Consider the following 96,418-nt stretch of genomic DNA (forward strand, 5'->3'; position numbering starts at 1 on the left):
AAATTTCAGTTTGGGGTAAGGGGGAAGTCTATACTTTTTGCCTCAAAATAGAAAAATACACTAAATTACACTGTTGTTTAAGATTATTTAGGTATACATTTTGAGTAGTTCATAATTGGTAATTCCTATTATTGTAAACTGACTTATTTATTTTTTTAATGTGCCTTAAACTAATTAGTTCTGTTAAAAATAGAGAAACTGGAATTCCAATAAACAAAGCTACTAAACCATTCCACAATGTTTCTCCCATAATCATTGCAAACAACTTACTTGGTTTCATACCCATCATTAAATATATTCCAAATTCATGACTACGATATTGTAATTGGTATCTATTAGCAAAATAAACTAAGAAAAATACAAAGAAAAGCGACACAGCATAAAGCACCGGAATCATTAACAAAAGTTTTGCTACAGCATCACTCTCAATAGTCTTTAAATATATCATAACATCCTGCTCACCAAGAGAAAGTATAACATAAAAAGCAATAATAGAGATAATTAGCGAAGCAAAATAAACTCCATTTTCTTTTCGAACCTTACGACTATTTCGTTTGATGAATTCAAAGAACATTGGTACTGCCTCCTCCCAACTGTGCCATAACAGTTAAGATGCGTTCATAAAAGGAATTGCGAGTTCCTCCAGGCACTTTTTTTCGAAGCTCATGAAAAATTACACCATCTTGGATAAATAAGATTCTTGAGCAAAAGCTTGCTGCATTGGCATCGTGAGTAACCATCAAAATTGTAGTCCCCTCTGTTTCATTGATAGAAGATAGTTTTTCCATCAAAATTTTTGCATTTTTTGTATCCAAAGCACCAGTTGGTTCATCTGCTAATACAATGCTTGGATTGGAAATTAAAGCTCTTGCTGCTGCAACTCTCTGTTTCTGCCCTCCTGACATTTGGTAAGGAAATTTATTTAACACTTTTTCAATATCAAATTGCTTAGCTAATTTTTGAAGTCGTTTCTCTTTATTTTTGGGATTTTCGCCATGTATAAACAATGGTAAAAGGATATTTTCTCTAGCAGTTAAATTATCTAATAACTCAAACTCTTGAAACAAATATCCAATTTTACTTCCCCGGTATTTTGCTAACTGTGTTCCTCTAAATGAAGAAATATTCTGTCCTTCCAACAGGACTTGTCCGGATGTTGGCTTAAGCATGGTTGCAATACAATTAAGCAATGTGGTTTTGCCTGATCCGCTTGCACCCATAATTCCAAGGAACTCTCCTGGAACAACATCAAAAGTGATTCCATTTAATGCAGCGGTTTCACTTTGCTCCCCACCATATATCTTATGTACTTCTTGAACTTCAAGCAGTTTATCTGAAATTTTCATCTCGTATCCTCCCTTACTTTTTTCTTTTAATATCATATAATAAAAACTTGCTAATTAACACTTACAGTTGTTGTAAGGTTTGTAATAAGAGCTATAAATGTGCATTTTAAGTTGACAAATTTTCTATAGTTGGGAAAACTTGAACCAAGTCCAGGAGTGATTAAACATTATCTGATTACTTTACAAAAACTTTCTTTTTCTAAAGTTTTTCGCAATACAATACAAATTTGATGAATATGTTATCATTTTAGTTATTTTATGGTATAATATCACCGTGTATTGAACAAAGTGAAAGGAATGGATATATATGAAAAAAATTTTATCGCCGATATGTATTGGGATTTTATTAATGAGTCTATTGGGTGTATGCACAAAAACGAACGCTATTTCTGAAACTCAGTATAATATTAAAAACTCAAAATGTGAGATTGCAGAAGGTTCTAATCAAGATTTAGAAAATCAAATTTCTAGGAATGAATTTGGAGAAAAGGAAATAAAGGAATTTTTATTAAAAGCCGATAGTTGGATAGATGATTGGAATAATTATTCTTTTAAAATTACAAATAAACCTATTGGATTGATTTACAAAACTTATTTTATTAATGAAATAGACATTTCTCAGATTAAAAAAAGAAAAGAATTCAAAAAGTTAAATGAGAAATTAAAAAAATATTATTCAGATAATGTAATTAAAGGAGAGCTAAGAAGATTAGGAATTATTTGTATTGATGGAGAACCGGGAAAAATAATGGGATTACCTACTGGTGAAATAAATCGTGTGATCCCAAATTCAAAAATCAAATTATTAATAAATGAAAAAAATAGAAAAGTTGTTAGTGTTCAAAAAATGGATGTAGACTTAAATATTTTTGAAACTAAATATGAATTATGTAAAAATGAAGAAGGAAATTGGATTATTACAAATGAAGAGGATATAATTAATGATGATGTTGTAGAAAAATGTATTTCTCCAAAATGGAGCAATATAACAGCTTCTTCAAGTTTAGAAGGATATTCTCCTGAATTAATTGTAGACAATAATATAAAAACAGCTTGGGTTGAAGGAAAAGAGAAAGATGGTGTGGGAGAATGGATTCAATTAACTTCAAATAATGAATTTGAAATTTCAAGTATAAGTATCGAAAATGGCTATAAAAAATCGAGTGATTTATATTTAAAGAATAACAGAGTAAAAAAGGCAAGACTTGAGTTTTCTAACGGGGAAACTAAAATTGTGACATTTGAAGATACTAATGGATTTATTCCTCCAATTAGATTTGATAAAATTGTAAAGACAAAGTATATTAAATTAACTATCCTAGAAGTATATAAAGGCACTAAATATTCAGATACATGTATTTCTGAAATGCTTTTTTTTAACCAACCAAAAAAAGAAACTATAAAAGAGCAAGAGTCACCTTTAAAGTTGGAAATGGAAGTATATAAATTAAATATGCAAAAAACTTTATCTGATAATGAAATAAAATTGATGATTAACTATTTGGGAAAAATAAACTGGGAAAAATATAATAAAATAGAAAAAGAATATGGAGTCGCAGGATTCGATACAGCTCCCCTCTTATTAAGATATAATAACTATACCTCAAAAGAGCTATTGTATATATACAAAGCATTTAAACACTCTGATGGAGCTTCAGCAGAAGACTTTGGTGTATTGCTTTATAAATTGCATAAAAAATATCCTAAAGAGTCAATGAGCTTATATACAACAAATTCTCAATATAAAGAAACTATAGATATGTTAGTCAAATACTACTCTGATATGAATTCTTCTAATTTAAGCCAAGTTCACAATGCTAATAGTAATAAAATCATTGATAATTCTAGCAATAATAACATATCAGAAGATAATGATACGAATAATAAAAATAATACTGCATCAAATTCATCAGAAATGTACAAAATGTTGCTTTATACAGAAGCAGCTAATGAAAATAGTTCAATAAAAATTGAATATCCAAGGTTCTCTGGTAATGGTTTTGATGCGTTAAATAAACTGATCTATGACAAAGTGAAGAGCTTTGCAAAAATTGATACATCTCTATTTCCAAGTGATACTGGTTTGACCATTAATTATCAGTCTGCAGTTACATTACAAAACAGTAAAATAATAAGCATTGTTTTTTGGGGATCAATTGATATCAAAGGTAGTGCACATCCGTTTAATAAGCTTATTCCACTTAATATAGACTTACAATCTATGAAAGAAATTACTCTAAAAGACCTATATACAACCAATGCTGATTTTAAAAAGACGTTTTTTGATAAAGCTTTTTTCCCCACGAATCCAATGACTTCATATGATAAAGCAAATTTTGCAAAAATGCTCAAGCTTCAATCATCGAAATATCAAACAATAGACCCTTTTAGCATGCCAGATAACGTTTCTTTTTTTCTTAAGCCTGACGGTATTGTACTAAGTATGCCCGCTATCCATGCAACCGGTTCTGATCACTTTGAAGCTGAACTTAAATACAATGATATACAGCAGTTTTATATGCTTAAGCAAAATTATTGGGAAAATTAGTAATGACCATAAGATACTGAAAGGAATATATTAGAATTCAAAAAAACAGTGCATCAAATTATAGTATAACATAACATCAAATATGGTATAATTAAACTAAGAAAGTGAGTTGCAAGTTAATTAACTTATTTTAGTAATAATTCTAAAAAGATAATCTAGATTGATTATGATATAAAAGAAATGGGAGAGTATTAATGTTAGATAGTAAATTGAAAAATGAATTAGAAGAGATATTTATGAAGTATAAAGAAGTGGATAAAGTATTATTATTTGGTTCAAGAGCTAGAGGGGATCATAAAATTAATTCAGATGTTGATTTATGCATATTTGGTGATGATGTTACTCATTTAATTTTAGCAAAAATATATATGGATTTATATGAAATAGATACCCCCTTAAGTTTTGATATAGTACAATTTACTGAATTGAGTAAAAAAGAATTAATAAAAAACATACTAAGTGAAGGAGTGGTCATATATAATGGGGAAAAAGCTTGATGAAAGAAAAAAAGATTTTTTTAAAGCTTTATTTAGACTAGAGGAGGCTTTAAGAAAAGATATTAAAGATGATATAATAGTTGATGGAATAATACAGAGATTTGAGTTTACATTTGAACAAAGTTGGAAGGCTATGAAGCTTTATTTAGAAGACCAAGGAGTATTGGATGAAGCTTTGGCACCAAGAGGTACTATAAGGACAGCATTTAAGCACAAAATAATATCTAATGGTGATATTTGGATAGAAATGATGTTAGATAGAAATAGGACATCTCATATGTATGATGAATCAACAGCTTATGAAATAGTAAATAGAATTAAAGAAATTTATATATTTGAGTTTAATAAATTAAAAATATTTTTGGAAAGTTAGAATTGAATGATATAATGAGGGCGATAGCATGGAACTCTTCTTTTGATTTCGTTGCGATAAAATATATAGTTATCTAAAATATAGAAATATAAAAAGGCAGTTATTTTATGGTGTATTATTTATGCGAATATTAAATAAACAAAATTTGAAAGGATGTGAAAGTTTAGCATGTTTAAAGAAGTAATAATAAAACCTACATATTCAGGATTTGTTGCAGATGTTAAACTAGTAGATTTAATTATATACTGCGGTTATTCAAAGATATTAGATGAAACATATGATGATGAGATAAGTATCAATTGGGATAGTGACCCAAATTCAAGGATAGATATGAGAATAATTGAATTTATAAAACAAAGAAATTTATTTAATTCAGATAACGAAAATATATACCCTAGTTGTTCAGAAAATCCATTTTTCAATGGGCAGTTATGCATAAAACAAGTTGATACATCTAGGCCATGGGTAATTACTGAATATGATAGTGCAGAGTCTATTTCGTATCTAACCATTGTCAATAAAGACATAAATTATTTTAGTATGTAGCGACAAGAATTGCTCATTTAAATTTTCAAAAAATAAAAAACATATTGACAATGATAAATATTGAGAATATAATAGTAAAAAATAGGTTAAATGCTTTGAAGGGAAGAGTAGACGTTAGAATGTTCTTAAAGCGAATCAGGGATGGTGAGAGCCTGAAGAAATACTAAAGTTGAAAGACATCCTGGAGCAGATTATCTGAAAGCGTTACAGTTATTAGGATAATTCGGTTGGTCACCGTTAAAGATATGAGGGAACTATTTATGAATGATAATTGGTTAATAAGAATGGTACCGTGGGTAATATAGCTCACTTCTTAATTGAAGTGAGATTTTTTTATTTATATTTTACCAAAGAGTGTATTTATCGATTTTACAAGATTCCTATTTCTATAAGTGGGAGATTGAAGATTTTGCTTCAGCAAAACGAGTTTACTTTAGTTTTTATGACGTCAGCTAATTTAAGTATTTGGTATCATTTATGAGTTATCATTTATATAGTTAATAAGAGTGGTACCGCGATTTTTAGTCGTCTCTTTAATAGAGATGGCTTTTTTATTTGAAAAATAAAAAAATAATAGTTATGCATAACAGATAATCAAAGTTTTGGTATTAAACTAAGGCATCAAAATAGATATTAAAAAAATATATAATAATCGAAAGGGGCGTAAATAAATGAATAGAGTTTTAGTGAGTCAACTAATGAAGCATATAAATGAAGAAGTAAAAATAAGTGGATGGGTGCATAGGATTAGGAAGCTTGGGAAAATTGCATTTTTATTATTAAGAGATAGAAGTGGCATTGTACAGTGTATAGTTAATACTAAGGAAGTTGACATTAAAGGAATAAAGCTTGAAAGTGTTGTTAATATATTTGGCAATGTTGTTGAAAACTCAAAATGTAAGCTTGGAGTTGAAATTCAGCTTTCTTCATTAGAGATTATTTCAGAGGTGAAAGAAGACCTACCTATAGAAGTGAATAAAGAAGAAATGGAAGCAAGTTTAGATGCAGTATTGAATAATAGGGTTTTAAGCTTAAGAAATATTAAGATAAATTCAACTTTTAGAATTCAAGCAGTAATAGCACAAGCTTTTGGAGAATTTTTAAAGAATGAGGGGTTCACACAAATATTTTCGTCAAAAATAGTATCAGAGGGAACAGAAGGTGGAACTGAATTATTCAAGATAAAATACTTTGACAGAGAGGCTTATTTAGCTCAAAGTCCACAGTTTTATAAGCAAATGATGGTTAGTGCAGGATATGAAAGGGTTTTTGAAATAGGGCATGTATACAGAGCTGAAAAGCATGACACTAAGAGGCATATTAATGAATATGTAAGTTTAGACTTAGAAATGGGCTTTATTGAAGATGAAAGAGAAATCATGGAGCTTGAAACAAGCCTATTAAAGTATATTTTTGAGAGTGTTAAAAGAAATTGTAGTAAGGAGCTTGAAAGTTTGAATGTAAAAATGCCTGAAATTAAAGATGGTATACCAACAATGAAACTTTCAGAGGCAATTGATATTCTAAAGAAGAAATACAACAAGATTGGACTTGAAAAAGATTTAGATCCAGAAGGTGAAGCTTTGATTTGTGAATATGTAAAGGAAAAGTACAATAGTGAATTTGTATTTTTAACGCATTATCCACAAGAAAAGCGACCTATGTATACTATGCCAGCGGAAAATGGGGAAACTCACAGCTTTGATTTATTATTTAGGGGTCTAGAGATTACTACTGGTGGACAGAGAATTCATAATTATGATATGTTAAAGGAAAGTATGATTAAACATGGAGTTAATCCCAAAAGCTTTGAAGGGTATTTAATTGCATTTAAGTATGGAATGCCACCTCATGGAGGATTAGCTATAGGACTTGAGAGAATCACAGCTATGTTGCTTGGACTTGAAAATATAAGAGAAGCAACATTAACGCCAAGAGATAAGAATAGGTTAGCACCATAGAGGAATAATTTCATATAATATCATGATTATATTGTTAACTTCAATTCGTAATATGCAATATCATATATTTTTTATCGATTCTACAAGACTCCCACTTCTATAAGTGGGAGATTGAAGCTTTTGCTTCAGGTGGAGTAGAGTCTCCACCTGAAGTCTCGATGTTTTGCTTTAGCAAAACGAGTTCACTAATATTAACTATAAAAATCTCTGCATACTGCATTTTTTCGTTGTAATATATATGATAAAAATCTAAATTACGAATTGAAGATTGTTAATTTACCATTGTTTAGAAAGGTATATATGATTTATAATAGAATAAAGATGCATTTTTTCACTAGTTATGTAATGAATTGATGTTTTTAGTCGATAATATATTGGAGCATATTGGGGCAAAATAATGTATAAGGAATTGATATATCTGTGTGTAATTAGAACATTGAATATGCTTTTTGCATATTTATGGTATATGAATTAAAAAATGATATTTAGGAGGAATAACAATGAAAAGGAAAAACAAGGGTATTTTAATTGCTGCTGCAATTACTACGACTGTTGCTGCTGTTGGCATTAATTTTTTAGTAAGAAAGATAATAGACAAAAAGCTTAAAGAGATTAATCTTGGCATAATAGAAGATGAAGATATTATAAATGAAGAATATAATCAAGAAGAGAATTCAAAAAAAGAAATAAAGGAAGAAGACAACAAAAAAATTAAAGTAGATTTAGAAGAAGAAACTAAGGAAGAAGTAAAGGAAGATAATGAGTATATTAGTGAAAATGATGAATATGCCATAGAGGATGAACATATCTCTGTAGATGAAGATATAATGGACAGTGAAGACATTATGGAAGACAACGATGCGGAATATGACAGTAATGAAGATATTAAAAAATAATATGTTGAATAAAAAAATAATATGTTGAATAAAAAAATAATATGTTGAATAAAAAAATAATATATTGAATAAAAAAACTATAGAATTGACTTCTATAGTTTGAATTTTTTGTATGTTTGCCATCTGTAATTTGTCCATTTCATTATTGTTATATTGTCAATATAAGAATCAAATGAAAAATTATAGTTGTTAACATAATTCCATATGTCATCAAATTTTTTCTGAATCCTTCGTGAAACTATTGTGCTGTGAAAGGTTCTGTTTTTGCTTTCATTTGGTTTCCATTCAAGGAAGTCAATTTTTTTAAGTTCTGTATATAGATTTTCATGTAATTTGATTGCTTCTCTTGATGGGTGTATATCCATATATATGACATTATTTCTAAAGTGATTTATACCCTCAATTTTTATAGGAGCTTTTGAGTTTTGATTGCAAAATGCTTTAATAACTTCCTCAATTCTGTCAATATTATTGGTTTCGAAGGGAGCTTTTAAAGTAATATGGCCAGGGAGTTTTTGTCTTTGAACATTAAATTTAAAACATACATCTTCAACTATTTTTTCATGAAGTTTTAGAGCTTCGCCACTTAAAATATTAACGATTACATATCTATCCATAGTATCACCTCTATTTGTTAAATTTGTAGATTTATCATTTTATGTATCAATGGAAAATGAATAATAATACATAAATGATACATAGCATATTTGTAAGTTTAGCATTTATGTACGAGTGGAATGGTGAAGATTTTGATTAATGCTTAATATATTATATCATATGTGTCCTAAATGCGTATAAAAAGAAAGGATGTGATGAGAATATGAAAACACTCACAATAAACGTTCCTCAAAAAAGTTATACAATCTACATAGAAAAGGGAATCATAAATAGTATAGGCAGTAAAATAAAGAAAATACATAATGGAAAGAAAATTGTAATTATAACTGACAAAAATGTTGATAGATACTATGGAAAAAAAATAGAGTATAATCTTTACAAAAATGATTATGAAGTCAATAAAATTGTTTTAAAGCCTGGAGAAAGTAGCAAGTCAATGGAAACACTTTTAAGCGTTTATGAACAATTATTGAGTTTGGGAATTACGAGAAAGGATTTAATAATTACGTTTGGTGGGGGAGTAGTTGGGGACTTAGGAGGTTTTGCTGCTGCTACATTTTTAAGAGGAGTACCATATTTGCAAATTCCAACATCTCTTTTGGCTCAAATAGATAGCAGTATAGGAGGAAAAGTTGCGATTAATTTGAAAAGTGGTAAAAATATTATTGGAAATTTTTATCATCCTGAAGCTGTATTTATTGATCCGGAGCTATTGAGTACATTAAATAGACGATTTTTGCATGATGGTTTAGGTGAAGTGATAAAATATGGTTGCATAAAGGATAGACAATTGTTTGATAAATTACTGAGGTATGGAACAGATGAGGAACTTCTTAATGATATTGACGAAATAATTTATTCATGTTGCAGAATAAAAAAATCTATAGTTGAAAAAGATGAAAAGGATATAGGCGAAAGAATGATATTAAATTTTGGGCATACTATAGGTCATGCTGTTGAAAAATATTTTGATTATAAAAAATTTACTCATGGTGAGGCTGTTGCAATTGGAATGTATAATATAACAAAAAAGAGTGAATTGATGGGAATAACTGAAGAAGGTTCTTCTGAATTAATAAAAGAAATATTAAAAAAGTATAGTCTTCCATATGAGATGCCTATAATAAATAAAGAGGATATTATAAATATTATTGGAATTGATAAGAAAAACCAAGGAGATTGTATAAATATTGCTTTAATAAGGAGCATAGGAGATGTATTTATAAAAAAAATAAACAGGACAGAAATAATTAAGTATATATGATGTAGCAAAATATACATTGAAAATCTGTTTGCTATTTATCGATTTTACAAGACTCCCACTTCTATAAGTGGGAGATTGAAGATTTTGCTTCAGGTGGAGTAGAGTCTCCACTTGAAGTCTCGATGTTTTGCTTTAGGTATTCTGGTTTTCAGTTTGGTGAAGCTTTTGCTTTAGCAAAACGATTTTACTGATTAGATTGGAGATGAAATTGATTGGAAAAATTATATGGGCTTTTAGGTGAAAAATTAGGACATAGCTTATCACCACAGATTCATTCAATGTTATTTGATGCATTAAATATTGATGCATATTATCATTTATTTGAGATTAAAAAAGAAAATTTGAGAGATGCTTTATATGGATTAAAAGCATTGAATGTAAGAGGAGTTAATGTTACTATTCCATATAAAGTTGATGTTATAGAATATTTAGATGATATTTCAGAAGAAGCAAAAAAGATAGGTGCAGTAAATACAATACATTTTATTAATGATAAATCAATTGGATACAATACAGATTATTATGGTTTTGGTATTTTGCTAGAGAAATATGGTGTGAATATTAAAAATAGTAAAGCTGTTGTATTGGGTACAGGAGGGGCTTCAAAGGCAATAGTTCAATATTTGAGCGATAATGGTGCAAAAGAGATTACATTAGTAAGCAGGAATATTTATAATAATAAGGAATGGCTCAAAAATTTTAGAGTTATATCGTATGATAGACTTCACGCATTAGGATATAATGATATAGTCATAAACTGTACTCCATGTGGTATGTATCCTTATATTAGTGATTGTCCAATTAGAATGCATGATATTTATAAATTTAGAGTTGCCATAGATTTGGTATATAATCCTAGTGAAACTGTATTTTTAAGTTATGCAAAACATCTAGGTTTAAAAGCGATAAGTGGTAGTTACATGCTTGTTGGTCAGGCTGCCAAGGCTCAGGAGATTTGGAATTCTGTAAAAATAAAGCCTGAAATCATAGAATACATTGATAGACAATTTAATATTTAATATTTAAGTAAGTATTTTGAATGAAAATATTGTATTGAATAATATAGCGGTATTTACTGAATACTAAAGGTGAAATAAATATTTATTTTTGGTAGGAGGTGAAGCTAGTTTCATTAATGCTAGCATTGAAACTAGGATAAAATGGCGCAAACCACAATAAAAGCATATGTTGATAAAAAGAATGAAAAGTATTATTTAACAGGTACCTGTAGAGGATTCAAAGTTGAAATGGATATGACAGAAGAATCGGGTGGCACGAATAAAGGTATGAATCCTATGGAAATGGTTTTATGTGGATTGGGTGGATGCGAGATAATGTCGCTTATATCTAATTCAAAAGAGCATAAGATAAACATAGGTGATGTTTGGATTGAACTTGAGGGTGACTATGATACGGATGGGGCAACAAGAAAGAAAGACATAAGACCTGGATTTTTAGAGATAAGATGCATTGTTCATGTAAAATCTGATGCACCAGAAGAAAAAGTGAGAGAATTAGTTGAAAAGATGCAGAAGAGTTCACCAGTATATGACACTATTTCTAATGCTGTAAGATTGCAAGTGAAAGGTGTTGTTGTTGAAAAATGATTAGAGGTGGAGACACCTCTTTTTTTTGTACTTGAAGGAAAATTATGATAATTTACAGAATATATATATGATTGATTATAAATATAATAAGCAAGTATACTAGTATATTTGCTTTGTTGTTTATCGATTTTACAAGACTCCCACTTCTATAAGTGGGAGATTGAAGATTTTGCTTCAGGTGGAGTAGAATCTCCACCTGAAGTCCCGAGGTTTTGCTTTAGCAAAACGAGTTCACTTTAAATATGCCTAATGGGGAGATATATATGAAATCAAAAAGAGGTTTTTGCTTTATTCATGCAGCAGATATTCATTTAGGTAGCTTTTTAAGCTACAAAGGAAATATGCCAAAAGAAATTCAAAGCATTTGCAAGAATGCAGTATATAAAGCATTTGAAAAGATATGCACAACTGCAATTAATAGCAAAGTTGACTTTATGCTTATAAGTGGAGATATTTATGATGTTGAATTTCCTTCGGTTAAGGCAAATAAATTTTTTATTGAGCAATGCAATAGATTAAATGAAAATAATATTAATGTATATATGATTTATGGAAATCATGATGTAGGACAAGATAAGAAGGAACTATTTGATTTACCATGCAATGTTTATATTTTTGGAAGTGAAAGAGTAGAAAGAATAGAAATATTAAAAGAAAATGATATTATAGCTAAAATTATTGGACAATCTTATAAATACAAGAGAATGGGAAGTAATGTATTAAAAAATTATTTTGAAGATGATGATAATACATTTAATATTGCATTACTTCATACGTCATTGCAACCTTCAAATAATAACTATATTCCATGCACGGTAACGGAATTAATGAGCAAGAAGAATATTGATTATTGGGCATTAGGACACGTTCACAAATATAGTATCATTAATAAAGAAAGACCTTTCATAGCTTTTCCTGGTATTCCACAGGGGAGAGATATGGGAGAGGAAGGAATTGGAGGATGCCTGCTTGTTGGAGTAAATAATAATAAAATAGAAGAAATTAAATTTGTACCAACTTCATCTGTTGTATACAAGAAAGTTGAAATAACTATTGATGACAAATTAAACGCTTTAGAGAATATTAGTGATTTAGAAGAAATTTTACTTAATAAGGCAGAAGAAATTATTGATATTAAGTTACCTGAAAAAGATTATATAAAAGGATATATTATTCAATGGATTGTTACAGGTAGAACTAAATTATATAAACAAATTAATAATCTATCAGAAGAGGATATTGAAGTATTAATTGATAAAATAAATGCTAATTTTAATAATAGTATTCCGTTTTTATGGACAAACTCTATCTTATTCAGAGTTATGGACGATATTCCTGAATTGGATGATTTAGTTGACAAAAATAGAACCTTTAAAGAAATAAGAAATGTAGTGAATGAATTATATGAGGATAGAGATTCTAGGAAAGAGGTTATTAAGAATATGGGGAGTATTTGGAGCGAAAAATTTCAATGTGATGAAAAGAAATATGAAAGGTTTATCATGAATGATGAAATATATGAGAGTATATTGAAACAAGCTGAAAATTTAATAATACAAAACATACTTGGAAACGATGAATAATGGAATTGATGAGGTGAAATAATTGAAAATACATTCATTGGATATTAGGGATATGGGTATTTTCCAAGGGGAGAAACTGGAAGGATTATCTAATAGAATTATAGTAATTGGTGGATTGAATAGAGCAGGTAAAACCACTTTTATGCAAATACTTAGGCATTTAGGTTATGGATTTAACAGTAAGGACATACTACCGCCTCCAAGGTTTGAGTATGATGTTAGAAGTACTGTTGTTTTAGAAGATGGAAAAAAGTATAATATGTTGCTTAAAAAAAATAATTCTCCTGTTATAAGTAGTGAAAATGGATATGGTGATATTACATGTAATGAAATATATGGTAATATTGACAGTTATACTTATAAGGAGTTATTTACTATAAGTTTAGACGAAATAAGTAGGATAGATGATAAAAATAATAGCAAATTAAATACAGTTCTTCTTGGAGCAGGTTTAAAAGATATTGTTAAAGTGCCAGGGTTAATAAAGAATTTTAACAAAGAAGCTGAAAAGATAGGTGGTAAAAGAGGAAATCCTTCAACAAAGCAATTTAAACCTTATTATGAGGTTATTAAGAAAGGTAGCGAAACATATAGTAAGGCAAAATTAGAGCTTTATGAGTATAAAAATAAATGTGAACAGATTTGTGAAGTAGAAAAATTATTATATGAAAAACAACTTGATATTATAAAAATCGAAAACGAAATCATTGTATTAGACGTTCTTAAAAATAACTATGAAGTGTATAATAAATGGAAAAATATCAAAGTTGAATGTGAAAAATATAAAACCACTAACTGTATTGAGGAAAGTGACTTGGTAAGAGGAAAGGAATTATATAAACAGTATAAAGAAATAAATGAAGAGTATGAAGAAGTTAAATATGAATATGTAAAAGAAGTTTCTTCGGATTTAAATTCAAAAGACTTGTATATAAAGCATAAACAAGATATATTAATGTATAGTTCGGAATTATCAGGTACTAAGGAAAAACTCAAAAATTTATTTGATTCAAAGAAAAAGATTAATAATAAAGTATCAAGTGTAATGTATAGAATGAAGACAATAAATAACAATTGGGATAGCTTTGATGTTATTCAGAATATTAATTGCGATAAAATCAAATTGAATATGATAAATGATAATATTCAAAAGTATGATGCCTTTGTAAATCAAAGTAATAGTTTAAATAATGAAATAGAAACATTAAAAGTTAGTAAAAATACTATTGAAAAACAAATAAAAGATTTGAATATAAAAAAGAATTCTTTTTATTTAAAATGGTATTTTATTATAAATTTGATTACTGTTATAATAGGAGGAGCATTATTAAATTATGATAAAAGCTTAGCTACTGCAGTTATAATTATAGGTGCTATTGGTGCAGGACTTTGTATGTTCATAGTTTTTAATTCTAGTAAGGAGAATAAGAAAATCTATAATACACTTATTAGAAATATTGAAGAAATAGGAGTACAATTAGATATTAAAGAAAAAAGGTATTGTGAAATATGTAATGAAGTTAAAAAATTAGAAAGTATTTTTAATAAATATAGGAATGAAATTCATATAAATAAAGATTGCAGTGTTTTTGATATGAGAGAATATTATAAAAGTGCATTAGATTTAAGCAGAGAAATCAATGAAATCATAAATGAAAAAAGAAAGTTGTCTGGATTAGAAAATAAACTTAATTTTGAAATAAATGATTACAAACAGCTTGTAAAAAAATTTATTGACAATATAGATGGACAAGAATTATTTATTTATATGGAAAAGCTATATAAAAATTTAGCTATTGCAGAAAAATTTAACGATATTAATCATAAAAAAACTGAAGTAGACAATAAAATAAGGGAACTACTAAATAAGTATGAAAATGTAATTGAAGTAAAAAATACTAATGATTGCTTTAATGTTCTAAATGAGTTTATAATAAAAGGAGAAAAATATAAAAAATTTGTTGAAATTAAAGTGCAATGTAATTTACTTGAGGAAAGACTTAATCAAGCACTAAAGACAGATAGAATAAGCAATGCTTTTAGTGAAATGTTGAGTTTAGTGTTTTCTGAAAGAGAATATTTGGTTATTTTAGAGAAGGGTTATGAAAAGTATACTTCGTTAGCTGGAATTGAAGAAGAATATATTAAACTTAAAGAAAATAGAAAAATTCTTTTAGATGAAAAAGAACAATTGAGAAACCAGCTTCAAAGACTTAAATTTGAAAAGGAAAAATTGTTATCAGATGAAACAATTGAGAGAGCACGAGAGCTTATTAATGAAGGTAGAGGAGGACTTTATACACTTGCTGAAAAATATGCAGTATACAAAACAGCTTCACTAATATTAAGTAAAGTACAAAAGAGATTTTTGGATGAAACCAAGAATACACTTTTGAAATATTCAGGAGATATGATGAAGTTAATAACGTCAGGAGAAATAGAACATATACAACCTGTTGATGATTTAAATGTATGTGATTTTAAAACGATCCATAAAGATGGACATGTATATGATAGCTCTGATATGTTGAGTAGAGGAACGTGCGAACAGCTTTTTTTATCAGTTAGATTGAGCAGAATAAAAGAAATAACTCCACCATTACCAGTAATATTCGATGATTCATTTGTTAATTTTGATGAGATTCACATGAAAAATGTGCTAATATTGCTAGCTGAATTGTCCAAAACTCATCAAATATTTGTTTTGACTTGTCACTCAAAGTTAATTGAGTTAATTTCTAATATAAGCAACGATATACAATATTGGAAGCTTGAAAAGGGCAGATTTAGCTTAAGCAGTAGTAAAAAACTAATAGAATATCTAAGTACCCCTGGGGTATAAGTTCAACCCCAGGGGTAAAACAGAACAAAAGCGGTATAAGCTCAACTAAGGGGTATAAGATAACAAAAAGAGTATAAAATTACCCCAGGGGTAGAAGGGAGAATTTTTTATGAATAATATAGGTTTAGTTTTAGAAGGCGGGGGTATGAGAGGAGTGTATACTTCCGGAGTATTAGATTACTTTATGGATGAGAATTTATATTTTCCTTATGTTATTGGTGTTTCAATGGGAGCCTGCAATGCAGCATCATATATTTCAAAGCAGAGGGGAAGAAATAAAATAGTTAATATTGAATATGTAAATGATAAAAGGTATTTGAGTTATAGAGGACTTTTAAGAGATAAAAGTTTGTTTGGAATGGATTTTATTTTTGATTATATTCCAAATAATTTAACTCCATTTGATTTTGATACTTACATTAATTCAGAGCAAAAATTTATTATAGTAACAACTGATTGTGAAACTGGAAAACCTGTATACTTTAATAAAGATGATGATGTGGATACATTAAAAATAATTAGAGCATCTAGTAGTTTACCTTTTATTTCACAGATAGTTGAAATTAAGGGTAAAAAGTTGTTGGATGGTGGAATTACTGATTCTATTCCTGTTAAAAAGGCAATTGAGGATGGTAATGAAAAATTGGTTGTGGTATTAACTCGAGATTCAGAATACATAAAAAAGCCTTTTAAGATGAAAAGATTAGCTAAAAGAGTTTATTCGAAATATCCTAATTTGGTCAATGCCATGCTTGAGAGGCATATTATGTATAACAATACACTTGAATATATTAGAGAATTAGAATCGCAAGGTAAGGCTTTTGTAATAAGGCCAAGTCATCCATTGAATGTTGGAAGAGTTGAAAGAAATCAAGATAAGCTTAGAAAACTTTACGAAATGGGATATGAGGAAGCAAAAGCATGTGGTTCAAAGTTAAAGGAATTTTTGTAGTTCCTCAGAGGTAGAACCAAATTTTGGTTCTACCTCTGAGGAATGGAGATGTTAGCTATAACAATTTGACCGATGGATACACCACCATCATTGGTAGGTATATTTTCATGTGAATAAACAGTAAAATCTTTTTCTTTTAAAACTTCAATAAGATTTGATAATATGTATGCATTTTGAAAAACGCCACCACTTAATACAACTTCATTGATATTGATTCTATTCCTAATTAGTACACACATATCAACAGTAAAGTTAACAATTGTATTGTGAAACTTAGATGAAATAACATCTATTGAAACGTTATTTTTAATATCTTTGAATATTGAATATATAATATTCTGGGGGTTAATTAAATATGATTCTTGTTCTTTTATAATTTCATAATTGTAGTACATGTTGCAAGTGTTATTAATCAATGCTTCCAATTCAATTGATGCTTGACCTTCATATGAAATTTTTTCTCTAACCCCTATAATAGAAGATATTGCGTCAAATAATCTCCCCATGCTTGAAGTTTCAATGCAGTTGAAACTTTTTTCAACCATTTTTATTATAGGTCTGCATTTTTCACCGAAAATACTAATTGTTTCTGACAGAGCAGTATCTTTAGAATATATATTTTTTAATGTACTGTATAAGTAAGAAGCTCCAATTCTCCAAGGCTCTTTTATTGCATTGTCTCCTCCAGGTAAGGGCATATATGCTAAATGGCCGATTCTTTTAAATTCATTAAAATTGCATATGAGAAATTCTCCTCCCCATATTTTACCGTCAGTTCCGTATCCGGTTCCATCAAAAGATATTCCAATGACATTTCTGTTATCCAAGTTGTTATCAACCATGCAGCTAACTATGTGTGCATGATGATGTTGTACTGATATTTTAGGTAAATTAAAGCTTTCAGCATAGTTAGTTGACATATAACTTGGGTGCATATCATGTGCTATGTATTGTGGATTAAAAGAGAAAATATCTTTAAAATGTTCTATATTTCTTTTGTAATGGTTAAATGTCTCAATGTTCTCTAAATCTCCATTATATTGGCTAACAAATATGAAGTTATCTTTTCCTATTGAAAAAGTGTTCTTCATGTTTGGACCACAAGCTAAAATTGGTTTAATTCCTTTAAAATTAAAGGGATATGGAACGTAACCTCTTGCACGCCTTATTAATCGTACTTTGTTGTTAACTACTCTTGCAATAGAATCATCTACTGGTATGTATATATCCCTATTATGCAGTAGAAAATAATCAACAATATTTCCTATATTAGTTATTGCAGTATCATTATCATATTCTAAAGGAAACCCGCTTATATTTGCGCTAGTCATTATTAATACTTCAATATTTTCATTCCAAAATAAGATTTCATGAAGTGGAGTGTATGGAAGCATAACTCCTAAAGTTTTTTGTCTAGGTGCAGTAGCTGCAGAAATATTCTTATGTGGTGAAATATTATTTTTCTTTTCAAGCAGAACAATGGGCTTTCTTATGCCTGTTAGAAGTTTTTCTTCAATTTTATTTACATGACAGTATTTTTTTACTGTTTTTAAATCCTTCATCATTACAGCAAATGGTTTATCAGGCCTAACTTTTCTTTGGCGAAGCAATTTAACTGCATAATCATTTTTAGCATCACAAACAATATGAAATCCACATAAGCCTTTTATTGCAAATATTTTGCCTTCAATAAGCTTTTTTTGTGACCATTCTATTGCATCATCAGTATCAATTTTTTTACCTTTATTATTGGTTATCCAGACGTGAGGACCACAATTATTACAAGCATTAGGTTGAGCATGAAATCTTCTATTAGTTGGACTAAAATATTCTTTTTCGCATTTATCGCACATTTTAAACTTAGCCATTGTGGTTTTATCTCTGTCATAAGGAATTGATTTTATTATAGAGAATCTTGGACCACAATTAGTACAATTAGTAAAAGGATATTTAAAGCGTCTATTCTTAGAATTACGTATATCGTTTAAACAATCTTCACATGTTGCAATATCTGGAGATATAAGTGTTATTTTATCTTTTTTTTCTTCGCTTTTTTTAATAATAAATTCATTGAAATTAGAAATATTCAATTCTTTTATTGTAATATTTTCAATTTTAGATAGAGGTGGTGGAGTATTTTTGAGTTTGTTGATGAATAAATTAATATTTTCAGGTAAACCTTCTATGTCAATAAAAACACCTTCAGAGCTATTATTTACCCAACCTTTTAAATTATATTTTTTAGCTAGATTGTATACAAAGGGTCGAAAACCAACTCCTTGAACAATTCCTTCTACTTTTATAAAAAATCTTTTTATATCCATATATAATTCTCCTAAATTTTTGCATGATTTTATCAATTTTAGGTTTTATCAACGGGTTCCGACGATGAAGTAGTTCGCAAAATAGACTAGCATACTGACTAGTTATTTTTTGAAAATGCCTAAAGCTCTTTTTTATAGTATAGCATTATTTTCGAGAGTATACCTAAAAAAATGCTATATATAAAATTAAAATAATTCCTATAATGCAGAATAAAATCGCCAATTTGTTAGAAAATTTAGTATTTTTGATGCATAAACGTTTTTGAAATATAATAATTATTTTTTCTATTATGATAATGAAAAAAATGAAAAATATGAATTTGCCTACTGGTATACCTTCTATAGTTATTTGTAAGAATACATATAACTGGTCAATTAATTTATGAATCATTGTAATCCTTTCCTTTCTTATTTCAATAATATTTATATTTGTGAATTTATATTTGAGAACTTTGTAGTTTACTTTTTTACGTAATAATTTGTAAATTAATATATTTAAAATATTTTGCAATACTATATTTGAGCAATGCTTCAAATTATTCATTGACAATTCATTTATAATTGAATATAATAACATATGAACAAATGTTCATATGTTATTAACGAGACGATGATAGTGTAAATACTTTGCATTATCAAACAATAATGGGAGGAATAATATGATAGATAATAAACTGGAAATTGAAACATGTAGTTGTAAGATAATCCATGAAGATATAGTAAGTGAAGTTAAGGTTAATATGCCGCAGGAAGAGAATTTATATGATTTAGCAGAGCTTTTTAAAGTTTTTGGTGATTCAACTAGAATTAAAATATTATATGCTTTATTTTCAGCAGAAATGTGTGTTTGTGATATAGCGGCGTTACTCGATATGACTCAATCTGCTATTTCACATCAACTTAGAATTTTGAAACAAGCTAGGCTTGTAAAATTCCGTAGAGAAGGTAAGGTAGTGTATTATTCCTTAGATGATGATCATATAAAACAAATATTTGATCAAGGGTTAAGACATCTTCAAGAAAATAATTAGCAAGTATGCTGGTATATTTGATTTTTGTTATTTTTCAAATGTCTAAATGTTTAAATAATGTATATGAAAATAAATGAGAAGAAGGGATTAATATATGATAAGGCTTATTATAGGAGCTATATTGTTTGGTATAGCACTAGTTTTCAAATTTTCACCTAGTATAGAATTTGTCATGTTTTTTACTAGTTATTTATTAGTAGGTGGGGAAGTTCTACTAAAGGCTGTAAAAAATATTTTTAGAGGTCAATTGTTCGATGAAAATTTTCTTATGAGTATTGCAACAATTGGTGCATTTGCAATTAAAGAGTTTCCTGAAGGTGTGGCTGTAATGCTATTTTATCAGATAGGTGAGCTTTTTGAGGATATTGCAGTGAATCGTTCAAGACGTTCCATTAAATCTCTTATTGATATTCGTCCAGATTATGCAAACCTCAAAGTTGGTGATGATATTAAGAGAGTTTCTCCATATGAAGTAAAAATTGACGATTATATAATCGTAAAACCCGGCGAGAAAATTCCACTTGACGGAAAAATTATAGATGGTAAATCAATGGTTGACACGTCTGCCTTAACTGGTGAATCAGTACCAAGGGAAGTAAAATCAGGAAGTGATATTTTATCAGGATTTATTAATAAAAGTGGAGTGCTGACTATTAGAGTAACAAAAGAATTTGGTGAATCTACTGTGTCTAAAATATTAGATCTAGTACAGAATGCAAGTACCAAAAAAGCACCTACTGAAAATTTCATCACTAAATTTGCAAGATATTACACTCCTATAATTGTATTTTCAGCACTTGCTTTAGCTATATTACCTACACTATTTATCAATGGAGCTACTTTTTCGGATTGGGCTTATAGAGCATTAATTTTTTTAGTTGTATCTTGTCCGTGTGCATTGGTTATTTCTATTCCACTTGGATTTTTTGCTGGAATAGGTGGTGCGTCTAGAAATGGTATATTAATCAAAGGTAGTAACTATTTAGAAATATTAAACTATGTAGATACTGTTGTTTTCGACAAAACTGGTACACTTACAAAAGGAGTATTTAAAGTTACTGAAGTAAATACTTATGGTGATATGAATGAAGATGAGTTATTAAAATATGTTGCATTTGCAGAAAGTTATTCTAATCATCCTATTGCTACTTCAATTCTAAAGGCTTATGGTGAAGAAATAAATCAAAAAGAAGTAGAAAATTATGAAGAGATATCAGGTCATGGTGTTAAGGCAGTTATACAGGGAAAAGAAGTACTTGTTGGAAATGCAAAACTGATGCAAAAAGAAAATGTTAAATTTGAAAAAGTAGAAAAGATAGGAACTGTTATATATTTAGCCATAGATAAAAAATATTCAGGATTTATTGTAATATCAGATGAGATGAAAAAAGATTCTGAAAGTGCTATAAAGGAATTAAGAAATATAGGCGTTAAAAAAATTATTATGCTCACGGGGGATAGGAGTTCAGTAGGAGTAAAAATAGCAGAAAAACTAGGATTGGACGATGTGTATTCTGAACTTTTACCACACCAGAAAGTTGAAAAATTAGAAGAATTATATAAACAGAAATCTTTAAAAGGTAAACTTGTTTTTGTAGGTGATGGAATTAATGATGCTCCTGTATTAGCGAGAGCAGATATTGGCATAGCAATGGGAGGAGTAGGTTCTGATGCTGCAATTGAGGCTGCTGATATAGTATTAATGACCGATGAACCTTCTAAATTACCAATTGCAATTAAAATTGCAAAAAGAACTAGAAGAATTATATGGCAAAATATTATATTTGCGCTTGGTGTAAAAGGTGTTGTTTTATTGCTTGGTGCATGTGGAATTGCGACTATGTGGGAAGCAGTTTTTGCTGATGTTGGAGTTGCTCTGATTGCTGTATTAAATTCTATTAGAGCAATGAAAGTAAATAATTTGTAGTGAACTCGTTTTGCTAAAGCAAAACATCGGGACTTCAGGTGGAGACTCTACTCCACCTGAAGCAAAATCTTCAATCTCCCACTTATAGAAGTGGGAGTCTTGTAAAAATTTGACCGCATATTTTTAAAATGTTATTTTACAATGCCAATAATTATAGTATAATCTAATAAAATATTATATTAATTGGATAGGAGATAACAATATGGAAAATAAAAGAACAGCACACTTAGCGGCAATATTTTTAATGATTGTATGGAGTCTTTCATATTTAAGTATAAAAGTTATTGTTGTTGAAGTTGAACCTACATTGGCAGCGTTTTATAGATTTTTAATTGCTTCGTTGATTTTATTTTTTATACATAAGCACAAATATCCCAATGAAAAGATATTGAAAGAGGACAAGCTTAAAATGATGTTAAGTGGATTATTTGGGGTATCATTGTATTTCTTTTTTGAAAACTATTCAGTAAAATTTACATCAGCAGCTAATGTTGCAATTTTGATTGCTACAATACCGATATTCACATTACCAGTTCAAAAAATTATTTTTAATGAAAAGATAGGTTTATTTAAAATAATAGGTGCAACTTTCAGTGTAGTAGGTATAATAATTATTATTATCTCAAAAGAGAGAGTTAGTTTATTTTCGAAGGGAAGTATTGGTGACTTCATGGCGTTTGCTTGTGTAATTTCGTGGATTGTCTATAATGTAATAACAAGCAAATTCAAAGGCAATTATAAAAGTATTACAGTTACTACTTATCAGGTTATATGGGGAACAATTTTTTTGAGTCCTGCATTCTTGGTTGGAATTATAAAGAAGACGGTGAATATACCATCATCAAAGGTTATTTTAAATATATTATTTTTAGCAATATTATGTTCATTTCTAGGGTATTTGATTTATATATATTGTTTAAAGAAATTAGGTGCTACCACAATTACAACTTATATAAATTTACAACCTATAATTAGCATAGTTGCGGCTAAAATAATTCTCAATGAAAGCATTACTATTTGGCAGGTTATGGGTTGTATAATTATTATTTTAGGAGTAAGCTTAGTTAGTTTGTCTGACGGGTTCACTGGTATTATGTTTAAAAAGTGAATAATAATATATTGCAAAGAAATATTTATATTAGGCATTTGAAAGAAAATAACAAGTCAAAGATGCGACGTATATTTTGTGAAATACAAAGAGTTGGGTTCCGCTGATAGTAGGTTCTATCAACGGGTTCCAACGATGAAGTAGTTCGCAAAATAGACTAGCATACTGACTAGTTATTTTTTTGAAAATGCCTTAAGCCAAGGAAATTTCCTTGGCTTAAACATTACTAAATAAATAGATTTACATTAGAATATTCAGTTCCTATAAGGTAGTTTACAGGGGCTTAAATAATTTTTTTAAAAAAATATAGAATTTATAATTTTAATTGCTGTCTCATTAACAACTGTATAATTTATTTCAAGTCCGTTTCTTTCACCTTTAATAATTCCAGCAGCCTTCAGCTTTTGGAGATGTTGAGAAACTGTAGATTGAGGTAGAGATAGACAATCTTTTATGTGAGAAACATTACATTTCCCATTTTGTTGTAATAAACCTTTAACTATACATAATCTTACTGGATGAGATAAAGCTTTTAGTATATCTACTATTTCATTATAATCATTGTAATTTGAATCCATATTCATACTTCCTTTAATAATATCTTCTGCGTCTTCTTCTATTTTTTCTTTTTTTGATTGAAATAATTAATGCAAACAATAATATTAATATTACTACAATACCTACTCCAGCAGCTATATAAATCAACATATTATCATGTAATATGTCTTTTGTTGTAATCGTTGAGTACAAATCATATGTCTTACTATAGTCTCTTTGAGTTATAGTCATCGTACCGAGTGAAGTTTTTTTATCTAACTTCCAAGGATCAATATTGCCTATATCAAATGTTTTTTTAGGAACTATGTCATTGTTATAATAGTCAATATTTGTTCTGACTTCAAGGGGGATTTCAATACTTTTTTCTGGACCTATAAATGGAATAACCTTATAAGATGCTTTAACAGTATAAACTTTTGTATTCTTGTCTATTAAAGTATCTTTTGTTGCATTATAACTCCAGTCAATAAGTTTTTGCATATCTTCAAATACTTTTGTATCTTTAGTATCGTATTCAGAGTTCATAACAACCCCTATTATATGTCTATCATTTCTATTGTAAATTGCTACAAGACATCTACCTGCTTTATCAGTAAAACCTGTTTTACCACCTATACATCCATCTATGCCAAGAAGTTTATTTCTATTAGTAACTTTGGCTTTAGGTCCATTTGCAAAACCAATAATGCTAGTTTTTTTACCCATAGATTCTCTTACCCAATCATTTTCATATGCCGCTTTTGCTAGTTTTGTCAAATCGTATGCTGTTGTATAGTGGTCATCTGTATTGCTATCAAGTCCGTTAGGAGTAACAAAATTGGAATGTAACATTCCTAATTGCTTTGCTTTTTTATTCATCAATTTTGCAAAATTTTCTACATTACCAGCTACATTGTCGGCTACCATATAGGCAAAATCATTTCCAGAATACAAAAGAAGACCATCCATAACATTATCAGCGCTCATTGGATCACCAATGTTTACTTTGTAAATATTAACACCATATGAATAAGCCGGTTGCAAAGAAGCACTCTTTGTATATTTTAGCATATCTGTTTTGCTTTTATTTTCAGCTAATAAAATAGAAGTTAATAGCTTTGTTATTGATGCTGGATAAACTTTTGCATCAATGTTTTTTGTGTAAATTATTTCATTGGTATCCATATCGACTGATATTGCAGATGTACCTATTAATTCGGGTACGGGTTGTGCAGCAAATGCACTAAACGAAAGTAACATAGTAAAAATTAGTGTAAATAGAATTGTTTTTTTTACATTTTTCAATTTTCATCTCTCCAATTTCTAGTTCATATTGTCATGTTGTTTGTGTATAACAAAAGTATAACATTATATTATATTAAGGACAAGTTAAATAATTTTCAAAATTTATTCATAATTTTGAAAATATGTTTATTTTAGTGTATAATAAGTGGGAAACAATAATTTATTTGCATTAAAGGGGTGGGGGAGTATGGATAGATGTCCTTTTTTATCTACGCAAAACGAAGAAGTATGTTGTTTTAAAGAGTGTGTTTTTTATAATTGCACGGAGTTTGATGGCGTATGTCCATTTAAAGAAATTAATGTTACAAAGGAGTGTATATACAATAAAGAATATGATTGTGAAATGTTATTACAAGATAGTGATTCACTATTAAGTTTGCTATACAAATAGAATTAATATCTTCAATTCGTAATTTAGATTTTTATCATATATATTACAACGAAAAATGTAGTATGCAGAGATTTTTATAGTCAATATTAATAAAAAATATATTATATTAAATATTTATATTGCATATTATGAATTGAAGGATTAATATATTTAAACTTGATAAGATACTTTATGTTTGACAGGATACTTATAAAAAAGATAGATGTTTTTAAGTTCATCTATCTTTTGTTATGCGAGCTAGTTGCAGTGAATTATTTTTCAAAGTGTGTTGTATATTTGAGGAGCATATCTTGTTTTAATTTCCATAAATCATATGATAAATCAACATAATATGTGTGAGGATTTTCAAACCTTAAAACTTCATTCCAAAGTGTTGAAAGTTCTTTTTTTGTGTATTCTCTTATATCTAAAACACTAGGAGAAGTATATATTGGTTTACCATCTTCGAATATCTTTACCATAAGTTCCTTAACGTGAAAATCTGTAATTTTCTTTCTTTTCCAAGTATGAATAGGATTGAACAAAGTCAGAGGTTTATTTTCAACTATTGATTCATTGTTTAATGTTATTAAATCTGCAATAGCTTTGTTTGTTTTGTTGTCAAATATTCTATAAATCTTTTTAAAGCCTGGATTAGTTATTTTTTCAGTATTCTCGCTTATTTTTATTTTAGGAACTATTTCACCGTTATTTTCAATAGCAACGAGTTTGTATACACCTCCAAAAACAGGTTCTGATCTTGCTGTTATGAGCCTTTCACCAACTCCAAAACCATCAATTTTTGCTCCATTATCGAGTACACCACGTATTATATATTCATCTAATGAATTGGATACTATAATTTTCACATCATTATATCCAGCATCATCAAGCATTTTTCTTACTTTCTTGCTCAAATATGTTATATCACCGCTATCAATTCTAACTCCTTTAGGTCTTTTTCCCATAGGTTTTAATACTTCATCAGCGACTTTTATTGTATTTGGTATTCCTGATTTTAAAACGTTATATGTATCGACTAGAAAAGTACAATTATCAGGATAGGTTTTTGCCCATGATTTGAAGGCTTCATATTCGTTATCAAATAATTGAACCCAACTATGTGCCATTGTTCCGACAGCCATTGTACCGAATATTTTATCAGAAATTGTGCATGCAGTAGAGTCACAACCACCAATTATTGCTGCTCTTGAGCCATAAATAGCACCATCATAACCTTGAGCACGTCTTGAGCCAAATTCCATTACGGTACGACCTTTTGCAGCTCTGCATATTCTGTTCGCTTTTGTAGCTATAAGCGTTTGATGGTTAATGGTTAAAAGAATCATGGTTTCAATAAACTGAGCTTGTATAATAGGACCTTTCACAGTAACTAAAGGTTCACCAGGGAAAACAGGATTTCCCTCTGGAATAGCCCATACATCACAAGAAAACTTAAAGTTTCTCAGATAATCAAGAAATTTTTCAGAAAAAATATTTTTGCTTCTGAGGTAATCTATGTCGCTTTCTGTAAATTTTAACTCTGAGAGATACTCAATTAGTTGCTCAACGCCTGCCATTATGCAGTATCCACCTTTATCAGGTACTCTTCTAAAGAACATATCAAAATATGCTATCTTATTACCAATATCATTATCTAGGTAGCCATTAGCCATAGTTAATTCATAAAAATCAACAAGCATAGTTAAATTTCGTGTAAATTTCATTTTACTCACCTTTTTCTATTTTAATCAGTATGTTTTATGGTTATAATTTATAATGAAAATGATATATACTTGTTAAGTTCTTAAAATCGTATAATTCTCTAAACAAAAATACGAATTTTATAACTTGATAAGTACAGATTAATTCTAATACTATTATTTGTCTATTACAATAAAAAAATCAGAAAACAGAGGTGTCTATGTGAATTTTGAAGAAAATTTAGATAAATTTCAAAGAATTGCTGTAAAGACTGATGAAAGGAATTTGCTTGTGGTAGCTGCGCCGGGAAGCGGTAAAACGACTACCATTATTAACAGAGTTTTTTATTTGGTAAAAAAAGGAGTAAGTCCTGACAATATTGTAGTAATAACATTTACCAGAATGGCAGCTATTAACATGAAAAATAGATATAGTGAATTAGGTATTCAAAAACGCAGTCCATTTTTTGGGACATTTCATGGGCTTTTCTATAAAATAGTTAAAAGACATTATGGTAACATTGAAATAATAGGCTCAAGTCAGTCGTATAATGTCATTAAGAGTGTACTTAAAGAATATTTTGATGAGATTACAGATGAAAAGGTCAAGGAGACATTAAATGATATTTCAGTGTTTAAAAATTCACTGATAGATATAGAATTTTTTAAAAGCACTATGGATAAAAATATTTTCAATGATTGCTTTATAAAATATGAAGAATATAAAAAACGGAATAAACTTTTAGATTTTGATGATTTGCAGATAAAGGTTAGAGAACTGTTTTTGAAAAATGAAAATATTCTAAATGGCTATAGAATGTTGTTTAAGTACATTCTTGTTGATGAATTTCAAGATTGTGATAAATTGCAGATTGATATTTTAAGATTATTAAATTTGAATAATTCTTTATTTGCAGTAGGGGATGAAGACCAATGTATATATTCTTTTAGAGGGTCAAGACCTGATTGTATGGTTGAATTTGATAAATACTTTGATGGTGGTAAAAAGGTATTTTTGAGCAATAATTATAGAAGTCCTAAGAACATCATAGAAGCTTCTAATAAATTGATTATCAATAATAAAATTAGGAATTCTAAAACAATAAATGCTGTGAAAAAAGTTGATAGCAAAATAAATGTTATTAATTCTAATGATGAAAATGGTCAAGCAAATGAGATTTCAAATATAATATTGAAGCTCAATAAAATTTCAAATTATAAGCTTTCAAGTAATGTTGTTTTGTATAGAACCAATATTGAAAGTAGAAGCTTGATAGATGCATTTATTAGAAAAAGGATTCCGTTTAGATTTTTTGATAGGGGTTATAATTTTTTTGAACATTTTATTTGTCGTGATATAATTGCATATTTAAAGTTGAGTATAGATCCATGTGATAGAGAGAGTTTTACTAGAATAATAAATAAGCCTTTCAGATATGTAAGTAAAATAAACATTGAAAAGCTTAAGAATCACAGAGAAAAAAACAGTTGTTTTGAGATTTTGAAAAACATGGGAAATGTTCATCCTTATCAGATAAAGTCTCTTGAAAAGTTACAAAATGAAATAAATTTTTTGAGTAAAATATCATTAAAAAGTGCTGTTGATTATGTTATTTTTAGTTTGGGTTATCATGAATATATTGAAGAGTATTGTTCTAAATTTAAGTACAATATAGATGAAATGGAAGAGATAGTAGAAGAGTTTAGGGAGTCATGCAAGGAGTTTAATTTTATTAATGAATTCTTAGTACATGTAGAAGAAGTTAGCAGTGAAATTAAAAGAAATAAGAATGATGAAAATAGGGACAGTGTAATATTCAGCACGATTCATGGTGTTAAGGGAATGGAGTTTGAGAATGTATTCATAATAAACTGTAATGAAGATAATATTCCACATAAGAATAATGATAACATTGAAGAAGAAAGAAGATTATTCTATGTTGCAGTTACAAGGACTAAAAAAAATTTATGGTTAGGAATATCTGATAGAATAAAAGGTAGTACAAAAGAACCTTCAAGATTTATAAATGAATTAGGAATAAATAAAGATACAAGTGTTGATATACTTAAGAAAGGAGAAGTTATTAGGCATGTTTCTTTTGGTATTGGTAAAGTAATAAATATAGATGAAAAAGTAGTTGATATTGAATTTGATGAGGGTATAGTGAGAAGGTTTGATGCATTGATTTTGTTTAATAGTGGACTTATTAAGCAAGTTAATTGAATGTTATAGCGTAATATTATATAATTTTATTAAACTCATATCATTAGTAATGTGAGTTTAATATTTGCAGTAAAAGAGGGAATTGGTATGGGATTTTCAAAAATTAATCCAAAGGACTTGATTTTTTCATTAGATATTGGTACACGTTCAATTATAGGTACGGTTGGTGTTGTTAAAGAAAAGAAATTTAATGTTATATGTGAAAGTTATATGGAACATAGTGAAAGATCTATGATTGATGGGCAAATACATAATATTCAATCTGTTGCTGAAGTTGTTGTAAAAGTAAAGCAAGATTTAGAAAAGAAATTAGGAGTAAAGCTTACAGATGTAAATATTGCAGCAGCTGGTAGATTTTTAAGAACGGCAGTTACTAAGGTGGATATGGAAATCGATATTGAAAAGGAAATCGATAAGGATACCGTTAGTGCACTTGAGTTAACAGCTGTAAAGAAAGCTGAGGAGGAAGTCGATAGACAATCGCAAGGTAAGCTCTATTGTGTTGGATATAGTGTGAAAAATTATTATTTGAATGGATATTTAATAGGCAGCCTATTATCGCATAAAGGAGAAAATATTTCGGCTGAGGTGATAGCTACATTTCTTCCACGTTCGGTTGTAGATAGCTTATATTCTGTTATGAATAAAGCAGGACTAAAGGTAAAAAATTTAACGCTTGAGCCCATTGCTGCAATGGAAGCTGCTGTTCCTCAAAATTTAAGATTGCTCAATATAGCCTTGATAGATATTGGAGCAGGTACATCTGATATTGCGATAAGTAGCAAAGATAGTATTGTTGCTTATGGAATGGTACCGCTTGCAGGTGATGAAATTACTGAGATTATAGCACAAACTTATTTAACTGATTTTAATACTGCAGAAGAAATAAAGAGAGCTTGTTTAAAAGAAGAAAACATATCATTTGTTGATGTTCTTGGAATGGAGAATCAAATAAGTTCTGAAGAGGTACTTAAAGTAATAAATCCATCTGTTGTAAAAATTTCAGAGCAGATAGCTGATAAGATAATTGAATTAAATGGAGGTAAATCACCTAATGCAGTTTTTCTTGTTGGAGGAGGGGCTCATACACCATTTTTAAGGGAAGTTTTAGCGGAAAAATTAAATTTGCCACTTCAAAGAACAGCAGTAAAAGGCAGAGATTCTGTTATTGAGTGTATGTGTGATAATGCTTTGGATTTAGGAAGTATAGGAGTAACAGTTTTGGGTATAGCATTAATAGCGATTAAAAAATCTGGAAGTGACTTCATAAATGTAACACTAAATGGTAGCATTATTAGTCTTTTTAATTCTCGAAAGCATACTGTTATGGATTTAGTTATGCAGGCAGGTATAAATCCTAAATTGTTAATTGGTAAGAGAGGAAAGAGTAAAAGATTTATAGTAAACGGTATAAAAAGAGTTGCATTTGGTAAGCTACCTAAGAGTTCAGAAATAGTGATTAATGGTGAAGTAAGCAGCATGGATTCAGAGGTTAAAGATGGTGATGTAGTAGATATAAAGTATGCTGAAAATGGTGGACATGCAGAACCTAAGGTTATTGATTATGTGAAGAAAATAGATACTGTAAGTTTTTATTTGGATGATAAGTTAGTAAATATTGAGCCTGTTGTATTTATTAATGGTAACAAAGTTAATATTGACGCTAAAATTGAAGAGGGAGATAATATAGAAATTATATTTCCTAATACCATTGGACAGTATAAAAAATATTTTATATCAGATAATGAAGTTGATTATTGTATGAATAATTTAAAATTGGAAGATGACTACATTATTAAAGAAGGGGATAGAATATATAAGAATGTGACAAAAATATGTGATATGCCTGAAAAATATAAAATTGAAGGAAAGACTGAAGAACACATTGCATGTGAGGTTGAAAAGGAAGTTGATTCTTCAAAATTTATTGAAATTATTATAAATGGGAAATCAACAATATTGACAGGTAAAGAAAAATTTGTTTTTATTGATATATTTGATTTCGTAGATTTTGACTTATCAAAGCCTAAGGGTAAAATAGTTTTAAAATTAAATGATAAAGATGCAGGATATTATGATGAACTTCACCAAGGTGATAAGGTAGATGTATACTGGCAGAAGGCGGTGTTTTAGTGGATTTTTTAAAATTATCAAGAGAAATTGAAAAAGATGTCATAGCAATAAGAAGAGATTTGCATATGTATCCAGAATTGGGCTTTGAACTTGAAAGGACAAGTGAAAAAGTAAAATGCTTTCTTAAAAATGAGGGTATTGATTTTTATGAAACGGCAAAGACAGGTGTTTGTGCTATAATTTATGGTAATGGCAAAAAAACTATAGGGATAAGAGCGGATATGGATGCACTTCCTATAGAGGAAAAGAATGATTGTGAATATAAGTCACAAAATAAAGGTAAAATGCATGCTTGTGGACATGATGCACATACTGCTATTTTGATGGGAACTGCCAAAATATTGAATGGTATAAGGCATAAATTAAATGGAAATGTCAAATTGTTTTTCGAACCAGCTGAGGAAACAGTTGGTGGGGCTAGGCTAATGATTGAAGATGGAGTCTTAAAAAATCCAGATGTTGATGCAATAATTGGGCTTCATGTCGAGGAATGGATTGATGTTGGTAAAATAGGTATAAAGAAAGGTGTTGTTAATGCTGCATCAAATCCATTTAAAATAAAAATAATAGGTAGTGGAGGGCATGGAGCGAATCCTCAAAACACTATAGATCCTATTGTTATTGCTTCAAATGTTATATCTTCATTACAAACCATAGTAAGTAGAGAAATTTCACCTACTGATTCAGCAGTAATAACAATAGGTTCAATACATGGTGGAACAGCACAAAACATAATACCTGAAGAAGTGGAATTAGAAGGAATTATTAGATGCCTTAATATTGAACACAGAGATTATATAAAGATGAGATTGAGGGAAGTTACGACTGGAATAGTTAATTCAATGAGAGGAAAATGTGAAATTCAGATTGATGAAAGTTATCCGTGTCTGTATAATGATGATTACATGACTGATTTGCTGGTTTCTTCTGCTGAAAAGATTATTCAGTCAAAAAACATTGTAAAATTGGATGCTCCTAGTATGGGAGTGGAAAGCTTTGCGTATTTTGCAATGGAGAAGCCATCAGTGTTTTATTATTTGGGTTGTGGGAATGCTTATAAAAATATAGTTCATGCTGCACACAGCAATAGATTCAACATTGATGAAAGATGCCTTTCTATTGGTGTTGCAATAGAGTGTCAAGCAGTGTGGGATTATCTAAACGAGGAGGAAATTTGATGAAAATTGAAATAGGTACAAATGAGGCAGGGCAGAGAGTTGATAAATTTTCAAGAAAGCTATTAAAAGATGTTCCTTTAAGTGTTATATATAAGGCTATAAGAAAAGGAGATATAAGGATTAATGGCAAAAAAACTAAGGAAAAATATTTCCTAGTTGAAGGGGATATTTATGAGGTAAAATATGTTCAATCGAATGCAAAGAAAAAAGATTTTATTATGGTTCCAAGCAGTGGAATGAAAATTACATATGAAGATACGAATATTCTTATTGTTGAAAAATGGCCTGGAGTATTGGTTCATGCAGATAAAAAAAATGGAGAGCCTACTTTGACTGATCATGTATTATCCTATTTATATGAAAAAGGAGAGTATGATCCCCAAAAAGAGGTTACATTTACACCAGCTCCATGTAATAGGCTTGACAAAAATACGTCTGGTATTGTTATATTTGGTAAAAATTTTAAGGCGATGAAACTTCTAAATGAAATGATTAGGGAAAAGAGCATACAAAAGTATTATGTTGCATTGATAAAGGGAAAAATAAATGATGGACTATATGAGGGATATATAAGCAAAAATGAAGAAAATAATATATCAACTGTATATAAAGAACAAAAGAGTGATACTAAGAAGATATCAATGAAGGTAAAAACAATTGAGACAGTTGGAGCTTTTTCATATATAGAAGTGAATCTATTAACAGGTAGAAGCCATCAAATAAGAGCACATTTGAGCTCTTTAGGCAGACCTATTATTGGTGATCCAAAATATGGTGATAAGAAAATAAATGGATTTTTTGCAAATAAATTTGGTTTAAACTTTCAGTTTTTATATGCATATAAGCTAATATTCAAAAATTGTCCTGATGAATTGTCATATTTGGAAAACAAAACAATAGCAGAAAGCTTGCCACCAATTTTTAAGAAGGTTAAAAAAGATGTTATGAGATTTGATTAAAGGAGTAATTTATGGGTAAAGATTTAACTCTAGAAAAGCAGTCCACTACAAAAGGCTTTGCCATATTGTCTGGGGCAGCTTTGCTATCCAAGGTAATATCAATTTTATATTTACCAATTTTATCAAAGATATTGGGTGCTGATGGTATAGGTATTTATTCGTATGTCTACAGTATATATGTTTGGATGTATATAGTTACAAATTCGGGCTTGCCTTCAGCGATTTCTAAAATAGTGTCAGAGCTTATAACTACAGGGAATTATAAAGATGCAGTTAGAAGTTTTAAAATATCAAGGATGTTATTGATCGTTTTCGGTTCAATAACAACATTATTGATGTTTATATTGGCTGAACCACTGACATCATTCATGAACTTTCCAAAAGCTGCATTAGCAGTAAAGGTGTTGTCACCTGCTTTGGTAATAACCGGGATATTAAGCACGTACAGGGGATATTTTCAAGGTATAGGTAACATGACTCCAACCGCATTTTCGCAGATTGTTGAGCAAGTAATAAATGTATCTTTGAGCATAGGTGTTTCTTATGTATTAATCAGATTTGGGATTGAAGCTGGTATTGCTGGTGCGACTACGGGAACTACATTAGGAGCGTTAGTTGCAGGAATATTGTTGATTACAATATATAAAAAGCATTCTCTTGTACATAATATTGATAACAATATAAAAAATACAAGAATGTATTCAGATAAGAAATTGCTTAAAAAGATATTGAGTTACTCTATTCCTATGGTTATTTGTTTAGGACTTCAGAGTGCTGGACTTTTGATTGATGCACCTATTGTAAAGTCTAGACTTTTGCATATTGGATTTGGCGAAAAATTGACAAATTCACTATGGGGTTGGTTTGCATCATGGTATACTAGTTTGATAAATGTACCTATTGCTATTGTTACATCTCTAGCTACAGCTGTTTTGCCTGCGGTATCTGGATTAGCTGCCATAAATGACAGAAAAGCATTAAAAAGTAAAATAAATTATGCTTTTAGATTGTGCTTTATGATATCTATTCCATCAGCAATTGGATTAATGTCATTAAGTACTGGAATTTATAGATTATTTGGTTATGATGTTAGGGCAGCTGTTCTTATGAGGTATGGTGCTTTAATATTAGTTCTATTATCAGTACTTCAGATTCAAACATCTATACTTCAGGGTATAGGGAAAATATATGTTGTGACTATTTATGCAGTCATTGGGCTGATTGCAAAAGTAATTGTAAATTATATATTTACAGCTATACCTAGCATAAATATTAAAGGTGCATTATTGGGAAATGCAGTTTGCTATTTGGTACCTTTGATTTTGAATTATATTACTATAAATAGATATTTAAAAATTAAAATAAGTTTATTTAGGCATAGTACAAAACCTTTGTTTTCGTCAATTGTAATGGGGTTATTAGCTTATTCGGTTTATTACTTCATAATAATTATAGCTGTAAATAGTTATATTGTAAATTTAATAGCCGTTGTAATTGCTATATTTGTAGCTGTATTTGTTTATTTATATTCACTTATAATAATAGGAGGAATAAAGAAAAAAGATTTTGATGTATTACCTTCTAGGATTCTTAAGTTGATTCCAAAATTTATGATGAATGCAATAAAGGAGTAAGAAAGCAGTTAGGAATTGCCTAACTGCTTTTACTCTTCAGCTTTATTTAAAATGGTTATTGAAAAATAAAACAACATAAAAGCCACAAATATTATTATTAGATTTTTAAACAAGAACAATGAAGATGGTATTATCAAATTAAATATTTTCAGTATATAATGTATCAATATGGTCAAGAAAGAACCTATTATTATTGTGCTGAAATATATTTCTATTGAGCATATTTTCCTTATTTCTAATAAATTTAATATTAAACCTACTAGAGATGTAATTATTAGTGTTATACCATATCCATATACATTTATAGAAGGAATACCTATCAATATATAAAATAAAATCAATTCTAGAATTGCGGAAATGATTGAATTGATTAATACTGCCTTTTGTTTCCCCATACCATTTAGTATTGAGTAAGTTGATGTCATTAAATAAGTGAATGGTGCACTATATGAAACAAATCTTATATAATTACCAAGATCGCTTCTGTTGTAAAAAAGTCTACCAAGTTCAGTAGGGATGCACATGCACAAAAGCATACTTGTAATACCCAATAAAACAGAAATATTTATTATTTCTTTTATTCTTTTTTCTAATTTGTAGTAATTCTTGTTTGTTAAACTATTGGAAATATCCGGTACTAACAATATTGACATAGAAACGATTAATATCATAGGGAAAAACACTATAGTAAGTGCCATACCTGAAAATTTACCAATAAGACCAAGTGCATTTGTGTATTCAATTCCTGCGGCAACAAGTCTTCTAGGAATTAGTAATGTTGAAACAGTAGAAATACCAGTTGTTAAGAAACCATTTAGTGCAAGAGGTAATGAAATTGCTAACACATTAAAAAGTAGTTGAGGACTGCTTTCTGATTTTAAACTTTTATGAAATTTTTTCTTGTTGGATTTATAAAATATATATAATAAGGCCAAGCTAATCAGTTCACCACAAGATAGTGCTATATAAGTAGCAGTTACAGTTGTTGTAATACTTTTTAGTGAAAGAAGATTGATTAAACTTATTATTACAACTACTCTTATTGTCTTTTCGAATATATCTATTATAGCAGGAGCTTTTATATTATTAGTCCCAAAAAAGTAACCTTTATAGATTGATGATATTGCTACGAATACTAATGCTGGACTTATTGCCCACAGAGAATAAAGAGTTCTAGAGTCTTTTATTATTACATTACTTATGAATGGTGCAAGCATGAAGAATAATAATGCTATAAATATTGACCATATTAAATCAAATATTATAGTAATATGTATAGTCTTATTTAAATTTGAGTAATCATTTTTATTATAATAAAAAGAAGCTTCTTTGGAGATTGCAGTTATCATGCCTCCGCATAATAAGCAGCAAAACAAATCATAAATAGGCATTATTAAACTGTACAGACCAACTCCTTCTGCACCAAGTTTTTTTGATAATATTATTGAAAAGACGAATTTTAAAATTCCAGTTGATAGATTAGATAAAGTCAACAGTAAAGAGTTCTTATAAAAATTATCCTTTGACATCTTAAAACCCCCGAGTTATAAAACATATATTTATATTTATGATAGGTAAAATTTTTATATTCTAACTTTTGATGGGCTTTTTTAAAACACAGCAAACTTGCTTTATTAATGCAAAAGATTCAATATTCCAATTATAGAATTCGAGGGCTTTATAAATTGATAAAAAAAAGATTGCCGCCCATACTAGGTGGCAATCTTTTAACTATCTAAAAATACTTTTATATTTGAGTAATTTTGCAAATACCACTATTGATACAAATAACATCACAAAACTCAAAGCAACAAAGAAAAGTGTTAAAGTTTGAGCAGTTGATACAGAAATACTGTAGTGACTACTTATTCTAGTTAATTCAGTATTAAAATTTCCTCTTATACTGATGAAATATTTTATCCATACTGTTGAAATAGCAAATGCAATAGGTACTATGCCTAAGGCAATCAGATATCCACTTTTCTTTCTGTGTTTAATTCCGAACAGTCCCATAAATATAGGTATAATAAACAATAGTGGTAAAACAAATCCTAAAAACTGGGGAGATAGAGCCAAAAACAGAGCACATAAAATGGTAAAGTAAAATGATATTTTCCTTGCAATTAAGGCTTCACTTTTTACGCTCATATTAATGGTTATTTTCTCCTTGATGTTTGATTATGGAATTTAGAGTTATTCCAATTGAAACCAATATCAACCCCCACATAGATAACATAAAAGTCAATCCTGTAGAACTCATAATCACACCTCCTACATTTTAACAATAACTCTGTTTTGTTCAATCTCTTGTTTATAACTCTTCTTGATTCCTAAGTAAGTTCCTATGAATCCAAGTATAAATACTATTAATAGAACTATTCTGGCACCTTCTACCCATGGTATTAATACGGGTGTTTTTGTGACGAAACCAGGAATTAATCTGAAATAACCGTCCTTAACGTAGTCTATTGTAGAACCTATAAGTATTGTTATTATTACAAGTGGAGTTATCCATCTAATCATTATAGTATATATCCATTTAGGAGCTTTCCAATAAGAACCTTCATTCATTTCATCAATAGGATTCTCTTTCATAAGCCATCCAGTAACTATTATTTCAATCAATCCCATAATGACTAGCAAGTAACTTCCAACCCAATTATCTAATTCTGTTAAATAAGCTAAATCTGCAGTATGAGTTATAATAGGTTCTAAGCATACTGGAAGTCCGACGATAATATATCCGAAGAAAACCAAAATTGAAGCAGTTTTCTTTGCTATACCTACTCCTTCTTCTAAAACAGTTACAAGATAGTTATACATTGCTATGGCTGATGTAAATCCTGCGAAGAATAATAACAAGAACCAAAGAGTACCAAATATTCTTCCGCCACCTATAACTCTAAAAATATTAGGTAATGAAATAAATGCTAAACCAACACCAGCACCAAGTCCTTTAACGCCCATAAACGCATATGTTATAGGAATAGCTATGCTTCCGCCAAGTATTACTTCTGCAAATTCATTAAGTGATACTGTAGCTAATGCTGAATTAACTATATCGTCATCCTTCTTTAAGAATGATGCATAGTTTTGAATAATTCCCATTCCAAGTGATAATGTAAAGAATATTTGACCAGCAGCAGCTAATGTAGCTTTAAAATTTAAATCCGACCATCTAGGCTCCCATAAATAGTTTAATCCTTTAATAGCTGACCAATCAGGTTTTGCTGGAGAACCTATTGTTAATGCTTTAAAAATCATTATAATTCCGAAAATGTACAGTACAGGCATCATCAATTTTGCCCATGCTTCAATTCCTTTTTGTATACCTCTTGTTACTGCAAATGCCAAGAATGCCAATGTTACAATCCAAAATGTAAATACATATGCTGGATTTTGAATATAGTTTACAAAAAATTGACCAGTTGAAATGGATTTATCAGCATATCCTCCTGTTATAGATAAAATACTATATCCTAGCGTCCAACCTATGATATGATTATAATAGGAGTTAACTAGAAGAGTAACCGCTATTACGAGCATACCTGAAATAGAACCTATAATGAGTGCTTTTCTGGGTTTGATTTTGTCTCTTGCTTGTATGTATATCATGTATCCTATTGTACCATGACCGTGTTTTCCGCCAAGTCTACCCATCATCCATTCTACAAGCATGAGAGGGATACCAATTACTATAAGTGCAAGAATGTATGGCACCATGAAGGCTCCACCACCGTTTTTTGCAGCTTGATATGGGAATCTCCAAAAGTTACCAAGCCCTATTGCATTTCCAGCCATAGCAAGTATAAGGCCTATTTTGGAACCCCAGTTCTCACGTTTTTTTTGCATATATAACTCCCCTTTCCCAATATGAATATTGACTTTATAATAGCATACAAAATTCATATTTTCAATAATTGATAATTTTCTGACGAATGAATAATAGTGGTGAGTAACATTTATTTACATAATTAACTACATAATTATTATGTGATTAATTCATAATAATAACCGTGGAAAGAAAATGAAATTTTTAAAGGAAAGTGATATTTATGATTAGGAAGATTGAAAAAACTTATGGAATTACTCTAAAGGGTGCTTTAAAAATTATAAATCCAATCAAAAAAAGGCTTATTAAGACATACTGCCTTGTGCATAAGTTTTTAAATAGACAGGCTTTGCGAATATTGCATAAAGAAAATTATTTAGATGAATACAAATTTTATTCTAAATATATAATATTTCTTAATGAAGGTGCAGTATGGGCAGATCAAGATTTTAAAAGTATTAACCATTTCTTCCATTACAATAAAAGGAGTGGTCTATTTGGATTTTCTAATGCTTTGTCAGAATGCTGTGATTATTATAACAAGGCAGTTGATTACTATAATCAAAATAATATTGAAAAAAGTATGTTTTATATTGGAGCAGCGTGTCACTTGGTTCAGGATTCAACTGTTCCTCAACATGTTAATAACAAACTACTGAGTGAACATAGACAATTTGAATTATGGATAATAGATGAAGTCATAAATAAAAATTCTTTTGGAGAATTGAGCAATATTGTTGAGTACGATGATATAAAAGATTATATAATTATAAATTCAAGAAAAGCTTACAATATATACCGCAAGAATTCTCATATAACAGATAAATATAATCGATATAATAGCGTTGCATCCGAAATTATTAAACTAGCACAGGGTTCAACAGCGGGATTTTTGATTAAATTTTATAATGAAAATGTTAAATGAACTATTATGTGCTTCTAATTGGTAATGTTTGACTTGATAAGTGTGGTATTTGTGATAAACTGTTTTATATGAACAATGATCGTTAAGAGGAATTTAGGTACTAGGAGGAGAAACAAGGTACTAGACTTTAAATTTCTAACTAAGTTACAATCTGCTTTGGCGATTGGAGATTAGTGATTAGCGACTTTGGTTTAGTTTCCAGTCTCCAATCTCTAGTTTCTAACACAAATTTGTAACTTGGTAACCAGTATCGGATTTAGGTACCAGGTGCTAGGTTAAATTAAGTTTGCTAGGGTGCTAGAGTACTAGACTACTAGTGCAGATTTATAAACTTGAATACTAAATTCTATAAATTAGCAACTATTTTTTATTCAAAATTGCGTAACAATTTTATCATTAGCTGGTAACTAGCAAACTAGCCAACTGGCACTCTTATTTTAAAGAAATTGCGTAGCGATTTTAACCCTTTAGTGAAAGGAAGAAAACTAATGAAAGTATTATTAGCAGCAATAAATTCGCAATATATTCATTCGAATTTGGCAGTAAGATATTTAAAAGCATTTACGAAGGATTTAGATTATGATTGTGCAATTTTGGAATTTACCATAAATGACAGAATAGAAAATATTTTAAGAAAGATTATACACCATAAACCAAATATTGTAGCTTTTTCTTGTTATATATGGAATATAGAATATGTTGTGAAGCTTTCGAAATTGATAAAAATTATAGATAAAGATATTGAGATAGTATTTGGAGGACCAGAAGTAAGCTATGATGGATACTCATTTTTAAAAGAAAATGATGGCGAATATGTTATTGAAGGGGAAGGAGAACTAACTTTTAGAGAACTTATAGAATTTAAAATTAATGAGTACAAGAATTTTCAAACTAATAATATAAATGTGGTTGATGTGAATATAATTGAAGAGGGTTTAAAGAAAATAAAGGGGCTATATTTTAAAACAAGTAATGATGTAAAATATACTGGTCCTAGAGAAAACATCGATATGAATAATGTTGTTTTTCCATATGATGAAGAGGATGATTTACAAAATAAAATAGTGTATTATGAAGCATCGAGAGGGTGTCCATTCAACTGCAAGTATTGTTTATCTTCAACTATAAGAAATGTAAGATTTAGAGATATTGAAACTGTCAAGAAAGAATTAAAGTTTCTTATGGATAAAAATGTTAAATTAATAAAATTTGTTGATAGGACTTTTAATGCTAACATTAAATTTGCTATGGAAATATGGAAATTCTTGATAGAACAAGATACACAAACTAAGTTTCATTTTGAAATTTCAGCAAATTTGTTTAAAAAAGAGGAGATTGAGCTTTTGTCAAAAGCACCATACGGAAGGTTTCAATTTGAAGTTGGAGTTCAAACTACCAACAATGAAGTATTATCAAATATTAACAGGAAGGTTGACTTTGATGATATATCAGAGAAGGTTGTAGAAATTAAAAAGTTGAACAATATTAAGCAGCATTTGGATCTTATAGCTGGATTACCTGGAGAGAATTTTAACTCATTTGTAAAATCTTTTAATGATATTTACAGAATAAAACCAGAAGAAATTCAATTGGGATTCCTTAAATTGCTTAAAGGTTCTCCAATGAGAAATGAAGCAAAAAAATGGGGAATGAGTTTTTCACCATATCCACCTTATGAAATTTTAAAAACTAAGCACATAACTTACAATGAATTAGTAATACTAAAAAGAGTGGAGAAGATGGTTGATAAATATTATAATACGCAGAAATTCAACAATATAATTTCGTACTTTGAAGAGAAGTTTGATTCACCTTTTGAGTTTTATAGAAAACTTTCAGAGTACTTTGAGTATAGAGGATATTTTGATAGGAGTTTATCCTCGACAGAATACTATAGAGTTTTTATTGACTTTAATGAAGCCGTAATTGGTGAAGAGAGTAATGCACTTAAAGAAATAATCAAGTTTGATTATTTGCTGCATAATAAGAAAAAATGGGTACCTGAATTTTTAAATAGAAATTCGGATAAAAATGTTATGAAAGAAATAAAAAAGTTAATAAGGAATTCCGGTACTGAATTTAATATGGATAATTTTCATATTGAAAAATTTAATATTGACATTTCAAATTATTTAAAGAATAGAGAAATAATTTTAAAGGATTTTTACATATTGTTCGATAAAAATAATGATGATAAATTTTATGAATTGGCTAAGATTGTAGATTTAACGCGTATATTTTAACAAATTATTAATTTTGGTTTAATTTTAATAAAAACTTGCAAATAAATCACAAAGGGACTATAATCATATTGTATCCGATACTATATTAAATAATACATCCTATGTATTAATAAGTATTGGATATCATATTATATACTATTTATTTTATCTTAGAAGGTGGTGATAAATTGGCTATTGAGGCAATTAAGGAAATTAATTCTGCTGAAGAAAAGGCAAAAAAAATTATTGAAGATGCCAATTTCAAAAGCAAAGAAATTTTGAAGGAAGCAGAAGATTTAGCAAAGCAAGAGTATCAAAAAGTAATAGAACATGCTAAACAACAGGCATCCAAATTGATTGATTCAGCAGTTTCTGAAGGAGAAAAGATTGCAAAACCAATATTAGAAGAGGGGGATGATGAAGTAAAGAAAATAATTAATATCAACAAGGACAAAGTTGATAAAGCTGTTAATTTAATAATCGATAAGGTTGTGAATAGAAATGGCAATAGTTAAAATGAACAAATTTAGTTTGTTTTTGTTTCGTGACAGGAAGGAAGAACTTTTGCAATCTCTTCAAGAATTTGAAGGGGTTCAGTTTATCAACTTGCAAAATGAAATTGATAATGATGAATTGTCTTTTTTGCAAGCTGATTCAGAAAGTAAGAAGGCTTCTGAGTTTGAAACAGAATTATCAAAGGTTAAGTTTTGTATTAATATTTTAGACGATTACATAGAAAAGGAGTCAGCTATTGAGGCATTAAAGAAGGGTAAAAAGGCATTAACTTTTAAAGAACTTCAATACAAAGCTAAAAGAACAAATTGGACTGAAGTTTATGATGAGTTAAAAAATAAAGACAATATGCTTACGACTCTAAAAAATGAAAAGACAAAATTGGAGTCAGAGATACAGAGCTTAACACCATGGAGTAGTTTTGATTCAAGCTTTGAAGAACTAGATAGAATGAAGTTATGTAAAGGTTATATAGGAACAATTCCTACATCAAGAGTAGATTCTCTTAGGGAAGAGCTTTCAAGTGGTGTTCCGTATTCTTATTTGGAAGTAATAAGTGAGGAAAAGAATGATTCCAATATTTTGATTGTGTATTATGCCAAAATGCATGAGCAAGCTGAAGAAATAATAAAATCCAATGGTTTTTCAAAAGTTGATTTTAACTATAAAGGAAGACCGAATGAGATAATTGAGAGACTCACCGAGAGAATAAAGCAGAATGAAAAAGAGCAAAAGGAAGTAGTTGAAAGCATAAAAGAATATAAGAACAGATTAGAAGATTTACAACTTGTTTATGAATATTTTAATAATCAGGTTATTAAGGCTAAGGCATGTGAGAACTTTTTAAAGAGTGAAAAGATTATTGTTTTGCAGGGCTGGGTAAGTGCTGAAAACAGTGTGTTGCTCGAGGAAAGTGTAGAAAAAGTATGCGGCGAATATTATTATATAGATTTTAAAGATGCCGAAGATGAGGAAAATGTACCTATTGAACTTAGAGGTAATGCATTTACTGAGCCATTCCATGGTATAACAGAGATGTATAGTTTGCCAAGTTACAGGGAAGTTGATCCAACACCAGTGCTATCAATTTTTTATGTTTTGTTCTTTGGAATGATGTTATCAGATGCTGGATATGGATTGGTATTAACAGTTGGTACTTTGATAGCGTTAAAAGTTTTTAAACTTGATAAAGCAAAGAGAAACTTCTTAAAGTTATTTTGTTATTTAGGATTGTCAACTGTGTTTTGGGGCTTCATATATGGAGGTTTTTTCGGAGATGCGTTGGGTAGTGGATTTGGATTAAACATTAAGTATTTCAATAATCCGCTAATAGATCCTAAAAATGATTTGATGACTGTGTTGGGTATGTCAGTTGTTTTTGGATTGATTCATATCTATATTGGACTTGGAATGAAGGCATATGTATTGGCAAAAAACAAAAAGTATATGGATATAGTGTACGATGTTGTAACATGGTATGTTGCTGTTACAGGTCTTATACTATTAGTTGGTAAGTCAATGCTTCCAGGAGTTCCACCTATACTAGGAAAGGTACTGACTATAGCCGGATTGATTGGATTATTGCTTACACAAGGAAGAGAAGCAGATTCAATCGGTGGAAAGATTGGTGGAGGAGTATATGGCTTGTATGGTATAACTTCATATGTTGGAGATTTGGTTTCTTATTCGAGATTGCTAGCGTTAGGACTTGCAACTGGATTTATTGCAACAGCATTTAATTTGATGGTCAATCTAGCAACAAAGGGAATGATTAAAAGTGGAAATCCTATATTGTTTATAATTGGATTGATATTAGCTGTTGTTATGTTTACATTTTTACATGTATTTAACATAGGTATAAATGCATTAGGTGCTTATGTTCATACTTCTAGACTTCAGTATTTAGAGTTTTTCGGTAAATTTTATGAAGGCGGAGGCAAGAAGTTTAGTCCTTTTAAGCCAGATGAAAAGTTTATAAATATTAAAAATGAAAGATAAATATAAAATTTATTAAGAGTGGAGGAATGAAATTATGACATTTATAGAGTTTTTAAGAGCAAATAATGGAGGATTTATTTTAGCATTACTAGGTGCTGCACTTGCAACAGGATTAGCTGGTATTGGTTCAGCTAGAGGTATTGGTATAGTAGGTCAGGCTGCTGCTGGAGTAGTTACAGAAGATCCAGAAAAATTTGGTAAAGCACTTATATTAGAATTACTTCCAGGTACACAGGGATTATACGGTTTCGTTATAACTTTGATTATATTGATAAAGATTAATATTTTTGGTGGAAATGTTACTGTAGATTTAACTCAAGGTTTCCTTATATTCATGGCTTCACTTCCAATAGCTATTGCAGGATGGAGATCAGCTATTTCACAAGGTAAAACAGCAGCTGCAGGAATTCAGATACTAGCTAAAAAACCTGAACATTCAACAAAAGGTATTATATTAGCGGTAATGGTTGAAACATATGCATTATTAGGATTTGTTGCTTCAATTTTGATGATTACATTTATTAAATAAGGAAAAGTAAGGGTGAAGCATATGGCTAATATTGAAAGTTTAGTAAATAAGATTATAGAAGATGCTCAAAGGGAAGCAGATTCAATTGTTAGTATTGCTCAAGATAAAAAGAGTAAAATGATAAATATTGAAAAAGAAAAAGCTGAAGCAGAAAAAGATGAAATTTTAGCTAAAGCAAAGATTGAAGCACAAACAAGGAAAGAAAGAGTAATATCGAATGCAAAATTGCAAGTGAGAAATAATAAACTTCAAGCTAAGCAAGAAGTTATGGATAGGGTTTTTGAAATTGCATTAGAGCAACTAAGGAATTTGCCTTGCGATATGTTCTCTAAATTTGTTAAGACGTCAGTGATGTCTTCTGATGTTGATGGTAATGAAAAAATCATTGTTAATGAAAAGTACAAATCAAAATTCAATGATGAGCTTATGAATGATATAAACAACTCGTTAAAGGAAACTGGAAAGGTTTCTAATGTTGATTTGAGTGTTGAAACAAGAGATATCAAAGACGGATTTATATTAGCGAAAAAAGGAATTGAACTCAATTATACTTTTGAAGACTTGATGAATTCGATAAGAGAAGATATCGAAGGCGATATTTTAGCGGTATTGTTTGAGTAAAATGGCTTTGTTCAGCTTTGTTTGGATAATTAAGTTTGGAAAGGTGGAAACCTAAATGGATAAAACTATTTATGCTCAGGCGGTATCCAGAATAAGAGCGATGGAAAATAGACTCTTGGATAGTACTAAAATTAATAGAATGATTGAGAGCTCTACTGCAGACGAAGCCATGAAAGTACTTCAGGAAACTGAGTATGGTGAGTTTATGGGAAGTGTAAAGAGAGTAGAGGATTATGAAATTTTATTGAGTGAAGAACTGAAAAGAGTATATTCCCTTATGTATGAAATTTCGCCTGAGAAATTGATTGTGGATATTTTAAGCTTAAGATACGATTATCATAATATTAAGGTTTTAATTAAGGCAAAAATATTAAATAAAGATTATGATTATCTTCTTATTCCAGTAGGTACGACTGATGTTGATATTTTAAAGAACAGTATATATACTGAGAATTATGTTGATTTGAATAATGATATGAGGGAAGCAATAGAGAAGTCATTGGCTTCTTATGAATTGGAACATGACCCTCAAAAAATAGACATTTATGTTGATAGATACCTATATAAGAAGATGTTAAAGTTAGCACATAAGCTGGATGATACTTTTATGATAGAGTATATACAGAAAATGATTGATATTACCAATATTAAAACATTTTTAAGGGTTAAAAATCAGAAAAAAGAAAAAGAGTTTTTAAATGAAGTGCTAATTAATGGCGGTAAAATTGATCTTGATATCTTTAGAGATTATTATAATGATTCTAATGAGAATTTCATGAATAGAATTTCGCATACGGACTATTTTGATATTTTAAGAGAGGGTCTTGAAAAATTCAATAGTTCGGGAAGTCTTAATGCTTTTGAAAAGCTTTTTGATGATTTTATTATGAAGTTTATTAGGGAAGCAAAATATGTTAGTTTTGGAGTAGAACCTCTTATGGCATACGTTTTAGCAAAAGAAACTGAGATAAAGATTATCAGGATTATTATGGTTGGAAAGTTGAACAATGTGAAACCTGATGTTATCAGAGGAAGGCTGCGTGATGTTTATGTATAAGATAGGGGTTGTAGGAGATAAGGATTCGGTTCTTGCTTTTAAGGCAATTGGTATAGATGTTTATCCAGTAGTTGAAGCAGAAGAAGCGAGAAAAGTTGTTGACAAACTTGCCTATAATAATTATGCTGTTATTTTTGTTACAGAACAGGTTGCACAGAATATTGAGGAAACAATAGAAAGGTATAATAAAATGATGCTTCCTGCCGTTATTCTTATACCAAGTAATCAAGGCTCACTTAATATAGGTATGAAGAAAATAAGTGAAAATGTAGAAAAAGCAGTGGGCGTAAATATTTTATAGAAAGGTAGGTAGGAGAACTTGAAAATCGGTAAGGTTATAAAAGTTTCAGGTCCATTAGTTGTTGCAAGTGATATGGATGAAGCTAACATATATGACGTTGTAAAAGTTGGAGAAAAAGGCCTTATAGGTGAAATTATCGAAATGAGAGGCGACAGGGCTTCTATTCAGGTTTATGAGGAAACAGCTGGCATAGGTCCTGGGGATCCAGTAGAATCAACAGGAGAGCCTTTGAGTGTTGAATTAGGACCAGGGTTATTAGAAGCTATGTTCGACGGTATTCAAAGACCTCTAAATGCTATAATGGATAAAGTAGGGAATTTCTTAACAAAGGGTGTAAGCGTTGCATCATTAGATAGAAATAAGAAATGGCACTTTGTTCCCGAAGTTAAGGTTGGAGATAAAGTAGAGCCAGGATACATAATTGGTTCTGTACAGGAGACTTCAGTAATTAATCACAAGATTATGATACCATACGGTATTGAGGGAACTGTAAAATCGGTTAAAGAAGGGGATTTTACAGTAGTTGAGACAGTAGCTGAAATAGAAACTAAAGATGGTATTAAGAATGTTACATTGATGCAAAAATGGCCAGTAAGAAAAGGAAGACCATATGTAAGAAAGTTAAATCCAGAAGAGCCGATGGTAACTGGACAGAGAGTAATTGATACATTTTTCCCAGTAACAAAGGGTGGTACTGCTTGTGTACCAGGACCATTTGGTAGTGGTAAAACAGTTGTACAACACCAGCTTGCTAAATGGGGAGATGCTCAGATAGTTGTTTATGTTGGTTGTGGTGAGCGTGGTAATGAGATGACAGACGTTCTTAATGAATTTCCTGAATTGAAAGACCCTAAAACAGGAGAATCTTTGATGAAAAGAACGGTATTGATTGCTAATACATCAAATATGCCTGTTGCTGCGAGAGAAGCATCAATATATACTGGACTTACAATAGGAGAATATTTTAGGGATATGGGATATTCTGTTGCTATGATGGCAGATTCAACATCACGTTGGGCAGAGGCATTAAGAGAGATGTCAGGAAGATTAGAAGAAATGCCAGGTGACGAAGGATATCCAGCATATCTTGGTTCAAGAGCTGCTGATATTTATGAAAGAGCAGGTAAAGTAATTTGTTCTGGAAGTGATGATAGAGAAGGTGCATTAACATTCATAGGTGCTGTATCACCTCCAGGAGGAGATTTATCTGAACCAGTTACACAGGCAACATTGAGAATTGTAAAGGTATTCTGGGGATTAGATGCTCAGTTGGCTTACAGAAGACATTTTCCATCTATAAACTGGTTAAATTCATATTCATTATATCTGGATAAAATAGGTAGATGGATGGATAAAAATGTTGCAGCGGATTGGAGTGCTTTAAGAACTGAAGCAATGTCTCTTCTACAAGAAGAATCAAAATTAGAAGAAATAGTTAGATTAGTTGGTATAGATGCATTATCTGAAAAGGATAGATTAAAGCTTGAAGTTGCAAAATCATTAAGAGAAGATTATTTGCAGCAAAATGCTTTCCATGAAGTTGATACTTATGCTTCATTGGATAAACAACATAAAATGCTTAAACTTATATTAAGTTTTTACAACCTATCAAACAAAGCACTTGCAGCAGGGGTTTACCTTGATAAATTATTAAAACTTGAAATTAGAGATAAAATAGCTAGGGCTAAATATATAGCAGAAGGTGAAATCGATAAGATTGATGGAATTATGAGTGAATTACAGGATGTAATTGATAAAATAATTACAGAAGAAGGTGTTGCAAATGCTTAAGGAATATAGAACAGTCAAAGAAGTAGTAGGACCTTTGATGCTTGTTGATCAGGTTGAAAATGTAAAATATGATGAGCTTGTTGAAATAGAAATACAAACTGGAGAAAAGAGACGTGGTAGAGTACTAGAGATAAATGGTGATAAAGCCATGATTCAGCTTTTCGAAGGTTCAGCTGGTATAAATCTTAAAGGAAGTAAAGTAAAATTTACTGGTAAGCCGCTTGAACTAGGCGTATCCGAAGATATGCTCGGTAGGGTATTTGATGGATTGGGAAGACCAAAAGATGGTGGACCTAAGATAATTCCTGATAAAAAATTAGATATAAATGGTGAGCCAATAAATCCTGTTGCTAGAGATTATCCATCAGAATTTATTCAAACTGGTATATCACCAATTGATGGTCTTAATACACTTGTTAGAGGACAGAAATTGCCTGTTTTCTCGGGTTCAGGTCTTCCACATGCTGAGCTTGCAGCACAGATTGCAAGGCAGGCAAGGGTTTTAAATTCTGATTCTAAATTTGCAGTTGTGTTTGCTGCTATAGGTATAACTTTTGAAGAAGCTCAGTTTTTTATAGATGACTTTACTAAAACAGGAGCTATTGATAGAGCTGTTCTATTCATTAATCTTGCAAATGACCCTGCAATTGAGAGAATAGCTACTCCAAGAATGGCTTTAACTACTGCTGAATATCTTGCATATGAAAAAGGTATGCATGTACTTGTTATTATGACTGATATAACAAATTATTGTGAAGCTTTACGTGAAGTATCAGCAGCAAGAAAAGAGGTTCCAGGTAGAAGAGGATATCCAGGATATTTATATACTGACCTTTCTACATTATACGAAAGAGCTGGTAGAATAAAAGGATTGGAAGGATCAATTACTCAGATACCAATACTTACAATGCCTGAAGATGATAAAACACATCCAATACCTGACCTTACAGGATATATAACAGAGGGACAGATAATTTTATCAAGAGAATTATATAAGAAAGGTATTATGCCTCCTATAGATGTTCTTCCTTCATTATCAAGACTTAAAGATAAGGGAATTGGTAAAGGAAAGACTAGGGAAGACCATGCAGATACTATGAATCAGCTTTTTGCGGCTTATGCACAAGGAAAGCAGGCTAAAGAATTAGCTGTTATACTTGGTGAATCTGCACTTTCTGATACAGATAAGTTATACGCAAAATTTGCAGATGCTTTTGAAAAAGAGTATGTTGCACAAGGATTTGATACTAATAGAAGTATAGAAGAAACATTAAATTTAGGATGGAAGCTTCTAACTATTCTTCCTAAGTCAGAGCTTAAGAGAATTAGAGATGAGTACTTAGAAAAATATATGCCTAAAAGAGAGGGTGAGTAAAGGTGGCAAGACTTAATGTTAATCCCACCAGAATGGAGCTCACCAAGCTTAAAAAAAGATTGGTAACTGCTACACGTGGTCATAAATTGCTAAAAGATAAGCAAGATGAGCTCATGAGAAGATTTATTGATCTCGTAAAGTATAATAATAAAATAAGAAAAAGCGTAGAAGAGGAGCTTTCAAGTGCTTTTAAGGATTTTGTTATGGCGCGTGCATTGATGTCATCAGAGTTTTTAGAGGAAGCAATAATGTATCCAAAGGAAAGTATATCTGTTGATATTGAGAAAAAAAATGTAATGAGTGTAAATGTTCCTGTAATGAATTTTAGAAGAAAGTTAGATGGAGAAGAGGGAAGCATTTATCCATATGGATTTGCAAATACATCAGCTGAATTGGATACTTCACTTGAAAAATTGTACAACATATTGCCAAAATTACTTGAATTAGCAGAGGTTGAAAAGTCATGCCAACTTATGGCTGATGAAATTGAAAAGACTAGAAGAAGAGTTAATGCACTTGAATACATGACAATTCCACAGCTTGAAGAGACTATAAAGTATATCAAAATGAAGCTTGATGAGAATGAAAGAGGTTCTTTGGCAAGATTAATGAAGGTAAAAAGTATGATGGAACAGCAGGCTTTACAACAACAAAGTTAATACTTATAATAAATAAAAAAAATCGGAGCATTATGCTTCGATTTTTTTATTCAACATCTTTTGACAATTTGTTATAATATAATATATACTAAATAAATAAAATATATAAAGATAGGGGGCGAATATATGAACAATGGTGAAAAAGTTTTAATGGACTCCAATTTATTGAAGAAAATCAAGTCGGGTTTGCAGCAGATTAGAATTAGAGTTGCTGATGAAGAATTAAAAGGAGAGGTTGACAAGATTCTCCAATTATTAGACAATAACGATAATGACGAAATTAAATTTGAATCTCTAGAAGATACTATACATAATAAAATGAAGACAACTAAGGACAAGGATTTAAATGTAAAGCTCTATATGTTATATAGAAAACTTCAAGATGGTAAGATTTCAGAGAGTGAAGCCTTAAAATTATATGAAATATATGTAAAGGACGAATACAAATACGGATACCTCTAGGAGAGAATTAGGGACTAGGAGATAAAACAAGGTGCTAGGTGCTGGGGATTAGGTTCTAGGGAATAAGAGAGGAACAAATGGGCTAGAGGGCTAGTTGGCTAGTGCAGATTTGGAACTTGAATACTTTACACTTTCAAGTAATATATGTTTTTAATATTACATTAGCTAGCCACTGACTAACTGGTCACTAGTAGTCTTGTTTAAAGAAATCGTATAACGATTTCATCATTAACTAGCAACTAGCCAATTGGTAACTAGCAGTCTTATTTTTAGGAAATTGCGAAGCAATTTCAACCTGTTTTTGTGTTGTATTTTTAAATAGAAGGGAAGTAATTAAAATGGCAGTAAGAGATATTTTGACTTTTGATGATAAGGTGTTACATACTCAATGCGAGAGAATTAATGTTATTGATGATGATGTGTTAAGCATTATTCAAGATTTAAAAGATACATTATATGCAGGTACAGGAATAGGACTTGCAGCTCCACAAATTGGTATATTAAAAAGAGTTATATTAATAGATTTAAGGCAGGGTGATGAACCCGTAATAATAATAAATCCCAAAATAATTGCTCAATCGGGAAAAGAAAAAGATTGTGAAGGATGTCTTAGTTATCCAGGGTACTATGGTATTGTTGAACGTCCTAAAAAGGTTACTGTAATAGGCAAGAATATTGATGGAAAAAAAGTAATATATAAAGCGTCTGGACTTTTGGCAAGAGCATTATGTCATGAAATAGATCATTTAGATGGTATAGTGTATACAGATAGGACTAAAGAAGTATATTCTGAAGATGAAGAAGAATAAGTGCAGTTTATATAAGGCTGCACTTTTCTATTTTTTTTCTTTAATTCATTAAATAGATTATCATCTATTTTTAACATATAATCACTCCTTAATACCTGCCTATGGTATATATTACAACTAACTTCAATAATAAAGTCAATTTTATGAAAGGATGATGTTTTTGTCTATAAATAAAAAAGAAATGGATTATGAAAAATATAATTTAGAAGATACTAAGTCTTGGATACGCAAACAAATAGAGATTAGAGATGAAAAATATAAGTATATTGAACAAAAAGTATCATCATTAAAAAAAGGTTCAAGAGGAACATATAATCAAGAACTGCAATTGGCATTGACACGTCAAGAATTTGAGTTAAAGAATTTAAATAAATTTAGAGAATCAGAGAAATCACCTTATTTTGCAAGAATTGATTTTAAAGAAAAAAGAAGAGAATGTGAAGCATTATACATAGGTAAATTTGGATTGGGTGATGAGGATACATTTGATGAAAAAGTTGTAGATTGGAGAGCTCCTGTTGCTGATTTATATTATAGTGGAACACAGGGAAAGGTTTTTTATGAAGCTCCTAACGGTACAGTTGAAGGAGAATTATTACTAAAAAGAAAGTTCTTGATAAAAAATGGAGAGATTAAGGATGCTTTCGATGAGGGCATAAATGAAGTAATTGTTAAGTCAGGCATTTTAGAAGAAGGAAATGAGCTTGTTGATGAATTTTTAAAAATAACTTTAGAAGAGAGTATAAGTAGTAAATTGAAAGATGTTGTTGCTACTATTCAAAAAGAACAAAATGATATCATAAGAGCTACCATGAATAAACCCATCATTGTTCAGGGATCTGCTGGTTCAGGGAAAACAACTATTGCATTGCATAGATTGGCATACCTACTCTATAGGTACAAAAATTTTTTGTCAGGTGAGGATATACTGGTAATTGCACCAAATAAACTATTTTTGGACTACATATCAGAGGTGTTACCGAATTTAGGAGCTGATGAAGTTAAGCAAATAACGTTTGATGATATGTGCAGGAAAATATTAAAGTTTAAACAGAAAATATATTCAAAAGATGTAAAGTTATCAGAAATACTTGAAAATAATTTAGATGAAAATGATATGAGTGTTAAATGTAGTAAACTTAAGGGAAGTATGTTTTTTAAGACGGTAATTGATAGATACGTAAAATACATTGAATTCTATGATTCAAAGGTTGAAGATTTGATGTATGATGAATTTGTACTGTTTTCATCAAAAGAGATTAAAAGATTGTATTTGAGAGATATGAATCATCTTCCAATAAATAAAAGAAAAGAAGAAATAAAAAGGTACTTTAAAGGTAAAATAAAAAATAAATTAAGTGATGTTATGGAACAAATAGATAACTTCTATGATAGGAAAGTATCAGAAATCAAGAACAATATGGAAGATGGTAGTGAAAGGAGAAAAATACTTATTTCACTGTATGATGAAAGGGATAGCAAAAAAGAGAATTTAAAAAAGAATGCAAAAAAAAGAATAGATATATATTTTAAAGATTGGCTATTAAAAGATACAATTTCATTGTATTATGATATATTTAAAGATAAAGATGTGTTTGATAAGCTCACAGATGGCAGTATATCGGATTCATTATATGAATTTTTAGTATATGAAATAAATAAAAACAAAGAAAATGGTATTGTTGATTCTGATGATTTAGTAGCAATGACATATTTAAAATTTAAGATTGATGGTATTGATGATAAGATGAAATACAAGCATATTGTTATAGATGAAGCACAGGATTATAGTATTTTTCAATTTCAGTTAATCAACTTAATATCTCAAAATAATTCTATGACTATAGTTGGAGATTTAGGACAAGGAATTTATACATATAAAGGATTAAGTGATTGGAATCAACTTGATAAATTTGTTTATGGTGGTAATTCATACTATGTACCATTAACACAAAGTTATCGTTCAACTGTTGAGATAATAGATTTTGCAAATAATATTTTAAAGAAGCAGCGAAACTATATAAAACCTGCTTTACCGGTTTTAAGACATGGTAAAGAGATAAATATAATAGAATATGAGAATGATATAGAATTTTCAAAAGAACTAAATAATATTATTAAAGAAGTGGAAAGTGAAGGAAAGAATAGTGTAGCTGTAATTGGGAAAACATATAATGAATGCAAGAAAATATATGATATTTTAAAAAAGCATAGTAATGTAAAATGGTATTTGGTAAAAGATAATGATAACACAATTAAAATGGATAAAATAATAATACCGTCGTATTTGACAAAGGGATTGGAATTTGATTGTAGTGTTATTTTCAATTGTAATGATGAAAATTATGCTGATAATGAATTAGATAAAAAATTGCTATATGTTGCACTTACAAGAGCACTTCACTTAGAATATGTATTTTATAAAGGGAAAAAATCTAAATTGCTTGATTAGTGAACTCGTTTTGCTAAAGTAAAACATAGGGACTTTGGGTGGATTGAGGCCTTGTAGAATTGATAAAGTTAATGAAAACTATATGGAGGTAGAAGTGTAATTATGATTGATAAACAAAGTATTATAAATTATATTGAAGAAAATGATTTGGAAGATGTAAAAGAATTAAAATCAAGTGATGAATTGGTTATTCTAAAGTTTGATTATGTATTTGATAAATTCGAAATTGAATCGGCTGAAGCATTTGCAGATGAAGAATGTACAGAAAAGCATTCAGAAGAATGGTACTATGATTTTTATTTACCATATTTAAGTGATATTGCAATTGATAATGTAGAAGAAATTATTGAAGAATGTGTAGAAGATACGGATACTGAATATCAGCTTATTGCTTTGGATTTAAGTCCTGAACAACAAGAAGAGAATACATTTATGGTTGCATTTTATCGTGAGGGTATTGATGTTGAATTGGAAGACTATTTAGTAGAAATAATTTAGTGCAGTACATGGGTGGGAGTTTTGTAGAATTGATAAAGAGGAGTGATGATATGAAAACTTTAGTTTTATACGCTTCTCCACACAAAGATAGAAATACAGGAAAATTACTTGATAGTTTTTTAAAGGGATATAATAAAGATGTCGATATTATAGATTTGTATAATTTAAACATTAAACCATGTGTAGATTGTGGGTATTGCAAAGATAATGTTGGGCGATGTTTGATTGATGATGATATGATTGATATATATAGAAAAATAGAAAATAGCGACAATATTATTATAGCTGCACCCATGTATTTTGGCATGATACCATCAGTATTAAAGCTAGTAATAGATAGAAGCCAAATGATTTGGAATAAAAAAAACAAATTTAAGATTAAATCAATTAGCAAAAAAAAGGGTGTACTGTTGTTCACAGCAGGTGCTGAGTGGAATGATATGTTTTTTGCTATGGAGCTTATTTGCAAATATTTTTTCAATACCATTGGTTGTGAAATAGTAACTAGAATTTATGCAAATAATACTGATGTTATAGATGTTGAACATAATTATAAATTACTTGAATATGCATTTAGAGAAGGAAAATGTTTTTGTTAAAATTTTCATTTGATTTTTAGCTAAAAGATGATATAATAATTCTTGTAATAGTTTCTGAAGTGTTCGAGTTACTTATTATGCTCAACCGACAAAATGATTACGGGATTTTCAAAAGTTTTACCTATGTCATGCTCCGCTTTAATTATTTTGGGAGAAGACAGAAGTAAGATGAGAAAAACCCACCTGCTTGGACGGCGGGCGTGAGCATATAAGGAGACGGCATTTTGGGGCTAATATTATGGTGAAGATTAAAGCTACTGAATATTCAGTAGCTTTTTGGCTTTTCTTATGCAATTTTCTTTTTCAAATACATACAGTATTTTTTTGACTGAGATTGGACTATATACTTGTCCAATTTTTGACTAACAGCAATTACTACTTTATCAGTTGGTTTTTTAAATCTTAGCAATAAATAAAGAATTTGTTTGCTGAGTAAAATTTTGAGATTTAAAATCTCTTTGTGTAAAAATAATACTACCCTCTCCTTAATCATAATGGATCCCTCTCTCATAAAAAAATAAAATACTTTGTGTCTATATTCTACCAAAATTAAATCTATATGTTAAATTTTTTTTATGCTATTATATTACATAAAATAACACATGACAACATATTTTACCAAAAAAGCGATAGCAGTTCTTGAAATGGAATAAAATTCCATGCCGCAAACTGTTGAAAAAAGCCATTTGGAATTATATGTAAATGACGAAAATAGTCTAAAATTTTTTATAAAATTTTAACATAACTGATAATAGAGTTACAATAATTGAATATATTCGTTTACTTATAAACATAATATGAGTGTGGTTTTACAAATTGATAAATTATTTTGGCTGGTGGTTAATAATGCAAGCATATGATATGATTAAGGATGAGTTTTATTTTCATACAGATTTTAAAATCGGTAAGAGCAATTATTGGATTATTGCTACACCTGATGAACTAAAAAAAATACAAGAAAATATTGGAATAATAAAATATACCAAAACTGATTATGATAGTAAAATAAAACATCAATCAAGTATAAATTTTTTTGACGATTATTTGTTTTTATCATTAAATGTTCTCAATTTTGAAAACAATGTACTTAAAGCTAGTGATATAAAAATATTTCTATGTAGGAATTATATTTTAACAATTTATAAAGAGAACATTGATTTGCTTAATGAATTAATGAAGGATATTTCAAATTCTCAAAATTGCTTTATACTGAAAAGTAAGCCTGAACCTAGCATAGTTCTCTATTATCTATTAGATAGAATAATAATTAGGAATTACGAAGTTATATCTAAATTAGAGTATCAAGCAGATAAAATAGAAATAAATATTTTGAAAAATCCCAGACATGAACAAATAGATCAGTTAATAACTTTAAGGAGACAGGTTTATAAGATAAAAAAATATTTAAATCCTTTAAGATACATTGGAGATGCATTAGTAAGTAATGAAAATTCTATAATAGAACAGTGTAATATTGTTTATTTCGAAAGTATAAATAGTAAAATAGAAAAATTAATGATGGCACTTGAAGCACTTGTGCAAGATTTGGCGCTTGTTAGAGAGGCATTTGAATCGGAAATTGCAAATAAGACAAATGAGTTGATGAAGATATTTACGCTTATTGCCACGATTTTTTTGCCATTGAATTTAATTACTAGTATGCATGGTATGAACTATGATAATATACCATTTTGTGATTTAAAGTATGGTTACTACATAATGATAGGTGTTATGTGTCTTATTGCATCTTCATTGGTGATTTTATTTAAAAAGAAAAAATGGCTATAGTTTGTATTTTATAAATATAATAAATATTCGTATATTGAATTTTTTCTTGTAATCTAGTACAATGTTTGTGAGAATACTTTTAGGAGGTCTAAATATATGACTGAAGAAAAGAAAAATAATAAAACAAATTTTGAAAAGAAATACGAACTAGCTTGGGATAAATATTCCAAAGAAGATTTAAAAAAGGTTTATGATTTATCAGACGAGTACATAAACTTTATGTCAATTTGTAAGACTGAAAGGGAATGTGTAACGGAATTTATTAAACGTGCTGAAAAGTTTGGGTACAGAGATATCAATAGTGTTATTGCAGAAGGAAAAGGAGTAAAAGCAGGAGATAAGATTTATGCTAATTGTATGGGCAAAACTTTAGCTTTATTCTTAATTGGTTCTGAGCCAATTGAAAAAGGGCTAAAAATATTAGGTGCTCATGTTGACTCTCCAAGACTTGACCTTAAGCAAAATCCTCTTTACGAAGATTCTGATTTAGCATTATTAAAAACTCATTATTATGGTGGAGTTAAGAAGTATCAGTGGGTAACAATTCCTCTTGCTATTCATGGTGTAGTAGTAAAGAAAGATGGTTCTATTGTTAATATAGTTATTGGCGAAGATGAGAGTGAACCAGTTGTTGGAATTTCAGACTTATTGATTCACCTTTCAGCTGACCAAATGCAGAAGACATTAGCTAAGGGAATTGAAGGAGAAAGCTTAAATGTTTGTTTTGGAAGCTTGCCAATTGAAGATAAAGATGAAAAAGAGAGAGTTAAGAAGAATATTTTAAAATTAATGAATGACAAATATGGTATAGTTGAAGAAGATTTTGTTTCAGCAGAATTAGAAGTTGTGCCTGCAGGAAGAGCTAGAAGCTATGGTTTAGATGGTTCAATGGTAATGGCTTACGGACATGATGATAGAATATGTTCATATACATCTTTTGAGGCTATGATGACACTAAATAGTACAGATAAGACTTGTGTAACTTTATTAGTGGACAAGGAAGAAGTTGGAAGCATAGGTGCTACAGGTATGCAATCAAAATTCTTTGAGAATACAGTAGCAGAAATCATTAATCTAATGGGAGATTACAGCGACATAAAATTAAAGAGAGCACTTGCAAATTCTAAAATGCTTTCTTCTGATGTTAGTGCTGCATTCGATCCAAACTATCCATCTGTTATGGAAAAGAGAAATAGTGCATTCTTTGGTAAGGGTATAGTGTTTAATAAATATACTGGTGCTAGAGGAAAAGGTGGATGTAATGATGCTAACCCAGAGTTTATTGCTGAATTAAGAGCAATAATGGAAAAACACAATGTTTCATGGCAGACAGCTGAGCTTGGTAAAGTAGACCAAGGAGGCGGTGGAACTATAGCTTACATTCTTGCTCAATATGGAATGCAAGTTATAGATTCTGGAGTTGCTCTTCATAACATGCATGCTCCATGGGAAATAGCAAGCAAAGCTGATATTTATGAAGCATATAGAGCATATAAAGCATTTTTAATAGAAGCATAATAAAAAAAGCAGTGGGAAATCCCGCTGCTTTTTTAAATGACTTTTATATTAATATGTATTGATACTATTTTCAAGAGTAAAGATTGAGTAAGATAAGTTTTTTGGTATAATGTTATTATGAATTTATAAAAGATTGAGGGATAAAAATGTTTTTAATGATAGATAATTATGATTCTTTTGTGTATAATCTTGTAAGGTACTTTGAAGAATTGAATGAAAGCATAATCGTTTTTAGGAATGATGAAATTACAATTGAACAAATAATTAAATTAGCACCTGAGGGTATAATTATTTCGCCTGGACCTAAGTCACCTAAAGAATCAGGAATATGTTTGGATGTAATAAATCAATTTAAAGGTAAAATACCTATTTTAGGGATATGTTTAGGTCATCAAGCAATAGGATACTCGTTTGGAGCAAAAATTGTTAAAGGAAATCAACCTGTACACGGTAAGGTTTCATATGTTTATCACAATAAAAAGGGTGTATTTAATAAGTTAAAATCACCTTTAAAAGTAACAAGATATCATTCATTGGTGATTGATAAAAACGATTTACCATATTGTTTAGAAATTACATCACAAACTTATGATGGTGTTATTATGGGAATTAGACACAATGAATACTTTATTGAAGGAGTACAATTTCATCCAGAAGCTGTATTAACAGAGTATGGACATGAAATGCTTAGTAATTTTATTCATGAAGCCAAAGAATTTAATAAAAAACTGAGGTGGAAATATGGAAGTAATCATAAATAAAGTTAATACCGATTTGGATGGATTTGATATATATAGTTTATTTAAAAATGAGAAAAATTCTGCTATATTAGATAGTGCAAAATATGGAGATGGACTTGGAAGATATTCATTCATAGGAATTAATTCATTCTTGAATGTTAAGTCTTATGGGAAAAAATGTTGGATTAATGGGCAGTTTCAAGAAAAAGATGTTTTTCAGTGTTTAAAAGATATATTGAAAAATTATAAAATAATAAATGAAACTGATTTACCATTTATAAGTGGAGGAATAGGATACTTCTCATATGATTTAGGAAGGGAAATTGAAGTGATTCCTAATACAGCACTTGAAGATATTGTTATTCCTCATTGTTACTATAATTTTTATGATAACATTATTATTTTTGATAATCAATTGAAAGAAACTTATATTACAGCATTAGGTATACTAAAAGATAAATATGAAAGCATAGCCGAAATAGAAGAAAAAATTAAGCATGGTAAAAAAGTAGAATATGATAAAGAAAAACATGAAAGAAAAATCGATATTTATAAAAAAGCTTTTAATTCTAATTTTACTAAAGAAGAATACATAAAATCAGTTGAGAAGGTCAGAGAATACATTAGAACAGGGGATGTTTATATAACAAATTTAACACAGCGTTTTTGGTGTAACACAGAAAAGAAACCATATGAAGTATATAAAAAGTTACGATATATAAATCCAGCACCTTTTGCTGCATTTATTAACTGTGATGATTTTACAATAATATCTTCTTCACCAGAAAGGTTTCTAAGTATTAGAAATGATATAGTAGAAACAAGACCAATTAAAGGAACAAGACCTAGAGGGGATAACGTTTATGAAGATGAAAACAACAAGAAAGAACTCCTAAATAGTGAAAAAGATAAATCAGAACTTTTAATGATTGTAGACCTTGAAAGAAATGATTTAAGTAAAGTATGTATACCTAATTCTGTAAGAGCAACTGAACTTTTTAAGCTTGAAGAATACAGCACGGTATTTCATTTAGTTTCCACAATAGTAGGTGAAATCAAAGAAGAACACAACTGTATTGATTGTATTAAGGCTTGTTTTCCAGGAGGTTCTATAACTGGAGCTCCTAAAATACGTTCTATGGAAATAATTGAAGAGTTAGAAGGAATAAGAAGAAATGTTTATACAGGTGCTATTGGGTATATAGGGTTTGACGAGAGTGTGGATTTAAATATTGTGATTAGAACAATACTCATGAAGGAGAGGAAAGCTTATTTTGGTGTTGGTGGAGGAATAACTTGGGAGTCAAATAGTATTTCAGAATATGAAGAAACACTAGATAAAGCAAAGGCTTTAATGGAGGCGCTTAGCTAATGATTATCATTAATGATAAAATTAAAAATGATGGTATAATTAACTTTGATAGTGGATTTTATTTTGGAAGAGGTCTTTTTGAAACTGTATACATTAGAGAAAAGCCAATTTTATTAAAAGAACACTTAGACAGGCTAAATAGGGGACTTGCAAAGTTAAACATAGATAAAATTATTTCTGAAGAGTGTTTCATGGATGCATTAAGTATTCTTGGTTGCAAAAATTGTGCAGTAAAGTTGATGGTATCTGAGAATAATACTATATTTTCAAATAGGGATATACCATATAAAAAAGAAGACTATGAAAGAGGATTTTCTCTTGTGGTGAGTAAAGTTAGAAGAAATCCATATTCTCATATGACATATATTAAAAGCTTTAATTATTATGACAATATAATCGAAAGAGAATGGGCAAAATCTAAAGGATATGATGAGGCTTTGTTTTTGAATACGGATAATTTTGTATCTGAAGGAAGTGTTTCAAATATTTTTTTTATTAAAGATAATGTGATTTATACTCCACATACTAGCTGTGGTTTGCTTGAAGGTGTTGTGAGAAATTTTATTATTAATAATATGAACAGATATAAAATTGTTGAAGGTAAATATAGACTTGATGATTTTTTAAATTCGGATGGTGTTTTTATAACTAATAGCCTTTTAGGTATTATGAAAGTAAATAGCATAAATGATATTAAAATCAAAACATGCAATTGCATTAATGAAGTTAAGAAATTGTATGATGAATTTTTATTCTCAGCAATATGATATAGGGGTAATATTTTATGAATCAGGATATGAGCAGGGTAAATCAAATATTAAAGCATAAGGAGTATTTAAAGAATTTAAATAAAAATATTAATGACGAAATAAATAGAAAGTTTTGTCATCATGATTTGGTTCATTTTTTAGATGTTTCTAGAATAATGTACATAAAATCGCTTGAAAATGATTTGAAATTTGATAAGGAAATAATATATGCATGTGGTCTTCTTCATGATATTGGAAAATGGCAACAGTATGAAGAGGGAGTTCCTCATGAAATAGCTAGTGCAAATATTGCAAAGAATATATTAAAAGAGTGCTCATTTAATGATTATGAAATTGATATTATAGTAGATGCTATAATAAATCATAGGAATAATAATAATCCTAACAATTCATTAAGTGAACTTTTGTATAAAAGTGATAAATTATCAAGAATGTGTTTTAACTGTAATGCACAAGCTGAATGCAATTGGAGCATAGAAATGAGAAATAATCAGATTAAATACTAAATATCAAATATCAAATATCAAATATCAAATATCAAATATTAAATATTAAATATCAAATATTAAATATCAAATATCAAATATTAAGAGAGGGGGATGCCTAAATTTTAGGCGAATTGTATGAATAGAATAATCAATATAGGTAATAAAAATTTTGAAATAGGCAAAAGAACTTATATTATGGGAATATTAAATGTAACTCCCGATTCTTTTTCTGATGGGGGTAAATTTAATAATATTGAAAATGCAGTTATGCATGCTAAAGAGATGGAAAGCCAAGGAGCTGATATAATAGATATAGGAGGAGAATCGACGAGACCAAATCATGTACCTGTAAGTGAAGAAGAAGAAATAAAAAGAGTTATTCCCATAATTGAAGCTTTATCTAGGGAGATTTCAATTCCTATTTCAGTTGATACATACAAGGGTAGAGTAGCTGAGCTTGCAATTAATGCAGGTGCGAATTTAATCAATGATGTATGGGGTTTCAAGAAAGACAGTTATATTGCAAAAGTAGCAGCGAAGTATGAAGTGCCTTGTTGTCTAATGCATAATAGGGATAATATGGACTATAATAATCTGATAGAAGACATATTGTGTGATTTGAGAGAAAGTATTGATATTGCACTTAAGGCAGGTGTAAAAGAAAAAAATATTATACTAGATCCGGGCATTGGATTTGCTAAAACTGTTGAAGATAATTTGAATGTTATGAATAATTTAGATAAATTAAATGAATTAGGATATCCAGTATTGTTGGGTACATCTAGAAAATCAATGATAGGTAAAACACTAGATTTACCTGTAAATGAAAGGTTAGAAGGTACTATAGCTACTACAGTTATAGGTATAATGAAGGGGTGTGAATTCATAAGAGTTCATGATGTTAAGGAGAATTTGAGAGCTGCAAGAATGACAGATGCTATAATTAGGAGTGAATATAATGGATAAGATTATTGTAAAAGACTTAGAAATATATGGATTTCATGGAGTTTATTCGGAAGAGAAAAAAATAGGACAGAGATTTTTGATTACAATTGAACTTTATACATCAACTAGAAAAGCAGGTATTACTGACGATTTGACTCAAACAATAAATTATGGTGAGCTGTGCCATGATATTGAAAAAGAATTTAAGAATGATAAATATGATTTAATAGAAAAAGCAGCAGAAGATTTAGCTACATTTGTATTATTAAAATATACTTCTGTTAATAAGGTTAAAATTCTATTAAAGAAACCTTGGGCACCTATAGGAAAACCTGTAAAGTATGCTGCTGTTGAAATTGAAAGAAGTAAACATATTGCATATATTGGGCTTGGTTCTAACATGGGTGATAAGAGAAAAAATATTGACAGTGCTATTGATAAAATAAATTATAATAAGTTTACTAGAGTACTTGATGTTTCAAATTTTTATGAAACAGAGCCGGTTGGTTATGTAGAACAAGATGATTTTTTAAATTGTGCAATAAAAGTTGAAACTTTATTGTATCCAGATGAATTGATGATGCTCTTGCTCGATATAGAAAAAGAATTAAAAAGAGAGAGAATAGTAAGATGGGGGCCTAGAACGATTGATTTAGATATACTTCTTTATGATGATATTATTTGTTCAAATGAAAAGACCATTATTCCTCATCCTAGAATGCATGAAAGAATGTTTGTTATTGAACCATTATGTGATATAGCACCGTACGTTATGCATCCAATATTGAAGAAGAGGATTATTGAATTGAAGGACGAAATTGAAAAATAGCTAGTATAGGAGTGATTTTTTTTGAAACGATTGTTGTTTGTTGGTATGGGAGGGTTCATAGGAGCGTCATTTAGATATTTAATATCTGGTTTAGGAGTGAAAATATTTGGAGATGCTTTTCCATATGGTACATTGTTTGTTAATATATTGGGAGGATTTTTAATAGGATTTATTATGGAAGCAAGTGTTGACACATGGACAATTTCTTCAAATTTAAGAACTTTTTTGACAACGGGAATGATGGGTGGATTAACAACTTTCTCTACTTTTAGCTATGAAACTATAAATATGTTTGCTGATGGTAACTATTTATTAGGAGGGGCTAATGCAGGATTAAACCTGTTTTTAAGCTTATTTGCTGCTTGGATTGGCAAAACATTGGCACAATTTATGTAATGATTATTACATTTTCCTGAATTGATGTGTTAAAGTGAATCAAAAATCATAAAGGGAGGTAAAATTTTTGAAAATTGAAGGGAAAGGTAAGTTATTAAAAATTTTTATTGGAGAATCAGATCATTGGCACGGAGAACCACTCTACCATGCAATATTGAAGATGGTAAGAGAAAATGGACTTGCAGGATGCACTATTGTAAGAGGGATAGAAGGTTTTGGAGCAACAAGTAGGATTCATAGTACTAGAATATTAAGATTATCAGAAGACTTGCCTATTGTAATTGAAATCGTTGATAAAGAAGAAAGAATAAATAAAATAATTAAGCTATTAGATGATATGATTTCAGAAGGGTTGATTATAACACTACAAGATGTAGAAATAATTAAATATACTCATGAAAAAAAGTAAGTAAAAGTAGGTATGTATACCTGCTTTTACTCCATAGCTATCAAATCTAGTTTTAATACACCTTCTAGATTTCTAATATCATTTAATATGTCATCTATATCTACTGTTAGATTTGAAATGTCGAATGTTATGCTTACATTTGCTATCTTATTAATTGGTATGTTCTGATTTATTGTCAAAATATTTCCTTTAACATCAGCTATCATATTTAAAATATTAGAGAGTATACCCATTTCATGGCTTAACAAAAATGATATTGTAACCCTTTTGCAGAGTGTCCCTTCTGAAATGGTGAACACATGATCCTTATATTTATAGTAAGTGCTTCTGCTTATACCAACAATTCTTACTGCTTCAGTTATTTCTTTTACTTTTCCAGTTGAAAGTAGTTCTTTTGCTTTAACTACTTTATCAAAAATTTCAGGTAGTATGTCCTTATCTATTACAAAGTATTTAGTATCCATACTGTTATTATGCTCCTTCTTGTACTAAAAATTACTTTTAATATTATGTGCAAATATTTCAGCTTTTTTTTCAATATTAGGTATTTCAAATATGGCACGAGGATCATTAGCAATAGCAGTAATACAAAAATATGGTGGAAGATAAAAACCCTTATTTACATTAAGAGCACCTATTAATTGCTTTGCTATTGAATCACTTCCTGAATTCCCCGATACAATAATACCAAATATAGTCTTATTTTCAAAGCTTATTTTTCTATACAAAACAGTAAGCCTATTTATGACGGCTGTTAAATTTGCTGCAATAGCATCATTATAATTAGGACAGAGCCATATAACAGAATCTGCATTTTCTATGGAAGGTAAAACTTCTTTAACCATAATTCCTCCATAAAAACATTTATTTTCTTCTGCATAGTGTATACAAGTCTTATATGCACATCCTCTACAATCTTGTACTTCTCCGCTTTCAATTTGAAGTTCTTTTATGTTATAGTTAGTTAAAAATTTTGAAACCATATGCCATAAGTCAACTGTATTAGATGTTTTGTGTGGCATTGAATAAAGAACAAGCAAATTAGGATTTTTAATTTTAATTGGTGAATATTTAAGCAGTCTTTCTGATAGCCTTCTGCACATCTCTAAACATATTTCTTCTAAAGATAAATCCATTGTTTTTTTCCAAGTATTAAAGTTTCTAAGAGAATATGTTGCTTCCACCATTGGATGGCCAATAAAGGCACACCCTAATCTATTGGCACTAAATATTATATCTTGTGCTGCACGTTTTGTACCGTATTCGTTACAACTATGGACAAGTATGCTTCCTATTGAACCTTCTAAAGTATTACTACCCATGGAATATAGTTTTGTGAAGAATTCTATCATAGATATATCATGTCCTATATCGTTGAGTTCTATTGCAAACATTATTTTTTTGTTCTTTAAATCGCATATATTATTAATATCATTTATTAAAATCGATTCGTGTTTTGATGTAGCTGCATCAATCATTTTGCATAGAATTTTTGAAGGATTTTTATTAGGAACAATAACATATAATTTTTCCATATTTTATAGCCTCCTTTATGTCATTTTAAAGAAAATAACAAGTCAAATACTCTAGCATACTGACTAGTTATTCTTTTGAAAATGCCTAAATTTTTGTTTTCACTAAGTAATCGTATGTTGATTTTATACGTTCTAATAATTCATTTTTAAAGTTATATGTTTCAAATTCAGTAGTATTTTGAAATTGTCTGTTTCTCGAACCCATAAATATACCTCCCATAAAATTAGAACTATAATGCCATTCTGATTTTATTGTTGATATTATTGATAAACTTCCTGAGGAAAGAGCAGGGGCTATGTAGGGTTTAAAACCTGTAGCTCTTATATCTAAATTTGCTGTTTTAGCTTTTTCTGTTAGGTAAAGTGAATTCTTATGATTGTAATTTTCAATGCTATCAGCTATTACAAGGCCTTCACCATGAGGACCAAAAGCTCTTCCTTCATTTAAGTATATGGATGTTTCTGTATTTATTTTTGCATAAAATGCTGCTCTAGCATTCATTACACCTAATCCATAGCCTTTAATTTGATCCGATGCAAGACCTCTAAAGTCTAAATTTCCATTTGAATCCTTGTTGCTTTCAATAAAAGCTGACTTACAAAGCATATCGACAGGATCGGATACAACAGCGAATATGCCTTTAAAATTATTTTCTCTAGCTTTTTGTGCATAGTATTTTATGATTTTTGAATTACCTTTAAATTGAATAAGTCTTACATCCTCTTTTTCATCACCAATTCTAGGTACACCAACTGATACACAAAACACAAACATATCACAATCAAATAATTGTTCCTCATTTAAGGGTATTATATCAGGCAATTCTAGTTTAGGATCTGGAAAAAGTATTTGATTTATTTCATAGTTCCATCTATTCATTTTATTTATATCTTTATCGAATATTCCTATACTTTTTATACAGTCATGTCCTAGTAATCTTAATCCTGTTATTAATGTTCCACCTACATCACCTAGTCCAACGACATTTACTTTCCATTTATCGGGATAATGAGCATAGAGTACATCTTCCCAGTTTGGGTATTGAGTATTTATTGATATGACTTTTTTATATTTAATTTTTTCTAAAAGCCAGTTAGGAAGTCCATTATGTGATGAATCATTATTGTTTTGTATTAAATTTAAGTTTTCATCATCTAAAAATAGGTTGTTATGAGAAGAAACTAAATAACTTCTTCTTGAATTTAGTGGATTTAGTTTATTTAGAGCATATAACTCGCCACTATGTTTTTTTACTTCGTTTTCCGAAATAGGTGAAAAGTTTTTGTGTTCTTTTTTTGATATAAAAACAAAATTATTATATTTATAGTAATACATATTTTCAACTCACTTTCTTAGTATAATGTTGAAACTGCTTTGCAATTTCTTTAAAATAAGACTGCCATTTGACAGATGCCAAATCTGTATTGGAGATTAGAGACTAGCGATTGGAGACTAAATAAGAATCGCCAGTCGCTAATCACTAGGAGAGATTGAGTTTTTGTTGGAGATTAGAGACTAGCAGCTTATATTATATTATTCTATTATATGTTCAAGTCTATTTAAGAATTCAATGTCATTTTTTAAGTAAAATGATGGACTCATATTGAGATCATATTGAATTCCTTTACCATGTTCAGGACAGCGAGGTGTTGTAAATACTCGCCCCATTGATGAAAGTATTAAATTCCTTGAATAAAACTGATGGAATGCACTTTCTAAAGTTGTTAGTATATCTAGAGAATTATAAAGACATACTTTTGACATATTATAAATATTCTTTGTGGATGTATTTTTAATAAAAGCAGGATAATTATATGGCATTATAGTGTTTATAGATGGAATTAAGTTTCTTTCAGGAACTTTGCCACGCAATAGAGCATCTCCACCTATAAATGGATACATATCGCTTTCATTAAACCATATTTTTAATCTTGGTATAAAGTGAACTGAATCCACATCAATATTGTGTTTATCCATCAAATCCTGTCCTCTTCCAGATAAAATACCAATAAGTATTTTATGAATATGAATATTATTTTTATGAAAAATAGGAGCAATGGCTCTTATTCTATAACCTTTATGCAGTATAGTATCTACTAATATTACAGGTCTTTCAAATGATTTTACTATTTTTATTTGATTTTCAAGATTTAAATAGTAAGGAAATTCTCCTATTGTAAAATTATTTATATCAGGGCTAAATAGTTTCTCGGTATGCAGTGATTTTGTAACGGTGTTTGGCACAACATATTTGTCAAGTATATCACCATAAGGAACACACATAGCATCTCCTAATTTCCTAGGGACAGTAACTTCAGTTGGAACTGAATTCTCATTACATACCATATTTATTAACGACTGATTTAAAATATCAGAATCAAAGCATAGTGTTAATTCACCTGGATAAAGCCTAGATATAGAGGAAATTAATTTTTGTCTAGTTATATCTATAATTTCTCTAACATTTGAATTACTTATAAAAGGTTCTTTTATTACATTTTTAATATCTAAATTTATTACACAAGGACTACTCATATTAACTACAAAAGCATTTGAATTAACAGAATCACCTTCTATGTTTATGAATCCTTGATTGGTTAGAATTTCTTCAATTGATTTAGGTGTTAATTCTCCAAGCATATTTTTATATATAGCATATTCATAATCTTTTGAAATACAGAACGAAAGAGTTTCATTTATTAGTATTTGTTCTAAATTGTTTATTTTAGTATTTTTCTTGGTATACAAGCCTGTTATAAAAATTAGTCTACCAGAAGTATTATTTCGTATATAATTTGATATTTTTTGGTCACGTATTTCTTTATATAACACATTAGAACGTATCCAATAGAATGTTGAAAATCCTAATATTTCATTGTTATTAAGTTTATTTCTTATAATAAAAATTCTTGCAGAATCTTTTTCTTTAAGCTGAGTTATATAGTTTTTAAAATTACTGCTAAAGCTTTCAAGCTCACGTGCAATATGCTGTATGTTATTTTCATCAATAAGTTCTATTATTTCACGGTGAAACCATAGAGATGTCATAGAAAGCTTATTTCTAGGTACTTTTTGATAGAAACCATTTTCATATATATATTGCTCTGCTAATGGATCAATAAGCTTAGAAATATCTCTTTTTTCATCTATACAGTTTCTAATTTGCGAAGAACTTATTTTTGAGTACTTAAGTGGTAGAGTAAGAAATTCTACTTTATTGTCAATATTTTTAATTGCATTATCCAATTCTTTTGTATTTCCTCTTTTGAACACAATATGAGGAAATGTATGAATAGAATTTGGTTCCTTATTCTTTTTATAGCTTGAAGCATTTACTACAACATCACTCCCTACTACTATATATAGTTCTGAGTTTTTAAAGAGTTTTCTTAAATTCTTTAAATCATTAGGATTAGCGATATTTATAGAATATTCTTCAGGAAATATATAAATACCTAATTCATCTGAAATAGACATATTTAATATTTTACGTCTTATTAAATTTGGCAAAGTTCTTTTTGACCATGAAAATTCATCTACTGCAAGATATACTTCAAATCCCATATTTCTGATTGATATTGCAATTTCTTTATGACTTAATGAAAATGGATCAAATGTGCCTGGGAAGAATGCTATTTTTTTAGGTGATTCTATATCTATATTCCCATTTGAGAAAGAATAATCAGAAATAAATCGGTATATATGGGTTAATGCAGCAGAGTTTGCAAGAAACAAGAGTTCATTTTCATCATCGCTGCTTATCAAATTCAATAGTTTTTTAGAAATCAGTTTCAAAATATAGTATTTTTTTTCGTAAGTCAAATATTTAGAACCAAATATTTCTTTGCCAATTACTGCTATAGATGATTGCTTAACTTTTGTCTTATAATTACCCAGACCGTTTAATAGTATTCCGAACATGCTATTAAGTCTACGTTCATGATAAGCCGGTTTTTCATGAAATCTTCCATTATAATCATCATAGTGTGATATTGATACACCTATTGTTTTTAATATTAATGCTTTTAGATCGGAATTAGATGTTTTGATTTTTATTTTTAAATCATCTATAATTTCATCTAGTTCCTTAGGTTTCAGCCATAATAGAACTTTCCCTAGAAATTTTGGAATGTATTCAGTAAATTTTTGTCCTTCAATTTCTAATGCTCTTAATAGTTCGACAGCAACCTCATTTCTTTCTTCGAATGAAAGAAGAGGCATTAGTTTTAAAATAGCTTTACCAGCTCTGTTACGTACTGTTTCTATTTCACTAACCTTTAAAATGTTACAAAAATGTATACAAGTATGTAGTATATTCCTGCTTTCTGAATTATTTATAGTATATTTAAGTAAAAGGTCTATTTGATTCTTTTTAATTATCCAATTTGTTGCACTTTTTAAGTTTGTCAAAAATATTTCGGATATTTTTTTATTATCGAGTGAACAGTAGTGTTCAAATAGTTCAGTAATATTATCAATATTTAAGGATTTTGCAATTTCATATTTAAGCATATTTTCTACAGGCAATTTACTTCTGTTTGTTGATTCTGTAAAAAACTGTATTAATCTTTGTTTGAATGAACTTTCTTTTGGTATATTATTTAAAATTGAATATATTACTTCAAGAGCAGAAAGGCGCAATGTTATATTTCGCTTTTTTAACATTTTGAGTATATATTCAAATAATATTTCTAGATTTTCTGTATAATTGTCAAGAGGAATATATTTTACTGCTTCAAGTAAGAACAATTGAGTATGCTTATTTACATTTGTTTCATTACTGAAGTATTTTACAAAATATTTTATTAATACATCTCTATAGTGTATTGTCATATTTTTTCTACAATTTCTAAATAGAGAATCTATCATTATGCGGGTGCTGTATCCAATCCAAATTTTATGGCTCGGAATTATTTTAGGTTCAGGATATATTAATAAATTTAGGTATTCATTGAATAAATCTATGCTGGTTTTATCAGGTTTTTCTAGTTTAACATCTTCAGGTATTTCTTTTCTATAATCCTCATCAAAATAAGCTATTAGTTTTCCTATAAGTTCAGCACAATGCCTTCTTATATCATCTTCAGTATGAACTAGATTATCATACAAAAATTTTATTGTTTGAAGTTTTTGTTTTTGTGTTAGATATGTTGAATATTCTTCAAACACTCTTATATATTCTCTTAAATTTTTCCAAGCGTATTCGCTTCTTGCACTTTCTAATATTTTATCTAATGAATACTGATTTCTAAGCATATACATAAGCTTTATATTATGATTTATAGACAAGTATTTGAGGTTTTTTATTACTTCTTTTCCATGCATAAGAGAATATGGTTTTGATTTTGAAAACTTTTCTGTTGGAACTATATTGTTGATTTCTACATCTATGCCTATATTGATTAAATAATCTTCAAAATCTTTTAGTTTTGCATATACCTTCTTATATCTCTTTATTTTGTATTCATCAACATTTTCTAATTTATCTAATATTACTTGAAATGAATCATTAAGTGAGAAAATATTCATTTCTATTCCATGTTCTGTATTTTTATTTTTTACTCTAAAATCACAGTATATAAGTATTAATGATTCTAAAGAAAGATTTTCTAATTCAAGATCCCATGTAGAATGATTAATAGCAATATTTCTGATATAATGTATATTAAACTTTTTAAACCATTGATCTGTATAGTAATAATGCAGATGAGGAACTCTTTTTAATTCAGTGCCTTTACACCCGTATTTTCCAATATCATGACCAGCAGCAGCACCTGATACTCTTCCTAAATCAACAGCTATTCCTAATTGTTTAAGCTGTCTTGCTAAAAATAATGCAATATAATGCACGCCTGTTATATGGTCAAGAGTGTTGTATCCAAAAACTTCTTCACTTAATTTCATCATTTCATATGCATATGTATGTTTAAAAGCACGAACAAAGCGTTTATATTCTCCAGGATGTTCGAGTTCATTTTCTTCAATTTGTGTTAAGAAAAAAAGAGGGTATTTACTTTTCCAAGTATTCGAATAACTCTTTTTTTCTAAATCACAAACAATTCTAAGCAATTTTAGGTACAATTCACATGCGACTTTCAATTCATCATGTAATGTTATTGATACAGCATCTGGAAAAGATTTATATAGTGTATATTGATACAAGTATTCTAACCAGTTCTTTGGTTTTAATGGTACTAAATTATTTAAAATGTTTTCACATAATTGTAATGTGCTTTTACAAGAGTAATCATTGTTTGTGATCATTTCGTTTAGTTTGACTCTAAATTTGTTGCTATTTAATTCATATTCAACAATTTTAGTTGGAATATTCATTTTGTTTAGCCAATTTTGATTTAGTAATTTCCTTCGTATCTTATTTTGGACATTGTGGATATCTGGAAACAAATAGTATCCCTCCCGTGTAATATTTATTTGATTTAGTGTGCCTAACAATAGTATTGCATAATATTACTTTAAATTATATACTTAATCGATAAATTTTTGTATATAAAATAAGGCATTTTCAAAAAATAACTAGTCAGTATGCTAGTCTATTTTGCGCACTACTTCATCGTTGGAACCCGTTGATAGAACCTACTATTAGCGGAACCCAACTCTTTGTATTTCACAAAATATACGTCGCATCTTTGACTTGTTATTTTCTTTCAAATGCCTAAGGGATATCAATATTAATTGTTGATATCCACGATTCCTTTATTAAATACGTATTTGCACAATCCCATAATATTATAGGCGTTATAAGTGTTTTTCATGTCTATATAATCTTCTTCATAATATCCATCCCATGGATATATGCATAAAAATCTATCATTATATACTTCAATAACATATTTGCATTTGTTATCAAACATGCAGAATAATTTATAAACTGGTTTATCTGGTAAATTTTCAGGTTTACTTATAAAATCACTGTTTTTTAGGTTTTTAAAAAATTTACGGAGTATCAAAATTTCACTTTTATCTAGCTTTTGGCTTTTATAAAAGTTCAAATAGAGTACATTTACACTGTGATTTGGATTGTTATGAAAATCGGTTACTAAGCTCTGTGTATAGTAGAATTTATTTGGTTTGTTTTTTTCAATAAATTTATCAATATTTACTGTACAGCTTGAAAAGAATAACACTATTAGTATTAAAATAGGTATAAAGTATATATTTTTTTTATTCAAACAATAATCACTTCCCAAACAATAATCATTCCATAATTTAAATTATGAGGAATAATATACATATATTACTTAATTGTTATTCTTCTTATTATATTCCTTAATATATGTTATAATGTTATTAATCGTAATAGAGTTAGGGGGACTTTGTGCAAATGAAAAAGATTTTGGTGTTTTTGATTGCTATATTTATATTTACTTTTCCTGTTGAAGCTAAAGAGATTGGTATGAAAAAAAATGTTCCATACAATAAGGTCTGGACAGTAAAATTTACACATGATTTGGATTGGAGAAGCATTAAAAATGGTATTACAATTGTTGATTCTAAGGGTAGAAAGCAGTCTATACGTGCAACATTAGGGGATAAACCTAATACATTGGTTGTTTTGCCACCACAAAATGGGTACAAGCCACTAGAAACATATACTATGATTATTAATAATAACATTAAAACTAAAAAGGGAACGAATCTAAAAGATAGTACAACTTTTAAATTTAAAATCAGTGGACAGGCACCTGCAAAACCTAAAGAATATGATATAAAATTTGCTAATGTGGTTGTTAAAGCATATTACAATGGCAAAATGATTTCGGATAAATATGGAGTTGTTGTTGATAATAAGGTTATTACTACATATTCTGCAATAGATGGTGCGGATTCGGTTGTTATTACAACAAATTATGGTGTTGAATGTGATGCTCACGGGGTATATTGGTATGATAAAAATAAAAATATAGCTGTATTAAAAATAAATCCGACAAATATTTTATCAGCTGATGTTGACAAGATAGACAAAATAGAAATTGGAAACATATCTATGGAGCAATATGAATTGGAAGATGTATTAAGTAAATATGAGTATAAGGAATTGATAAGGGTTAGAAAAGAAAATCACTATAGTATGAGCTTGGATGAACTCGAAAGCTATATGTGGAAAAAATATTCTAATTATAAAATTGATAATTTTTCTGTAGTATTTGATAACATACTTGTATTAAATGATGAAAAAAATAGCAATGTTATTAATATATATTTTGTTATGAATGAAAAGAATTTCACAAAATTTTGGAACTTTGCAAATATGGGTTCATATTTTAGAAAGAAAATTGAAAATATGCTTGGGTATGCATATAATGATGCTATTAATCAATTTCCTGAAAAAATGATAAATTTGAGTATTGTTTGCAATTATACTAGTGAAGAGAATATTGCAAATTTCAAAGGTGATGATGCTATATATAATGCTAATTCGAAAACGTGGGATATAAGAGCGGATATTGTTTATTTTACCAAGATACAGGGAAATGAATACAGTAAATGGAATGAAAATTTTTAGAGCCTTTTGGCTCTTTTTTTTACGAATCTATAAATGAGTAAATTTCAATCCATTATATGTAAAATAATATTTTAGTGCTATTCTCAAGAATTATCTAATACAAGAAAACAGTAAAATTCAGTATTACAAATTGAATTGTCAAGTTATTTGTAACTTATTGTAATGATTTTTACTCATTTAAAGTATGAATAAAAGAATTAGGCGAGGAAAAACTAAGCCTAGGAGGTGCGAGTTTTGGATAATAAAATAAAAAGGACACAAAATAATAAAAAGGAAGATGGAAATTTTAAAAAGAAAAATATAAAGCATGGACATAAAGAGAGTGCAAGAGTTACTTATGGAGAACATCCTAGACAGTTTTAGGTGAAAATAGTTTAAGGTGAAAGGGGACATTATAATGACAAATAACAAAGATATGACCAAAATGGCGAAAAAATCTAATATGAAAAGGAAAAAGCCAGAGGTTACACATAATAACGAGATAAGAAAAAATAAGTCTAAAGGAGTTATAAGAGGAATAGAGTAAATAACGATTTGAAAGGATGAGTATATTATGAAAGGTAACAGAAAAGGTGAACATGAGGAAAAAGTTGAAGATGTTAGACGTTATATAGAAAAAGGTTATGGAATAACGCAAATTATGGATATTACAGGAATGAGTGATAATGAAATCAATAGCATAAGACGTAAACTTAATGAAAAGCATAGAAAAGAATACAATGATATTATATAAGGGATGGGGAGAGTATAACTATGAACAAAAAAACCTAAAAGAAAGAGAAATTCTTTTAGGTTTTTTGTGGAATATTATTTATTTTCAGATGGTCTCCAAGTATCTAATACAGCTTTTCTAGCAGCATCTTTTTCAGCTGAATTTAATCCCCAATATGAATTTTTAGAAAGAGCACCTTCCCAATCGCCATAAAGAGGATTTGGTAACATAATGAACTTAGTTCCAAAATTGCCTTTGTTTTGATCGACTAATTCATTTCTATCGTGCATATTTTTATGATAAGTATCGATTGGAAAATCATTTACGTTATCACCCATATAAAGTATTACGTTATAATCTTTAGTAACAGCGTCTCTTCTTGGCTGTTTGTTGCTTGTATCTGTTTTAAGACTCATATGTTCGTTATCAGCGTAAGGAAAACCTAATGCTTTAAGATTATTTATTGTTGCTTTTAAACCAGTCGCTTCTTTTCTATTACTCATATAGAAAATAGTAACTCCTTTGTCAGCAGCGTATTTCAGGAATTCTACGGAACCTGGCATAGCTTTTGCTTTTTCGGTATTAACCCATTCACTCCAAGTTTTTCCATTGTAAGAATCATTATGTCCAATATGACCAGCATCATATGCACTATTGTCTAAAATAGTTTCATCAATATCAGTTACAATTGCTAAAGGTTTATCGCCTTTTTTATAATTAGCAACATTTTCATCAACAATAATTTTACCCATATTGTATGCTTGGTAGCAAAGAGCGCGATATTCCGCAGATGTTTGAACCCAATCAGTTGCCATTACTAATTGTTCATTTAAATCTTTTTGAGTGTAAGGTGCTTCTAATTTTAATACATCACCAACATAAATTAAATTAGGATTTTTTATATTGTTATACTTAACAATATCTTTCCAATCAATTCCATATTTTGAACCGATTTTAGCTAATGTGTCGCCTTTTTGTACCGTATAGGTATTTAATGCAAATGCAACATTGCTTGTACCAAGAAGTACAAATGACAGTACAGAAGCTAGTACAACTTTAGAAGTTTTCTTTAGAAAATTTTTGAACATTTTAACTTTACCTCCTAGTGATAATATTTACAATTTGTATATATTCTACAGGTAAAGCAAAAATCCTCTTATTTATTATGAAACTAATTCCTCATCATTATTTTTTTTATAGTATACTTCCTTGTCAAATTCTTTTTCTGATTTGGAAATAAGTATTGTACAAACAGCATCGCCAGTTATGTTTACTACAGTTCTGGTCATATCTAGCAATCTATCTATGCCCATTATTAAGGCTATACCTTCTATTGGAAGACCTACTGATTGAAGAACCATAGAAAGCGTTATTAAACCAACACTAGGTATACCTGCAGTGCCAATAGAAGCAAGTGTAGCTGTTAATATTACAGTTAAAAAAGACTGCAGTGTTAGATGAATTCCATAAACTTGAGCAATAAATATAACTGCAACTCCTTGCATTATTGCTGTACCATCCATATTTATTGTTGCTCCTAGGGGAAGTGTAAAAGAAGCAATATTTCTTGAAACACCACATCTCTTTTCTACAGTTTCTATTGTAACAGGTAATGTACCGCTACTTGTTGCTGTTGAAAAGGCCACACTCATTGCAGGTGCAAAATTTTTAAAGAATTGCAATGGATTTAATTTGCCTATAGTACTTAGCATTCCCATATAAGTAAATGTTGCATGTATAAATAGTCCTAATAAAACAGCAAACATGTATTTTAAAAGAGGAACCATAGCTGCAAATCCTACTGTTGCAAAAGTTTTTGCAATGAGAGAAAATACACCATAAGGTGCTATAACCATTATTAACATAACCATTTTCATCATTATTTCATTTAAAGAATTAATAAAATTCACAACAGGCTTAGATTTTTCCCCTAAAAGAGCCATGCTTATACCAAGTAACAATGCAAATATTATAATTTGAAGCATATTGCCATTTGCAAGAGAAGAAATAGGATTTTCAGGAACCATATCTAAAATAACATCAACTAAGGGTTTTGATGAGCCGATTGTTGCTTTATGTTTGATTATACTTGATAAGTCTAAACCAATACCTGGATTAATTACATTTCCAACTATTAATGCTAGTGTTATTGCAACACAAGTTGTTAATAGATAAAAGGATAATGTTTTAATACCAACTCGTCCAAGTTGTTTAGGATCACCTATAGAAGTAGCTCCTGAAACGAGTGAAACAAATACTAGTGGAACAACTAGCATTTTAATTGAATTAATGAATAATCCACCGCTTAGTCTAAGCAATCCATTAATAATAACTGTGTCTTTAATATAACTTGAAGGTAGCTTACTTAGGATAATACCAAATATAGCACCTAAAACAAGACCTAATAAAATTTTTGCTGTAAGTGTACTTTTTCTTTTCAAATTTGTATCCCTCCTGTATGTATAATTTTGTCGCATAATATCATGAAACTATTATAGCACAATTCATGCAAAATGCAAAAAATTCTTTAAAATGAATTATAAAATATCTAAACTGTCAAAATATCCTTGATAGTTGATAATAATTTGTTATACATGAGAATTTTTCTATTAACTATATTTTGTGTGTGAAAGTGATTTTGCAGAGGGATGCAATTTGTGGAGTATTAAAATTGTATTATAGTGGATTTAACTATTTAGTTAAATCCACTATTTCATGTATTTGTTTAGCTACTTTGCTACCGCCAATCTTACATTTGTCATGTTTTTCACCATTTTTAACTATGCTTTCAGCATATTCTCTGCAATTTTTATAACCGCATGCACTGCAATTGAAATGAGGAAGTATGCTATCTATTTCGATAATTGTTTTATTGGATATATCTAAATTTTCTTTGCTGTTCATAATATCTTTTCTTTTTACGATTTTTGATGTAATATAAGCTATGACAAATATTGAAGGTATAGTAAGTAATGTTCTAGTTACCATAAAGCTAGCTCCTAGAAATTTTGATTCAACAATTAGCATAGGTACTTTTATTACTGCCCATGTACTTATTAATAAGACTATATTTAAAATACTTGCACCTTTATTGAATAAGGAAAAGGCTATAGGAAAAGCTGCATATATTGGTCCTGCGGAAATAGAACCTAATAGTACTGATAATATATTGCCTTTTAATCCAGAATCTTTTCCAAAGTATTTTGTTATAGTTTCTCTTGGAACCCATGTGGTAATGAGGCCCGAAATAACGAATACAGCAGGTAAAATTTGAACCATATCTTTTAAATAACCGACTGTTGTACTAATAGAATTCATGAAAATGTTTTTGCTATATAAAAATGTTGCGATATACAATACTATAGTGATAACTTGTATTTTATGCTTTTTTAAAATTTGTACATTCATTTCAATACTACCCCCATTCCTAAGGCTATTATGATAGCTAAAGCTATACTGAGAGCATTTCTTGCGAAAGCGAATTTTTTGCCGAAATATTTAATTTCTATAGGTAGAGTTGCAAATCCTACCATTGTTAGAGTGCTAATAAAAGCTGCTGTTGCTACTAGATTGGCACCACTTTTTAATAAAGAACCTGCTAATGGAAATGCAACAAATGCAGGTATAATCGTTATTGTGCCTATTCCTGCACCAAATAGAATGCTTAGTAGCTGATTCGGGTTTCCGAGTAGATTTTTGATTATAGAGCTAGGAACCCATGATAAAAAGAGAGCTACTAGTGCCATAAGTGCAAAAACTTCTACAAAAGTGCTTTGAAATAGTTTTTTAGCAAGATTTAGACTTTCAACAGTTTTTTGTTTATCCTTTACAATAGACCATATAAAGAATATGGCGGTTACTATAAGTAATATTATTGTACTCAAAATTTTGTTCACTCCTTTATGTTTTGATGTTATTATAGTATAATTTTATTTGATATTTTACAGTTACCTTGGTAACTAATTTTAAATGTTAGGGGAATTTTTTATGATTATTAAAAAATATATAGAACTTTTACGATTAGGGGATTTATTTAAAGATTTTTCGCATGAAGAATTAGCAGAACTATTTAATGAGAGAAATCATAGAGTTCAAAAGTATAATAAAAAGAGCATAATCTATTTTGAAAATGAAAAATGTATATTTTTTGATATAATTTTAGAAGGAAGTGTAGTGGTTCAGAAAATTGACGAAGATGGTAATGTGTTAACAATTGAAGAGTTTTATTCTGGTGATAGTATAGGGGGAAATATTCTTTTTTCAAATTCAAGTACTTATCCTATGAGTATATTGGCAAAATCAAATGTAACTATTTTGCATATAAAAAAGGAATTTGTTTTAGAATTATGCCAAATCAACAAAGAATTTTTAAATGAATTTTTAAAATGTATATCGGATAAAGCACTAATATTAACTCAAAAAATTAAAACTATATCTAAAAAATCTATTAGAGAGTCAATAATAGATTTTTTGAATATAGAGTATTATTATCAAAAAAACAGGAGAATAGAATTGGAGATTTCAAAGAAAGAATTAGCTGAAAGATTAGGAGTTCAGAGGACATCGTTGTCTAGGGAGTTAAACAAAATGAAAAAAGATGGTCTTATATTATATGATAAAAATTCAATAACGATAGTAGATCCGAAAATAATCAAGAAAAATTATTAAAATTTATTTTGACATTAATAAAAAAGTATGATATACTCGTTGAGTAGTAAAAAATAAGTAAAGATAATTTTGGAGGTTTTTTTTAATGAAAACAGGAATAGTAAAATGGTTTAACAGTGAAAAAGGTTTTGGATTCATCTCAGTTGAAGGAGAAGATGATGTGTTTGTACATTTTTCTGCTATCCAAGGAGAAGGATTTAAAACTTTAGAAGAAGGCCAAAAAGTTCAATTTGATGTTGAAAGAGGCGCTAGAGGTCCTCAAGCTAGTAACGTAGTTAGAATATAATAGTATTTTAATATCTATAGATTATTTAACAAACAGTGTTTTAGTTTGTTTGTTATTTAACTATTCTTATCAAAATGATTGTTTTTATATTTGGTTACAAGGACTAATTAAAATTAAAAATTGTTGAAATTTTTGTAGCAGGGGTGTTGTTCTCTTGCTATTTTTTATTGATTCTCCAATCTCACACTTGTGGAAGTGAGAGATTGGAGTGCTTTGTTTTAGGTAGAGTATTCGCTTGAAGTACGATATTTCGCTTTAGTAAAACGAGCTTGCCTAATAATAATATTATTATTAGTTTAAATTGCTTGCTAGAACTTTTTTTTAATATCAGTATTTAATGACTTTTTTTCTTTAGAAATATTTTTATGAAAATTTACAATATGCTTGTCCAATTCTTGACTGGTTTTAAGAATTTCCCCAGAACATAATCTTTTGCTATCATCTTCAACTAAGCAATTCAGTTTATTTTTTAATTCTTCTATAATCATGTAATTCATGGTTAACCACCTATCTTGTTATAATTCGTAATTCGCCAACATTTTACATTATAGTATTTATATATTCAAAATGCAATAATAATAAACAAATTTGTAAATAAAATTTTTATCGATAAATACATATAAATGTGATATAATACATATGATGTAAATTTATATATAAAATCTAAATTTATCTAATTATGTAATATAAATGTTGATGTAAAAAATAGATGATATGGAGATAAAAAATATGAGAGCAGAATTAAAGTTTAAATTACACAAACCTTTGATTATTCCACTTCAATACAATCATATCGTTCAAGCAATGATACTTAAGTGGATTAATGACGAAAGCTACCGAAATTTTATTCATGATACTGGATATGAATATAACAAAAGAGTGTTGAAAATGTATACATTTTCAAGATTACAGGGTAAATACAGAATTGATAAAGAAAACAGTACTATAACTTTTGAAGATGAAATGAAACTTCTTATATCTACAGTTGATAGAAAGTTTTTGATGTATATTGTCGATGGAGTAATAAGAAATAAAGAAATAAATATTATAGGTAATAAAATTGAACTTGGAGAAGTATCATGTTATAAAAAAAATATAAAATCAGGAGATAGTATATTTACTAAATCGCCTATTACTGTATATAGCACTTTTGAAAACGAATTAGGTAAAAAGACATACTATTACAGCCCTTATGAAAGTGATTTTTCAGAACTGCTAAGAAAAAATTTGATAAAAAAATATAATGCACTATTTAATAAAAATCCGGAAAATGATGAATTTAGTATTATACCATCACAAAGAAAGAAGCCCAAAAAGAGTGTAATGACTTACAAAGGAACTATAATCAAAGAATATTCCTCTGAGGTGCAACCATATTTTGGTTGTACCTCAGAGGAAATATTAAACCATTTCACTTTTTTCTTCAAGTTTTGCATACATCTTTTCTTGCTGCTTTGTTGTAAATTGGAAATAAATTTCTGTATTTGTGACTGATTTGTGTCCAAGCCACCATTGTAATTCTTTTATGTCCATGCCAGATTCGGCTAGATGAACTGCAGTGGTATGTTTGATTGCGTGAAAATGATGTTTGCTTTTGTCTGGTATGTTTGCAAGTTTGCAATATTTTTTCATGAGATAATCTAGAGTTTGTCTAGATATAGGATTATTCTTTTGGCTTATAAAAAGTGATATGGAGGTATCTATTATATTATTTTCAATTATGTATGAGTCAATAGCGGCTTTTGTCTTAACATCAAGTCTGATTGTATTATTATTGCTTCCTTTTAATCTTTTGCAATAAATTTCTCCTTTATCTTGATTATAATCAGCTAATTTTATTAATGCAATTTCAGAAGCTCTTAAACCACATCTATATGCAACTCTAAAAATCGCAAGATCTCTTTTGTAATGACTACTTATATTATTTTTAATAGCATTGAAAAGATTTAAAGTTTCTTGTTGAGTTAAGTATTTAATTTTACTAGAACTATTGTTGTACATAGCTACACTCCTCTAAAAATTGTACAAAACAAATATTTTGTATCAATTTTAAATATTTTTTTGACCAATTTATTACTCATAATTCATATTATATTTTTTTTCTCATAAATTTCTGTTATATTTATTTAATTTTTTACACAATTTTACCATATATTGCAAAAATAAATTTAAATATTTGGACATTTATCTATATTGTGTTATAATCAATTGTACAAAATATTTGTTTTGTTTTAATAATACAATTAACTAAAAAATATGTCAAAATATTAGATGTTTTAGTGTAAAGAACTGTGTATATGGGGGTTAGGCAACATGGAGGAAAAATTAGAAAATGTTTATAATTTTAATAACTCAGTAGGTGATTTTGAAAAAATTATTGGTAAATTAGTTAAAGAAGAAAAAGGTTATATTTGTTTGATTGATATAGTTAATTTTAGATTTTATAACTATACTTATGGGTATGAGTATGGTGATATTATTTTAAATAAATTTATTGAAAAAGTAAGTAAGCGTGTTTCAAACAAAGGAAATGTTTATAGGTTTAGTGGGGATAGGTTACTTGTTCTAATTTATTTTAAAGATAAAGTAACCATTAAAGGAATAATTAATAGCTTGCTTGATTCGCCAGTTCAATTAGATTTAGAAGATAGAAAATTGGTAGTAGATTTTAAAGCAGGTATTTCGGTATATCCTAATGATAGTACAGAGTTAAGCACAATATTAAAGTATGCTGAAATTGCACTTAACTTTGCAAAAAGAGTTACTAAAAATAGATATGAATATTTTAAAAATTATATGTATGAAGATATGGTTAGAAATGATAAAATTTTATCAAATTTAGATGTTGCATTAAAAAATAATGAATTCACGTTATTTTATCAACCACAAATCGATTTAACAACAATGAAGGTATGTGGTATTGAGGCGTTATTAAGATGGAATCATCAAGAATTGGGAATGTTATCGCCAATATATTTCATTGAAATTATAGAACAAAACGGAATGATAAATGAAATTGGCAAATTTATTATACACAAAGCATTTAATGAAATAAAAAAATTACATGCTAGTGGATATAGTTACCTAAATATATCAATTAACATATCTGAAAAGCAACTTGAAGATAGTTCCTTTTTAGATTTTGTTAGTCAAGAATTGAAAGAAAGCGGTATAGATTCAAAACATATTCATTTTGAAATAACTGAAAGAGTTGTTTTAAGTCCTAATAAAAAAATATTGAATAGTCTTACGAGTTTAAAAGCTATGGGAGTAAAAATATTTATTGATGATTTTGGTACAAAGTATTCATCTCTTAGTTATTTATACAACCTTCCTATTGATGGAATAAAAATTGATAAGTCATTTATAGATAAAATACAAAGTTGTGAAAAAGATTTAATTATAACGAAAAATATTATAAATCTTGCACAAGAATTGAATTTGGATGTTGTGGCAGAAGGGGTTGAAAAAGAGGAGCAGCTAGATTACTTGCTTGATATCAATTGTAGTAAAGTGCAAGGATTTATTTTTGAAAAGCCACTAAGTGAAGAGGAATTTGCTAGCTTTTTAAATAGATTTAATGCATTTGAAAATTAGTATTTTGGTAGTGAGGATGGTAGTAATGAAAGAGAATAATAAGAATTTATACAATAATATTGAAGAACTTAGAAAAACATTAAATAATGCAAGCATTGATGTGTTAAACGACAATATATTCAAACATGAAGAAATTGTTTCTTTGAGTGAAAAATTAGATGAATTGATTGTGGAATATATATTATCTAATGAAAATGAAGAGAATTAGGCATTTGAAAGGAAATAACAAGTTTTAGATATAAAGTACATAAATTTAAAAAATATTAAATAGCAAAATTTCAAAATCTGCATTCATCGATTTTTAATTATTTAAAAATGTTAGGAATCGATGAATGTGTTTTTTGGAGAGAATCAAGTACTTTGAAAATACCTAAAATGTTCTTTCAAATGAATATAGTATAAAATAAGTTTAATATGATATAATTTAGGCATATAGTTAAATAATTTTAGTATGGATTAGGAGTGAGAAATGTTATAATGAGAACTTCAAATAATACATATGAATATTCTTTAAGAACAAACAAGGAACAGGAATTTATAGATATTACAAATTTTGTACGTAAGTCGGTTGAAGAAAGTGGAATTGAAAATGGTATTGTTGTTGTTTTTAGTCCACATACAACTGCAGGAATTACAATCAATGAAAATGCGGATCCAGATGTTGTAAGGGATATTATTAATTCTTTAAATCATATTTTCCCAGTACATGGAGATTATAAGCATGCTGAAGGGAATTCACATGCACATTTGAAAGCTTCATACATGGGTTCAAGTTGTTCAGTAATTGTTGAAAATGGCAAGTTAAAAACAGGTATATGGCAGGGAATTTATTTTTGTGAATTTGATGGTCCAAGAACAAGAAAAGTTTTTGTGAAGGTTATTGAAGGATAGAAAATATTTTGGAGGGATCAAAATGGAAAATAAAGGGTATATACATATTTACACAGGAAATGGAAAAGGGAAAACTACCAGTGCTTTAGGATTGAGTTTAAGAGCAATAGGTGCAGGTAAGAAGGTGTTTTTTGGTCAGTTTGTTAAAGGTATGAAGTATAGCGAAACTAAGACTGTAAAATATTTGCCTAATTTTGAGATGAAGCAGTTCGGAAAAAATTGCTTTATTTATAATGAGCCTACAGAAGAAGATATAAGGCTTGCTAAAGAAGGGCTCAAAGAGATGAAAAATATATTGATTGATGGTGAGTATGATATTGTTGTTATGGATGAATTGAATATAGCACTTTACTACAAACTTTTTACTGTAGATGATGTATTAAAAGCATTGGAAAAAAGAGCAAAACATGTTGAAGTTATAATTACAGGAAGATATGCACCACAGGAATTGATAGATATTGCTGATTTAGTTACTGAAATGAGGGAAGTAAAGCATTATTATAATAAGGGTATACAAGCTAGAAAAGGAATAGAAAGTTAGGTAATTGAAAGGATTTTTGTATGAAAATAGATAACAAGGTTATGAAACAAATTGATGAGGTAAGATATCTTGCTACTGAAAATACATGGAGATATAGAACTATTATAAGGACCATGTATAATTATTATGAAAAAATGAAGTATTGGTTATATAGTGAAGAAATATATGAACAGCTTAAAAAGAATGAACGCTTTAGTGATTATTCTGAAGAACAGTTAAAAAATGATTTAGATGCTTTAGTAACATGGAAAAATTTAATTGCTGTTGCAGATACGACTAAGGTTAGAACTGTTGAAGAATTTAGGAATAGAAAATTTAGGTATCAGCTTTCTACATATACTATAGAAATAGAAAGAATGTTGTTATCTCTTGAAAATATGACAGTTGAAAACAATGCTTCACTTGAGGGAACATTAGTGGAAAAATTTTGTGCTATTCTTGAAGAACATAGAGAGATAATATTTAAAGAGGATAAAGAAGTATATGAATGGTGGAAGGAATTAAATAAGAGATTTAAAGAATTGAATGAGAACTATCAAGATTATATAAGCAGATTTTATTCACCTAAAACCGAGGAATTGATGAAAACATCAGAATTCTTGATGTTTAAAGAAAATTTTATTAAATATCTTAGAGACTTTATAAAGGATCTTCAATTAAATAGTTATACTATAAAAAATTTGCTTACAAGTATTGATTCTAGCGAAGTTGATGAAATTATAAATAAGGTATTAAATCATGAAAAAACTATTCCTAGTATAGGGAACACAATAAAATATGATGAATTTGTTGATATAAATAGGGGTAGATTTCAGAGTATTAAAGAGTGGTTTCTTTCATATAAGGGGAATGAGCCTCTTGTTGAACAGCTTATTGATAATACTAACGATATGATAAGAAAGATAACTAGGTTTGCTTCTCAAATTGCGGATAAAAGAAATAATAGTGCTAATAGAAAAGAAGAATATAGAAAGATTGCAAATATGTTTTATGAGTGTAGTAGTATTGAGGAAGCTAATAAGTTATCTTCCCTTGTTTTTGGAGTATTTTCTCCAAAACATATTAAGGCAAATGAAAATAGAACTACTGAGAGCATAAATAGCAGCATATATGATGAGCCACCAACAGAAGTTATTACAAAACCAAGAGTAAGAGGTTATAGAGAAAAACTCATAAAGAATCCTATTGTTGATAAAAGCTATAAAAAGGAACAAAAACTCAAAGAAATAATGGAAAAGAGAAAGCTTGAGAGTGAATTAATGGGAAAATATATAGTGAATAATGAAATCGATTTCGCAAATTTACCTAAAATATCGCGAAAAGATAGAAATATATTATTAAGATGGCTTACAAAGGGCAGAATTTCAAGGGGGAGTGGTAGCAAAACAGAATTTGGAAGAAAATTCACAATTATAAAAGACAAGCATACTCAAACGATAGAGCTCAAATGTGAAGATGGAATATTTGTAATGCCACACTATATATTAAAATTTGAGGAAGAGGAATGATATGGAAGAATTAAGGGTGCTTTTAGAAAAGTATTTTATTTTTAAAGATAATGATAAGGATACTTATTATTCAATTAAAGATAATTATAAGAATTTCAAAACATTTATAAAGGATAAACTTGGATATGAACTATTGATAAGAGGAGATTTTATAAAACTAGAGAAACTTCCTGGAAAAGCTGAAGGATGGATGGGTATAGATGAATTTGACGATATTAGGGAGTATATCTTTTTGATGCTGCTCATTACATTTTTAGAGGATAAAACCAAAGGAGAACAATTCCTCTTATCACATATAACAGATTTCATAAGCTCAAATGCGGTGGGCGAAAAAGTAGATTGGACAAATTATAGAACACGTCGTTCATTGATAAAGGTTCTTAAATTTGCATTGCAATATAATATTATTGTTATTAATGATGGTAAGGAAGAGGATTTTATAAGGGATAATTCTGTTGAAGTGCTTTATGAAAGTACGGGATTGTCGAGATATATGGTTAGAAACTTTCCAGTGGATATTATGAAATGCAAGAATTATAAAGATATAGAAGACTTTAATGTTACATTTTTAGAAGAGGAGAAAGGATTTATAGTTAGAAATAGGGTTTATAGGAGGCTGCTTATTTCTCCTATTGTTTATAATGAAGGTGCAGATGATTCGGATTATATTTACATAAAAAAACATAGAGGTATAATTGAAGAGGATTTTAGAAAGTATTTGAATTGGGATTTACATGTACATAGAAATGGTGCTTTGATTGTTTTAGGTGAAGGTAGTAGATTAAAAAAGATGTTTCCATCAAATTCAGCTTTAAGCGATATAGTTTTGCATTTAAATAGCAAAATTATAAAATTATTGAACGAAGGTAAGATTCAGAGAAATGTTGATGATGTTATTGTTTTATCCGAGGAAGAGTTTAAAGATATTATTTCAGAGCTTAAATGTGAAAGAGCATTTGGGTGGAGTAAGGAATACAGGGAATGTAGTATTTTGAAGTTGATGAATGATATTATTGAGTTTATGAAAAGCTTTGCTATGATAACTCAAGACGAAAATATAAATGTATACCCTTTAATAGGAAAGTTAGTTGGAGATTATCCAAAGGATTATGTTGGAGGTGATAGAAATGGAAAATAGATGGATAGCAAATAAGTTTGGACTAATAAATTTTTGGTATTATGATATTGAGGAATTTCCATTGGAAGATGGTAAATTGCTTTTTAGAGGATCTAATGGGAGTGGTAAATCCGTTACAATGCAGAGTTTTGTGCCACTATTATTAGATGGTAATAAATCTCCTGAAAGACTGGATCCGTTTGGAACAAAGTCGCGTAAAATGGAGAATTATTTACTTGATGAAAACACAGATGAAAAGACAGCTTATCTATACATTGAATTTAAGAGAAGAAAAACGGATAATTATTTAACTATTGGTATGGGAATGAAAGCTGTAAAAAATAGACCTCTGAATTCATGGTATTTTATTATTACTGATGGTAGAAGAATAAACAAGGATTTGTTTTTGTACAGGAATGCTGGTAATAATATACCTCTTACAAAAAAGCAACTTCAAAATGAAATTGGAAATGGCGGAGTTTTTACTGAATATCAAAGAGAATATATGAAAAAGGTAAATGAATATTTGTTTGGATTTGATGATGTTGATAGATATGAGGAGCTTATAAACTTACTTATTCAGCTCAGAAGTCCTAAGCTTTCTAAAGATTTTAAGCCAACAGAAATATATAAAATATTGACTCAGTCGCTTAGGCTTATTTCAGAAGAAGATTTAAGACCTATGTCTGAATCAATGGAGAATATGGATGGATTACAAAGTTCTCTTGAAGAGTTAAAAAATGCCCTAAGTGCAACACGAAATATTAAGTATCATTATGATAGATATAATAAATGTTGCTTATATGAAAAGGCTTTAAATTTTAAGAAGAAAAATGATGAAGTTTTGCAATTAACTAAAGAAATTGAAGAAAGTAAAGAAAAATTAGAAAACAATATAAATCAAATTAAAAATGTCAAAGAGAATATTAAAAGGCATAAGACTCAACTTCATGAGGCTGAAATAATGTATGATAAGCTGAGAGAAAATGATGCCTTAAGGGTTAAAGAAGAACTCCTAAAATTAGAAAAAGAAGTAAGAGAACTAAAAATTGATATTGAAAAAAAAGAAAATGAACTTCAAAACAAAAAAATCAGTGAAAGGGAAAAAGAGTATACTATTAAAAAATTAGAAGATGAGTATGACATAATAGTACAAGATATTGAAAATATTCTAGATGAACTTTACGAAATTGCAGATGAATTTCTTTTTAAAGATGGTTTTATGCTTAAAGAAGATATGATGAATGATTTAAAGGGATATGACATTAAATACATTAAAATATGTCTTAACAAGTATTCTGAAAAAATAAGAAAAGCTATTAAAGTATTAAAAAAATATGAATACTATAAAGCAAAGTATGATGAAGTATTAGAAAACAAAGAGAGCATTGAAAAAGAATTTGAAGATGCTAAGAATGATATTGCTAAGAGAGAAGAAATTCTTTTGAATACAAGAGAAGATTTAAAGGTTAATTATGTAAAGTGGAATGATGAGAATACTATTTTAAAACTCACTGATGAAGAGAAAAAAGAGCTTATTTCTGCAATAGATAGTACAGAAGATACATTTTCATTAGGCGATTTAAATAAAGTTGTTAAAGAAACATATAATAATATTAAAAACAAATTCAATATAGCTATCGAAAAGAAGGACAGTAATATTACTGATATAGAAAAAGATATAGACAATTTGAAGTCAGAAATAGAAGAGTTAAAGAGAGCGAAAGAAGTAGAACCTCCTAGATGCGATGGTTCAATAAATAATAGGCAGGAATTGATGAAAAGAGGTATTCCTTTTACAGTTTTTTATAAAGCTATTGACTTTAAAAAGGATGTTCCAGAAGATATAAGGATAGCTCTTGAGAGTGCATTTGTAGATATGGGCATAATTGATGCAGTAATAGTTGATGAAAAATATAAAGATGAAGTTATGTCATTTACAGAAGGAGCATATGACAGGTACATATTTGCTAATGGTAATATAATGAAACATAATATTACTAATTATTTTGATGTAGATAAAGATGGATTGAATGGTGTAGCATTTGAAACTGTTGATAATATTTTGCAAGGTATATTTTTGGTTGAGGATTCTATGGCATTTGTCGATGAAAAAGGTAATTACAGCATAGGTATTATAAAAGGTAAAGCAAGTACAGATTATACATTAAAATATATTGGAGCTAGTAGCAGGAAGAAACACAGAGAGAGAATTATAAATGAAAAGTTAAATGATATAGAAAAACTTCTAAAAGACATAAAAGAATTAGAATTAGAAAAGCTTGAAATAGAGAATAAAATAGGTATTCTTGATGATGAAATGGGAAAAGAGCCTTCTAGCATTGATTTAAGAGAAGCTTTGAAGATGATATATGAATGTGAGTCAAAAGTAAAAGAACTGCATGAAAAATTGATAAGAGAAAATGAAGCATTGTTTAATATATCAGAAGAATTTAAAGAATGTAAGAAAAATGTTATAGAAATCACAGATGGTATGGAGCTCGATGTGTCTTTAGAAGAGTACGAAGAAGCCAATGAAAGAGCTAATGACTACAGAAATTTGTTGACTGAATTGACTATTAAACAGGGTAATATTAGAGGCATACATGATAGAATAGAATCTATTAGAGAAAGCTTAGAGGATATTAGAGAAGTGATAGATAGTCTTTATTACGATATAACAAGCTACAAGAATAAATGTGATAATAAAAATGAAGAAATAAATTCGTTAAAGGATGTTCTAAAGAATACAGATATAGAGCAAATTGAAGCAGAAATTGAAAGATGCATAGAAATAAAATCAGAGTATCCTAATATAATTAATAATCTTTCTAAGAATGAAGGTGAACTAGAACAGGCTATACTTAATATTAATAAAACAATAGACGATAAAAATAATAAACTATTAAGAGAAAATCATATTTGCAAAATAAAGAAGGATATTTTTATGGAAGAATATTCTTTAGGATATGTTTTACCAGTTGAAGACAGTCAAAATGATGCTATGAAAATATTAAAAAAGGTTATAGCTGCATATGATTTGAGAGAAGATAAGGATAGAGAAGTTTATTCAAGAGCAGTTATAGATAGTTTAAGCAAAAATCGTTCTGAACTCAGGGAATTCTATATTAAAGTTGATGATATTTTTGTAAAAAACAATATGGAGGATGAGTCATTAAGAGAGATTTATAAAGGTGTTGAAAGAATAGATATTAATTGTAAATTTAGAGGTAAAGATATATCATTTTATGAGCTTCCAAGTATGATTGAAAAAGATATAGAAGAGATGAAAATATTGATAAGCAATAAAGAAAGAGCCATATTCGAAGAAATATTAATGAATACAATAAGTACAAAAATTAAAAGCAAGATTTATCTTTCAAAAGTTTGGGTGGATAAAATAAATGATTTAATGGAGAGTATGAATACATCAAGTAGCCTTAAATTGAGTTTGAGATGGGTTCCTAAAAAAGCTGAGAGTGAAGGACAACTTAATATAGCTGAACTTTTGGAGATAATGGAAAGAGGAGCAGCTGCTAATGATGATGATATGAAAAAACTTGCTTTGCATTTTGGTAATAAAGTAAAAGAGGCAATAAGAAATTGTGAGCAAAATGGTGAAGCAAGAAATTACTATACTATTATAAAAGAAGTACTTGATTATAGGAAATGGTATGAATTCAAATTGTATTTTACAAAAAAAGGTGAAAGAAAAAAAGAATTAACCAATAATGCATTTTTCCAGTTTTCTGGAGGGGAAAAGGCAATGTCAATGTATGTACCATTGTTTTCAGCAGTGTATGCAAGATATGATAATGCTAATAAGGATTGTCCAAAAATTATTTCTATGGATGAGGCATTTGCAGGAGTTGATGAAAATAATATAAGAGATATGTTCAAATTGCTTAAAAAGTTGGATTTAGACTATGTGTTGAATTCACAGATATTGTGGGGAGATTATGATACAGTTGATAATCTTTCAATTTGTGAACTTATAAGAGAAGAAAATGATGACGTTGTTACTGTTATAAGATATAGATGGAATGGAATAGAAAAACAGTGTTTAGTATAAGACGTCTTAAAAAATAATTATTAGTAAATCTTTGAGAATTAGTTGGTGAGTGTATGGATAAGGTTAATGAGGCAGTTGAATTTTTAAAAAAGAATAAGGCATACAATAAAATACTAAAGGAAATATTGATTAAATATAAAAAATTGGGCAAATTATCTGGAATGATTTGTATGGAAAATCTAACTTCAGAAGAAGCTATGATATTAGCACCATTAAACCATAATTTTTTTGCGGAGAAGAAGGGAAAGTTTTCTGTAAAAAAATTTATGGATAATTTTTCAAAAGGCAGATTTGAAGGTGTTGATTTTGTCGAAGTTCTAAAGGTATATTTTGATGACAATTTAATTACTAATAAAGAAAAAAGGGATTTAGAGACAGAAAAAAGAGAAAAGTATTTTAAAACAATTTTAGAACAGTGTGAAGGAACTAGGTTTGAAATATGGCTGAATAGGGCTCTTTGTGAGAAAAAATATGGTTATAAAATAATAATGAAAAAGTATTGTGAAGATAAGAAAGTATTAAAAGAGATACTCATGAACATAAAAAAAGCATTGTGTCACATGAGCTTTTCAAGTGATAATATTACTCCAATAGCACTCTTTTCATCTAATATAACAAAGGATTCTCATTATTTTGACATAGGTACAGTGTGTGGAAATCTCCTTATGCACGCTATATGTTGTATTTTAGATGTGGCATATCCAGAAAATGCAGAGAAAATTAATGAAATATTATATAGCGTTGGCATAATGAGGGATGAACTTTCAAATACCACTATAACATATGGATTAAAAGCATATACTGATTGTAAAGAGCACTTTGGCTTTAAAAGTTTTTATGATTACAAAGAGCCTCTTATTGTATCATTAAAGAATTTAAATAAAATCGATACTGTAAAAGTAAATAATAATAGAGTTTTTGTTTTTGAGAATCCAACAGTATTAGTTGGTGTTATGGAAAAAACAAAACATATATACCCTTCACTTATTTGTACGAGTGGACAGATTAATATATGTTCGCTCGTGCTTCTTGATAAAATTGTAAGAGGTGGTGCGGTAATATATTATAGTGGCGATTTTGATCCAGAAGGGTTGAAGATTGCTGATAAGTTAAAAAGAAGATATAAAGACAAGCTTGTTTTGTGGAGATACTCAATTGAAGATTACTTTAATATAAAGAGTTCTGTATCAATAAAAAGTCGAGAAAGTAAATTATCTTCCATAGAATGTGAGGAACTATTTGAATTAAGGGATATTCTTATTGATGAAGGTAAGGGTGGTTATCAAGAATTGCTTATTGAGGAATATGTAAAGGACATTATTGAGCTGACAGATTAAGGCATATTCAAAAAATAACTAGTCAGTATTTTAGTCTATTTTTTTCAAATGTCTAAGTTTACACTAATTATATAAGGAGAAAAAGTGTATGCATATATTTTTGATAACGATTTTAATATTGTTTATAGCGAATATATTTTTGGGTTTTGTACTCATATTTATAGAAAGAAAAGATCCATCTGCTACATGGGCTTGGTTAGTGGTAGTTTTTTTGATGCCTATATTTGGATTTATTTTGTATCTACTGATTGGACAGAATTTAAGTAGAAAAAAGATATTTAACATAAAAAAAGAAGAAGATATTTTACACAAAAAACTTTTGGCTCAGAAAAGAGAAATAGAAGAACATAAATTAAAATTTAATGATAAAGTTGCAGCTGAATATTTAGATATGATATATATGCATTATAATAACAGCCAAGCATTATTTACACAAAACAATAATGTTAAGATATTTACTAATGGAGAAGAAAAATTTAATGAACTGATTAGACATATAAGAAATGCAGAAAATCATATTCATATGGTTTATTATATATTAAAATCAGATTCTATTGGAACTAAAATTATAAACGAGCTTACGAGGAAAGCTGAAAAAGGCATAGAGGTCAGATTGTTGTATGATGCTATGGGAGGCAGAAAATTACCTAAACATTTTTTTGATAAATTGAAACGTGCGGGTGGAAAGGTAGCATGTTTTTTTCCATCTATTTTACCGCATATAAATACTCGTATTAATTATAGAAACCATAGAAAAATTGCAGTTATTGATGGAAAAGTTGGATTTGTTGGTGGAATAAATATTGGCGATGAATATTTAGGCAAAAGTAAGAAATTTGGATATTGGAGAGATACTCATTTAAAAATATGTGGTGATGCTGTAGATGATTTGCAGCAGAGATTTATTCTTGATTGGCATTATGCTTCAGATGAAGATATAAATTTTGATAGAAGATATTTTCCTATTAAAAATTCTGATGGTAAGATTGGTATTCAAATTGTTTCAAGTGGTCCTGATTCTATTGAAGAACAGATTAAAAATGGGTATTTAAAGATGATAAATTCAGCTAAAAAAAGCATTTATATTCAATCGCCATATTTTGTTCCTGATAAAAGTATACTAGAAGCGTTAAAAGTTGCAGCATTATGTGGAGTTGATGTTAGAATTATGATTCCTAACAAACCAGATCATCCGTTTGTTTATTGGACATCTTGTGCATATATAGGAGAACTTTTGGATGTTGGTGTCAAAGCATATAAGTATGAAAAGGGATTCCTTCATTGTAAAACAATTGTAGTAGATAGTAAAATTGCATCGGTTGGTACAGCCAATATGGATATAAGAAGCTATAAGCTGAATTTTGAGGTGAATGCATTTATATATGATAAAAATGTGGCAAATAAACTCGAAAAAATATTTGAGAAAGATATTCAAGATAGCTCAGAAATAACAAAGGAACTTTATGAAAAAAGAAGTATGAGTATTAAGTTTAAGGAATCTATTTCTAGATTGCTTTCACCAATACTTTAATTAGGGACTAGGGAAAAGGTGCTAGGAGGGAAAAGAAGGGGCTAGGAGTTAATCTCTAGTCTCCAGTACAGATTTACAACTTAAAAACTATTATCTATTTAAAAACAAAGTTTAAATATTAATATCCATCAAAGTCACAATCTGCTTTGGCGATTGGCAACTATTTATTAGTTTTCAGTCGCCAATCGATAGTCTCTAGTACAAATTTGTGACTTGAGAATCAGCATCTTATTAGGTACCAGGCGCTAGGACAATTTCATCAACTTAAGTTACTATAAATTTACAATTGCAAGTTTCTGATGGAGAATGTTTCTATTCCTGTATATAATATACAAATAAAAAGCTCTTTGTATATTATAATTTTTAGATTTATATATTTTGACCTAATAATACATTCTTCCCTGCAAAATATTACTATTTAAGTGTAACTTACTATAAATGAGCAAATTTCATAACATATTTTGGAATTAAGAAAAACAAGAACAAAAATAGACATTTTCGCCATCCTAAGGTATTATATTACTGCTAAGAAATATAAATAAAGGATGGATAAAAATGCCTACAGAAAATAATATACCATATGCTAAATCAATTAACAACTTTATTATAGAAATTAGAATAGTCCTTTACTTAACATTGCCACAATTTAAGCATATTTGTGCTTTCGTATTTGGGGCCGTAGGCCGTGGGTGTAATGGTAAAGTTAGTCGTATAACTGAAAACTGTTATAGTTC

The 96,418-nt window shown here is 29.0% G+C and carries 85 protein-coding genes, 1 other RNA gene and 1 other annotated feature; of the genes, 64 read left to right on the forward strand and 22 right to left on the reverse strand.

The window, feature by feature from the left end; all coding sequences use genetic code 11:
• Positions 1 to 109: 109 nt before the first annotated feature.
• On the reverse strand, positions 110 to 574 hold the full coding sequence (locus tag CLTEP_RS04765) for an FtsX-like permease family protein (RefSeq protein ID WP_066823400.1): 465 nt from the start codon (positions 572 to 574) through the stop codon (positions 110 to 112).
• On the reverse strand, positions 564 to 1,340 hold the full coding sequence (locus tag CLTEP_RS04770) for an ABC transporter ATP-binding protein (protein ID WP_479723502.1): 777 nt from the start codon (positions 1,338 to 1,340) through the stop codon (positions 564 to 566). The genes CLTEP_RS04765 and CLTEP_RS04770 overlap by 11 nt, the downstream gene beginning before the upstream one ends.
• A 313-nt stretch (positions 1,341 to 1,653) precedes the next feature.
• Between CLTEP_RS04770 and CLTEP_RS04775 the strand changes: the two genes are divergently transcribed.
• The 6 genes from CLTEP_RS04775 (at position 1,654) to CLTEP_RS04800 (ending at position 8,167) form a co-directional block, all read left to right on the forward strand.
• Positions 1,654 to 3,894: a discoidin domain-containing protein gene (locus CLTEP_RS04775; RefSeq protein WP_066823404.1), complete on the forward strand. Its 2,241-nt coding sequence runs from the start codon at positions 1,654 to 1,656 to the stop codon at positions 3,892 to 3,894.
• Positions 3,895 to 4,088: 194 nt separating this feature from the next.
• Complete coding sequence (locus CLTEP_RS04780) at positions 4,089 to 4,391, forward strand: nucleotidyltransferase domain-containing protein (RefSeq protein ID WP_066823406.1); 303 nt, start codon at positions 4,089 to 4,091, stop codon at positions 4,389 to 4,391.
• Positions 4,375 to 4,764 (forward strand): nucleotidyltransferase substrate binding protein, encoded by a 390-nt coding sequence (locus CLTEP_RS04785; RefSeq protein WP_201786588.1) that lies wholly within the window; start codon positions 4,375 to 4,377, stop codon positions 4,762 to 4,764. The genes CLTEP_RS04780 and CLTEP_RS04785 overlap by 17 nt, the downstream gene beginning before the upstream one ends.
• 168 nt (positions 4,765 to 4,932) lie before the next feature.
• A complete protein-coding gene (locus CLTEP_RS04790; RefSeq protein ID WP_066823411.1) occupies positions 4,933 to 5,310 on the forward strand; it encodes a hypothetical protein in 378 nt (125 codons plus the stop codon).
• A gap of 86 nt (positions 5,311 to 5,396) precedes the next feature.
• Positions 5,397 to 5,627 (forward strand) — a binding site (T-box leader).
• A gap of 354 nt (positions 5,628 to 5,981) precedes the next feature.
• Positions 5,982 to 7,271 (forward strand): aspartate--tRNA(Asn) ligase, encoded by a 1,290-nt coding sequence (gene aspS / locus CLTEP_RS04795; protein ID WP_066823414.1) that lies wholly within the window; start codon positions 5,982 to 5,984, stop codon positions 7,269 to 7,271.
• A 500-nt stretch (positions 7,272 to 7,771) separates the two neighbouring features.
• Positions 7,772 to 8,167 (forward strand): hypothetical protein, encoded by a 396-nt coding sequence (locus CLTEP_RS04800; protein ID WP_066823417.1) that lies wholly within the window; start codon positions 7,772 to 7,774, stop codon positions 8,165 to 8,167.
• 92 nt (positions 8,168 to 8,259) lie between these two features.
• Here CLTEP_RS04800 and CLTEP_RS04805 read toward each other — a convergent pair whose 3' ends face one another.
• Complete coding sequence (locus CLTEP_RS04805; RefSeq protein ID WP_066823420.1) at positions 8,260 to 8,784, reverse strand: 2'-5' RNA ligase family protein; 525 nt, start codon at positions 8,782 to 8,784, stop codon at positions 8,260 to 8,262.
• A 203-nt stretch (positions 8,785 to 8,987) separates the two neighbouring features.
• On the opposite strand from CLTEP_RS04805, the gene aroB reads away from it, so the two are divergent.
• From aroB to CLTEP_RS04835, 6 genes are all read left to right on the forward strand, one after another.
• Positions 8,988 to 10,049 carry a 3-dehydroquinate synthase gene (aroB, locus tag CLTEP_RS04810; RefSeq protein ID WP_066823423.1) on the forward strand — a complete coding sequence of 354 codons (1,062 nt, stop codon included), beginning with the start codon at positions 8,988 to 8,990 and terminating at the stop codon, positions 10,047 to 10,049.
• Positions 10,050 to 10,261: 212 nt separating this feature from the next.
• Positions 10,262 to 11,068 carry a shikimate dehydrogenase gene (aroE, locus tag CLTEP_RS04815; RefSeq protein WP_066823426.1) on the forward strand — a complete coding sequence of 269 codons (807 nt, stop codon included), beginning with the start codon at positions 10,262 to 10,264 and terminating at the stop codon, positions 11,066 to 11,068.
• A gap of 141 nt (positions 11,069 to 11,209) precedes the next feature.
• Complete coding sequence (locus CLTEP_RS04820; protein WP_066823434.1) at positions 11,210 to 11,656, forward strand: OsmC family protein; 447 nt, start codon at positions 11,210 to 11,212, stop codon at positions 11,654 to 11,656.
• A 263-nt stretch (positions 11,657 to 11,919) separates the two neighbouring features.
• Positions 11,920 to 13,239 carry a metallophosphoesterase family protein gene (locus CLTEP_RS04825; RefSeq protein ID WP_066823436.1) on the forward strand — a complete coding sequence of 440 codons (1,320 nt, stop codon included), beginning with the start codon at positions 11,920 to 11,922 and terminating at the stop codon, positions 13,237 to 13,239.
• Positions 13,240 to 13,261: 22 nt separating this feature from the next.
• Positions 13,262 to 16,081: an ATP-binding protein gene (locus CLTEP_RS04830; RefSeq protein WP_066823438.1), complete on the forward strand. Its 2,820-nt coding sequence runs from the start codon at positions 13,262 to 13,264 to the stop codon at positions 16,079 to 16,081.
• 109 nt (positions 16,082 to 16,190) lie between these two features.
• On the forward strand, positions 16,191 to 17,033 hold the full coding sequence (locus tag CLTEP_RS04835; RefSeq protein WP_066823440.1) for a patatin-like phospholipase family protein: 843 nt from the start codon (positions 16,191 to 16,193) through the stop codon (positions 17,031 to 17,033).
• A 29-nt stretch (positions 17,034 to 17,062) separates the two neighbouring features.
• On the opposite strand, the gene hypF is transcribed toward CLTEP_RS04835, so the two are convergent.
• Positions 17,063 to 19,357 carry a carbamoyltransferase HypF gene (gene hypF / locus CLTEP_RS04840; protein WP_153016279.1) on the reverse strand — a complete coding sequence of 765 codons (2,295 nt, stop codon included), beginning with the start codon at positions 19,355 to 19,357 and terminating at the stop codon, positions 17,063 to 17,065.
• A 659-nt stretch (positions 19,358 to 20,016) separates the two neighbouring features.
• On the opposite strand from hypF, the gene CLTEP_RS04850 reads away from it, so the two are divergent.
• From CLTEP_RS04850 to CLTEP_RS04860, 3 genes are all read left to right on the forward strand, one after another.
• Complete coding sequence (locus CLTEP_RS04850) at positions 20,017 to 20,388, forward strand: ArsR/SmtB family transcription factor (RefSeq protein ID WP_153016280.1); 372 nt, start codon at positions 20,017 to 20,019, stop codon at positions 20,386 to 20,388.
• A 94-nt stretch (positions 20,389 to 20,482) separates the two neighbouring features.
• Positions 20,483 to 22,315: a heavy metal translocating P-type ATPase gene (locus CLTEP_RS04855; RefSeq protein WP_084364654.1), complete on the forward strand. Its 1,833-nt coding sequence runs from the start codon at positions 20,483 to 20,485 to the stop codon at positions 22,313 to 22,315.
• A gap of 202 nt (positions 22,316 to 22,517) precedes the next feature.
• Complete coding sequence (locus CLTEP_RS04860; RefSeq protein WP_066823445.1) at positions 22,518 to 23,423, forward strand: DMT family transporter; 906 nt, start codon at positions 22,518 to 22,520, stop codon at positions 23,421 to 23,423.
• Between the two features lie 296 nt (positions 23,424 to 23,719).
• On the opposite strand, the gene CLTEP_RS04865 is transcribed toward CLTEP_RS04860, so the two are convergent.
• On the reverse strand, positions 23,720 to 24,001 hold the full coding sequence (locus CLTEP_RS04865; RefSeq protein WP_066823449.1) for an ArsR/SmtB family transcription factor: 282 nt from the start codon (positions 23,999 to 24,001) through the stop codon (positions 23,720 to 23,722).
• A 13-nt stretch (positions 24,002 to 24,014) separates the two neighbouring features.
• Positions 24,015 to 25,265: a D-alanyl-D-alanine carboxypeptidase family protein gene (locus CLTEP_RS04870; RefSeq protein WP_242863868.1), complete on the reverse strand. Its 1,251-nt coding sequence runs from the start codon at positions 25,263 to 25,265 to the stop codon at positions 24,015 to 24,017.
• Between the two features lie 187 nt (positions 25,266 to 25,452).
• Between CLTEP_RS04870 and CLTEP_RS04875 the strand changes: the two genes are divergently transcribed.
• Positions 25,453 to 25,656, forward strand: coding sequence for a hypothetical protein (locus tag CLTEP_RS04875; RefSeq protein WP_066823452.1), 204 nt, complete (start codon positions 25,453 to 25,455; stop codon positions 25,654 to 25,656).
• A gap of 251 nt (positions 25,657 to 25,907) precedes the next feature.
• On the opposite strand, the gene CLTEP_RS04880 is transcribed toward CLTEP_RS04875, so the two are convergent.
• Positions 25,908 to 27,362: a nicotinate phosphoribosyltransferase gene (locus CLTEP_RS04880; protein WP_066823455.1), complete on the reverse strand. Its 1,455-nt coding sequence runs from the start codon at positions 27,360 to 27,362 to the stop codon at positions 25,908 to 25,910.
• A 199-nt stretch (positions 27,363 to 27,561) separates the two neighbouring features.
• On the opposite strand from CLTEP_RS04880, the gene CLTEP_RS04885 reads away from it, so the two are divergent.
• The 5 genes from CLTEP_RS04885 (at position 27,562) to CLTEP_RS04905 (ending at position 35,466) form a co-directional block, all read left to right on the forward strand.
• The gene (locus CLTEP_RS04885; protein ID WP_066823458.1) at positions 27,562 to 29,562 is read left to right on the forward strand and encodes an ATP-dependent helicase; all 2,001 of its coding nucleotides are present in this window, start codon (positions 27,562 to 27,564) and stop codon (positions 29,560 to 29,562) included.
• An 87-nt stretch (positions 29,563 to 29,649) separates the two neighbouring features.
• Positions 29,650 to 31,695, forward strand: coding sequence for a cell division protein FtsA (locus CLTEP_RS04890; protein WP_066823460.1), 2,046 nt, complete (start codon positions 29,650 to 29,652; stop codon positions 31,693 to 31,695).
• On the forward strand, positions 31,695 to 32,873 hold the full coding sequence (locus CLTEP_RS04895) for a M20 metallopeptidase family protein (protein WP_066823462.1): 1,179 nt from the start codon (positions 31,695 to 31,697) through the stop codon (positions 32,871 to 32,873). Before CLTEP_RS04890 ends, CLTEP_RS04895 begins: the two co-directional genes overlap by 1 nt.
• A complete protein-coding gene (locus CLTEP_RS04900) occupies positions 32,873 to 33,832 on the forward strand; it encodes an RluA family pseudouridine synthase (RefSeq protein ID WP_066823463.1) in 960 nt (319 codons plus the stop codon). Before CLTEP_RS04895 ends, CLTEP_RS04900 begins: the two co-directional genes overlap by 1 nt.
• 11 nt (positions 33,833 to 33,843) lie before the next feature.
• Positions 33,844 to 35,466 carry a putative polysaccharide biosynthesis protein gene (locus CLTEP_RS04905; protein WP_066823465.1) on the forward strand — a complete coding sequence of 541 codons (1,623 nt, stop codon included), beginning with the start codon at positions 33,844 to 33,846 and terminating at the stop codon, positions 35,464 to 35,466.
• A gap of 29 nt (positions 35,467 to 35,495) precedes the next feature.
• Here CLTEP_RS04905 and spoVB read toward each other — a convergent pair whose 3' ends face one another.
• From spoVB to CLTEP_RS04920, 3 genes are all read right to left on the reverse strand, one after another.
• A complete protein-coding gene (gene spoVB / locus CLTEP_RS04910) occupies positions 35,496 to 36,995 on the reverse strand; it encodes a stage V sporulation protein B (RefSeq protein WP_066823468.1) in 1,500 nt (499 codons plus the stop codon).
• A gap of 202 nt (positions 36,996 to 37,197) precedes the next feature.
• Positions 37,198 to 37,614 (reverse strand): hypothetical protein, encoded by a 417-nt coding sequence (locus tag CLTEP_RS04915; RefSeq protein ID WP_066823471.1) that lies wholly within the window; start codon positions 37,612 to 37,614, stop codon positions 37,198 to 37,200.
• A 123-nt stretch (positions 37,615 to 37,737) separates the two neighbouring features.
• On the reverse strand, positions 37,738 to 39,318 hold the full coding sequence (locus CLTEP_RS04920; RefSeq protein WP_066823474.1) for a sodium:neurotransmitter symporter family protein: 1,581 nt from the start codon (positions 39,316 to 39,318) through the stop codon (positions 37,738 to 37,740).
• 203 nt (positions 39,319 to 39,521) lie between these two features.
• Between CLTEP_RS04920 and CLTEP_RS04925 the strand changes: the two genes are divergently transcribed.
• From CLTEP_RS04925 to ssrS, 17 genes are all read left to right on the forward strand, one after another.
• Positions 39,522 to 40,223: a zinc dependent phospholipase C family protein gene (locus tag CLTEP_RS04925; protein WP_066823477.1), complete on the forward strand. Its 702-nt coding sequence runs from the start codon at positions 39,522 to 39,524 to the stop codon at positions 40,221 to 40,223.
• 488 nt (positions 40,224 to 40,711) lie between these two features.
• The gene (locus CLTEP_RS04930; protein ID WP_066823480.1) at positions 40,712 to 42,466 is read left to right on the forward strand and encodes a B12-binding domain-containing radical SAM protein; all 1,755 of its coding nucleotides are present in this window, start codon (positions 40,712 to 40,714) and stop codon (positions 42,464 to 42,466) included.
• A gap of 167 nt (positions 42,467 to 42,633) precedes the next feature.
• Positions 42,634 to 42,960 (forward strand): ATPase, encoded by a 327-nt coding sequence (locus tag CLTEP_RS04935; protein ID WP_066823483.1) that lies wholly within the window; start codon positions 42,634 to 42,636, stop codon positions 42,958 to 42,960.
• On the forward strand, positions 42,947 to 44,956 hold the full coding sequence (locus CLTEP_RS04940) for a V-type ATP synthase subunit I (protein WP_066823485.1): 2,010 nt from the start codon (positions 42,947 to 42,949) through the stop codon (positions 44,954 to 44,956). Before CLTEP_RS04935 ends, CLTEP_RS04940 begins: the two co-directional genes overlap by 14 nt.
• A 34-nt stretch (positions 44,957 to 44,990) precedes the next feature.
• On the forward strand, positions 44,991 to 45,485 hold the full coding sequence (locus CLTEP_RS04945; protein ID WP_066823488.1) for a V-type ATP synthase subunit K: 495 nt from the start codon (positions 44,991 to 44,993) through the stop codon (positions 45,483 to 45,485).
• Between the two features lie 21 nt (positions 45,486 to 45,506).
• Complete coding sequence (locus CLTEP_RS04950) at positions 45,507 to 46,106, forward strand: V-type ATP synthase subunit E (protein WP_066823491.1); 600 nt, start codon at positions 45,507 to 45,509, stop codon at positions 46,104 to 46,106.
• Positions 46,107 to 46,161: 55 nt separating this feature from the next.
• On the forward strand, positions 46,162 to 47,163 hold the full coding sequence (locus tag CLTEP_RS04955; RefSeq protein ID WP_066823494.1) for a V-type ATP synthase subunit C: 1,002 nt from the start codon (positions 46,162 to 46,164) through the stop codon (positions 47,161 to 47,163).
• Positions 47,156 to 47,464 carry a V-type ATP synthase subunit F gene (locus tag CLTEP_RS04960; RefSeq protein ID WP_066823636.1) on the forward strand — a complete coding sequence of 103 codons (309 nt, stop codon included), beginning with the start codon at positions 47,156 to 47,158 and terminating at the stop codon, positions 47,462 to 47,464. Before CLTEP_RS04955 ends, CLTEP_RS04960 begins: the two co-directional genes overlap by 8 nt.
• A gap of 18 nt (positions 47,465 to 47,482) precedes the next feature.
• Positions 47,483 to 49,255 carry a V-type ATP synthase subunit A gene (locus CLTEP_RS04965; RefSeq protein WP_066823497.1) on the forward strand — a complete coding sequence of 591 codons (1,773 nt, stop codon included), beginning with the start codon at positions 47,483 to 47,485 and terminating at the stop codon, positions 49,253 to 49,255.
• Positions 49,248 to 50,630 carry a V-type ATP synthase subunit B gene (locus CLTEP_RS04970; protein WP_066823500.1) on the forward strand — a complete coding sequence of 461 codons (1,383 nt, stop codon included), beginning with the start codon at positions 49,248 to 49,250 and terminating at the stop codon, positions 50,628 to 50,630. Before CLTEP_RS04965 ends, CLTEP_RS04970 begins: the two co-directional genes overlap by 8 nt.
• Positions 50,631 to 50,632: 2 nt before the next feature.
• On the forward strand, positions 50,633 to 51,289 hold the full coding sequence (locus CLTEP_RS04975) for a V-type ATP synthase subunit D (RefSeq protein WP_066823503.1): 657 nt from the start codon (positions 50,633 to 50,635) through the stop codon (positions 51,287 to 51,289).
• 126 nt (positions 51,290 to 51,415) lie between these two features.
• Complete coding sequence (locus CLTEP_RS04980; protein WP_066823505.1) at positions 51,416 to 51,751, forward strand: hypothetical protein; 336 nt, start codon at positions 51,416 to 51,418, stop codon at positions 51,749 to 51,751.
• A 338-nt stretch (positions 51,752 to 52,089) separates the two neighbouring features.
• On the forward strand, positions 52,090 to 52,560 hold the full coding sequence (gene def, locus CLTEP_RS04985) for a peptide deformylase (protein WP_066823508.1): 471 nt from the start codon (positions 52,090 to 52,092) through the stop codon (positions 52,558 to 52,560).
• Between the two features lie 154 nt (positions 52,561 to 52,714).
• Positions 52,715 to 55,012: an RNA polymerase recycling motor HelD gene (gene helD / locus CLTEP_RS04990; protein WP_201786590.1), complete on the forward strand. Its 2,298-nt coding sequence runs from the start codon at positions 52,715 to 52,717 to the stop codon at positions 55,010 to 55,012.
• Between the two features lie 102 nt (positions 55,013 to 55,114).
• Positions 55,115 to 55,510 carry a hypothetical protein gene (locus CLTEP_RS04995; protein ID WP_066823514.1) on the forward strand — a complete coding sequence of 132 codons (396 nt, stop codon included), beginning with the start codon at positions 55,115 to 55,117 and terminating at the stop codon, positions 55,508 to 55,510.
• Between the two features lie 50 nt (positions 55,511 to 55,560).
• Positions 55,561 to 56,109 (forward strand): flavodoxin family protein, encoded by a 549-nt coding sequence (locus tag CLTEP_RS05000; RefSeq protein WP_066823639.1) that lies wholly within the window; start codon positions 55,561 to 55,563, stop codon positions 56,107 to 56,109.
• A gap of 48 nt (positions 56,110 to 56,157) precedes the next feature.
• Positions 56,158 to 56,344, forward strand: a non-coding RNA gene (gene ssrS / locus CLTEP_RS05005) — 6S RNA.
• 51 nt (positions 56,345 to 56,395) lie between these two features.
• On the opposite strand, the gene CLTEP_RS05010 is transcribed toward ssrS, so the two are convergent.
• Positions 56,396 to 56,602 (reverse strand): Spo0E family sporulation regulatory protein-aspartic acid phosphatase, encoded by a 207-nt coding sequence (locus CLTEP_RS05010; protein WP_066823517.1) that lies wholly within the window; start codon positions 56,600 to 56,602, stop codon positions 56,396 to 56,398.
• Between the two features lie 353 nt (positions 56,603 to 56,955).
• On the opposite strand from CLTEP_RS05010, the gene CLTEP_RS05015 reads away from it, so the two are divergent.
• The 10 genes from CLTEP_RS05015 to CLTEP_RS05060 all read left to right on the forward strand — a co-directional run bounded on the left by CLTEP_RS05015 (position 56,956) and on the right by CLTEP_RS05060 (position 65,364).
• Positions 56,956 to 57,897 (forward strand): magnesium transporter CorA family protein, encoded by a 942-nt coding sequence (locus tag CLTEP_RS05015; RefSeq protein WP_066823520.1) that lies wholly within the window; start codon positions 56,956 to 56,958, stop codon positions 57,895 to 57,897.
• A 96-nt stretch (positions 57,898 to 57,993) separates the two neighbouring features.
• Positions 57,994 to 59,415, forward strand: a complete 1,422-nt coding sequence (locus tag CLTEP_RS05020; RefSeq protein WP_066823522.1) for an aminopeptidase — start codon at positions 57,994 to 57,996, stop codon at positions 59,413 to 59,415.
• A gap of 146 nt (positions 59,416 to 59,561) precedes the next feature.
• Positions 59,562 to 60,176 (forward strand): anthranilate synthase component II, encoded by a 615-nt coding sequence (locus CLTEP_RS05025; protein ID WP_066823524.1) that lies wholly within the window; start codon positions 59,562 to 59,564, stop codon positions 60,174 to 60,176.
• Entirely contained in the window at positions 60,157 to 61,527 is a 1,371-nt protein-coding gene (pabB, locus tag CLTEP_RS05030) for an aminodeoxychorismate synthase component I (protein ID WP_066823531.1), read from the forward strand. Before CLTEP_RS05025 ends, pabB begins: the two co-directional genes overlap by 20 nt.
• Positions 61,527 to 62,294 carry an aminotransferase class IV gene (locus tag CLTEP_RS05035; protein ID WP_066823535.1) on the forward strand — a complete coding sequence of 256 codons (768 nt, stop codon included), beginning with the start codon at positions 61,527 to 61,529 and terminating at the stop codon, positions 62,292 to 62,294. The genes pabB and CLTEP_RS05035 overlap by 1 nt, the downstream gene beginning before the upstream one ends.
• A gap of 17 nt (positions 62,295 to 62,311) precedes the next feature.
• Positions 62,312 to 62,803 carry an HD domain-containing protein gene (locus CLTEP_RS05040; RefSeq protein WP_242863869.1) on the forward strand — a complete coding sequence of 164 codons (492 nt, stop codon included), beginning with the start codon at positions 62,312 to 62,314 and terminating at the stop codon, positions 62,801 to 62,803.
• 117 nt (positions 62,804 to 62,920) lie between these two features.
• Positions 62,921 to 63,751, forward strand: a complete 831-nt coding sequence (gene folP, locus CLTEP_RS05045; protein ID WP_066823539.1) for a dihydropteroate synthase — start codon at positions 62,921 to 62,923, stop codon at positions 63,749 to 63,751.
• A complete protein-coding gene (gene folK, locus CLTEP_RS05050) occupies positions 63,744 to 64,559 on the forward strand; it encodes a 2-amino-4-hydroxy-6-hydroxymethyldihydropteridine diphosphokinase (protein ID WP_066823546.1) in 816 nt (271 codons plus the stop codon). The genes folP and folK overlap by 8 nt, the downstream gene beginning before the upstream one ends.
• A gap of 45 nt (positions 64,560 to 64,604) precedes the next feature.
• On the forward strand, positions 64,605 to 64,955 hold the full coding sequence (gene crcB / locus CLTEP_RS05055; RefSeq protein WP_423230727.1) for a fluoride efflux transporter CrcB: 351 nt from the start codon (positions 64,605 to 64,607) through the stop codon (positions 64,953 to 64,955).
• Between the two features lie 67 nt (positions 64,956 to 65,022).
• Positions 65,023 to 65,364, forward strand: coding sequence for a DUF190 domain-containing protein (locus CLTEP_RS05060; RefSeq protein WP_066823552.1), 342 nt, complete (start codon positions 65,023 to 65,025; stop codon positions 65,362 to 65,364).
• 26 nt (positions 65,365 to 65,390) lie between these two features.
• Here the strand turns inward: CLTEP_RS05060 and CLTEP_RS05065 are convergent, their stop codons facing one another.
• The 5 genes from CLTEP_RS05065 to CLTEP_RS05085 all read right to left on the reverse strand — a co-directional run bounded on the left by CLTEP_RS05065 (position 65,391) and on the right by CLTEP_RS05085 (position 74,090).
• Positions 65,391 to 65,828 carry an ACT domain-containing protein gene (locus CLTEP_RS05065; RefSeq protein WP_066823555.1) on the reverse strand — a complete coding sequence of 146 codons (438 nt, stop codon included), beginning with the start codon at positions 65,826 to 65,828 and terminating at the stop codon, positions 65,391 to 65,393.
• A gap of 24 nt (positions 65,829 to 65,852) precedes the next feature.
• Positions 65,853 to 66,899 carry a flavodoxin family protein gene (locus tag CLTEP_RS05070; RefSeq protein WP_066823558.1) on the reverse strand — a complete coding sequence of 349 codons (1,047 nt, stop codon included), beginning with the start codon at positions 66,897 to 66,899 and terminating at the stop codon, positions 65,853 to 65,855.
• Positions 66,900 to 66,984: 85 nt separating this feature from the next.
• Entirely contained in the window at positions 66,985 to 68,235 is a 1,251-nt protein-coding gene (locus tag CLTEP_RS05075; protein ID WP_066823561.1) for a lactate/malate family dehydrogenase, read from the reverse strand.
• Positions 68,236 to 68,433: 198 nt separating this feature from the next.
• Positions 68,434 to 73,305, reverse strand: a complete 4,872-nt coding sequence (locus CLTEP_RS05080) for a nicotinate-nicotinamide nucleotide adenylyltransferase (protein WP_242863871.1) — start codon at positions 73,303 to 73,305, stop codon at positions 68,434 to 68,436.
• Between the two features lie 284 nt (positions 73,306 to 73,589).
• Positions 73,590 to 74,090, reverse strand: coding sequence for a DUF4883 family protein (locus CLTEP_RS05085; protein ID WP_066823564.1), 501 nt, complete (start codon positions 74,088 to 74,090; stop codon positions 73,590 to 73,592).
• A 152-nt stretch (positions 74,091 to 74,242) separates the two neighbouring features.
• On the opposite strand from CLTEP_RS05085, the gene CLTEP_RS05090 reads away from it, so the two are divergent.
• The 4 genes from CLTEP_RS05090 (at position 74,243) to CLTEP_RS05095 (ending at position 76,157) form a co-directional block, all read left to right on the forward strand.
• A complete protein-coding gene (locus CLTEP_RS05090) occupies positions 74,243 to 75,424 on the forward strand; it encodes an Ig-like domain-containing protein (RefSeq protein WP_153016282.1) in 1,182 nt (393 codons plus the stop codon).
• A gap of 234 nt (positions 75,425 to 75,658) precedes the next feature.
• Complete coding sequence (locus tag CLTEP_RS15435; protein WP_278319526.1) at positions 75,659 to 75,787, forward strand: CPC_1213 family protein; 129 nt, start codon at positions 75,659 to 75,661, stop codon at positions 75,785 to 75,787.
• A 34-nt stretch (positions 75,788 to 75,821) separates the two neighbouring features.
• Positions 75,822 to 75,950, forward strand: coding sequence for a hypothetical protein (locus CLTEP_RS15440; protein WP_278319527.1), 129 nt, complete (start codon positions 75,822 to 75,824; stop codon positions 75,948 to 75,950).
• A 27-nt stretch (positions 75,951 to 75,977) separates the two neighbouring features.
• Positions 75,978 to 76,157 carry a hypothetical protein gene (locus CLTEP_RS05095; protein ID WP_066823571.1) on the forward strand — a complete coding sequence of 60 codons (180 nt, stop codon included), beginning with the start codon at positions 75,978 to 75,980 and terminating at the stop codon, positions 76,155 to 76,157.
• A 74-nt stretch (positions 76,158 to 76,231) separates the two neighbouring features.
• On the opposite strand, the gene CLTEP_RS05100 is transcribed toward CLTEP_RS05095, so the two are convergent.
• The 4 genes from CLTEP_RS05100 to CLTEP_RS05115 form a co-directional block, all read right to left on the reverse strand.
• Positions 76,232 to 77,224, reverse strand: a complete 993-nt coding sequence (locus tag CLTEP_RS05100) for a 5'-nucleotidase, lipoprotein e(P4) family (RefSeq protein WP_066823574.1) — start codon at positions 77,222 to 77,224, stop codon at positions 76,232 to 76,234.
• Positions 77,225 to 77,299: 75 nt separating this feature from the next.
• The gene (locus CLTEP_RS05105) at positions 77,300 to 78,577 is read right to left on the reverse strand and encodes a dicarboxylate/amino acid:cation symporter (protein WP_242863872.1); all 1,278 of its coding nucleotides are present in this window, start codon (positions 78,575 to 78,577) and stop codon (positions 77,300 to 77,302) included.
• Positions 78,578 to 78,827: 250 nt separating this feature from the next.
• Complete coding sequence (locus CLTEP_RS05110) at positions 78,828 to 79,544, reverse strand: permease (RefSeq protein WP_066823580.1); 717 nt, start codon at positions 79,542 to 79,544, stop codon at positions 78,828 to 78,830.
• Positions 79,541 to 80,020 (reverse strand): permease, encoded by a 480-nt coding sequence (locus tag CLTEP_RS05115; protein ID WP_066823582.1) that lies wholly within the window; start codon positions 80,018 to 80,020, stop codon positions 79,541 to 79,543. Before CLTEP_RS05115 ends, CLTEP_RS05110 begins: the two co-directional genes overlap by 4 nt.
• Positions 80,021 to 80,123: 103 nt before the next feature.
• On the opposite strand from CLTEP_RS05115, the gene CLTEP_RS05120 reads away from it, so the two are divergent.
• The gene (locus CLTEP_RS05120) at positions 80,124 to 80,804 is read left to right on the forward strand and encodes a Crp/Fnr family transcriptional regulator (protein WP_066823587.1); all 681 of its coding nucleotides are present in this window, start codon (positions 80,124 to 80,126) and stop codon (positions 80,802 to 80,804) included.
• A gap of 85 nt (positions 80,805 to 80,889) precedes the next feature.
• Complete coding sequence (locus tag CLTEP_RS05125; RefSeq protein WP_066823590.1) at positions 80,890 to 81,090, forward strand: cold-shock protein; 201 nt, start codon at positions 80,890 to 80,892, stop codon at positions 81,088 to 81,090.
• A 308-nt stretch (positions 81,091 to 81,398) separates the two neighbouring features.
• Here CLTEP_RS05125 and CLTEP_RS05130 read toward each other — a convergent pair whose 3' ends face one another.
• Positions 81,399 to 81,587 (reverse strand): aspartyl-phosphate phosphatase Spo0E family protein, encoded by a 189-nt coding sequence (locus CLTEP_RS05130; RefSeq protein WP_066823593.1) that lies wholly within the window; start codon positions 81,585 to 81,587, stop codon positions 81,399 to 81,401.
• Positions 81,588 to 81,819: 232 nt separating this feature from the next.
• Here CLTEP_RS05130 and cas6 point away from each other — a divergent pair, with 232 nt between their 5' ends.
• Positions 81,820 to 82,584, forward strand: a complete 765-nt coding sequence (gene cas6, locus CLTEP_RS05135) for a CRISPR-associated endoribonuclease Cas6 (RefSeq protein WP_066823596.1) — start codon at positions 81,820 to 81,822, stop codon at positions 82,582 to 82,584.
• Here the strand turns inward: cas6 and CLTEP_RS05140 are convergent.
• Entirely contained in the window at positions 82,492 to 83,091 is a 600-nt protein-coding gene (locus CLTEP_RS05140; RefSeq protein WP_066823600.1) for a tyrosine-type recombinase/integrase, read from the reverse strand. The two genes, cas6 and CLTEP_RS05140, sit on opposite strands and share 93 nt — an antisense overlap.
• Positions 83,092 to 83,403: 312 nt before the next feature.
• Between CLTEP_RS05140 and CLTEP_RS05145 the strand changes: the two genes are divergently transcribed.
• From CLTEP_RS05145 to cls, 9 genes are all read left to right on the forward strand, one after another.
• Entirely contained in the window at positions 83,404 to 84,687 is a 1,284-nt protein-coding gene (locus CLTEP_RS05145) for a putative bifunctional diguanylate cyclase/phosphodiesterase (RefSeq protein WP_066823603.1), read from the forward strand.
• A gap of 25 nt (positions 84,688 to 84,712) precedes the next feature.
• The gene (locus tag CLTEP_RS05150) at positions 84,713 to 84,895 is read left to right on the forward strand and encodes an aspartyl-phosphate phosphatase Spo0E family protein (protein WP_161938349.1); all 183 of its coding nucleotides are present in this window, start codon (positions 84,713 to 84,715) and stop codon (positions 84,893 to 84,895) included.
• 269 nt (positions 84,896 to 85,164) lie between these two features.
• Positions 85,165 to 85,578 carry a secondary thiamine-phosphate synthase enzyme YjbQ gene (locus tag CLTEP_RS05155; protein ID WP_066823609.1) on the forward strand — a complete coding sequence of 138 codons (414 nt, stop codon included), beginning with the start codon at positions 85,165 to 85,167 and terminating at the stop codon, positions 85,576 to 85,578.
• Positions 85,579 to 85,600: 22 nt separating this feature from the next.
• The gene (gene cobO / locus CLTEP_RS05160; protein ID WP_066823611.1) at positions 85,601 to 86,119 is read left to right on the forward strand and encodes a cob(I)yrinic acid a,c-diamide adenosyltransferase; all 519 of its coding nucleotides are present in this window, start codon (positions 85,601 to 85,603) and stop codon (positions 86,117 to 86,119) included.
• Between the two features lie 20 nt (positions 86,120 to 86,139).
• A complete protein-coding gene (locus CLTEP_RS05165) occupies positions 86,140 to 87,627 on the forward strand; it encodes a TIGR02677 family protein (RefSeq protein ID WP_066823614.1) in 1,488 nt (495 codons plus the stop codon).
• A gap of 1 nt (position 87,628) precedes the next feature.
• Positions 87,629 to 88,765, forward strand: a complete 1,137-nt coding sequence (locus CLTEP_RS05170) for a TIGR02678 family protein (protein ID WP_066823617.1) — start codon at positions 87,629 to 87,631, stop codon at positions 88,763 to 88,765.
• Positions 88,755 to 92,816, forward strand: coding sequence for a TIGR02680 family protein (locus CLTEP_RS05175; RefSeq protein WP_066823620.1), 4,062 nt, complete (start codon positions 88,755 to 88,757; stop codon positions 92,814 to 92,816). Before CLTEP_RS05170 ends, CLTEP_RS05175 begins: the two co-directional genes overlap by 11 nt.
• Positions 92,817 to 92,869: 53 nt before the next feature.
• A complete protein-coding gene (locus CLTEP_RS15280) occupies positions 92,870 to 94,153 on the forward strand; it encodes a TIGR02679 domain-containing protein (protein ID WP_066823622.1) in 1,284 nt (427 codons plus the stop codon).
• A gap of 88 nt (positions 94,154 to 94,241) precedes the next feature.
• Positions 94,242 to 95,684, forward strand: coding sequence for a cardiolipin synthase (cls, locus tag CLTEP_RS05185; RefSeq protein ID WP_066823624.1), 1,443 nt, complete (start codon positions 94,242 to 94,244; stop codon positions 95,682 to 95,684).
• Positions 95,685 to 96,418: the final 734 nt, after the last annotated feature.

This window comes from Clostridium tepidiprofundi DSM 19306, from assembly GCF_001594005.1.
GTDB classification, from domain to species: Bacteria; Bacillota; Clostridia; order Clostridiales; family Clostridiaceae; genus Clostridium_AC; species Clostridium_AC tepidiprofundi.

Bases quoted from the DNA above. Each gene is read 5' to 3' on its own strand.
- CLTEP_RS04765 (WP_066823400.1), bottom strand. From the start codon at position 574: ATGTTCTTTGAATTCATCAAACGAAATAGTCGTAAGGTTCGAAAAGAA.
- CLTEP_RS04775 (WP_066823404.1), top strand. From the start codon at position 1,654: ATGAAAAAAATTTTATCGCCGATATGTATTGGGATTTTATTAATGAGT.
- CLTEP_RS04780 (WP_066823406.1), top strand. From the start codon at position 4,089: ATGTTAGATAGTAAATTGAAAAATGAATTAGAAGAGATATTTATGAAG.
- CLTEP_RS04785 (WP_201786588.1), top strand. From the start codon at position 4,375: ATGGGGAAAAAGCTTGATGAAAGAAAAAAAGATTTTTTTAAAGCTTTA.
- CLTEP_RS04790 (WP_066823411.1), top strand. From the start codon at position 4,933: ATGTTTAAAGAAGTAATAATAAAACCTACATATTCAGGATTTGTTGCA.
- aspS (WP_066823414.1), top strand. From the start codon at position 5,982: ATGAATAGAGTTTTAGTGAGTCAACTAATGAAGCATATAAATGAAGAA.
- CLTEP_RS04800 (WP_066823417.1), top strand. From the start codon at position 7,772: ATGAAAAGGAAAAACAAGGGTATTTTAATTGCTGCTGCAATTACTACG.
- CLTEP_RS04805 (WP_066823420.1), bottom strand. From the start codon at position 8,784: ATGGATAGATATGTAATCGTTAATATTTTAAGTGGCGAAGCTCTAAAA.
- aroB (WP_066823423.1), top strand. From the start codon at position 8,988: ATGAAAACACTCACAATAAACGTTCCTCAAAAAAGTTATACAATCTAC.
- CLTEP_RS04820 (WP_066823434.1), top strand. From the start codon at position 11,210: ATGGCGCAAACCACAATAAAAGCATATGTTGATAAAAAGAATGAAAAG.
- CLTEP_RS04825 (WP_066823436.1), top strand. From the start codon at position 11,920: ATGAAATCAAAAAGAGGTTTTTGCTTTATTCATGCAGCAGATATTCAT.
- CLTEP_RS04835 (WP_066823440.1), top strand. From the start codon at position 16,191: ATGAATAATATAGGTTTAGTTTTAGAAGGCGGGGGTATGAGAGGAGTG.
- hypF (WP_153016279.1), bottom strand. From the start codon at position 19,357: ATGGATATAAAAAGATTTTTTATAAAAGTAGAAGGAATTGTTCAAGGA.
- CLTEP_RS04850 (WP_153016280.1), top strand. From the start codon at position 20,017: ATGATAGATAATAAACTGGAAATTGAAACATGTAGTTGTAAGATAATC.
- CLTEP_RS04855 (WP_084364654.1), top strand. From the start codon at position 20,483: ATGATAAGGCTTATTATAGGAGCTATATTGTTTGGTATAGCACTAGTT.
- CLTEP_RS04860 (WP_066823445.1), top strand. From the start codon at position 22,518: ATGGAAAATAAAAGAACAGCACACTTAGCGGCAATATTTTTAATGATT.
- CLTEP_RS04865 (WP_066823449.1), bottom strand. From the start codon at position 24,001: ATGGATTCAAATTACAATGATTATAATGAAATAGTAGATATACTAAAA.
- CLTEP_RS04875 (WP_066823452.1), top strand. From the start codon at position 25,453: ATGGATAGATGTCCTTTTTTATCTACGCAAAACGAAGAAGTATGTTGT.
- CLTEP_RS04880 (WP_066823455.1), bottom strand. From the start codon at position 27,362: ATGAAATTTACACGAAATTTAACTATGCTTGTTGATTTTTATGAATTA.
- CLTEP_RS04890 (WP_066823460.1), top strand. From the start codon at position 29,650: ATGGGATTTTCAAAAATTAATCCAAAGGACTTGATTTTTTCATTAGAT.
- CLTEP_RS04900 (WP_066823463.1), top strand. From the start codon at position 32,873: ATGAAAATTGAAATAGGTACAAATGAGGCAGGGCAGAGAGTTGATAAA.
- CLTEP_RS04905 (WP_066823465.1), top strand. From the start codon at position 33,844: ATGGGTAAAGATTTAACTCTAGAAAAGCAGTCCACTACAAAAGGCTTT.
- spoVB (WP_066823468.1), bottom strand. From the start codon at position 36,995: ATGTCAAAGGATAATTTTTATAAGAACTCTTTACTGTTGACTTTATCT.
- CLTEP_RS04915 (WP_066823471.1), bottom strand. From the start codon at position 37,614: ATGAGCGTAAAAAGTGAAGCCTTAATTGCAAGGAAAATATCATTTTAC.
- CLTEP_RS04920 (WP_066823474.1), bottom strand. From the start codon at position 39,318: ATGCAAAAAAAACGTGAGAACTGGGGTTCCAAAATAGGCCTTATACTT.
- CLTEP_RS04925 (WP_066823477.1), top strand. From the start codon at position 39,522: ATGATTAGGAAGATTGAAAAAACTTATGGAATTACTCTAAAGGGTGCT.
- CLTEP_RS04930 (WP_066823480.1), top strand. From the start codon at position 40,712: ATGAAAGTATTATTAGCAGCAATAAATTCGCAATATATTCATTCGAAT.
- CLTEP_RS04940 (WP_066823485.1), top strand. From the start codon at position 42,947: ATGGCAATAGTTAAAATGAACAAATTTAGTTTGTTTTTGTTTCGTGAC.
- CLTEP_RS04945 (WP_066823488.1), top strand. From the start codon at position 44,991: ATGACATTTATAGAGTTTTTAAGAGCAAATAATGGAGGATTTATTTTA.
- CLTEP_RS04950 (WP_066823491.1), top strand. From the start codon at position 45,507: ATGGCTAATATTGAAAGTTTAGTAAATAAGATTATAGAAGATGCTCAA.
- CLTEP_RS04955 (WP_066823494.1), top strand. From the start codon at position 46,162: ATGGATAAAACTATTTATGCTCAGGCGGTATCCAGAATAAGAGCGATG.
- CLTEP_RS04960 (WP_066823636.1), top strand. From the start codon at position 47,156: ATGTATAAGATAGGGGTTGTAGGAGATAAGGATTCGGTTCTTGCTTTT.
- CLTEP_RS04970 (WP_066823500.1), top strand. From the start codon at position 49,248: ATGCTTAAGGAATATAGAACAGTCAAAGAAGTAGTAGGACCTTTGATG.
- CLTEP_RS04980 (WP_066823505.1), top strand. From the start codon at position 51,416: ATGAACAATGGTGAAAAAGTTTTAATGGACTCCAATTTATTGAAGAAA.
- def (WP_066823508.1), top strand. From the start codon at position 52,090: ATGGCAGTAAGAGATATTTTGACTTTTGATGATAAGGTGTTACATACT.
- helD (WP_201786590.1), top strand. From the start codon at position 52,715: ATGTTTTTGTCTATAAATAAAAAAGAAATGGATTATGAAAAATATAAT.
- CLTEP_RS04995 (WP_066823514.1), top strand. From the start codon at position 55,115: ATGATTGATAAACAAAGTATTATAAATTATATTGAAGAAAATGATTTG.
- CLTEP_RS05000 (WP_066823639.1), top strand. From the start codon at position 55,561: ATGAAAACTTTAGTTTTATACGCTTCTCCACACAAAGATAGAAATACA.
- CLTEP_RS05010 (WP_066823517.1), bottom strand. From the start codon at position 56,602: ATGATTAAGGAGAGGGTAGTATTATTTTTACACAAAGAGATTTTAAAT.
- CLTEP_RS05015 (WP_066823520.1), top strand. From the start codon at position 56,956: ATGCAAGCATATGATATGATTAAGGATGAGTTTTATTTTCATACAGAT.
- CLTEP_RS05020 (WP_066823522.1), top strand. From the start codon at position 57,994: ATGACTGAAGAAAAGAAAAATAATAAAACAAATTTTGAAAAGAAATAC.
- CLTEP_RS05025 (WP_066823524.1), top strand. From the start codon at position 59,562: ATGTTTTTAATGATAGATAATTATGATTCTTTTGTGTATAATCTTGTA.
- pabB (WP_066823531.1), top strand. From the start codon at position 60,157: ATGGAAGTAATCATAAATAAAGTTAATACCGATTTGGATGGATTTGAT.
- CLTEP_RS05035 (WP_066823535.1), top strand. From the start codon at position 61,527: ATGATTATCATTAATGATAAAATTAAAAATGATGGTATAATTAACTTT.
- CLTEP_RS05040 (WP_242863869.1), top strand. From the start codon at position 62,312: ATGAATCAGGATATGAGCAGGGTAAATCAAATATTAAAGCATAAGGAG.
- folP (WP_066823539.1), top strand. From the start codon at position 62,921: ATGAATAGAATAATCAATATAGGTAATAAAAATTTTGAAATAGGCAAA.
- folK (WP_066823546.1), top strand. From the start codon at position 63,744: ATGGATAAGATTATTGTAAAAGACTTAGAAATATATGGATTTCATGGA.
- crcB (WP_423230727.1), top strand. From the start codon at position 64,605: ATGGGAGGGTTCATAGGAGCGTCATTTAGATATTTAATATCTGGTTTA.
- CLTEP_RS05065 (WP_066823555.1), bottom strand. From the start codon at position 65,828: ATGGATACTAAATACTTTGTAATAGATAAGGACATACTACCTGAAATT.
- CLTEP_RS05070 (WP_066823558.1), bottom strand. From the start codon at position 66,899: ATGGAAAAATTATATGTTATTGTTCCTAATAAAAATCCTTCAAAAATT.
- CLTEP_RS05075 (WP_066823561.1), bottom strand. From the start codon at position 68,235: ATGTATTACTATAAATATAATAATTTTGTTTTTATATCAAAAAAAGAA.
- CLTEP_RS05090 (WP_153016282.1), top strand. From the start codon at position 74,243: ATGAAAAAGATTTTGGTGTTTTTGATTGCTATATTTATATTTACTTTT.
- CLTEP_RS15440 (WP_278319527.1), top strand. From the start codon at position 75,822: ATGACAAATAACAAAGATATGACCAAAATGGCGAAAAAATCTAATATG.
- CLTEP_RS05095 (WP_066823571.1), top strand. From the start codon at position 75,978: ATGAAAGGTAACAGAAAAGGTGAACATGAGGAAAAAGTTGAAGATGTT.
- CLTEP_RS05100 (WP_066823574.1), bottom strand. From the start codon at position 77,224: ATGTTCAAAAATTTTCTAAAGAAAACTTCTAAAGTTGTACTAGCTTCT.
- CLTEP_RS05110 (WP_066823580.1), bottom strand. From the start codon at position 79,544: ATGAATGTACAAATTTTAAAAAAGCATAAAATACAAGTTATCACTATA.
- CLTEP_RS05120 (WP_066823587.1), top strand. From the start codon at position 80,124: ATGATTATTAAAAAATATATAGAACTTTTACGATTAGGGGATTTATTT.
- CLTEP_RS05125 (WP_066823590.1), top strand. From the start codon at position 80,890: ATGAAAACAGGAATAGTAAAATGGTTTAACAGTGAAAAAGGTTTTGGA.
- CLTEP_RS05130 (WP_066823593.1), bottom strand. From the start codon at position 81,587: ATGAATTACATGATTATAGAAGAATTAAAAAATAAACTGAATTGCTTA.
- cas6 (WP_066823596.1), top strand. From the start codon at position 81,820: ATGAGAGCAGAATTAAAGTTTAAATTACACAAACCTTTGATTATTCCA.
- CLTEP_RS05140 (WP_066823600.1), bottom strand. From the start codon at position 83,091: ATGTACAACAATAGTTCTAGTAAAATTAAATACTTAACTCAACAAGAA.
- CLTEP_RS05145 (WP_066823603.1), top strand. From the start codon at position 83,404: ATGGAGGAAAAATTAGAAAATGTTTATAATTTTAATAACTCAGTAGGT.
- CLTEP_RS05150 (WP_161938349.1), top strand. From the start codon at position 84,713: ATGAAAGAGAATAATAAGAATTTATACAATAATATTGAAGAACTTAGA.
- CLTEP_RS05155 (WP_066823609.1), top strand. From the start codon at position 85,165: ATGAGAACTTCAAATAATACATATGAATATTCTTTAAGAACAAACAAG.
- cobO (WP_066823611.1), top strand. From the start codon at position 85,601: ATGGAAAATAAAGGGTATATACATATTTACACAGGAAATGGAAAAGGG.
- CLTEP_RS05165 (WP_066823614.1), top strand. From the start codon at position 86,140: ATGAAAATAGATAACAAGGTTATGAAACAAATTGATGAGGTAAGATAT.
- CLTEP_RS05170 (WP_066823617.1), top strand. From the start codon at position 87,629: ATGGAAGAATTAAGGGTGCTTTTAGAAAAGTATTTTATTTTTAAAGAT.
- CLTEP_RS05175 (WP_066823620.1), top strand. From the start codon at position 88,755: ATGGAAAATAGATGGATAGCAAATAAGTTTGGACTAATAAATTTTTGG.
- CLTEP_RS15280 (WP_066823622.1), top strand. From the start codon at position 92,870: ATGGATAAGGTTAATGAGGCAGTTGAATTTTTAAAAAAGAATAAGGCA.
- cls (WP_066823624.1), top strand. From the start codon at position 94,242: ATGCATATATTTTTGATAACGATTTTAATATTGTTTATAGCGAATATA.